Source organism: Brevibacterium aurantiacum, from assembly GCF_007558825.1.
GTDB classification, from domain to species: domain Bacteria; phylum Actinomycetota; class Actinomycetes; order Actinomycetales; family Brevibacteriaceae; genus Brevibacterium; species Brevibacterium aurantiacum_A.
The window spans coordinates 61225-176567 of the sequence record NZ_VLTK01000009.1 but is presented as its reverse complement, the minus strand read 5'-3'; the positions used below and the strand labels follow the sequence as shown (position 1 = coordinate 176567).

Below are 115343 nucleotides of genomic sequence, written 5' to 3'. Positions count from 1 at the left end.
TCACCGTCGGCCAGTTCAACGGCGGCACCGCCCCGAACGTCATCCCCGACTTCGCGCAGCTCGTCGTCAGCATCCGCACCTTCTCCGACGAGGTCACCACACGAGCCGAGGCCGAATTGCCGCAGCTGGTCACCGAACTGGTCGCCGCCCACGGATTGGAAGTCGAGGTCGACTACGAGCGGGTGCTGCCGCCGACGATCAACAATGACGACGAAGCCGACTTCTTCCTCGAAACCTTCGCCGACCTCTTCGGACCCGACCGCGCCGTCGTCCGACCGAACCCGATTCCCGGCTCCGAGGACTTCTCCCGCGTGCTCGAACAGGTTCCCGGCGCGTACGGCCACTTCGGTGTGGCACTGCCGAACCTGCCCGTCGAGGAACGCGAAGCCAATCACTCGCCCCGAGCCCGTCACAGCGACGAGGGACTGGCCGATCAGGCTCTGTTCCTGGCTCACCTGGCCGGACGCAGACTCACCCGCCTGGCCCAGGAATGAGGAGGCACTGATGTCAGTCTTCGCCTACCCCAGCACCGTCATCGTCGAGGCCGAACGACCCCTCCTCGACGCGGGCGTCGACCTTATGGCCCGCGCTTCTCGCGCCTTGGCCCACTTCTGCGCCGATGTGCTGCGAGAGTCTCGGGGCCAGATCTTCGGCTCCCGTGTGTGCGTGTTCGCAGGTCCTGGCAACAACGCGGGAGACGCGCTCTTCGCCGCCGCGGCACTGGCCCGGCGCGGGGCCCACATCACCGTCGTCACACTCTTCGACCGCACCCACGATCAGGGACTGGCCGCGGCTCGTCGGGCGGGAGCCAGTGTCATCAGCTCCCCGAGTGCGGAAGAGACCACTGACCCGAGCGTCGAGGCAGCTGGCCACTGCAGTGCCGAGGTCAGGGCACAGCTGCGCGCCGACGTGATGCGGGAACTCTCCCGGTCCGATCTCGTCCTCGATGGCATCTTCGGCACCGGCGGCCGACGCGGCCTGCCCGAGCACATCGCCTCGCTCATCCGCGACTGGCGACACTCCGCCGGCGCCAACAGCAACACCAACACTGCCGGTACCCGCACATCCAGGTTCGGCACCGGCACTTACACCACACAGACGCTCATCGCTGTCGACATCCCGTCTGATCTGTCCCCGGCCGACACCGGTTCCGAAGACAGGATCCACGCCGACCACACCGTGACCTTCGGCGGACTCAAAGCCGAGCTGATCGACCCCCGCGTCGCCGCATTCACCGGCACCGTCCACCTTGTCGACATCGGCCTCGAACTTCACGAGAGCCAGGCCACCGCCGAGGTTGTCGACACCGATGATCTCAACGCGGGCTTCCCCCGCCCCGAACCGGATGGCCACAAATACTCTCGCGGAGTCGTCGGCATCCTCGCCGGGTCTGAGGAGTACCCGGGTGCAGGAGTGCTGACCACCACCTCGGCGGTCAACTGCGGGGTCGGCATGGTCCGGTCCCTGGGATCGCAGATGGTCGCCGAATACGTCATCGGCCTCCACGCCGAGGTGGTCACCGCCTCGGGCCGCATGAACGCCGTGGTCATGGGCCCAGGCAACCCGGAGGATGAATACGTCCACGCGTGCGTCGACGCGTTGGCGAACACGAACGTTCCCGTCGTCCTCGACGCTGGGGCGCTGGATATGGTCGGACGCGCAGAATCGGTCAAGGGCACATGGCTGGCCGAGAGGCCCGTGGTCCTGACTCCGCATGCCGGTGAGCTGGCGCGGCTGCTCAGCCGCCTCCTCGGTGAGATCATCACCTCGAGCCGGATCAACGCCGACCCCATCGGCTGGGCGCAGAGAGCCGCACAGTCCAGCGGCTGCATCGTCCTGCTCAAGGGACACCAGACCGTCATCGCCGCCCCGGACGGGTTCTGTGTGCTCCCCGAGGCCGGACCGGCCAGCCTGGCCACCGCGGGGTCCGGGGACGTGCTGGCCGGGATCATCGGTGCTCTGGTCGCGACCTTCCACGCGAAGAATCAGCACGAGCCACCGCTCCCTGAACGCGAACTGGCCCACATCGTCGGTCTCGGGGTGCTGGTGCACAATGCTGCGGGTCGACGGGCCGTGAACGCCGGAGCACTCGGCGATGCCGTCGCCGAGGTGGCTGGGGAGCTCATCCACAGGGGATCTCTGATCGAGTGAGAGGGGCCCTGATCGAGCGAAGTGAGCACATCCCTGATCGGGTCAACAGTTCCCTGTCGGAATGAAAGATGACGGTCCACGGTATTCTTATCCAGTGACATCAACCGATACCTCAGGGGCACTGGTCAGGGCCGAGATAGACGTGGCCGCGCTGCGGGCCAACGCCGCGGCCCTCGCCGAACGGCTCGCCCCCGCCCGACTCAAATGCGTCGTCAAGGCCAACGCCTACGGCCACGGCATCGACATCGTCGCTCCGGCGCTGTTCGCCGCCGGGTGGCGGGACTTCTGCGTGGCCACTGTCAGTGAGGCGCTGCACCTGCGCGAGCTGCTGGGAGACGACGTCGCCATCACAGCATGGCTGTACGGACCGACCACTGACCTCGACGCTGCCGTTACCGCCGGCATTGAGCTGGGCGTGTCCACAGTGGACAGCCTCGATCGACTGCGAGACGCGGCCCGCCGCACGAACTCCACCGCCCGCCTCCACCTCAAGGTCGACACCGGGCTCGGACGCAACGGCCTGGCGCCTGCGGACTGGAAGCGTGCACTCGACAAGCTGCGGGGCCTGGATGCCGGGCCCGAGTCGGATGAGGCCGATGCGAGTGCGGTTGCCCCGGATCTTGAAATCGTGGGCATCATGAGCCACTACGCCGTCGCGGATGAACCCGAACGTGTTGAGACCGCGCAGCAGACGCACGTCTTCGACTCAGCCTACCGGGAGCTCACAGCGGTGCTCGACGAGACCCAGGGCCGCCTCGGCGAATCGGGCGGACTCGAGGTCCACATTGCGAACTCGCCGGCCGCGCTCACACTCTCACCATTGCCGGGCACCTCGGCTCGGGTGGGCCTGTCACTGTACGGTCTGTCCCCGCTCGACGATCAGAATTCGCAGGATCTGGGACTGGTGCCGGTGATGCGACTGGTCTCCCAGGTCGTCAATCTCAAGGACGTCCCCAGCGGTCACGGCGCATCCTATGGGTTCACGTTCACGGCGGCGGCCGACACCCGGTTCGCGCTGGTTCCCGGCGGCTACGGCGACGGGCTCGCTCGCTCGGCATCGAATAGGGCGGAGGTCTCCATCCGCGGCACCCGCTATCCCGTCATCGGTCGGATCGCGATGGATCAGATGATCGTCGAGGTCGGTGCCGGAGAAGTCTCCATCGGCGATGAGGTCGTCATCTTCGGCCCCGACGGTCCCAGCGCGGCCGAATGGGGGACCTGGGCCGATACGATCAACTACGAGATCGTCACCCGCATCAGCGAACGCGTCGACCGCGTGGAAGTGGAGCCGCATCCTGTCGACGGCGGGGGTCTGCGATGAAGCTTCAGCTGACGTCCCTTGACCAGATGAGGACCTTCGCCGAAGCACTGGCCGGGCACCTGCGGGCAGGTGATCTCCTCATCCTCAGCGGCAACCTCGGCGCGGGGAAGACGACATTCACGCAGTCCCTGGGCCGTGCCTTGGGAGTCGCCGGGAGAATCACCTCACCCACCTTCGTCATCGCCCGCGAACACCCTTCGCTGAACGAGGGCCCCGCACTCGTCCACGTCGATGCCTATCGGATCTCTGACGCCGAGGAACTCGGGGACCTCGACCTCGACTCGGAGCTCGACGAGTCGATCACCGTCGTCGAATGGGGTGCGGGGCTCGCCGAACAGCTGAGCAGCGACTACCTCGGACTGACGATCACGCCCATGTTCGACCTCGCAGCGGACGACGGCGGGGTCGAAGGCGACGATGCTGCTGGCGATGACGTCGACGATGCTGATGACCTTGACGAGGACGAACGCCGCCTCGTCGAACTGCACGGCCACGGCAGTTCCTGGGATGCACGGCTCCAGCAGGTGAGAGACTCGCTCCGGTCGCTGGCAGGAGCGATCGAGGTCAGCGAATTCGACGGGTCAGACGGGTCCGCCGACGAGGAGGACAGCCAGTGATCATACTCAGCATCGACACCTCCCAGGCCGCCTCCGTGGCTCTGGTCGACACCGAATCCGGGGCGGTCCTGGCGGCACTGCAAGCCGATGACCAGCGCAGGCACGTCGAGTTCATCGGACCCGCTCTGGCCAAGGTGCTTGCGCATTCGGCCCGGCCGGACCTCGTCGTGACCGGAATCGGTCCGGGACCATTCACCGGGCTGCGCGTGGGCATCGCCGCGGCCATCGCGGTCGGTCAGGCTCGTGGGATCCCGGTCAGGGGCCTTCTGTCCCAGGCCGCGCTCGCCGAGGAGCTGCGCCGAACGAATACTCAGACCAAGGGGCCGGTGCTCATCGCCGCGGACGCACGACGCAAGGAGGTCTATTTCAGCGTCTACGAGAGCTGCGATGCGTCGCTGCGGGCCGGACCCTTCGTCGCGAAGCCGACCGAGGTCGACGGTGTCCTCGCAGCTGAGGGCCAGACGGACATCAGCGGCCGCCTCGGCCGCGGATTTCTCCTCTATCCCGAGGTCCTCGGGCAGTCCAGCTTCCCTGCGATCGTCGACCCACGCGCTGAATACCTCGCCTTCGCCGCAGCCAGCGAGATCACGGCCGGGCGAGAGCTGGCCGAACCGGTTCCCGAATACCTGCGCGAGCCCGACGCCAAGTCGACCCCGGTGCGTGAGAGCACTCTGAAATGAGCCCACTGACATGAATGCCCTGAAATGAGTGTCGGTAGATGAGCACGGGCGCGCCGCACGAACAGGCAGGCATCGACGAACTGCGCTGGTGGGATCTCGACGAGGTCGCGGACCATGATGCCGCGATCTTCGGCCCCACAGCATGGACGCTGACGTACTACTGGGCGGTGAAGGCTCAGGCTGGAACGGCGATGTTCGCGGCACGGACTCCCACCTCGGCGCTGGCCGGGTGGATCGTCATGTCAGCCGCTGGCGGTGAAGCGGACGTGATGACCATTGCCACCACCGAGGTTGGACGCGGTCAGGGCATCGCGCGAGAGCTGCTCCGAGCCGGGATCGGCTGGGCCCTGAGCCGAGGAGCCGAAGCCGTGCATCTCGAAGTTGATGAGCACAACGAACCGGCACTGGGCCTCTACCGATCCTTCGGATTCTCCGAATGGGGCAGGCGCCCCGACTACTACCCGGGTGCCGACGCGATCCTCATGCGCTTCCACCCTTAAGTCGGAGTCGCTGAGCGCTCACGGACTCAAGCTGCGTGCAGTCGGCAGGCCGCTCACAGTGGTCGGTCTACGCCCGAGCTTCGGTCGCCAGGCGCACGCCGAGAGCGATCATCACCGCGGCGCTCGTGCGATCGAGCCAGATCTTGACCCGTTCACGGGTGAGGATGCCGCGGGCACGGGTGGCAAGTAGAACGATGGCGGCGTGCCACACCGTGCCGATCGTGAGTGCGATGGCCACGAGCAGCACACCCCAACCGGCGGCCGTCGGGACTGTCGGCAGGAACTGGGGCAGGATGCTGATGTAGAAGACCCCGACCTTCGGATTGAGGAGATTGCTGGTCATGCCGCTGCGGACCGCACTGACAGCGCTCTGTGAGGGAAGATCTTCAGCCTCGGTGGCCGTTGCCCGGTTGCGGGGCAGCGATTTCCAGATCGCGGTGCATCCGAGCCAGACCAGATAGCAGGCTCCGGCGATCCGCACCACGTCGTAGGCGAGGGTGGACGCCGCCAGCAGGGCTGTGAGGCCGATGAGGCTGGCAATCGCCCAGACGGCGTGACCCATTTCGACTCCGATGACGGCTGCGAAACCGGAGCGCCTGCCGTGAAGCAGCGTTGACCGGAGGACGATCATGAGATCGATCCCGGGTGTGGCAGCTCCGATCACGGCCACAAGGGCCCATGCCAACAACTGGTGTGAATCCATGTCTGTCTCTCGAACTGTTCGTCGTTGCAGCGGGGATGCGGATTCAGCTTACATCCTCCGGTTTTGCCGTCAGGAGCGGCCGAGCACAGCTCAGAAGACAGATGAAGCAGCGGGACGGCCGGCAGCAGTGGGACCGGCAGCAGTCGGACCGGCAGCGGCAGGACGGTCGGCAGTGGGACGCTCGGACAGAGACGTCAGCTCCGAAAGAAGTTCGCCATTGAGTTCGAACGCGGTCATCGTCTCATCGATGACGATCTGCTCGTTCCCACCGGTGCCTGCGATGTCGTTGAGGCGCAGACGGTAGGAGTCCTTGTACGGTTTCGTCTTGCCGAGTTCGGTGAAGTCCCAGATCGTCAGCGCGTCGGCAGGAATGTCGTAATGCCTGCCCATGAGCGCTCCGATGGCCTGCCCGCCGGAGAGATCGCCGAGGTAGCGCGTGTAGTGGTGCGCGATGACCTGCTCAGGCTTGTCAATGTGGCCGAGATGGCGTGCATATGCTTCGGCGCCCCCGGTGATGGGCAGGTCTGAGTCGTTGAGCGTGAACTCCGCCGAGCCGATGAGTTCCTGCAGGTCCCGAACGATGCGCTCACCTCGGAACAGATTCACATCGTGAAAGGGTGCGAAGATCGGGTCCTCGGCGAACTCCCTGGACTTCGCCTCGAGGGCTGCGTAGATGACCGTGTACTGCTTGAGCAGGAGAGCGTAAGCGCGTGCGTCGAGCCTGCCCTCCATGAGATCGACCATGAAATTCGTGTGCTCGACCTCGTCGTGGATCGTGGCTGTACTGGCCTTGAGGCGAGCTGAGAATAGTTCAGTCATGATGTTTCCTCATTGAGAGATCGATGATCCGGAAGTGTCTCGATGGTCAGGGCGTCTGCAGTGCTTGTTTTCATCGTAGTCGAGCCTGCCCTAAGCTGCGCCCAATACCGCCGCCGACCAGTGCCGAGGGTAGGCTGGAGCCATGGAAAGAGTGCAACTTGCTGACACGAATCTGATGGTCCACCCCCTGCATCTGGGAGGCAATCCCTTCGGCTGGGGTGCTGATAGGGATCAGAGCTTCGCAGTCCTCGACGCCTACGCCGAGGCGGGCGGAAACTTCATCGATACAGCGGATGCCTACTCCGTGTGGGTCGACGGCAACTCCGGCGGTGAGTCGGAGACCATCATCGGCGAATGGATGGCCTCGCGTGGCAACCGCGATGACATGGTCATCGCCACCAAGGTCGGAATGCATCCGAAGCACAAGGGGCTCGACCCAGCCAATATCCGCAAATGCATCGACTCCTCCCTGCGTCGTCTCGGCACGGACCACGTCGACGTCTACTACGCCCACGTCGACGATGAGAGCGTCGATCAGGTGGCGGTGGCGGAGACCTTCGACGCACTGGTGCGCTCCGGGAAGGTCAGCTACCTCGGCGCCTCGAATTTCACCTTGGATCGCCTGCAGTCGGCCATGAAGATCAGCGCGAAGTACTCACTGGCGTGCTATCGCGTCGTCCAGGACCGGTACAACCTCGTGGCTCGCAGTGCGGTGGATGCACAGAAGCAGGCCTACCTGCGGTCCAACGGCATCGCCGAACTGCCCTTCCACTCCTTGGCCTCGGGTTTCCTCACGGGAAAGCACACCGGCGGAGACGCCACCGGAAGCGTGCGCGGTGAACGCGTCGCCGACTTCCTCGAGAACCAAGAGGCACTTCGCGCCCTCGAAATCCTCGACGACGTGGCCTCGGCGCACAACGCAACCATGACCGCAACCACACTGGCCTGGCAGCTGTCACACGATTTCATTCCCTCCACCATCGCCTCGGCGCGGGTGCCCGAGCAGCTGAGCGAACTGCTCGCGGGAACCGAGCTGCAGCTGGCCGAGGACGAGATCACGGCCCTCAACGAAGCATGGGTGGAAGCATGACGAGCACGAGTCCACGCCTTGTGCAATGGGAAAACGGCACCGATCTTGTCATCGAGCTGCCGCTGGCAGTCGACATTGCGACCGTCTGGTCCAAGCTCGTCGACAGCGAAACCGCCAGGTCCTGGTTCGCGTCCTTCACTGTCGATGAAGCCGCAGCCAGCACGGACAGAGATGACTCTGAGAACAGTGACGCAGAAGATCCCAATCCTGCGATCACCTTCGACCTCGGTGAGACCACACTGAACGGTGAGATCCTCAGCTGCGAGGTTGAGGACCATGTCCTCGTCGAGCTCGATGACTTCGGCGTGCTGGGGGTGGCGCTGCTCGCACTCGAACTCACGGACGGGGCTGCGACTCTCCTGATCTTCACCCAATCCGCGCCCGACGTCGAAAGCGCTCGCCTCAAGGCCGCGGACTTCGGACCGATGTGGGACACCCACCTGCGCCTGTTCGCTCGGGTCCTTGGCCTCGACGTCGCCGAGGCCGGTGAGGAAGAGCTGCTTGCGCTCTACGCGGACCTCGAACTCGAGGACAGCGAAACGGACGACAGCGAGGACGGGGCGAACGACATATGAGCGAACCGCTGGTGCTGGGCATCGAATCATCCTGTGACGAAACCGGAGTCGGAATCGTTCGGGGCCGGACGCTGCTGACCAACACGGTCTCCTCCTCGATGGATGAACACGTTCGCTTCGGCGGTGTGGTCCCCGAGGTTGCCTCACGCGCACACGTCCAGGCCATCGGGCCGGCCATCGCCTCGGCCTGCGATCAGGCAGACGTCGCGCTGAGCGACCTCGACGCCATCTCCGTGACCGCTGGCCCCGGCCTCAGCGGTGCGCTGATGGTCGGAGTCGGTGCCGCCAAGGGTCTCGCCGCGGCACTCAACCTGCCGCTCTACGGGGTCAACCACCTCGCCGCACATGTGGCGGTGGACCTCATCGCCACCGACGTCGACGGCCTGACCACGCCGACCATCGCACTCCTCGTCTCCGGTGGGCACACCGAGATCCTGCGCATCGGAGACGTCGTCGATGACATCGAACTCATCGGCGCCACGATCGACGATGCCGCCGGCGAAGCCTTCGACAAGACCGCACGGCTGCTGGGCCTCAACTACCCGGGTGGGCCGAACATCTCCAAGGCCGCTCTCGGAGCGCTCGACGGCAGCGGAATCCCCGGTGACCGCACCGCTGTGAAGTTCCCCCGCGGACTGGCGAAGAAGCAGGATCTGCGCGATCCCGAACGTCGCTTCAACTTCTCGTTCTCCGGACTCAAGACCGCCGCACTGCGCGAGGTCACGAAGGCCGAAACACTGGGCACGGACCTGCGGGTCGCCGACATCGCAGCAGGATTCGAGGACGCCGTCGTCGACGTCCTCGTGACCAAGACCCTGCTGGCGGCGGCCGACACCGGAATCAGCCACGTCGTCCTCGGCGGGGGAGTCGCCGCGAACTCCCACCTGCGCGCGGTCCTCGGAGCCAGATGCGCCGAGGCTGGGGTGGAGCTGAGGGTGCCGCCGTTGAGTCTGTGCACGGACAACGGAGCCATGGTCGCAGCTCTCGGTGCCGAACTCGTCCGCCGTGGAATCGGACCCAGCGACCTGTCATTTGCCGCAGTCTCTTCATTGGATGTCGATCATGTCCTTGTCTGACCCCAACGCCGGCGACCAGAACGCCTACACTCACGAACGCAGCGGTGCCTCACGCGATGAGACCGCATACGGTCCGAACTCGAAGGATCTGCCGGACTACCTGCCGCCTCGGCGATCAGGCGATGGGTGGACTCTCGGCTCGGACGGGCAGAAGCACTGGGGACTCAACGGGGCAGCAGGACTGATGCTGCTTGACCCCGCGCAGGGGATCCTCATGCAGCACCGCGCCCTGTGGTCGGTCGAGGGAGGAACCTGGGGCTTTCCCGGTGGCGCCCGTGACTTGGGCGAATCCGCTCTCGACGCGGCCATCCGGGAGTCCTGGGAAGAAGCAGGTGTCCCCGACAGCGACGCCTCGGGCATCGAAGTCCTCGAGACCCATGTCCTCGATCTCGGAGACTGGTCGTACACCACTGTCATCGCCCGGGCCGTGCGTCATTTCGAACCGGTCATCAGCGATCCTGAGAGCATCGAGCTCGCCTGGGTGCCTATCGACCGGCTCACGGATCTCAAGCTGCACTCAGGTGTCGCTGCGTCCCTGCCGGAATTGCTGGAACTCCTCCGCCCCTACTTGTGAGCACTGCGGCCCACCTGTGGGCATTGCAGCCAGTTGTCCAGCTCCGTTCGGAGCGGAAGCTGGAGTGAATCCTCAGGTATACGAGGTGCGCAGGTCGCTGATCAGACAACGAGTCACCTCTGCGAGTGATTCGCTGTCCTTGAACACGTTCTGCAGCCGCTGATAGGGCACACCGCGGTCGATGATCGAAGTGATGGAGTTCAGTTCGTCGACGCAGCCCAGTCGCTGTGCCACCGGGGCCAGGCGCGTGACCTCATCGGCCAGGCATTCGGTGACCAGGCGTTCATCGGCTTCGGCGTTCTCGATGATGATGGCGTCCATTCCGTAACGGGCGGCACGCCACTTGTTCTCGTCGTGGAACCAGTCCGGCATCGTCGGCAGGGTCTCACCGGCATCGAGGCGAGCGGAGAAGTCGTCGACGAGGCACTGGATGAGGGCCGTGATCGCGGTGATCTCCTCGAGAGTGGGCAGACCGTCGCAGACCCTGACCTCAACAGTTCCCCAGTTCGGGGCGGGACGAATATCCCAGCGGATCTCATTGATGTTGTCGATGATGCCGGTGGTGAGCATGTCGGCCACGTACTTCTCGTAGTCCGACCACGCCTCGAACTGGAACGGCAGTCCCGCGGTCGGCAGCTGCTGGAACATCATCGCCCGATTCGAAGCGTAGCCGGTATCGGTCCCTCCCCAGAAGGGTGATGATGCGCTCAGCGCCTGAAGATGGGGGACGTAGGCGAGGAGGGCGTTGACGATCGGCAGCACCTTGTCGCGGGAGTCGATTCCGACGTGGACGTGTACGCCGAAGATGAGCATGTTCCGACCCCACCACTGGGTGCGGTCGACGAGCTCGAGGTAGCGATCCTTGGCGCGAACCTCCTGGGACTGCCACTGGGCGAACGGGTGCGTGCCAGCGGACATGAGTTCGATCCCACGGTCCTCAGTGAGCGTGCGCAGAGCACCCATGGACGCGGCCAGATCCTCGGCGATTCCGGACACCTGTTTGTGGACGCCGGTGACGAGTTCGATCGTGTTCGTGAGCATCTCGCCCACGATCCGCTTCTCGAACTCGGGTGCACGCTGCGCGACATCGGCAAGGAGAACCTCCGCGGCGGAAGTCAGATCAAGGCTGTCCTTGTCCAACAGAGCCAGTTCCCATTCGACTCCAATGGTGGAGCGGGGTGAGCGTGCGAAATCGACCATGGACCGATCATAGTATTCCGCGCCGGGTTTTCTGGCTTCTGACCGCTTATCGGCCGTCACATTCAGGCTGCATGCTCACTCTCATCAGACAGTCGTGCACCGGATTGCGAATCGAAGAGGTGGAGGCGCGAGCGCTCCGGGACGACTCTGACCCTGTCACCTCTGGCCACGCGCGTGCGCCCGCTGACCCTGGCGACGATCGGATTGTCATCGCTGCCGGTCGTCGCCCGACCATGCACGTAGGCATCGGCGCCGAGCTCTTCGATCAGATCCACACTGACTTCCAGGCCGCCGGTCGGCTCGAGGCGGAAGTCCTCCGGTCGAATTCCGGCCGTCACCCGATCAGCCGTGAGCTCCGTCAGCTGCATGCGGCTCAACCGGATCTCGGACTCGCCGAGGTGCAGTGCCCCGTCCTGGAGCGGAAGGTCGATGAGGTTCATCGCCGGAGAGCCCATGAAGCCCGCGACGAAGAGGTTGGCGGGGCGGTCGTAGAGGGCTCTCGGAGTGTCCACCTGCTGCAGCCGTCCGTCAGCGAGCACCGCGACGCGATCGCCCATGGTCATCGCCTCGACCTGGTCGTGGGTGACGTAGACCGTGGTGACGCCGAGGCGGCGGGTGAGCGAGGCGATCTGTGCACGTGTCTGGACCCGCAGTTTGGCATCGAGGTTGGACAGAGGTTCGTCCATGAGGAACACCTGCGGAGAGCGCACGATGGCGCGTCCCATGGCCACGCGCTGCCGCTGCCCGCCGGAGAGAGCCTTCGGCTTCCGATCGAGGTAGGGCTCGAGGTCGAGCAGCTGGGCGGCCTCACGGACGCGCTCATTGCGTTCAGCCTTGCCCACACCGGCGATCTTGAGAGCGAAGGCCATGTTCTCTCCGACGCTCATATGTGGGTAGAGCGCATAGTTCTGGAACACCATCGCGATGTCGCGTTCGCGGGGAGAGACCCCGGTGACATCGTCCTCACCGATTCTGATGTGCCCGCCGTCGACAGGTTCGAGGCCTGCGAGCATGCGCAGAGTCGTGGATTTTCCGCAGCCTGAGGGACCGACGAGGACGAGGAACTCGCCATCGGCGATATCGAGGCTGATCTCGTTGACCGATGGAGTCAGCGCCTCTGGGTACTGGCGCATTGCCTTATCGAACGTGACTGTTGCCATGGTGAATCTCAACCTTCCACGGGTGCGTGGGCACCCGACGATCCGCGGTGATCATTGTCTGAGTTCTCGGCGGCGGGCGTGGTGCCGCCGGTGATTGTGGTGCCAGCAGTGTCGCCGTTGACGCCGGCATCGGCAGCTTCGCCGGCATCGGCAGTGACGCTGGTGTGGGCGTAAGAGCGGTACTGCTCGCGTACACGTGATGGTCTCGGGTGCAGAGTCGCGACGAGCTCGACCTGCCACCTCGGCGAGGTTCCGGTCAGTGTCCAGGCCGCTTGACGGGCGGCCCCGATGGCCACGTACTCGGCCTGTTCGGGGACGTCGATGGGGACGGTGAAGATGTCTCTGGCCACCTCTCGCACTGCTGGGTTGCGGGCTGCCCCGCCGATGAGGAGCAGCCGTTCGACGCTCAGACCCTGTCGCAGCACCGCCTCGAGTCCGTCGGCCAGTCCGCACAGCATGCCCTCGACGAATGCCCGAGCGACGTTCTCCGGGGACGAATTCGCCAAGGTCATCCCCTCCAGACGGGCTGTCGCATCCGGAAGATTGGGGGTACGCTCACCCTCGAAATAGGGGACGAGGGTGAGACCGTTAGCCCCAGGTGTCGAGGCCAGTGCCAGCGCAGCCACGTCGGTATGACTGGCGCGCAGCAGCACTGCCGCGGAATCGAGGACGCGGGCGGCGTTGAGCGTGGCGACGAGCGGAAGGCGCCCACCGTCGGCCGAGGCGAATCCGGCGACCATCCCCGAAGGATCGTTGATCTTCAGACGAGTCGGACTGAAGACCGTCCCCGAGGTGCCGATCGAGATGACGACGTCGCCCGGGCCGGCTCCGAGTCCGAGCGCAGCCGCCGCATTGTCCCCGGCACCGGGGCCGACGAGGATGCCTTCGGGTGTGTGACCGGCGCTCTCGTGGGGCCCGAGGACACGAGGCAGGACGACGGGAGCGGTGTGGGGTGCGCTGTCGGGGTCCCAGGGAGCATCGGGGCCGGCAGCCTCCCGTGCTGAGGCACCGAATGCTGTGTTGAAGAGTTCAAGGTCATATTGGCCGGTGACCGCGGAGAAGTACGCGGTTCCGCTGGCATCGGAGGCATCGGTGACGAGCGCCTCGAGGTCAGAGCCCCGTGGGGCGGACGAGCCGTTTGACCCGTAGCCCAACAGCCGCCAGGTCAGCCAGTCATGAGGCAGAGCCACGGCTGCCACGCGGGAGGCATTGTCGGGTTCATGATCGCGCAGCCACCGCAGCTTGGCCCCGGTGAAGGACGCGACAGGAACGATGCCGGCCCGGTCGACGAACTCGTCTGCCCCGATCTCGGCGATGAGTGCCCGCGCTGCCGCGTCGCTGCGCAGATCGTTCCACAGCAGAGCGTCGCGGATGACCTCCCCGTGACTGTCGAGAGTGATGAGGCCGTGCTGCTGTCCGCTGATGCTGACGGCGGCGACATCAGCGAACCCACCTGCGTCAGAGATCGCCTCCTGCAGGGCCGACCACCAGGCTTCGGGATCGACCTCCGTCCCGACCGGGTGCGGGGCCGATCCGCTGCGCAGGATCTCACCTGTGGCGGGATCGACGATGACGACCTTGCAGCTCTGCGTCGAGGAATCAACGCCGGCGACCAGTTCGCGCGGTTCGAGGTCGGCAGCCATCACGGCTCCTCGGTCCGCGCTGCAGCCTGCATCTGTGCCTTCGAGGCGGTCTGCACGGTGTTCTTCGAAACGGCCTGCGGGGCGGCCTGTGCCCCGGGCGTCGGACCGTCGAGGATCTCTCGGGCCAGCGCCTCGTCGACGATGGCGACATCGAGGATTCCGGCGGCGCAGGCGGCACGGACAGCCTCGGCGCGCTGTGCTCCGCGAGCCACACCGACGGTTGTCGCTGCGTTGCGCAGCTGGTCGAGGGTGACGGCGATGACTCGATCGTCGATCGTGTCGACCTCGGCCCCGGCAGCGTCGAAGAGGCGCCCGGAGGCTTCGGCCACCGCACCGTCGGCCAGCCCTGCCGCTCGCTGCTCTGGGCTGCATTTCTCCCAGACCGAGGACTGTTCCTGCGCCCATGCGGCGACCGAGATGACCGCGAGATCGAGATCGTCAGCGGCAGCGAGGGCACTGGAGATCTCAGGCAGGGCACTGAGATCGGCAGCGGTGTCGGCCTCGGTGACCAGGAGTGGAGCCGGCAGTCGAACCATGGTCACGGCGGCATCCTGTCCCAACCGGGCGAAGATCCCGGCGCTGGGCCGATGCGAACCGAGTTGAAGCGCACCGGCGAGCTGGACGATTGTGCAGCGGGGGAGTGCGGGGGCGAATTCTGCGGCTGCGTCGAGTGTGCGTGACCAGGCGAGTCCGATGCGCATCCCCGGGCGGGCATGACGATCGACGTAGGAAAGCGCGGCACGCCCCATTCGCTGTGCGGCGTGGGTCTCGTGTTCGAACTCGACGATGATGGCTGACCTCAGCCCAAGCGTCGTCGCGAGCCGTTCGGCCCTGCCGTCTTCGTGGGCGGCATCGGCTTCGATTGAGATCGTGACGACTCCGCAGTCAACGGCCTCTTGCAGCAGTCGGGCTATCTGGAACCGGCTGAGTCCGTGCGCCTTAGCCAGCTCCACCTTCGAGCTGCCCTGGAGATAGTGCTCTTTGGCCAGCTGAGCCAGGAACCGACGGTGTCTGGCGGTGGGTGTTGTGCTCACGGCTCTCCCTTCCCAACTCACGGAGATCACACTCACAGCGACCAATATGCCGCTCATATGTGATCTATTGCACATCTGTTCAGATTATGACACAGTATTGCACATGTGAGCACGGATGCTCATATGTATTTCGTCAAGCACACCCGATGGCGGGCAGCAATCCCGCAATGACGAGGGAAGGCAATTACGATGAAGCAGAAGGTCACGGGCCGGGCTGTCACAGCGGCGGCCATCGGAGTGGTCGGAGCACTCACACTCGCAGGATGTGGTGGCGCCGGGGGAAGTTCGAGCGGCGGGGGCAACGAAGAAGTCAACGTTCTCATGGTCAACAATCCGCAGATGCAGGACCTGCAGAAGCTCACCGCGGAGCATTTCACCAGTGACACCGGTATCAAGGTCAACTACACGGTGCTGCCGGAGAACGAAGTCCGCGCCAAGATCGGGCAGGAGTTCTCTGCGCAGGCCGGCAACTACGACGTGGCCTCGATGTCGAACTACGAAGTGCCGACCTACGCCAAGAACGGGTGGCTGACCTCGATGGATGAAGGCGTCGTCGATGCCGAGGGATTCAATCAGGACGACATCCTCGCCCCGATGGCCGAATCGATGACCTATGAGGACAAGATCTACGGAGAGCCGTTCTACGGAGAGGGATCCTTCCTGATGTACCGGAAGGACATCTTCGAGAAGGCGGGGGCGACGATGCCGGAGAATCCCACCTGGGAGGAGGTCGCCGATCTGGCAGCCAAGGTCGACGGTGCCGAGAAGGGCACCAAGGGCATCTGCCTGCGCGGCCTTCCCGGATGGGGAGAGATGTTCGCGCCCCTGACCTCCGTGGTCAATACCTTCGGCGGAACCTGGTTCGATGAGAATTGGGAGGCACAGGTCGATTCCAAGGAGTTCAAGGAGGCGACGAACTTCTACGTCGATCTCATCAAGGACCACGGCGAATCGGGAGCACCGCAGGCCGGTTACACCGAGTGCCTGACCAACCTCCAGCAGGGCAATGTCGCGATGTGGTACGACTCGACGGCGGCAACGGGAACCCTCGAAGCCGATGACTCACCAGTCAAGGGAAAGATCGGCTATGTCGCAGCCCCAGTGAAGGAGACGAAGTCGAGTTCGTGGCTCTACACGTGGGCCTGGGGAATCCAGAAGGAAGGCAAGAACCAGGATGCCGCCAAGCAGTTCGTGGCGTGGGCCTCGTCACAGGACTATGAAGAGACCGTCGCCGAAGAACTGGGCTGGCAGCATGTGCCCGCGGGCAAACGCACCTCGACCTATGAGAACCCGGACTACCAGAAGGCCGCGGAGCCGTTCTACAAGCAGACCGAGGACGCCATCAACTCGGCAGATCCGAAGAACCCCGGTGTGCAGCCGCGCCCGACTCTCGGAGTGCAGTTCGTGACCATTCCCGAATTCGCCGACCTGGCCACGGGCATCTCCGAGGACGTCAGTTCGGCGATAGCCGGACGCACCACGGTGGACAAGGCGCTTGAGAAGGGGCAGAAGCAAGCAGAGAAGGTCGGAGACAAGTACAAGAAGTAGAAGACGCACTGGGCGGAGACGTTCGCGTCTCCGCCCAGGCACCCGGTCCCACTGCCACTCATCACCGGAGGTTGTCCATGTCAGCTCCTGCGCAAGATCGCCGCATTCAGGCGGCGCCCGCGCCCACATCGCCCAGACCCGCATCCTCGAGCACTCGAGAGCGGTGGTCGCGGCGAGTCCCCATGCTGCCGGCGCTGATCTTCGTCATCCTCGTCACGCAGATTCCCTTCGCGATCACGATCGTCATCTCGTTCATGAAGTGGAACGCCGCCTATCCCGATGACATCAGCTTCGGCACCCTGCAGAACTACATCACCGTCTTCACGAATGCGGATCTGCTGCGCGCGATGTTCGTCACCATCGGGCTCACCGTCTCGGTCGTGCTGGTCTCGGCGGTGCTGGGTCTGGCCATCGCGCTTCTCCTTGACCGGAAGTTCATCGGCCGCGGATTCGTGCGCACGCTGATGATCACCCCGTTCCTGATCGTGCCCGTGGCAGCGGCGCTGCTGTTCAAGCATGCGATCTTCAACCCGTCCTACGGATTGGTCAACGGACTGCTGACCAGTGTCTTCGGTGAGAACGCCCCGCAGCCGGATCTGATGAGCACCTATCCGCTGTTGGGAATCGGCATCGTCCTCGTCTGGCAGTGGACCCCGTTCATGATGCTCATCATGCTGGCGGGTCTGCAGTCGCGCCCCATGGATGTCTACGAGGCGGCACTGGTCGACGGCGCCGGACCGGGTCAGACCTTCCGATTCATCACATTGCCGCACCTGCGACGCTATATCGAACTCGCGGCGCTGCTCGGCACCATCTACATCGTGCAGAACTTCGACACCGTCTTCACGATGACCTCGGGCGGACTCGGAACCGCGAATCTGCCCTATGTCATCTACCAGGAATTCTTCGTGGCCCAAGACTATGGAGTCGCCTCCGCCGTCGGCGTCATCGTCGTCATCGCCTCACTTGTCATCGCGACCTTCGCGCTGCGAACCGCGTCCACTCTGCTCAAGGAGGAGAACTCATGAGCACCCCAGACATCACGGCCTCGCCAGGAGCCAATCGTTCCCGGAAGAAGGCGAGTGCGCAGCGACGCCCGGGTCAGCGCCGAATCGGCAAGGTCCTGCTCGGTCTCTTGGCCTGGTTGGTCGGCCTCCTCTTCGTGTCCCCGCTGCTGTGGATGCTGCTGACCAGCCTGCATGCCGAGACCGATGCCTCGACGAACCCGCCCAGCTTCTTCGCGCCGCTGACGCTGGAGTCCTATTCCAACTTCTTCGGCGGCGGCAGCGGCGTCAGCCCCTGGCCTGCTCTCATCAATTCGGCGGTCGCGGCAATCGTGTCCACCCTCATCGTCTTGGTTCTGTCGACTATGGCCGCGTACTCGCTGGCCATTCGTCGGATCCAACGCTGGTCGGACGTGCTCTTCTTCCTGCTCTCGACCAAGATGCTGCCGATGGTCGCGGGACTGCTGCCCGTCTATCTGGTCGCGCAGGCATTCGGCATCCTCGACACCTGGCTCCTGCTCATCATCATCTACTCGGCAATGAACATGCCCATCGCAGTGTGGATGATGCGGTCATTCCTCGCCGAGGTGCCGATTGAGGTGCTCGAGGCCGCTGAGCTCGACGGTGCCCGGCTCCCCCGTGTCTTCATGCAGATTCTGCTGCCCCTGACCGCTCCGGGCCTGGCAGCCACGGCCCTCATCTGCTTCATCTTCTCGTGGAACGAACTGCTCTTCGCCAATGTCCTGACCTCGACGGCGGCATCGACGGCGCCCGTGTTCCTCACCAGCTTCGTCACCTCGCAGGGACTGTTCCTGTCCCAGGTGTGCGCGGCCTCGCTGATCATTTCGGTGCCCGTGCTCGTCGCCGGCATCGCCGCCCAGGACAAACTCGTCCAGGGCCTGTCGATGGGTGCAGTGAAGTGATGTCGAAGTCCCCGGATTCTGCACACGCTGACCGTGCCCGCTTAGCCGCGGACGTGCTGCCTCTGCACGGATCGAACCTTGACCGGATTGCGGCCCGCGGAGTCACGGTCCCCGACTACGACCGGAGCGCAGTGACTCCGGGCATCGTGCACTTCGGCGTCGGCGGCTTCCATCGGGCCCATATGGCCATGGTCGTCGATGACCTCATGAGCGCGGGGCGAGCCGCGGACTGGGGAATCGTGGGTGCCGGCGTCCTGCCTCACGATGTGCGCATGCGAGACGCACTGGCCGGACAGGATCACCTCTACTCGCTGACACTCAAACACCCAGACGGCACCCGCGAACGACGTGTGATCGGATCGATCATCGACTACCGCTACGGGCCCGACGATCCGCAGGGACTCATCGACCTCCTCGGCGACCCGAGGATCCGCATCGTCTCGCTCACCGTCACCGAGGGCGGGTACAACGTCAACCCGGTGACCGGGGAGTTCATCTCCGAGGAGCCGATGATCGTCGCCGATGTGGCCGCATTGGCCGCGGGGGCGCTGCCGGGCACGGTCTTCGGATATGTGATCGAGGCTCTGCGCCGCCGCCGGGATGCTGGTGTGCCCCCATTCACCGTGCAGTCGTGTGACAACATCTCGGAGAACGGCCATGTGGCGAAGAAGATGTTCGGTGCCTTCGCCCGGCTCGTCGACCCCGAGCTCGCCGACTGGATCGACGTCCATGTGGCCTTCCCGAACGCGATGGTCGATCGCATCACCCCGGCCACCACCGATGACGACCGGGCCGATCTGCGTGATGAAGTCGGGATCGAGGACGCCTGGCCTGTGGTCGCCGAACCCTTCTTCCAGTGGGTGCTCGAGGAGAGGTTCACCTCCGGCAGGCCCCCGTACGAAATGGCCGGTGTCCAGGTCGTCGACGATGTCAGACCCTACGAGCATATGAAGCTGCGTCTGCTCAACTCCGGGCATCAGGGGCTGGCCTACTTCGGTCTCCTCGCCGGCTACACCTATGCCCACGAGGCGATGGAGAACCCGGATATCGCGGTCTACCTGCGCAGATACATGGATGAGGAGGGCACTCCGAGCCTTGAACCGCTGCCGGGCATCGACCTCGACGGGTACAAGGACTCTCTCATCGAACGCTTCAGCAATCCCGAGATACGCGACACCTTGGCTCGCCTCGGTGCCGAGTCCTCCGACCGCATTCCCAAATGGCTGGTACCCGTCATCGGTGACAATCTTGCCTCAGGTGCACCGGTCGAAGTCTCGGCCGCGATCTGCGCATCGTGGGCTCGCTACGCCGAAGGCAGCGATGAGCAGGGGGCGGCGTTCACCATCGTCGATCGCTTTGCCGATGAGCTGCAGCAGGTCGCGTCGTCACAGGCCGAGGACATCCTCGCCTTCGTCCGGCAGGAGCAGTTCTTCGGTGCTTTGGCTGACGAGTCCCGCTTCACCGAGCACTACCTGGCGGCTCTGCATTCCCTGCACGAACGAGGTGCTAAGGAGACCGTCCGACGACTCGCCGCCGGAGAGAGGCTCTGAGGCAGCGCCGGCGTCCGAAGCAGCGGTGGCACGCCTGGCCCGCGTTCGACCGTTGGTTCATCTTCGACGATTAGCATGGTGCTATGCGCCCCAGACTTGGCATCATCGCCGCAACCGCCGTGCTCGCCCTGATCGGTTGCTCCGGCGGAACGCCCGGCCCGCAATCGGAGAAGACCGGGGAAGCCGGAGCCCCGCAATCGGCACAGAAGGCCGAACCTGAAAAGGCCGCCGAACCCGCAGACATCGACTCCGATGACTTCGCCGACGAGGCGAAGGAGATCGTCGAATCGTTCTCCGACGATGAGCTGGCAGGGTCCCTCATCATCGGCACCTGGTCGGGCACTGACACCCAGACCGGGGTCAATCTGCTGAAGAACAACAACCTCGGCGGGGTCATCGTCATGGCCGACAATCTGCCCGAGAATCCGACTCCTGACCAGGTCAAGAGTGTCACCGAAGCAGTCAACGCGTCGCGTTCGAAGGGACAGCCCGTGTCGATCGGCGTCGATCAGGAGGGCGGTCCGGTCTCGCGGCTGGGAACCGGCGCGCTGCCGTTCCCGCCGCTGATGGCGCTCTCAGCCACCCAGGATCCCGAACTGACTCAGACCGCGACCAAGGTGCAGGGCCAGAACCTCACCGACCTGGGCTTCACCATCGATTTCGCCCCCGACGCCGATGTCACAACCGGTGAGAAGGACGTAGCCATCAACGTGCGTTCGGCCGGTGACGATCACAAGGCAGCCGCCGAGGTGGTCGCGCAAGCCGCGACTGGATACCACCTCGGCGGTGTCGCCAGTTCCGCGAAGCACTTCCCCGGCCACGGTCGACTTCACGTCGACTCGCACGAGAGCCTGCCGGTGTCGAAGAAGAGCATCAAGGAACTCGAGGACACGGACCTGCTGCCGTTCAAGTCCGCCGTGAAGGCCGGTATCCCGATGGTGATGATGGGACACATCGGCCTGCCGGATGCGAAGACGACGCCGGCGACGCTGAATGAGAAGGCCTATCAGTCACTGCGAGACATGCTTGACTTCGACGGAGTCATCATCACCGACGCCCTCAATATGAAGGCCGTGGACCAGAGCCAGAGCGGCAAAGAGACCGTCAAGGCGCTGTCCGCCGGCGCGGATCTCGCACTGATGCCACCGGATTCTGCCGCCGCACAGAAGGCGGTGGCCAAGGCCATGAAGGACGGGGAGCTGAAGAAGTCCGATCTGCAGAAGAAGGCACAGCGCGTGGTGGCGATGCAGCTGGCGACTGCCGAGACTCAGAAGGCGATGACCGACGATTCCGGTGGGGGCGACTCCGGATCGGGGAGCGACTCCGGGCCAGCCGGTTCCGAGGATCCGCAGAAGGTCCTCACCGATGTGGCTGAGAAATCACTGACGGTCCTCAAGGGGGAGTGCGCATTCGAGGGCACCGACTCGATCTCCATCGTCGGCGGCAGCGAGAAGGAGAAGAGCGAATTGACCAAGGCGGCCAAGGACGCGGGCCTCACAGTCGACTCCGGTGGGACGAGCGTGAGCCTGAGCCCGGACGCCTCCGCCGAGGTGGCGGTCGGCACCGCTGCACCGTGGACGATGCGCAATACCTCGGCACAGTCGGCTGTGACGGCCTATGACAGCAATCCCAATGCGCTGAAGGCCGTGGCGAAATGGCTCAAGGGCGATCTCAGAGCCTCGGGCAAGCTGCCCGTCGACTACGACGGAAGCGACAAGGCTCCAGACTGCAGCTGAGGCAGCGCCCGAGACCACAGCATCGCGGCAGGGCACGAAAAACCCCTCGTCCGGCTGGGACCATCAAGGCGGACGAGGGGTTTCTTCGTGTAACTGAATCAGAGAACGCGAATGAAGGTGACGTCACCCATCCAGCTGTAGCTGCGCTTCGAGGTGCCAGACCCTGGTGAGCCGGCATCATACATCTGTCCGTCACCGGCGTAGATGCCGATGTGACCTGGGTGCCAGATGAGGTCACCAGGCTTGGCCTCCGACTGGGAGACGACCTGGCCAGCGGCCTTCTGTGCCCCCGAGTTGCGAGGCAGATCGACACCGACCTTACCGTAGACCCACTTGGTGTAACCGGAGCAGTCCCAACCGCTCTGGGAGGTTCCGCCGTAGACGTAAGGCGTGCCGGTTCCCTTCTCTGCCCAGCTCATGACCTGCTCCGCCTTCGAGCCGTCCATTGAGCCTGCATCGGAACCGGAGTCCTTGCTCTCGCCCTTGTCCTCATCGCCGGAGTCCGAAGAACCGGTGTTGGCGGAGTCGTCCGAGTTGTCCTCTGCGGGTTCCGGAGCCGGAGCGGCTTCGTCGGCTGGTTCGGCTTCGGTGGTCTCGACGGGTTCTGGCTTCGGCTTCGGCTTCGGCTTGGGAGCGGCCTCAGCAGTGATGTTCTCGACATCGACACCGATGGAGGCGCTGTGCTTCTTGTCCTTGCTCTGAGAAGACGAGCCTTCGTCCGCAGCGACGGTCGCCGACTGGTTCTTGAACTCGACCTGCGTCTGAGCTTCTGACTCCGCAGAGACTGCGGCCTTGTCGTCGGCCCCCTGTCCTGCTGCCGGAAGGACTGCTGCGGTGAGCAGGCCACCGCTGGCAGCGACAACGGCTGCACGGCGTCCGAAGACGGCGGAGTTGGCGTTCAGGATATCGGTCAGTTCGGTCAAGGGAGTCTTGACCTTGGCTTCTGCGGCTCGGCGGCCATGCTGCTTATTTGCCACGTTTTCCTCTCGTCACCTATTGGAAAGAATCCCAACCGCCACTTTCGGTCCTTAGTGATTTCACATCGAGCGTGGCGTGCGGTTCTCGCTGTGAAGTCGGCACTCTCGAGACCGACCTTCACAACTGTAACCAATCAGTGACCTAATGTCACGTTTTCGTTACATTGGGCGAGAAGTCTTCGCGGACGTGTGTAACAGTGCAGGTCAAAAGCTTATTCCGCGCTGAAGTTTCTGTAACAGTTGCCCGTTTGCCTGGTGCTGTCGGGTGGTGATATGACCTATCTCTCGTCATCTTCCCTGCCTGTATGTAACAAATCGGCCTATGTAACAGCCCGAAAATGACATTTCTGCGACGAAGAATGCCGACTCGAACTCGACGATATCGGCGGAGTCCGCTCGTTACGGCCATGCTGGCGGCTGACTGTGGTGACTGTGTCTGGTTGGTGCGCTGCGGTGACTAGGCCGTGCTGTGTCGCGCTGACCGTGTCGCGCTTCGAATGTCGAACGGTTGGTAAGTTCACTTCGAAATTGTTGCGGAGATCGAAATGAACTTACCAACCGTTGGTGTTGGAGCCGGCCCGTTGGTGTTGGAGCCGGCGTTCGCTGGTGGAGTCGGCACGTGCTAAACGCTAGGCGCTCGGCGTGTGAAGCACGTGAGGTAGGTGAGGCACGTGAAGCGGGTGGGCCCGGTGGGTCCTCAGGCTCCAGTTGCGACCGGGCGGGCAGGGTCGGATGACCATCCCGACCAGCTGGCTGGGTAGAGGCTCGTCTCAACACCGAGGGTCGCCAGCGCCAAGGCGTTGTGGCAGGCGCTGACGCCTGAACCGCAGTAGACGCCGACGGGCTGGTCGAGAGCGTCGAGGGCCGAGAAGCGCGACCGCAGAGACTCCTCGTCGAGGAACCGTCCATCTGCGGTGTTGTCGCTGGCGGGCGCGCTCGTGGCACCGGGAATGTGGCCGGCCTGTGAGTCGAGCGGCTCGGTCTCTCCGCGGAAACGTTCGCCGGCGCGAGCATCGAGGAGGACCCCTGTCCATGCTGCTGCCGCGTCGGCGTCGATGACGGGCATCGAATCGGGGGAGATCGTCACGGTGCTCGGCTGTACGGGGTCACCGGCTCCGGTGGCCAATTCGCCTCCGGCGGCAACGAAAGCCCTCAGGCCGCCGTCGAGGACACGTGCCTTCATTCCCGCCCACTTCAGCAGCCACCAGGCGCGCGCGGCACCCTGGCCCGAATTGTCGTCATAGACGACGACGTCGGTGAGCTGGTCGATGCCCCAGGCCCGGACCTGGACCTGGAATGCCTCGGCAGACGGCAGCGGGTGTCGTCCGGCTGTGGGGTCAGTCTCGGAGTGCGCGGCGAGTTCGGTGTCCAAGTCGACGTAGATGGCTCCGGGAATGTGCCCGGCGGTGAAGTCTTCGCGGCCATCAGGCTTCTGCAGTGTCCAGCGGACGTCGAGCAGCCTCGGCGTGGATCCGTCGTCGGAGAGGCGAGCGAGGAGCTCGTCGGCGGTGATGAGAACGTCGGAGCGGTTCATGGGGGATTCTCCTAGTGAGGTGGGGCGAAGGGATTTCAACAGGGTTGGGACGGTTCAACAGGGTTGGGACGGTTCAGCAGGGTTGAGTCAGGAGGACGACATGACGATCGCCCAGGCGGGTGAAGACCAGTGTGGCCTTGTCTCCGGCCGGCAACTTGAGTTGACGCCTGACCTGGTCAGGAACAATATCAGCTCCGCGCTTCTTGATCACGACCGAGCCGATGCCGCGGCTGATGAGGGCCTTGCGCAGGCTCGGGATCTTCGCCGGCAGCACATCGGTGACCTCATAGATGGTGACCCCGGCCGAGGCAGGTCCGGTCGGTTCGACGTCCGTGGTCAGATAGGCGATCTTCGGGTGGACGCGGCGAGCCTGCAAGGGTCCGCACAGGGCGGTGACGAGTCCGGCGCGCACGATCGCGCCGTCGGGTTCGAGGAGGTACTGACCGAGCTCGCCGACGCCGTCCTCATCGTCGGCGGGAAGATCATCTTCGTGGACGAGGAGTGTGCGCTCGCCCATGACGAGGGCGCTGCGCCCGGGACGCTGCCTGGCCTCACCGAAATAGAGGCAGACCTCGACGACTTCGCTGAGGTGGGAGACCCATTGTGCCTCGGCCTCATCGGGAACGAGGCTGTGGTCGAGTGCCGGCCCGAGTTTGACACCTGCGGCCTTCGCCGCGAGCGCCTTGTCGATGACCCAGGACAGGGAAGGGGAGAAGTCTTCGGGATCGAAGATGCGTGCGGTGGAGCCGCTCTTGGTCCCCTTCCCGACTGTGCGGCGGGCCGGGTCGAACCACAGGGCGTCGAAGGCGGAGGTGTCGATGTCTTCGGCGCGGGCGTGCTCGACGCTGGCATTTGCCAGGTGGCGGAGGTTGAAGCTGGCGATGGCGGCCGTGACCTCGTCTGCGTCGACGGCGGTGACCTGGGCGCCCATCCCAGCGAAGGCGAAGGAGTCGGCGCCGATCCCACAGCCCAGATCTGCGATCGTGGGTGTGGAATCTGCCGCGTCAGCACTGCCCTCGGTACCCTCGTCGCCACCGGTGTCCTTGCCCTCGCCGAGGAGGCGGCGGGCGTGATGGGCGGCCACCGGCAGTCGTGTGGCTTGGGCCAGACCGTCACGAGTGAACAGCATGTCCTCGGCGAACGGGCCGAGCTTCTTCACGGCGTCCCTGCGCAGCTGGGCCTGTGTGAGCAGGCCTGCGGTTACCTCGGCGGAATAGCCTTCCTTGCGCAGCGCCGATGATCGGGCGAGCTCATCGGCAGGCAGGTCCTCGATCCGGTCGAGCCGGTCGAGGACGGAGACGTCGAGGAGTTCGGTGAGTGTCTGCGGATCCATACCGTTCACCCTATCGTCCTGGCGTCGGCCGTCTGACTGCGATGTTGCAGGAGCATAAGGAAATGGCGTCAGGAGTGCTCGGTGATTGTGCCTGGGAATGAGTGCTGTAAGTTGTTGGCTGTGACGTTATTGACCGCACGCGACATTCGCGAAATCGCCGCCGACATCGGTCTGCGCCCGACTAAGCAGAAGGGGCAGAACTTCGTCATCGATCCCAATACCGTGCGCTCGATCGTGACGTCCGCGAAGCTTCAGGACCACAGCAGCGTCGTCGAGATCGGTCCCGGCCTGGGATCGCTGACGCTGGGTCTGCTGGAAGCCGGGCACCATGTCACCGCCGTTGAGATCGACGAGGTCCTGGCCGCCCGCCTGCCTGCGACAGTTGAGAAGTACGGAAAGAGAGCAGAGGAGCACGGGCAGAGCACAGCCGCTGCCGACGAAGCCGCGAACTTCGAACTCGTCAATGCTGATGCGCTCAGAGTCACCGAATTGCCCACGGCCCCCGACGCGCTGGTCGCGAACCTGCCCTATAACGTTGCGGTCCCGGTGCTGCTGCACTTCCTCGAGATCTTTCCGAGCCTGGAGTCCGTGCTCGTCATGGTCCAGCTCGAAGTCGCAGAACGACTCGCTGCCGGCCCCGGATCACGCACCTACGGTGTGCCCAGTGTCAAGGCCCAGTGGTACGGCGACGTCACTCTGGCCGGACGCATCGGCAAGAACGTGTTCTGGCCGGCCCCGAACATCGACTCCGGACTCGTCCACATCGATGTCACCCGCACCCACCGTGATCCGGAGCAGCGGCGTCGCCTGTTCGGCGTCGTCGACGCGGCTTTCGCCCAACGTCGTAAGACCCTGCGCGCTGCCCTGGCGACGTGGGCCGGCAGCGCACAGCGAGCAGAAGAGCTGCTGCGTGCTGCAGACATCGACCCCAAGACGCGCGGCGAAGCCCTCGGCGTCGCAGACTTCGAGCGACTCGCCGCCGCACAGGGTGACACTTCCACGACGGGAAGCGCACGATCATGAGCGCACAGCTGCACTCGTGCCCGAAGACCCTGACGCCGGTGAAGGTGCAGGCGCCGGGCAAGATCAACGTCCACCTCGGCGTCGGTGGGGCCGGCGATGACGGATACCACGAACTCGCGACGGTGTTCCAGGCCCTCAACCTCAACGAGACCGTGACCCTCGTCCCCGGCGGGAGCTCCTCGATCGTCGTCGGCGGTCGCTACGGAGACGCCGAGGTACCCCAGGACGAGTCGAACTTCGCCCGCAAGGCCATCAACCTCCTCATCGCAGCCCTCGAAGACGAACGCGACGTCGACGTCCTGCGTGAGCTCGACATCGTCATCGACAAACAGGTCCCCGTCGCCGGCGGCATGGGCGGGGGATCGGCCGATGCGGCCGCAGCACTGTGCGGTGCCGCCCACCTCGTCGGGGGAGTCGATGAGTCGATCCTCCACGACTGCGCGGTCGGAGTCGGGGCCGACGTCGCCTTCCTCCTCCACGGAGGAACGGCCATCGGCCACGGACGCGGGGAGAAACTCACCCCCGTCCTCACCCGCGGATCATTCCACTGGGTCATGGCCACCTCGGCGAGGCAGCTGTCGACACCGGCGATGTACTCACGATTCGACGAACTCACCCCGAACCCCGAACCAGCTGTCGTGCCCGCCGAGGTGCTCACGGCGCTCGCCGCCGGCGACCCGGACACCCTTGCCAGCGCGGCCGCCAACGACCTCACCGATGCCGCGATATCGGCCATGCCCGAACTCGCCGAGGTGATGGAGGCCGGACGTGCAGCCGGTGCCCTCCTCCCCCTGCTCAGCGGCTCGGGCCCCACGATCGGCTTCCTCGCCCGCGACGCCCATCACGCTCTTGACCTCGCTGTCCTGCTCCAGGCCACGCGCGGAGTCAAGGAAGCGCTGCGGACCACGGGACCTGCCCCCGGCGCCCACATCATCGAGCACTGATGGCCGAAGCGAAGGATCCTGGTCCGGACTCTGCAGCTGACGAACGAACGAGCAGTCGGACATCGGGCGGCAACCTCCACGAAAGTCTTCTCAATTCGATCGGCACTGACATCGTCACCGGTGACCTGGAAGCGGGAACGGTCGTCCGGGCCGAGGAGCTGCGTGTGAGGTACGAAGTCTCGCTCTCGGTGGTGCGCGAAGTGGTGCGTGTTCTGGAGTCCCTGGGGATGGTCAAGCCGATCCGTCGCTTGGGGCTGGTGATTCTGTCCATGCGGGAATGGACCATACTCGACCCTCTGGTGGTGCGGTGGAGAATGGCCGCAACCCCGGCACTCCAACTGCGTTCCCTGACCGAGCTGAGAGTCGCCATCGAACCTCAGGCAGCACACTTGGCCGCCGTCCATGCCTCAGCCGATGCGGCCGAGGAGATCATGGGATTGGCCGCCAGAATGCGCACCAGCGGACGCAAGGGCGATGTTGAGGCGGTGCTGGAGGTCGATATCGCCTATCATCGGGCAGTCCTGAGAGCCGGCGGCAACGAACTCTTCGCTTCCTTTGACTCGGTCGTCGCCGAGATCCTGCGCGGTCGAACGCACGCCGGGCTGATGCCGAAGTTTCCCCATCCAGGGGCGCTGCAATGGCACTTCGACGTCGCCGATGCCATCGGCAACGGGGACCCCGATCGAGCTCATGCTGCGATGACGAAGATAATGGATCGAGCCTTCGCCGAGATGGAAGATGCCTGGGCGGGCCAGCCGCGCCTCAGAGCGGACTGACGACCCTCCGGGCAGGCTGGACCGACGACCCTCAGGCAGGCTGGACCGACGACCCGCCGGACAGGCTGGACCGACGACCCTCAGACAGGCTGGTCAGAACGCGCTGACGACACCGTAGAGGGCGAGGCTGAGGGCGAAGCCGACCAGACCGAGGATGGTCTGAGCCACGGTCCAGGTCTTCAGAGTGGTCTTCGTGTCCATGCCGAAGAACCGGGAGACCAGCCAGAATCCCGAATCGTTGACGTGGCTGGCGACCACGGAGCCAGCGGCCAAGGACAGCACGATGGCCACGACCTGCAGGCTCGAGAAGTCCGGATTGCCGACGACGACCGGCTGCATGAGTGCCGCCGCAGTTGTGAGCGCGACCGTGGCTGAACCTTGCGCGATGCGCACGATCGCGGCGATGACGAATCCGGCCACGATGACCGGCAGACCCAGGGTCGCCAGGGAATCGGCGATGGAATCACCGATCCCGCTGGTTCGCAGCACACCGCCGAACATGCCGCCGGCTCCGGTGATGAGGATGATCGAGCAGACTGGGCCCAGAGCCGAGTCGACGATGTTCTCGACCATGCTTCTGCCCTTCTTCTTCCGCCACCCCAGCAGCCACATGGCCGCCAATACCGTGATGAGCAGGGCGATCGGGGTCTCACCGAGCATCCGCAGCGAAGTGACCAGAGTGGACTCGGCGTCGACCCAGCCGGCCTCACCGGCGAAGTCGAGGCCGGTGTTGAGGAAGATGAGCACAAGCGGAAGGGCAAGCAGGACGAGAACCGTTGAGAGTTTGGGTGAGGACCTGAAGTCGGCGAACTCTTCGGCCGGATCGTGGGCCAGGAGCGAGGGAACCGAGACCTCGATTCGCTTGCCGATGAAGAGCCCGAACAGATACCCGCACAGATACCAGGCCGGCACGGCGATGATCAGGCCGCAGATGAGGACGAGTCCGACGTTCGCGCCCAGAAGTCCGGATGCGGCCACGGGCCCGGGATGTGGAGGGACGAAGATGTGCATGGCCGAGAACGCGATCGCCGATGGCATGGCGTAGAGAAGCAGAGATCCGCCGAGGCGTTTGGCCACCGTGAAGATGATCGGCAGCATGACGACGAGACCGGCATCGAAGAAGATCGGGAAGCCGAACAGCAGTGAGGTCAGGCCCAAGGCCAGGGGCGCGCGCTTCTCTCCGAAAGCCTTGATGAGCGCATCCGTGAGCACCTGAGCTCCACCCGAGAGTTCAAGCATCCTCCCGAGCATGGCCCCGAGTCCCACGAGGAGTGCGACGCTGGCAAGGGTGGACCCGAAGCCGTCGTACATGACGGGGACCAGATCGCCGGGAGCGATTCCCGCGGCCAGGGCGGTGACCACACTGACCACGACGAGCGCGATGAAGGCGTGCAGCCTGAAGCGGATGATGAGGATGAGCAGCACCGCGATGGCTGCTGCGGCGATGCCGAGCAGGGCCGGTGCCGACAGCGTCCAGTTGAGTTCGATCTCGGTCACAATTTCCTCTTCCTTGAGGTTCGTCGGTGGTTAGGTGGTGATGGACAGTGGTCAGGTGGTGTGGGGCAGTGGTCAGGTGGTGTGGGGCAGACGCTCGATGATGTATCGACTCACCTCGGCGGGAGACAGATCGATGGGCGCAAGGAAATGTGCTTCCTCGACAGTGAGCGGTTCCAGCGTCTCCAGCTGGGAGTCGACAAGGGTCGGTGACATGAATTCGTGTGAACGCCGCGCGAGATGCTCGACGATGATCTCGCGGTTCCCGGTGAGATGGACGAAGAAGGTTGCTGGCGCCTGTGCCCTCAGGTAGTCCCGATAGCTGCGTCGCAACGCGGAACAGGCGACGATGGGAGGTGGAGTCGAGGTCAGTTCACTGGCCACGGACTTCAGCCACGGCCACCGGTCCTCATCGTCGAGGGGGACTCCAGCACGCATCTTGGACTTGTTGTCTTGGCTGTGGAGATCGTCGGCGTCGACGAACGCGGCTCCGAGCTCCGCAGCCAAGCGGCGGCCGATCAGTGTCTTCCCCGTGCCGGACACCCCCATGATGACAAGCGGGGGAAGATCCATCTCAGTTGGCCTCTCGTAAAAATATGATGACATTGCTAAACTGCACTCATTAAATCAGATTTATAGAAATCTAAATGAGACGGGTGCAACTGTCAACCGCTGCGAGAACCCGTCAGCTGCGACAATTCGCCGTAACTGTCAGCCATGACTATCAGCCACGAGGAAGAGGATTGGGTATGACCGCGGAAGTGGGCGTGATCGGTACTGGAGTGATGGGCTCGAACCTCGCACGAAACCTCGCACGGAATCTGACCGGCCGGACCGGAGCGCGAGTCGCCATCTACGACCGCGACGTCGACCGAGCTCGAGCACTGGCGGCCGAGCATCACGAAGCGGACTTCCTCGTCGCCTCATCGCCGGCGGATCTGGCCAGCAAGCTGTCGGGTCCGCGCGTGGCGATTCTCATGGTCAACGCCGGCCCGGCCACGGACTCGGCGATCAGCGACCTGCTGCAGGTGTTCGAACCCGGAGACGTCATCGTCGACGGCGGAAACTCGCTGTTTACGGACACGATCGCCCGCGGTGAGACCGCGGCCAAGACCGGCATCGAGTTCGTCGGGGTCGGCATCTCGGGGGGAGAGGTCGGTGCGCTTGAGGGGCCATCGATGATGGTCGGCGGCACCGAATTTGCGTGGTCGAGACTGCGGCCCATTCTCGAACCCATCGCGGCTCGTGCCGAATCCACCTCGGCTCGTGCCGAACCCGGCGACGGGCGAAGCGCACAGGCGGACCCGGAATCGTGCATCGCTCATGTGGGCACCGATGGGGCCGGCCACTTCGTCAAGATGATCCACAATGGGATCGAGTACGCGGACATGCAGCTCATTGCCGAGGCCTTCGCCCTGTTGAGGGGCAGGCTCGGCCTCACCCCTCCTGAGATCGCGGAGGTCTTCAGAGAATGGAACCGAGGAGATCTCGAGTCCTATCTCATCGAAATCACCGCTGAGGTACTCGACCACACAGATGCAGCCACAGGCGAGCCGTTCGTCGACATCATCGCCGATTCTGCCGGAGCCAAGGGAACCGGCGGCTGGACGGTGAAGACCGGACTCGACCTTGGTGTGCCTGTCGCCACCATCGCCGAGGCGGTCTCGGCCAGGTCCCTGTCCGCGGCCTCCGTACTGCGTTCCTCCGGGACGGCGTTGGATGGTCCTTCGACGGTCACCTCGGAGTTCGAAGAAGCCCGCGATTCGGCGCTCGACGATGCCCCCACCTCGGCGGTGGTCGACCGTGACACGGTCATCGAGACCGTGCGGCAAGCACTGTTCACGGGAAAGATCCTCGCCTACGTTCAGGGCTTCCACGAGATCGCCGCGGGAGCGCAGGAACACGGCTGGAACACGGAACTCGGTGAGGTTGCCAGGATCTGGAGGGCTGGTTGCATCATCCGGGCCAGATTCCTCGACCGGATCACGGAAGCCTTCGACGCCGAACCGAATCTGAGCTCACTGCTTGCCGCTCCGTATTTCCGGGATTCGCTCAACTCCGGGCAGCAGGCTCTGCGGGATACGGTCGCCGATGCCGCCTCCTCTGGCGTGCCGATTCCGGCCCTGGCCTCGGCGCTGTCCTATTTCGACGGCATCCGCACCTCCAGGGCCTCGGCGGCGCTGGTGCAGGGCCAGCGGGACTTCTTCGGATCCCACACCTACGGGCGCACAGATCGACCGGGAACCTTCCACACCCTGTGGTCGGGTGATCGCAGCGAAGTGCAGCTGTGATCACCGAGGTCTCTGCCGCTGGAACGTCTCTTCCGCGGCGCCGTCTCTGCAACTGAGCGGCAGTGGCCCAAAATCGTCGAACGTGGCAATGTTGGTGACATGACTCTGCCACATGAAGATATCGATCCAGACGGCCTGCTCGAATACTCGGTGGTCTTCACCGACCGATCACTCAACCACATGTCGGGTCGGTTCGTGTCCGTCATGCAGGACATCAACCGCATCCTGCGCGAAGCCTACGACGCGCACAGCGTCGCCATCGTCCCCGGTGGTGGCAGCTATGCCATGGAGTCAGTGGCCAGGCAGATCGCGACGGGCAAGAAGTGCCTTGTGGTCCGCAACGGCCTGTTCTCCTTCCGCTGGTCGCAGATCCTCGACGCCGGATCCATCGCCAGCGAGACGACCGTGCTCAAAGCGTCCCCTCTCAGCGACGAGCACCAGTCGGCCTGGGCTCCTGCCCCCATCGCCGAGGTGGTCGCCGCCATCGAGCGCGAGCGCCCGGCAGTCGTGTTCGCTCCTCACATCGAAACCGCCTCCGGCACGCTTCTGCCGGACGACTACGTGCGCCAGGTCAGTGACGCGGTCCACAGCGTGGGTGGTGTCTTCGTCCTCGACTGCATCGCCTCGGGTGCAGTCTGGGCCTCACAGGAGAAGCTGGGCGTCGACGTTCTCATCAGTGCGCCGCAGAAGGGCTGGAGCGGTTCGCCCTGCGCCGGCTACGTCATGCTCAGCGAAGCCGGCCGCGCCGCCGTCGTTGAGTCCACCTCGACGAGCTTCGCCATGGACCTGAAGAAGTGGCTGTTCATCGCCGACGAATACGAAGCAGGCCGGGCGCCGTACCACGCGACAATGCCCACTGACTCGCTCGCGCACAATGCCGCCATCATGCTCGAGACGAAGGAACGCGGCTTCGACAAGCTCGCCGCCGCACAGTTCGAGCTCGGCGACCGGGTCCGCAAGGTCTTCGCCGATCGCGGACTGCCTTCGGTTGCGGCACCGGAATTCGCTTCGCCCAGCGTGGTCGTCGTCCACACGGACAACCCGCAGCTGGCCACCGGCGCTCAGTTCAAGGAAGCTGGCGTTCAGATCGCTGCCGGCGTGCCCCTGCATTGCGACGAGCCCGAAGACTTCTCGACGTTCCGGATCGGCCTGTTCGGCCTCGACAAGCTCGGCGACATCGACGGCTCGATCTCCCGCCTCGAAGCCGCACTCGACTCGATCGGCGTGACGTCGCAGGGCTGACGCCTAACGCTGAAGCTTCAGGGCCGGTGCCGCATCGCAGGTGCCCCACACCAGGAGCGCTGAACCACCTCGTTGCACCGGGGCGTTTTGGCGCTCCTGGTGCGTATTGAGGGGGCGAATCGCTTCAGGCGTGCAGCGGGACTGAATCGATCGCGGATCAGTCGGTGTCTCTAAGTTGGTATCTCTGGCAACTGCAAGTCCCGTAGATACACGGCTCCCGCAATTGCACCGGGCCCACAAACACACAGGTCTCACAAATACACTGAGGCAATGACTCAGAGAGAGCAGCGTCAGCGACTAGGGGCGAATGACTTCGACCTCGAAGACGAATTGGTCGATGAGGCAACAGCGACCGTGATCACAGGGGCAAAGCGCCTGAACCGGAAGTGGCCTGAGCTCGTTGTCACCGGGTTCTTCGGCGGTGTCGACGTGGGACTGGGAATCCTGGCGATGATTCTGGTCAAACAGGCGACGGGGTCCGACGTGCTGTCCGGTCTTGCCTTCGGCATTGGTCTGCTGGCGTTGAAGCTTGCCCACTCAGAGCTGTTCACCGAAGAGTTTCTGCTGCCTATCAATGCCGTGATCGCGGGTCAGGCCAATGTTCTTCAGATAGTCCGCCTGTGGGCGGTGACTCTGGTGACCAACCTCGTCGGGGGTCTCGCCTTTGCCGGGCTGATGGTTCTGGCGCTTCCTGACTACCACTCGACGATGATCGACACGGCTATGAAGTATCTCGACCAACCCTCCTTGGTGGTGATGATCGCGCTGTCGCTCTTGGCCGGTGCTACTGTCACATTGTCCACTCGGATGTCACAGGGCACCTCGAACGACGTCGTTCTTGCCATCGTCAGCCTGGCATCGGGTCTGCTGCTCATCGGCCTCGGCATGCTCCGCGGTGCCCTCAACGCGATCGTCATCTTCGCGGCCATGTTGGCCGGGGCGGATATCACGATGCTGGATCTGCTGAAATGGTTTGGAATCGTCATCCCGTTCAACATGCTCGGCGGGTTGCTGCTCATCACTCTGCCCAGAGTGGTTCGGACATATCGTGTGCTTCGCGCCGTGCGCAAGGGCACGGTTTCCCTCGAAGATCTCGAGACACAGTCCAGTTAGACGATGGCCGGACGTTGCTGACGCCGCCCGCCGGCCGTTGCTGACACCGCCCGCTGGTCGCTGCCGGCACCGGTAGCTGCGCTGGATACACTCAGTGCCATAACCTCCCGTTGCGGCGAGTGGTTATGGCACTTGTGGTGCGTTGAGACGCAGACGCCTTCGTGCAGGCGGTACTGCTGATTGCTTGCCTCAGGCGGTGGAGCCGAGCGCGACGACGTTCTCGGCGAGGCGTTCGTTGTCGCCGTACATGAAGTGGTTCTTCATGTTCTCTGAGAACCGGCTGGCATCGGTGGTCAGTCCGACCGCCTCGGCGACCTCACGGATGTGCATCGGAGTCGCACCGCAGCACACGCCGATGTAGTTGACGCCCAGGTCGTAGGCTTCCCTCGCGAAGGCGCCGATCTCGTAGCGATTCGTCTGCAGCGGGTCGAGAGCTGTGGGGAAGGTGCGACCGTGCGGGGAAGCCACCTCGGCGCGGGGGTCGGAGAGGTTGAAGAAGGTGGGCTCATCCTGGGTCGTGCGATAGGGGATGGGCAGGGCACCGACGTGACAGGACACTGCCGCGCGGATCTCCTTCAGCCACGGCAGCATCGTCGCGGGTCCGCGGAAGCAGTTGAGGCCGACGACGTCGACGCCCAGCTGTTCGAGCTTCTGCGCGGTCTCGACGATGCCGACACCATCGGCCATCTCCTGGAAGGCCATGGGAGCGAGGGTGAGGACGACGGGCAGGCCGCTGGCCTTGGCGATTTCGGCTGCAGCAATGGCTTCGCCGGCGAAGTAGAAGGTCTCGCCGATGATGAGATCGGCGCCTTCGTCCACGGCCCAGCCCACCATCTCGGTGAACATGGATCGGACTTCGGCTTGGCGATCGGCATTCTCGGGATCCCAGATGTTCGAGTTCGAGATGTTTCCGGCCATGAAGTTGCCGGGTTTGGCATCGGCAACGCTGCGAGCGATCTGCAGTGCCGAGCGGTTGAGAGGTTCCAGCAGATCCTCTTTGCCGATGACCCGCATCTTCTCGCGGTGGCCGTTGTAGGTGAAGGCTTCCACTATGTCCGAGCCTGCGCGCTGGAAATCCACGTGCAGGGCGCGCAGGGCGTCAGGGAATTCGAGCGCGACCTCGGGCACGAATTCTCCGGCGGACAGGTAGCCGCGCTTCTCGAGTTCGAACAGGAATCCCTCAGCGCAGATCACTGGTCCGGCATCGAGGCGTTGGGTCAACGGGTTGGACTGAGTCATGAGTGCTCTCCGTACGGAAGGTAGAGGACAGGCGATTGAGCTCGCTCAGGCTGAAGGCCCGAACTCTGCGCATATAACCATCTTTGGACGAGTTGCCGACGTCACATCGACACAATTCGGTCATATGACGGTCGGAGTCATTTTCAGCGACTCCGAGGTTCTCGTCAGACTAGAGGATTCGTTCCGTCAGGGGAAGAGCGTGGGAGGCTGCCTTCTCCTAGCCTCTGCCGGAGGATCTATCCGAGTGTCTGCCGGGCTTCGGACGCAAGGGTGCAAACGGTTTGAGCAGCAGACCGGTCACGGTGGAGGAATACCAGCGCAGGGCTCTCTCGAATGGTTCCCACGAAAGCACGTAGGTGGCGAGGAGAGCGACGAGGAAACAGACGACGAGGATCAGTGGAGAGCTGAGTATGCCCTCGATATCGTCGAGCAGAGGTTGAAGTCCGCGGACGACGAACCCGTGGAGGACATAGACAGCCAGACTGTTCCGACCGATCTTCGCGAGGATGGTGTCTTTGTCGCCGACCCACATGAGCAATGCCAATGTCATGAGCAGCGCGCCGATGTCGACGATGAGGCGGATGCCGACGCCTTCGGGGATGCTGACATCGAAGTGGGCGAAGTTGAGGCTGCCGTAGAACCACTTGTAGTAGATCTCATCGAGGTAGAAGTAGCCGATCGCGCCCAAAGCAGTCGCGGTGAAGAACAGCTTCTGCCAGATGCGCAGGCTCCCGGCCCAGTTGAGAATCTGCTTGCCGTAGAGCTTGCCGATGACGAAGAAGGGCCAGAAGATCATGGACCGTGACGCCGAGAGCTCCGTGTCGAGGATCGGCAGAATTCCACCGAAGAGCCCCACCACCACCGAGGTGACGAGGATCGTTCGTGGGAATCGTTCGATGAACGGCACGGTGATGATCCAGCACGCCATCGACAGCAGGAACCATGTGTACCAGAACGGGGTGAGGAAACTGTAGTCGGGATTGAGGTCGAAGACCCACATCCACCCCCACATCAGTGGCAGCACAGTGAACAGCAGGACTAGGAAGGTCAGGACACGTTCGGGCAGCCTCGTCGACTTCGCTGTGATCCCGGCGAGGAAGACGAAGGCCGGCATGTGGAACGAATAGATGAGGTACATCGGCGCACGAAGGACATCGTCTTCCCACGGTGATGTCCTGGCCAGCAGGTGGCCGAGGACGACAGTGAAGATGAGGATGCCTTTGGCGCGGTCCAGTCGGTGATCTCGTATGGGCACCACGCCACGATAGCGCGTCAGCGCCTCGAAGCAGAAAGAACTCATCGCGCCCTAAGGCGGAATCCAGGGGGTGTTCAGCTTGAAAGTTCTCGACTCTTCAACTCAGAAGCACATGCATCTTCAGCTTGCGCAGGCGACGCAGGTCGGCGCGTAGGGCCGTATCTCCAACCGCACCTCGGGGATGGGATTTCCACAGAGCGTGCAGATTCCGAAGGTGCCGCGCTCAAGTCTCTGCTCCGCCTCGGCGATGGCGATCAGGCGCTCCTCGGACTGACGCAGCAAGGTGTCAGCCTGTGATCGTTCGAAGGCGAGAGTCGAGCCCTCGGGGTCGTGCTCGTCGTCGCTGTTGTCGCCCTCGCGTGCGGCCGAGAGATCCTTGATGTCCGAGGACAGTGTGGCGATGAGTCTCCTGGTCGCGGCATCTTCTGCATGCAGGAGCTCCCGCACTCGATCCGAATCGGCCATCAGCCATCCTCGCTGTTCATCTTCAGGCGTCCAGAGCCTCGTTGGCTTCGAGCCAGCGCTCCTCCAACTCGGTCATTTCGTCCTTGAGCTCCTGCAGGGATGAGGTGAGTCTCTGGAGTCCCTCGAAGTCGGTCTGGTCGTGGTCGGCCATCTCATCGTGGGCACGGGCGATGCGCTTGCTCAGCTTGTCCATGCGACGCTCGATCGAGGAGACCTCCTTCTTGGCCGCTCGGGCCTCGGCTCCGGAGAGTGCGTCTGCGCCCGAATCAGCAGACGAACTCGCATTGCCCGAGCCGGAGTTCCCTGCACCGTGACCGGTGACAGTTCCCTTCGAACCTCCGGATTTTGCGTCCTCGGCACGCAGCTTCAGATATTCGTCGACGCCGCCGGGCACGTGCCGCAGACCGTGATCGAGGATCGCGTACTGCTGATCGGTGACGCGTTCGAGCAGGTACCTGTCGTGGGAGACGACGATCAGGGTAGCCGGCCAGGAGTCGAGGAGGTCCTCCATCGCCGCCAACATATCTGAGTCGACGTCGTTGGTCGGCTCATCGAGAATGATGACATTGGGCTCGGACATGAGCAGCAGCAACAGCTGCAGGCGGCGCTTCTGCCCTCCGGAGAGTTCCTTGACTCGGGCCGAGAGGTGCTCTTTGGCAAAGCCGAGGCGCTCCAGCAGCTGTGCCGGAGTGTAGTCCTTGCCTTCGATGTTGAAGCTCGTCTTCGACTCCGACAGCACCTCGCGGACCTTCTGTCCGGCGATGGCGTCGAGTTCCTTGAATTGCTGGTCGAGGACTCCGACCTTCACGGTCTTCCCGCGCTTGACTCTGCCTTCATCCGGTTCGAGCTCACCGGAGATGAGGCTGAGCAGGGTCGACTTGCCGGCACCGTTGGGGCCGAGGATTCCGGTGCGCTCGCCGGGGCCGATGCGCCAGGTGACGTTGTCGAGGATCTGCTGGTCACCGAAGCTCAGTGACACATCGAGGAGGTCGACGACGTCCTTGCCGAGTCGGGCCGTCGCCATCTTCTTCAGTTCGATCGGATTGCGCACCTCCGGAACATCGGCGATGAGCTGGTTCGCCGCTTCGATCCGGAACTTCGGCTTCGACGTTCGGGCGGGCGCACCTCGGCGCAGCCATGCCAGTTCCTTGCGCATGAGGTTCTGGCGTTTCTGCTCGGTTGCGGCAGCGATCCGGTCGCGTTCGACGCGCTGGAGGACATAGGCGGCGTATCCGCCTTCGAAGGGTTCGACGATCTGGTCGTGGACCTCCCACGTCTTGTTGCAGACCTCGTCGAGGAACCACCGGTCGTGAGTCACCAGCAGCAGCGCCCCGGAGTTCTTCGACCAGCGGTTCCTGATGTGCTTGGCCAGCCACGAGATGCCGTCGACATCGAGGTGGTTGGTGGGCTCATCGAGGATGAGCAGGTCCCAGTCTTCGATGAGCAGAGCCGCCAGAGCCACACGGCGGCGCTGGCCTCCGGAGAGGCTGCCGACTGTGGCGTTCCAGTCCAGGTCGGCGATGAGACCGGCGATGATGTCGCGGGCTTTGGCGTCGCGGGCCCATTCGTGGTCGTCCATGTCGCCGACGACGGAATAGCCGACGGTCGCGTCGGAGTCCATGGTGTCGCGTTGGCTGAGCATGCCCAGGCGCATTCCGCCGCGATAGGTCACGCGGCCGGAATCGGGTTCGATGGTGCCGGCGAGCATGCCCAGCAGGCTGGACTTGCCGTCGCCGTTGCGGCCGACGATGCCGATCATGTCTCCGGCGTCGACGCCGAGCGTGACGGAGTCGAAGACGATGCGGGTGGGGTATTCGAGGTGCAGGGCTTCAGCCCCGAGAAGATGTGCCATATCGCCTTCCAGTTTAGTGCACAAGGGGTCTGGGACCAGCATGCGCGGGCAGCGGGCAGGCAGTCGGGGGGCCGGGGCCGGAGCCGGTGCCCCGAGGCGGTCGAGCGTCGAGGTGGGTCGAAGCCAACATGAAGTTATGTTGCGTTTTCATATCGGTGTCGACGATTCAGATGCTAGACGCCCCTGTTACGGGCCTGCGGTGAATTAGACTGACGGAAAATTCATTGAAATATGAGTGATCATCCAGTGGTTTCACAACCTCGGCGGAGGACTCTGTGCCCCGATCGACGCCAGTGCTGGACGTGAGCAACTTGAGAAAAGAGTAAACGTGAAGAAGCTCGTATCTGCGGTGTCGATTGTCGCCGCATCTGCCCTCGTTCTCTCCGCCTGCGGATCCGGAGACAGCGGGGACTCCAACGCTGAAGACTTCCTCGGCTGCATGGTGTCGGACTCCGGTGGCTGGGATGACCAGTCATTCAACCAGTCGGGCCGTGAGGGCCTGACGAACGCGAAGAAGAACCTCGGTATAGAGGAGTCGCTGGCCGAGTCGCAGGGTGACGCGGACTTCAAGCCCAACGTCGACAACATGATTCAGCAGGGATGCAACCTCACCTTCGGCGTCGGCTTCCTGCTCGAGGACGCGATCCAGGAGGCTGCTGAGGCCAACACGGACCTCAACTTCGCTCTCATCGACTCCACCTTCTCCGATGCTGACGGCAAACCGGTGACGCTGGACAACGCCAAACCTCTCGTCTTCAACACGGCCGAGGCCGCCTATCTCGCCGGTTATGTGGCTGCGGCTACCTCCGAGTCCGGCAAGGTCGGTACCTTCGGCGGCATCCAGATCCCCTCGGTGACCATCTTCATGGACGGGTTCGCTGACGGCGTGAAGAAGTTCAACGAAGAGAACAAGAAGGACGTCAAGCTCCTCGGCTGGAACAAGGAGAAGCAGGACGGATCGTTCTCCGGTGACTTCGAGAACCAGGGTCAGGGCCAGGCGCTGACCAAGCAGCTCATCTCTCAGGGTGCCGACGTCGTCATGCCCGTCGCCGGTCCTGTCGGACTGGGTGCAGCCGCGGCCGCGAAGGAAGCCAAGGACGTCAAGCTCGTCTGGGTCGACTCCGACGGGTACGAGTCCACAGAATACGGTGACATCATCCTCACCTCGGTGGTCAAGCAGATCGCCAACGCGGTCGAGGACACCGTCGCCGAAGCCCAGAAGGACAATTTCAGCTCCGAGCCCTACGTCGGCACTCTCGAGAACGAAGGCGTCGGACTTGCCCCGTACCACGACTTCGATGACAAGGTTCCTGAGGACGTGAAGAAGAAGGTCGAAGAGCTCAAGAAGCAGATCATCGACGGATCGCTGACCGTGGAATCCGAGAGCACGCCCAAATAAGCGAATAGGTTGAACTGCAGGGCCGAGTGGTTTCGGCCCTGCAGTTTTCGAATTTGTGAGGAGTACCGGAAGCAGTGAAACTCGAGCTTCGCGGGATGACTAAGGTGTTCGGATCGTTCGTGGCCAACGACCACATCGATCTCACCATCGAACCGGGCGAGATCCACGCTCTGTTGGGTGAGAACGGCGCCGGAAAATCCACCATGATGAACGTCCTCTATGGACTCTACGACGCCGACGGGGGAGAGATCCTCCTCGACGACAAGCCTGTGACCTTCGCCGGTCCGGGTGATGCTGTGGCTGCCGGGATCGGCATGGTCCATCAGCACTTCATGCTTGTGCCCGTGTTCACCGTCGCCGAGTCGGTGGCGTTGGGATATGAGCCGACGAGGTCCATGGGACTCATCGACCTCGCCGAGGCGCGGAAGAAGGTCAGGGAGATCTCTGCCCGCTTCAACTTCAACATCGACCCCGACGCCCTCATCGAGGACCTCCCGGTCGGAGCCCAGCAGCGCGTGGAGATCATCAAAGCCCTGTCGCGCAACGCGAAGATCCTCATCCTCGATGAGCCGACCGCGGTGCTCACCCCGCAGGAGACCGACGAGCTCATCTCGATCATGCGCCAGCTCAAAGAACAGGGCACCTCGATCGTGTTCATCACCCACAAACTGCGTGAGGTCAGAGCGATCGCGGACTCCATCACCGTCATCCGCCGCGGCAAGATCACAGGCGTTGCCTCTCCTGATTCCACCGAGGCGGAGCTGGCCAGCCAGATGGTCGGTCGTCATGTATCCCTGACGACAGAGAAGGATGACGCCGATCCCGGTGATGCCACCTTCCAGGTCCGCAGTCTGACCGTCGTCGACAAGGCCGAGAACGTCGTCGTCGACGATGTCAGCTTCGACGTCCGCCGTGGTGAGATCCTCGCCGTCGCCGGCGTCCAGGGCAATGGTCAGACGGAATTGGCCGAAGCGATCATCGGGTTGACCGACCCCAGGTTGGGTTCGATGACCCTCGATGGGAAGAACCTCGTCGGCAAGTCCGTCAAGGACCGTCTGGGCTCTGGCATCGGTTTCGTTCCTGAGGATCGGTCCACCGACGGCATCATCGCCGAGTTCACGATCCGCGAGAACATGATCCTCGACGTCTACGACCGTCCTCCCTATGCCAAGGGCCTCAACCTCAAGTCCGCGGTCATCAACGATGAGGCGAAGAAGAAGGTCGAGGAGTTCGATATCCGCCTCGGCAGCGTCGTCGACCCGATCGCGACGCTCTCCGGAGGCAACCAGCAGAAGGTCGTCCTCTCCCGTGAGCTCGGACGCGACCTGCGCCTCTTCATCGCCAGCCAGCCCACCCGCGGCCTCGACGTCGGCTCGATCGAATTCGTCCACAAACGTGTCATCGCCGAACGCGATGCCGGCACACCTTGCCTGATCGTCTCGACGGAACTCGACGAGGTCTACGGACTCGCCGACCGGATCGCGGTCATGTACTCGGGCCGCATCGTCGGCATCGTCGGTGCCGACACCTCACGTGAAGCCCTGGGCCTGATGATGGCCGGAGTCCCTGCCGATGAAGCCCTCGCCGCCACCGCGGCACCCGAGAAGAGCGACGCCGCCACCGCGGCACCCGATGACAACTGCGCCACCACCTCGGCGGAGGAGACGAAATGACAACCGATATCTCCCCGGCGGCACCGTCGGCGACGCCGCCTCCGAGCGCCGAAGCGGAGTCGGACAGAGAACCGAATCTGCTGCAGGACATCCTGTCCGGTTCCTGGTTGGTTTCGGTGCTGGCCATCGTCGTCGCCCTCCTCCTCGGCGGTGTCCTCATCGCCGTGTCCAACGCCGAAGTCGTCGAAGCGGCGATGAACATCTTCGCGGCACCCGGGGTATTCTTCTCGACTCTGTTCTCCACCGTCGGGGAAGCATATTCGGCGCTGTTTCGCGGTGCGATCTTCGACTGGGACGCCCGCACCACCGAGCGCGCCATCCGGCCCCTGACCGAATCCCTGGTCAGCGGCACCCCGCTCATCCTCACCGGCCTGGGCATCGCCCTTGCCTTCCGTTCGGGTCTGTTCAACATCGGCGGTCAGGGCCAGGTCATCCTCGGCGCCACGATCGCGGGCTTCCTCGGGTACGCCCTCCACCTTCCGCCCGTCGTGCACATGCTCATCGCAGCCGTCGGCGGCATCATCGGCGGCGCGATCTGGGCCGGTATCGCCGGTGTGCTCAAGGCTCGCACCGGCGCCAACGAGGTGATCGTGACGATCATGCTCAATTCCATCGCCGGCTACCTGTTGGGCTACCTGCTCAAGCAGAGCTGGTTCACGCATACCGACTCGGCGAACCCGCAGTCACGGACACTCGATGACTCTGCACAGATGTTCCTGCTGCTGCCCTCACCTTTCCGTCTGCACTTCGGCTTCATCATCGCCATCCTGGCCACGATCTTCGTGTGGTGGCTGCTCGAACGGTCAACCATCGGCTTCGAGTTCAAGGCCGTCGGCGCCAACCCGCACGCGGCCCGCACGGCAGGGATCTCCGTGTCGAAGGTGACGATCCTCGTGATGATCGTCGCCGGTGCCCTCGCCGGACTCGGCGGCGCGGCTCAGGTGCTCGGCACCGAATACAAACTCACCGGCGGAATCAGCGGTTCGATCGGCTTCGATGCCATCACCGTGGCCCTGCTGGGGCGGTCCAAACCCTTGGGGACGTTCTTCGCGGGTCTCCTGTTCGGCGCATTCAAAGCCGGCGGCTACCTCATGCAGTCCCAGACCGGGACGCCCATCGACATCGTCCTCGTCGTCCAGTCCGTCATCGTCCTGCTCATCGCGGCCCCACCACTCGTGAGGTCGATCTTCCGGTTGCCCACACCGGTGCTCAAGCGGAAGGAGGCCTGACATGAGCGCTCAGAACACCGCCGCTGCGACACCGGCTGCGAAGTCCTCGGCACAGTCCAAGGCACTGACCCCGATCGCGTGGAAGTTCCCGATCACCTACTCGATCCTGGCCCTCGTCTCGCTCATCTGCTTCGGGCTCATCGGCCGTGACGGTGAGACGACGTTCCGGATCGCAACCGGCGGAGATCTCTTCGCCATTCCCGATGTCGTCGTGTCCTCGACGGTGGCCGGGCTGGTCCTCTCGCTCATCCTCGTGATCATGGCCGCGGCCTCGATCTACCTCGCCCTGAAGCGGATCACCCTGGCCGGATGGTTCCCGATGGTCTTCGGCATCCTCTTCGTCGTGTCCTTCCTGGCCTGGGCTGGCGGCGGCAGCGGCGGCGTGATCCCGCTGACCACACTGCTGGCCGGTGCCCTGGCACTGTCCGTGCCGCTGATCTTCGGCGCCATGTGCGGGCTCGTCGGCGAACGCTCGGGCATCATCAACATCGCCATCGAAGGCCAGCTGCTGGCCGGTGCCTTCCTTGCCGCAGTCGTCGCCTCGGTGGCCAAGAACCCGTACGCGGGTCTGCTGGCGGCCCCGATCGCCGGCGCGCTGGTGGCTGTGGTCCTCACATTCTTCGCGGTGAAGTACTGGGTCAACCAGATCATCATCGGTGTTGTGCTCAACGTTCTCGTCGTCGGTGTCACCAGCTTCCTCTACTCGACTGTCCTCACACAGAACCCTGGCCTGTGGAACTCCCGGCAGCAGCTGCCCAACCTGCCGGTCCCGCTGCTGTCTGACATCCCCATCCTGGGACGGGTGCTCTTCGACCAGAACATCCTCGTCTACATCATGTACATCGTCGTCATCGCCCTCCAGATCTTCGTGTTCCGTTCGAAGTGGGGGCTGCGGATGCGGGCCGTGGGCGAACACCCGAAGGCAGCCGACACCGTGGGCATCAAGGTCAACTTCACCCGCGTGCGCAACACCCTCATGGCCGGTGCCATCGCAGGTCTCGGCGGTGCCTTCTTCACCGTCGGATCGGGTCTGGCATTCGGCAAAGAGATGTCGGCCGGACAGGGATACATCGCCCTTGCGGCGATGATCCTGGGCAAATGGAACCCGAAGGGTGCCCTGCTTGCTGCCCTGCTGTTCGGCTTCTCCAAGAGCTTGGGCAACACTCTGCAGTCCATCGGAACTCCGGTGGCCAACGAGCTGCTGCTCATGCTTCCCTATATCGTCACGGTCCTCGCCGTCGCCGGTTTCGTCGGCCGGGTTCGCCCACCGGCGGCCGAAGGCGTGCCGTACGTGAAATAACCCAACCCTGAAGAGAGAGGTATCCCCTATGACTTCTGCAGATGTCGAAGCCTCTGAACATGTGTGGAGCGTGGAACCCACCCTCGTTTCGGTCGACGACCTGAGCGAGGACACTTGGTCGCTGCTGCGAGATGAGGCGATGAGAGCGATGCGCTACGCATACGTCCCGTATTCGTCCTATCCCGTGGGCGCGGCCGCGCTCGTCGATGATGGTCGAATCGTCAGCGGCGCCAATATTGAGAATGCCTCGTTCGGGGTGACACTGTGTGCAGAATGCTCACTCGTCTCCGATCTGTTCATGTCCGGCGGAGGCCGGATCGTTGCATTCGACTGCGTCGATGGTGCGGGAGCGACCCTGGCCCCGTGCGGACGCTGCCGGCAGCTCCTGTTCGAACACGGCGGCACCGAGATGATGCTCAACCTGCCCAGCGGCAGGGCTCCCATGTCAGTGGTGCTGCCCGATGCCTTCGGACCAGATCATCTGAGTGCCGCTGCACCGGGCGCAGGCTCAGCCAAGCACTGACCCCGATATCGCCGAGGTGGCCCCGCGATCCCAGCGCCACCTCGGCGATCAATGGTGACCACCGGTGACCGCCACAGCGGTCACTTCCCGAGCACGACTGCATGCTGCGAACCGGACCACCCCGAGAGTGAAGGACTGACACTGTGAGCGTAGAGGCATTCGATGCCGTCGACGTCATCGCCGCCAAACGCGATGGCCGCACCCTGAGCAGAGAACAGATCGAATGGGTGATCGATGCCTACACTCGCGGTGTCGTCGCCGATGAGCAGATGGCCGCACTGGCCATGGCGATCTTCATCAACGACATGGAACCTCGCGAGATCGCGGACTGGACGCAGGCGATGATCGCCTCGGGCGAGCGGATGGACTTCTCAGCCCTGTCGCGACCGACCTCGGACAAGCATTCGACAGGCGGAGTCGGGGACAAGATCACCCTGCCTCTGGCCCCACTCGTCGCCGTCTTCGACGTCGCCGTCCCACAGCTCTCGGGTCGCGGCCTCGGCCATACCGGGGGAACACTGGACAAGCTCGAGTCCATTCCCGGCTGGCAGGCGGGTCTGAGCAATGAGGCCATCCTCGACCAGCTCGAGGACCTCGGTGCGGTCATCTGCGCCGCAGGCTCCGGCTTAGCTCCTGCGGACAAGAAGCTCTACGCACTGCGCGACACCACCTCGACTGTCGACTGCATTCCGCTCATCGCCTCATCGATCATGTCGAAGAAGATCGCGGAGGGCACCCAGGGTCTCGTCCTCGACGTCAAGGTGGGATCCGGGGCCTTCATGAAGGACCTGCCCAAGGCGCAGAAGCTGGCGCGGACCATGGTCGACCTGGGCCAGTCGGCCGGGGTCAAGACCTCGGCGCTGCTGACCGACATGTCCACCCCGCTGGGGCTCACAGTCGGCAATGCCCTCGAGGTCCGCGAGTCCGTCGAGGTCCTCGCCGGCGGCGGTCCCTCCGACGTCGTTGACCTGACCGTGGCGCTGGCCGAGGAGATGCTGCGTCTGGCAGGCAAGACCGACATCGATGTGCGTTCGGCCTTGGCTGACGGTCGGGCCATGGATGTGTGGAAGAAGATGATCCGGGCCCAGAACGGTGACCCCGAAGCCGCGCTGCCCGTCGCCGAGAACACCGAAGTCATCACTGCTCCCGCCTCCGGCGTCCTCAGTCGGCTCGATGCTCTGTCCGTGGGCGTCGCCTCCTGGCGCCTCGGTGCCGGGCGGGCGCGTAAGGAGGACCCGGTCCAGGACGTGGCCGGCATCGAACTCCATGCCAAACCCGGCGATACCGTTGCCGAAGGCCAGCCGCTGATGACCCTGCACACGGCCACACCCGAACGCTTCGCCCGCGCGATCGAATCCCTCGAGGGCGCTGTCGAGATCGGAGGCGACCTCAGCGCGGTCTCCGAGACGATCGTGCTCGAGAAGATCACCTGAGTCGCCGTCACGCGCATTGCATCACCGCAGTACCAAATCACGCAGCCCAAACTCACACAGCACCATCGACCTTGGAGGACAACCATGACCAGCAGAGCCGAAGTCGCAGCGATCATCGACCACACACTGCTCAAGCCCGAAGCCACCCCTGCCGATGTGGAGGCACTCGTAACCGAGGCGAAGGAACTGGGTGTGCTCGCGATCTGCGTGTCCCCGTCGATGCTTCCCGTCACCGATCCCGGCGAGCTGGTAGTCGCCACGGTCGTCGGTTTCCCCAGCGGTCAGGTCAAGCCCGAGATCAAGGCCGCCGAGGCTGCCCAGGCCGTCTCCGATGGTGCCGACGAAGTCGATATGGTCATCAACATCGGTCAGGCCATTGCTGGTGACTTCGACGCGCTGGAGGCCGATATCCGCGGAGTCGTCGACGCCAGCGGCAGCGCCCTGGTCAAGGTCATCATCGAATCCGCAGCGCTCAGCGACGACCAGATCGTCGAAGCCAGTCGCCGCGCCGAGGCTGCAGGGGCAGGCTTCGTCAAGACCTCCACAGGCTTCCATCCCGCAGGCGGAGCCAGTGCGCACGCGGTCTCACTGATGCGCGAAACCGTGGGCGATCGCCTCGGCGTCAAAGCCTCAGGCGGAATCCGCACCGTCGACGCTGCAGAAGAGATGATCGCTGCAGGAGCCTCGCGTCTCGGACTGTCGGGATCGAAGGTCATTCTCGACGGGCTCACCGACTGAGACTTGCAGGGGAACGCCCCAGCAGCACTGGCTCCACGATTCCAACAGCACATCAGACCGAAGTGGTGAGTTGATGCCGACAAGCAGCGTCGTCAAACGCAGAATTGGATATGGGGCGGCTGCTGTCGCCGGGGTGTTCGCGGTCGCCGGAGCCACCGTCGGCATGTGGGCGATCAGAAACCTGAAAGCCCATGTCCTGGCTCAACGGCGAACTCGGGCGGCAGGATTCCGCGAGTACTCTGTTGAGGTCAACGGGACGCGACTGAACTACGCCTCGGGGCCGAAGAGTTCCGGGCCGCCGCTGTTGTTGATCCACGGTCAGGGAGTCGACTGGCGCAGCTACGCCCCCGTTCTGCCGGCTCTCGTCCACGATTTCAGTGTCTTCGCTGTTGATGTCCATGGGCATGGAGATTCCGCGCGAGCCCCGGAGAAGTATTCTGCAGCGGCCATCGGACATGACCTCGCCACCTTCATTGAGTCGGTGATCGGCCAACCCGTCGTGGTCTCTGGACATTCCTCGGGAGGCCAGCTTGCGGCGTGGCTGGCGGGTCATCGCCCCGACCTCATCAGCGCCGTGGTGTTGGAGGATCCGCCTCTCTTCACCACTCTGCTGCCACGAGCGAAGCAGACGTGGAACTGGGTCGACCTGGCGATGACCTGCCATGACTTCCTTGAGTCCGAAGAGACAGACTGGGCTGCCTACAGTTTTGCCCACCAACGGCTCTGGACCTTCTTCGGCGAGGGCAGAAAGCGAATCATCCGCTCGGGACTGAGGCAGCACGCGAAGCATCCGAACCGTCCGATCACCATGTTCTTCATGCCCTCCGGCTGGAACGACATGCAGCGATCATTGCTGACATACGACCCGCGTTTCGGTGACGCCTTCTTCACCGGAAGTTGGGATGAAGGCTTTGATCATGAGGACACGCTGCGCAGTATCACGGCACCAACCACTCTGATCCATGCGGACTGGGAGTACGGTTCGGACGGGATTCTGCAGGGTGCCATCGACGATGTCGACGCTCAGCAGATCACCTCACTGAATGAGAACATCGAACTGATCCGGGTCGAGTCGGGCCACAATGTGCACGGTGAGATACCCGATCGGTTCATCGAGATCCTCAGAGCTCAAAGAAGGTTTTGAGTTCGGTGCTGATCGACGTCAGCGCTGATCTCGTTGCAACCCGAGCGACGAGCGTACCTTGGCCACGGCCTTCTGCGCTGTTCGCTGTTTGATCAGACCTTCTTTGGCGTGAGCGGCGATGCCGATCGTCGAAGTCAGGACGTCGACGATGATGATCACATAGGCCGGGTTCAATGATCCGACTCCTGAGCCGACGACGCCGCGAAGCGTCACCACCGCATCGTCGCGCGAATCGAGTCGGTCGAAGGACCACGCTGCGCTGGAGGTGCCGGCTGCCAATTCAGCGAGAATACGACGCTGTTCAGCCGGCGCAACCTCGATCACCTCCTGGGCAGTCTCCGTCTTCAGCCGCTTGGCGGACCACTTGGCACCGTAGCCTCCCGCACCGAAGACCGTTGACTTTGCACCCAGGCCGCCGAGGCGCTCTGCCAGGATACTGTCGATCTCCGGATCGGCCGGAATATCGTGGCCAGTCATCGATCAGAGCCCGAAGAAGGTCTTGAGTTCGGTGCTGATGCTTGTCAGCCGCTCCTTGAGCGCAGGCTGGAGTGCCGCACTCGCCGACGCGGTCGTGACCCTCAGCCCTGCAGCAGCGACCGCGCGCTGATCGGCGGCGGCAGCGGCTGCAAGTCCTTCAGGATCCGCGACGACCTCGAGATAGCATTTGAGCTTCGGTTCGGTACCCGAAGGACGGACGATCACGCGTGAGTTCGCCGCGGAGAGCAGCAGAATGCCATCGGTGGGAGGCAGACCGTCATAACCCTGCGACAGATCATGAACCTCGGTGACTGGGGAGCCGGCCAACGTCGCCGGCGGGTTCTCCCGCAGCTTCGACATGGCTGCTGCGATGAGGGTGACGTCGTCGAGGCGGAAGCTCAGCGGAGCCGTTGCGAAGTATCCGTCGCGGCTGCGGATCCGATCGAGTTCGGCATCGATGCTCGAACCCGCCTCTTTGAGGCGTGAGACCAGGGCCGCAAAGGTCACGGCAGCAGAGATTCCATCCTTATCCCTGACTGCGGTTGGGTCGACGCAGTAGCCCAGGGCCTCCTCGTAGCCGAAGACCAGGCCGGGGACACGAGAGATCCACTTGAATCCCGTGAGGGTGTTCGTTGCGGTGAAACCGTGGCTGCGGGCAGCTGCGGCGAGTCCTCGAGACGAGACGATCGAGTTGGCGAACACCGGTGACGCGGTGCCGGCAGAGTCTGCAGCGACCTCTTCGTCCTCGGTCGTGACAGAGTGCAAGGACGCCGCCTGCATCGAATGATGAGTGCCCAGGGCCAGGCGGGTCGCGATGTCCTCGCCGAGGAGGAGGCCCACCTCGTCGCCGGAGAGTTGCCGGAAACCGGTTGCCAACGAGGTATCCGGGATGGCCGCAGAGAACCTGTCGGCATCGGGGTCGTTGGCGATGATGAGCTCTGCGCCGACCTCTCTGGCCAAGGCATACGATTCATCGAGGGCTCCAGCCTCTTCGGGGTTCGGGAACGTGACCGTCGGGAAGTCTGGGTCGGGTGCCTGTTGAGAGGGCACCGGATGCACGTTCGTGAAACCAGTGCAGGCCAGGGCCGCCTCGGCAACTGTTGCTCCGACACCGTGCAGTGAGGTGTGCACGATGGTCAGATCAGCACTCGAGCGCACATCCAGGGAACCGATGCGAGCCAGGTAGGTCTCGACGATCGTCTCATCGAGATGTTCCCACCCGGATTCGGCACGAGGCACCGAGGCCACAGATTCGACCGCCGAGATCTGCTCGGCGATGAGAGCATCGGCGGGGCTGACGATCTGCGCGCCGGCACCTGCCTCGGCAGCACCGGCGTCGGACTCGATGGCCTGCAGCGGACGCTGACCGAGGTAGACCTTGTAGCCGTTGTCCGCGGGCGGGTTGTGACTGGCAGTGACCATGACTCCGGCGTCGGCCTGCAGGTGAGACAGCGCGAATGCCAGCAGCGGTGTCGGCAGCTGATCGGGCAGCTGGATGGCGGTACCGCCGGCGGCCGTGACGACGGCGGCTGTGTCGGTCGCGAAGTCTGAGGACTTGTAGCGGGCATCGCAGCCGATGACGACAGTGAAACCCTCGCCCACCGTATTCAGGAGGAAACGGGAGAGACCTGCTGCGGCTCGGATGACGACAGCACGATTCATTCGGTTGGGTCCGGCCGCGATCTCTCCACGCAGGCCTGCGGTGCCGAAGGCCAGGGGTCCTGCGAAGCGATCCTCGAGGTCGGCTATCGCTGCCGCATCACCGGCCTTCGCCGCACCAAGGATGCTTTTCAACGTGTTCGCTGTCTTCTCATCGGGGTCATCGGCGATCCACGCCTCGACGATGTCGGCGTCGAAGCCGTTGGTGAAGCGATCGGCTACTTCAGTCATGTCTGTCCTAGTCCAGTGCGGTCGGTGAGGGGAATGCGGGTGGAGACAGGTGTGCTGTCAGGTCGGGGGGTGCCCCTATATTTATTGGTAGGCCCCGAACAGGGCCTGGTCGGTTCGCTCAGCGCGGCAGACGTCGCTCAGAGCTTCGAGACGATGTCGGCGAGCAGCCGCGAGATCCGCGGGGCGGCGGCGACGCCGGCCTCGATGACCTCGGCATGGGAGAGCGGGGTCTCCTGGATGCCGGCTGCCAGGTTCGTCACCAGAGAGATGCCCATGAGTTCAAGACCGGCTTGACGTGCGGCGATGGCCTCCAACGAGGTGGACATTCCAACGAGGTCCGCGCCGAGGACTCCGGCCATGCGCACCTCGGCGGGAGTTTCGTAGTGGGGCCCGCGGAACTGTGCGTAGACGCCTTCGTCGAGGCTGGGGTCGATCTCCTTGGCGATGGCACGCATGTGTGGGGAGTACAGGTCGGTGAGGTCGACGAAGTTCGCACCTTCGATGGGGGAGGTGCCGGTGAGGTTGAGGTGGTCGGAGATGAGGACCGGTGTGCCGGGCGCCCAATTGCGGTTGAGCCCTCCGCAGCCGTTGGTGAGCACCAAGTTCTCGCAGCCGGCGGCAGCGGCGGTGCGGACTCCGTGGGCGACGGCGCGCACGCCCTTGCCTTCGTAGTAGTGGGTGCGGGAACCGAGGACGAGAGCGTGCTTGCCGCTGGCTTCGATCCGGATTGTGCGCACGGTGGCGCCGTGGCCCTCAACGGCGGGCGCGTGGAAGCCGGGAACGTCCGCGGCCGAGATCTCGCTGATCGTCTCGCCGAGGAGCTCCGCTGCGCCGCCCCATCCCGAACCGAGAACGAGAGCAATGTCATGGGCCTCGATGCCGGCTTCGGCGTTGATGGTCGTGGCCGCGGCGCGGGCGGCGGCGGTAGGATCGCTTAAGTCAGTCATGACGCCAAGATTATCAAGTTCTCGACCCGTTCAAGGAGCGCACACAATGCCGATCAGAGACCTGACCGATGGTGACGACCTGCGGTTGAACGAGGTGTTCGCCGACGCCGATACGCCGGCCGCTCATATGGCCAGGTCCCTGTTCCGTCCCTCCTCGGATTCACCCCTGCTGCGATCTGTCATCGCCGAGGTGGTGCCCGAGGTGCCCGTCGGTGCTGCCGCGATCGCGCAGTCGCCACTCCACCCCTACCGGGCGTGGGTCCACGTCGAGGTCGCGAGCGAGGAACAAGGCCACGGTCAGGGACGAGAACTCTTCGAAGCAGTGTGTGCTGAGACCGCCGGGACTGCCCTGGAGGCACTTGATCTGCGCACGCGTGTACAGGCGGGCAGCCCGGGCGCCGGCTTCGCGCAGGCCCTCGGCTTCGCACCGCTGACGACGACACGGGTGATCAAGGTCGCCGCCGGTGCACTGCCGCCCAGCGGTGGTGGACGTGCCGAAGACCTCGAGATCGTGGCCACCGGATCAGTCAAGCTCACGAAGGCCTTCCTCGCTTGGTACACCGCCGTGAATAAGGACGACGCTGTCGGTCCGCTGACGATCGGTCAGGTCAACAACGCGTTCCTCTCCGAAGCCGCTGGTGCCCATGGTGCCGCTCTGCTGGGCGGTGAAGCCGGCTCGTCCGAAGACTCTGGACTCAGCGCCTTCGCCGTCTCCTACGCTCGCGAAGCCGACCAGACTGGTGTCGAGATCACGGACGCTTTGCCAGCACCAGACGATGACGAGGAGCCTCCCACCGAACTCATCATCGGGTCGATGTTCGAAGCCCGCGAAAACGCCGCCGACACCACGAGCGACCTGTTCACAGCAGCGGTCGCCGACGCCGAACTTCTCCTTGCCCGGCTCTCCGTCGATGCCGACGTCGTCCTCGAAGTCACGAGCGGTATGCCGGTGGTCTCCGCATTGGCCGACCGACTCGTCGAAGCGGGACAGGCCACGGAACTTTACCGCTACGAAACTCTCTCGGGACCGCCCGCCGACGCTCGCTGAGCCGACGTTGCAGGCGGGGCACACCCATCCTTAGGGGGAATTCGGGGTGCCTGACGGGAGAATCTGAGAGAAAGTAGGACACCTGTGTCTTCTGCTGACAGTGGGAGCAGAGAGTCGACCACCCATGACGATCACACAGAGAACGCGGGCCTGCGCAGGGGACTGACCGCTCGGCACATCCGCTTCATGGCTTTGGGTTCGGCCATCGGCACGGGGCTGTTCATGGGGTCCTCGGAGTCGATCCAGGCTGCAGGTCCGTCCGTGCTGGTGGCCTACATCATCGGCGGTGCCGCCGTCTTCATGGTGATGCGTGCGCTGGGCGAAATGCTGGTCCGCCACCCCGTCTCGGGATCCTTCGGCCAGTTCGCGTCGCACTATCTCCACCCATTCGCCGGTTTTCTCGTGGGCTGGACCTTCGTCTTCGAGATGATCCTTGTCGCCGTCTTCGACGCTACCGCCATCGGCGTGTACATGGGCTTCTGGTTCCCTGGAGTTCCGCGCTGGACCTGGGTGCTGGCCGTCGTGGCCTTCATCGCCGCCATCAACATGATCGGCGTCAAGGTCTTCGGTGAGCTGGAGTTCTGGTTTGCGCTCATCAAAATCGTCGCGATCATCGCCCTCATCGCGGCCGGCGTGGCCATCATCATCTTCGGCTTCGGCATCGCCGACCACAATCAGATGGGTCCGCGTGCACTGTTCGACAACGGGGGTGTGTTCCCGCACGGACTCTGGGGTCTCCTCTCATCATTCACGATCGTGATGTTCGCCTTCGGCGGCATCGAGATCATCGGAGTCACCGCCGGCGAGGCGCAGAACCCGAAGAAGGTGCTGCCGGCCGCCATCAACTCGGTGCCGGTGCGCATCCTGCTCTTCTACGTGCTCACCCTCGGTGTGATCATGTGCATCCTGCCCTGGAACCAGATCACCTCGGAGATCAGCCCCTTCGTCGCGATCTTCGACTCCGTCGGCTTCAACGCGGCAGCCGCCATCCTCCAGGTTGTGCTCATCACAGCGGCTCTCTCGGCTATCAATGCCGATATCTTCGGTGCCGGTCGGATGCTCCACGGTCTGGCACAACAGGGGCAGGCACTACGATCCTTCGCCCACACCACTCGCAACGGAGTGCCGGTGATGACAGTGTTCACGATGATCGTGGCCCTGCTGGTCGGCGTGCTCCTCAATTACCTCTACCCCGACCAGGCCCTGTTCCTGCTCGGCGCATTGGCGACGTTTGCGACAGTATTGGTGTGGCTGATCATCCTCGCGGCTCATCTTCGGATGAAACAGGTGCTGGCGCAGGAGAACCGACTGCGCAGTGAGTTCCCGATGCCGCTGTGGCCCGTGGGGTCGTGGGCCACGGTGGCATTCATCCTCTTCGTCATCGTCATGGTCGGAATCGTGCCCGATTCCCGTCCGGCACTGTGGGTAGGTCTTCTCTGGGTCGGGGCACTGTGGCTGTGTTACTCCGCCTTCGTCCGGGGTGGGGGTCGTCGGCCCTACCAGCTCATCGACCACACCGAGCCGCTGCCCGCAGGCAGGCACAACGAGAGTGCTGCCCGCAGGCACGCACAACGAGAGTGCTGACTGATCGTCAGCTCGAATCGCGATGGGTCAGGCGAACTCCACCGTGACCCGGTTCGCGCTTGTAGGACCTTCCCGAATAATCGAGGTTAGAACGATTGATTCGAGGTCGCGAGAGAGTCCAGAAGGTTTGCCTGGCTAGGACTGCGACCAGCGGTTCTCTCTGCTGAGAAGAGCCTCACTGCCTGGGTTCGCTGCTCGGTGACGAACCATGCTGTCCCCGGATCCCCGTCGAGTGGCGGCAACCTGAGCAGACCCAGATTGCTGAGGTCCTGCCTACTATGGGCACCGAGGATCAGCATCGGCCCCAGGCCTTGTGCCTTGGCTGAAGCGGAACCGTAGCCGGGAGTGAAGCGCACCGGCATCGTCACGACATGCAGGCCACCGTCGAGGAGATCGAAAGCGTCCGGTTTCGTCTCCAGATGCGCATCGTCATGGACCGTGAGCGCCCGACTGCTGGCTGTTGCTGCAGCGGAGTACGTCTGCTGCAGCATGGCTGCGGTCGCACTCTTGCCAGACTGTGGTGATCCGCGGACGCTGAGAACCTCTCCGTCACGGACCGGATTCCACACTACGAGCGTCCCGAAGGGGTCGACTCCCAGCGGGATCCCCGTGCTCGCCGGATCCATTCGCGCGGCCACGTGCCCCGGGGTCGCCGTGAGTCCGCGCCATCGTGGTCCGAAGCTTCCGTGCCTGTCATCGCAGTCGACCCCGTGGGTGATATTCTGCCGGTGCGGCACCAACTGCACATCGGCGCCGTCACCGCCGGCCTCCTGCGCACTGGGGCCGACGAGCACTGCCCTGTATTCGGGCCATGTTCCGACGAACCGCTGCCGAGACAGTCCGACGCTGAGTCCATCACCTCCCGCACCGGGCGGGAAGATCACCTGAGATGTGAAGACCGCGCTTGTGCTCGCAGACGTGCGGCACCCGGCCAACAGGAACGTCAACCCCAACCCAGATCCGTGTTTGAGCAGCCGTTCCGTCTCGACGGCCATCTGGTGGTCCATCGAGTCGATGAACTCATTCCAGTTGCTGCACACAACGATCGTGGCCGGCCGTTCTATGCCGGTGGGCAGGTCTTCTACCGCAGGAGTACGGTGCAGATGGTCGAGGATCGTGTGGAACCGCCACCCGGTGTCCATTCCGCAGGTGACCTCGGCCCAGCCCATAGAGGCTGCGATGCGTCCCAGCGCCACGATGCGGTGAGTCGCAGCGGCATTGGGAGCCATTCGTCGCATGACTGAGGTGATGGCATCAGGATCGGTGCCGACGATGATGATCGAGCCATCGACAGCAGGCGAATATGACCAAGGGCTCTGCTTCTGGCGGCTGGGGATGTCCACGATCCCGGTCACCGTCGTGCCCATCACCCGCGGAACGTTGTCTTCCGAGCCACCCTCACCAGACCATGTTGAGAGCAGCTCAGGGACATTCTCGGGATCGGGCAGTGGTGGGAGAACCACAGCACGAAGTGGATGAGACGAGAGCTGTGATCGGTCGCCGGTCTCACGATGGGCCTGTTGGAGATTGCCGACACGGATTCCGTTGACGCTGTGTTGGATGGGAAGACCTCGGCCGGGCTCCCATGGTCGGAGACGAGGCCGATGACGCACCTCGGCGTTGGCAGACGTGGAGGTGGGGATCGCAACCCGGAACTCAACGACCGACGAACCCGAGTCGAGGCACGCCGCTCCCGGTCTGTCCGGCGGCAGATGTGCGGCATCGTTGACTCCGATGACGTCGAAGGAATCGGCGTCATCGCGCACGCGCAGGCACACCCTGATGTTGATATTGGCTTTCATCTGTCCGGTGACGACGCCGAGCGGGCGCTGCGTGGCGAGTATCAGATGCACTCCCAAGGACCGGCCCAGCGCTGTCAGGTGCTCCAACAGATCAGCTGCCTTCGGATGAGTCGACATGAGTGCGTGGAATTCGTCGATGACGACGACCAGCCTCGGCGGGGGATCGTCGAGTTCGAGGACATCGGAGCATCCCTGGCCGGCCAGGAGCCGCTCGCGTCGGGTGATCTCGGCACGGACGGAGACCAATGCGCGGAAGGCCGCTGCCGAATCGAAATCGTCGAGGACGCTGTCCGTGTGCGGAAGGTGCTCCAACGGGGCAAATGTCGCCCCACCCTTGAAATCGATGAGAACGAACGTCAGCCGCCGAGGCGGATGTTCCAGAGCCAGTGCGAGCAGCCAGGTCTGGAGCAGAATGGATTTTCCGCTGCCGGTCGTCCCCGCGACGAGGGCGTGGGGGCCGTCGTTGAAGAGGTCGAGAGTGACGTCCCCGTCGTGTCCGCGTCCGATCGTCACCGGTCCGGGAGGAGTACGTGCCCAGCGGTGGCGAATGGCTTGTCGCTCGTCATCGTAGAGGTCGCCGAGGCCGTGGTTCGGCAACCTCTCGGCTCCGGTCCTGCTCGCCTGTCGGTGGTCGAGGGTGAGGAATCGGCCGGGTGGCATGAGTGCGGCGATGAGCGTTCTGCCCGGCACTGGGCAGTCTGCTGCCGATGAGTCGTCGGTGCGTGCCTGGGCCAGACTGCCCAGTGACAGCGAGATCGATGCGGTGGGCGCGGGTGCGTGCAGCTGCAGCGTCGTCGGATTCTGATCGGCCATGTGCACGCCGATCGTCGACTCGCTCTGGTCCTCGTGGTCGAAGCAGGTTCCCTGCAGCTCGGGCAGTCGGAGCAGTTCTGAGGAAGGGAGCCAGTCGTAGGTGGAGTCGGCCAGCCAGGACAGGGCCATGCGACGCAGCTGTTCGTGATCGCCTGTGACAGTCACCGAGGTTGTGCGCGGGTCGATGCGCAGCGGCACATCGTCGATGATGACCGCTCCATCGAAATGATTGGTGCACTCGCGAAGTTCATCGGCAATCGTGATGGGGCTGCGAGCAGATCCGAAGCCGAGGCACAGACCCGAACCGGTCTGCAGCCAGAGTCTGTGTTCGGCGACCGCAGAGTCCAACCTCTGCCGTGCTGCATCGACCGCTGCGCGTCGGTCGATGACACATTGAGCGCAATCGCGGACGTACCGACGTTTCTCCAAGACGTAGGCGACGTATCCGGAGATCGGTGCGGAGACGCTGAAGAGGAGGAACCACCACATTCCGGTGACGAGCGCGAGCACTCCACCGATGGCGATGGGGATGAGGAAGGCCCACCATTGGGGAGGTTTCGCGGGGCGAGGCTCGTCGATGGGAGCGGGCGCCACATGGGTGGGCTCTCGCCCGGGGCTGGTGGAGTCTCGAGGAGGTGGTAGGCGTGAGGGGGCTTCACTGGGCCGGGTTCTGGCAGGGGAGGTCGGTGAGAAGACCGTGGTGCCCAACGATGAGAACGTCTGTTCTCTGGCAGGCCCGAGCTCCAGTCGCGCCGGCTGGCGGGACATGCAGGGGTCGACGATGGTCAGACAGTCGGGATGGCTGATGCGGCTGAGCAGAGGGGAGCGGGGGTCGATGCCGATCGTGAATCCCGAATCGGGTCCCGCGAGCACCGAGACGGAAGCAGATCCGGATCCGCGACAGAGAGCAGAGACTCCGAGGACTGTGACAGGGTTCAGCGACTGCCACCGCCCCCAAGCCATGGATTTCACCATGGTCTCAGGGTTCTCTCGTGCGCCGGAGTCCTCCGGCAGTCGGTTGCCTGCGACGAGATCGGCCGAGGTCAGGATAGGACCGAAGACGGTGCGAAATACCTCAAGGACGGGCAGCTCAGAATCTGCCTCGATCACATCGGTGCGAATGTGCGCGTTTGCGTCGATGCGATGAATGAGGCCGAACGTGTTCATGCTCTCAGGATCACGAGCCGTGTCACACCGGGCAAGGGCGTCTCTCACGACTGTGGACAAGGAGGCTGTGTCCACAGGCTATTCGAGCAGAAGTGGGGGAGAGATCAACAGGAGAACACGTCGGAGTCGTTGGATGGGATCATCACGAAATGCGCAGCGAACCACGAGCGTATGCGGTGGCCTGCAGCTCGATGAGGTCGGGGACGAAACGTGACAGCAGTGCGGGTGTGTAGTCGGCTCGCAGGCGGATCACGACCGAATGCTGCCCGTCCGCATCGGCGCTGAGCTCCACATTGTGCAGCCCCTGCGGGGTCGGCACCGCGGCGATATAGCGACTGGCGGCCCGTTTCGCCGCAGGGGGTGAGAACACGAGCCCGGGCTCACTGCCGGGAGCCGGTTCGAACGAGTCGGAGGCGGCCAGTCCCGCAGAATCCGCCACGCTCTGCAGTTCCCGTCTGGTCATGTGCAGATCCGTCAGCGCTGCGATGAGGAAGGTCAGAAGCAGGGCGATGACGACGAAGCCGATCGCCAGTGGAGTGATCGACCCTTCATCGGCGTGGACCCGGTGCTGCTTTTGCGCCATCTCAGGCCTCACCCGCGGTGGCGACGACATCGGTGTGGGTGGCACGAAGAGTGATGTGCGGGGCATGCTTGGTGCCGAAGAGGAGCGGGAACCCAGGCAGAGACACCTTCGTCTCGACTCGTGCGGTGATGAGGGAACCTGCCTGTCCACAGGGTCCAGAGCATGAGTAGTCGATGGTGATGGGAACACCGGTGAGTCCGAAATCGGTGAAATGCATGTCGGCAACCTGGTGGGCCCTGCGTTCAGAGGGGTCGGCATCGCGGGCGGCGATCCGGGAGGCCGAGATCGCTGTCGACGTGGTGGCATAGCTGGCGGCCTGGAGCTGGGAGATCGCGAGCATGAGATAGACGACGGGGATGAGCAGCACGATCGAGGCGAAGATGAATTCGATGACGGCCGTGCCCGCATCGGAGGGCTCCTCCGGCATCTGCGCGTGAGTCTCAGTCACTGTCGACGTCCTCAGCGATGGACCGTCCGCTCAGATCCCACACCTCGGCGGGGCCCCACAGGCCGAGGACGGGCAACGGCGTTCGCACCCTGACCTTGACGACGTCGACCTGCCCGCGCTTCACCGTTGTGACGATGATCGACTGAGCGTAGCGCTCGCCGACAGACACGGTGATGAGCTCGGAAGTCAGGCGTTTGCCGTCGGCCATTGACTGATCGGCGAGGCTGGCTTGGCGGGCACCAGCGATGGCCGAATCGATGACGGTGTTGCGGACGTGGATGACCAGACCGATCTGCAGGGTTCCGGCCAGTACAAGGGCCAGGAGCGAACCGATGAGGGCGAACTCGGCGATCGCGGAACCGGAATCAGCCCGGGCCTCGCGCGCCTGGTGACTCACCCGGCGCCCCTGACCTTGTTCATGGCGTCCTGGAACATCGAGGTGAAGGCTTCGCCGGCCAACGCCCACAAGGCGACGACCAAACCTGCTGTCATCAACGTGATGAGGACCCAGCCGGGAACGTCACCGCGGTCCGGTCGGTCACCTCGGCGCTCGCCTTGGTGGTCCGGGTCTTCAGTTGAGAGGCCGATGACGAACACAGCGAATCGGTTCATCAGGTGGTGGAACACGGTGTCTCCTTCTGCGGTGCAATCGGTTTGCGGGGTGATCAGATGGTGAGGCGATCAGACGGTGGCAGGACCGGGCTGAGAGCGCGTCGGCTCAGGTCATGGACTCAGGTCGAGGACGGTGAGTGAGGGAAAGACGGCGAAGATGACGGTCACCGGCAGCACGAAGACGACCACAGGCACTAACATTCCGATCTCCTTCTTCCCCGACAGCTCGAGCAGACGACGGCGCGACTGTTCCCGCACATCGGCAGCTTGGGCACGGAGGACCTCCGCCAGCGGGGTTCCGCGGGTCATCGACACGGCCAGTCCGTCGACGAACTGAACGATCTCGGGGATGGCGATCCTGGTGGCCATCGAGTCGAGTGCATCGACGAGCGGTGTCCCGGTTCTCGTCGTCGCCAGGGCTGTGCGCAGCTCATCGACCAGGTCTCCCGAACAAGTGCGGCACACCCGTTCGAGTGCTTCGACGATTCCCTCACCAGCGGTGATGGACAGTGCAAGGAGTTCGGCGACGGTGGGGAACTCTGCGAGGACACGCGACTCGTGACGGGCGATGGCTTGGCTCAGGCGCCAGTCGTTGGCGATGTGTCCGGCGATGCCACCGCTGATGATGAGAACGAGGGTGACAACGGGGGAGAAGCCGCGGTGTGCCGAGAGCAGTCCGGCCACGCATCCGGCGGCGATCATTCCGGCCAGAATGCTCAGAACCTGATTGATTCGGAAGCGTTCCAGAGACGCACCCCCGCCGAGGCGGTTGATCCGCAGGCTCAATGTTGCGTCGGTGGTGATCCGGGATGTCACCCACATGGTGGCGCCGAACGTGGCGGACTTGAGCAGTCCCAGCAGCCCCTCCTTGCGGGGAGTCGGCGGAGCGTAGATATCGACCAATGATTCCTGATCACGCAGATACGGTGCGATGCGAGATGACAGCGTTGGTCGGCGCAGAGGCGGCAGGGAGAGGACGAAGACGCAGAGCGCGAGCCCGTTGAAAGCCCCGAGGGCAAGGATTGTGAGCGGATCGGTCAGCGCGCTCACAGCACCTCACTGCCCTCGGCCGAGCGGCGGAACGACGATGAGGACAGGGACGATCCTTCAATGACACGCGGCTCTTGCGGGAGCCTGCCGATCCGCTTCATCGCCTGATATGCCAGCAGCGAAACGACGAATCCGGAGGCGAGGAGAAGCAGACCGGTCTGGGAGTTGTAGGCAGCCGCTGTCTCTGGCCGGGTCGACAGGAACGCGAGCACCACCCAGGGAGCGGCCACCGCCAGACGGGCACCGTTGACCGTCCACTGCTGCCGGGCGGAGAGTTCATTGCGGGTGCGTGCGTCGTCGCGGACGAATTGGGCGAGTGCTCGCAGCATCGTGCCGAGGTCACTTCCGCCGACCTGCCTGGTCACGCTGAGTGCGACGACGATCCGGTCGGCCACAGGGTCGGCGCTGACCTGGCGGAAGCGTTCGAGTGCGATGGCGAATGAACCGCTGGCTCGATATTCCTCGGCGAAGACCTCGAACAGCGGTCGCAGCGGTTCGGGCCCGCGGTGGGCCAGCGAACTCAGGGCCTCGGGCAGCGACAGGCCGGCGCGCACACCGGAATTGAGATGGTCGAGGGTCTCGGGCCACAGTTCGCGGCGCATCACGTGTTTGCTCCGAGCACGATGTTGGAGCAGTCTGTGCGGCAACCATGAGGCGAAGAGACCGAAGCACAGAGCGATCGCCCAGGAACCGGTGAGGACGGTGGCGACGACGCTGATGATGATAAAGACGGCGATCGAGATCAAGATCAGGTGGCCCGGGTGCAGCCGTGGGAAGCCGGCCCCGGTGAGCATGTCGTCGAGTTCGCGTACCCATCGTCGCTGCACCCGTCTTTTCGACTGTCTCTGCCACAGCGATATCCACAGCAGAAAGAGACCGGCGCCGAAACACGCGCCGATGAGAAGGCTGAATTGGGAATAGCTCATGCGGCTTCCAGAATGGAATGGAGATCCTTGCCGATGGCGGAGAATCGTTCGCCGAGGTGGCCGAACCCCTGTCCGCGGACCAGTTGTCCCTGCGGCGAATGGAAGATCGTGTCGAGTTCGACGACGTCGCCTTCGACGCCACCGGGGACGGCGCAGATCTCACTGACGAGACGGGTCCCATTCGCATCACGTCGCAGGTGGACGACCACGTCGATGCTCACTGCCACGGTGGGGACGACGAAAGACGAGGAGATGTTCGCCCCGGCGAGAAGCGGCAGAGTGCAGATCTTCGTGATCGCGGCGCGAGCAGAATTCGCGTGGATCGTTCCCATGCCGGGCAGGCCGGAGTTCAAGGCCACGAGCAGGTCGAGGCTCTCGGCCTCACGGACCTCCCCGACGATTATGCGGGTCGGTCGCATGCGCAGAGCTTCCTTGACCAGTGAGCGCAGGGTGACCTCGCCGGTACCCTCAAGAGACGGTTGGCGGCACTGCATCGGAACCCAGTCGCGGCTGGGCAGGTTGAGTTCGAAGACCTCTTCACAGGAGATGATGCGCTCTCGGGCGGGAATGGAACCGGCCAGAGCATTGAGCATGGTGGTCTTGCCGGCCTGAGTTGCTCCGGAGACTAAGATATTCGCACCGCTGGCCACTGCCGCATCAAGGAATCTGGCGGACGCCGGTGTCAGGGATCCCTGGGCGACGAGGCCGGCGAGGTTCCGCGGGCGCTGAATGAATTTCCGAATGTTGACCGCAGGAAAGGAACGGGTGATGTCGGGCAGGACGACATGCAGTCGGGAGCCGTCGGGAAGCATTGCATCGACGAAAGGCTGTGACAAGTCGACCCTACGACCCGAGGTGCGCAGCATTCTCTCGATGAGATCATCGAGTTCACCTGCGGTCAGTTTCGTCGTCGTCAGCTGATGGAGTCCGTCGATGGCGATGAAGACTTCACTGGGGGAGTTGACCCAGATCTCTTCCACCCGGGGGTCATCGAAATAGTCCTGCAGCGCACCGAAGCCCGAAAGCTGGTTGTCGATCGAACGAAACGTGGCTTCCTTGTCTTCCAAGGGCGGAAGATCCGCGACCAGGCTGCGTTCGTCGTACTCAGAGATGACAGTGCGAATGACCTCTCGCGAGCGTTGCATATCGGCGCGAGGGTCCACATCGAGGTCTCTGATCCTCTTATGAACTTCGCTCTTGATGACCTCGGTGGCTTCCACATTGAACCCCTGGCGTCCAGAATACGAATCATGTTTCTAACAGCTGGATTTGTTTTTAACCTATATGTAGTCGAATCAAGAATCCAGTGATTCTCCGAATCTGTGGATAACTGTCTTCGTGACATGGAAATGTCATACCTGTAGTTTCAGCACGAAGATTTCGAATCGACTCGTCACTGCATTCGCATTGCACATTCCCGTAAACCGGTATAGATTCTCATCACTGTTGCAGTGGCTTTCCGCTCAGGCCTCGCGCACTACGGACCGCGTCACCGGCGGGATGACTTGATCTCCTGCTGGTGACGCTCATTGATCTCCTGCCGGTGGTGCTGAATTGCGTCGGTGCCCACCGGATCCCGCGCCGAGGTGGTGCGACATGACGTACCTCCTCGGCGCCGGTCGTCGGTGGCGGTCAGGGGTGAAGGGCAGGGACGAGGATTCAAGCCTGAGGGCCGCGATGCACTAGGCTGGACTCATTATGGCCATTGATTATTCTGCTGAAATCGCCAACCTCCGTCAGACCTACAAGGCGATCCTGGATGTGTCTGATCTGGACAACCTTCGCTCCGAGGTCGCCGAGATGACGGAGCAGGCATCGGCGCCGTCCTTCTGGGACGATCCGGACTCGGCTCAGAAGATCTCGGCCACGCTGTCGCACAAGCAGGGAACCCTGGAGAAGCTCGAGAAGTTCGGTGAACGCATCGACGATGCCGAGCTCCTCATCGAGATGTCCGAGGACGAGGGCGATGAGGACTCGAAGGTCGAAGCCGAGCGTGACCTCAAGAAGCTTCACGACCAGTTGGCCGAGCTCGAGATCTCGACGCTGCTCAACCACGAATACGACGAGCGTTCGGCCGTTGTGACTGTGCGCTCCGGCGCCGGCGGCGACGACGCCACCGACTGGGCGCAGATGCTCATCCGCATGTACATCCGCTGGGGCGAGAACCGCGGGTACAACGTGCAGCAGCTCGACACCTCCTACGCTGAGGGCGCGGGCATCAAGTCCGCCACGATCCAGGTCAATGCTCCCTACGCTTATGGAACCTTGTCTGTTGAGGCAGGCACCCACCGTCTTGTGCGCATCAGTCCCTTCGACAACCAGGGACGTCGCCAGACTTCCTTCGCCGCTGTCGAGGTTGTGCCGCTCATCGAATCCACCGACCACGTCGAAATCGATGAGAACGACCTGCGCATCGATGTCTACCGGTCATCGGGTCCCGGCGGTCAGTCCGTGAACACGACCGACTCGGCCGTGCGCATCACGCACGAGCCCACCGGTGTTGTCGTGAGCATGCAGAATGAGAAGTCCCAGATCCAGAACCGCGAAGCCGCGATGCGCGTGCTGCAGTCACGCCTCCTTGACCTCAAGCGTAAGGAAGAAGCAGCGCAGAAGAAGGAACTGGCCGGTGACATCAAGGCCAGCTGGGGTGACCAGATGCGCTCCTACGTCACCCACCCGTACCAGATGGTCAAGGACCTGCGCACAGGTTACGAGGTCAACAACCCCTCGAACGTCTTCGACGGTGACCTCGACGGCCTCATCGAAGCCGGAATCCGCTGGCGCAAGGAGCAGGAGATGGCCGAAGAGGCTTCCTGACCTTCGCAGGCGAGAGCCTGCCCCGAACGAGATGTGGGCGTGCGGTCGGTTCCTTTCGGGAATCGACCGCACGCCCACACTCATCTGCCCGGGATGGGCAGCTTCACCAGCGGCGGTGAACTTCTTCAGCCCAGCCGAAGACCTTCTCAACCGGGTACGCACGACCGCTGAGTGACCATACCGTGCCAGAGAAGTAGCCGAAGGCCTGATCCTCTCGGCTGCTGACGACCTTCTTGTCGAATTCGGAATGGCGATGATATTCGGGAGTGAACTGCAGGTCGACTCGTTCGCCCTTGATCGTCCAGGGAGCCATCCAATTCTCGGTGTCATACGTCCACTCGAGCTCTTCGCTGATCTTCTCGATCTGACCGCCCAGGCGCAGCGCATTCTCTGTCGATGGGGTTCCTGCAGTCCACTTGGCACCGAACTGCAGGCCGATTTCCTCACCGTTCGTCATACCGCTGCCTGAGGCCCAGTTCCACAGGGTTTCGTATGGCCATTTCCCGCGCCCGTGGTCCATGGTCGCCGTCGTCGTCTTCTCATCCAGCAGGTAGGTGACACCATTGGCTCGAACACGTCCGCTCGCGGTCAGGCAATTGTCCTTGCGGGTGTACTGGAAACGCCGTTTGCTCCACGGAACCAGGACGCCCATCGACTGATGATCATCTGGAATGCTCACTTCCACCTCGGCGTTCACATGTGCTGTCGCGACGTTGAGCATCATCGCCTGATCACCGGGCGTGACCGAGATGTCGATGTCCTTCTTGCCCGAGTGGATCGGCTGAGTGCCCCATGGTGCGCGTGAGGTCGGATTGGACCTGAACCAGTCCATGCTGCCTGCTGTCGTCTCCGTCTGTGTTGTTCTGTCGAGGAAGAACAGGGACGTAGCGGACTTGTAGTCTGTATCCGAAATGGAGAAGGCGAGGATCATCTCCGGCGATACGATGCACCAGTAGTCGAATCTCTTCCGACGGCCCCAGCCCTTGAGGTTAGCCCTGTGCAGCGGGAACCGACTCCATCCGACGGCCGCTTCGTTGAGCGTGCCGTCACTGAGGCACATGTCGACGGGCTCGTGCAGTTCTTTCTCCATGTGTATCCCTTGCTCTGGTTCAATCGTGGTGCGGTGCGTGTGGTTCGACTGGGGGTCGTGGCTCGACTCGGGGCTGGTGCAGACAGGGCTCTGGTGCAGGCAGCGCTCTGCTGCAGACAGGGAGGTCTCGAAGCGTCGAGTATCAGGCCTTCGCGCTCTTCATCTCCTGGAGCTCCTTGAGGATCTGCGGATACTGTTTGTCGAGCTTGAAGAAGTAGAGGAGCACTGCCATGAGAATGCTGACGAGCGACGGCACCCAGATGAAGAGATTCGAGATCATCGTCACCGATTCCGCAGACTGTGTTGCCTGGTCTCCTGCATACCCACTTGCCGCGAGTCCCCAGCCGATGAGGGCGCTTCCCAGGCCGGTGCCGACCTTGATCCCCATGCTCGCCCCGCTGTAGATAAGCCCTTCGATGCGGACGCCTGTCTTCCATTCGCCGTATTCCATGGTGTCGGCGAGCATGGCGAAGATGACGCCCATGATCGCGGCTTTGCCGATTCCCCGGACGACCTGTCCGATGACGACGACGGCAGTGCTGTCGGGTACTAAGAAGATGATCAGAGACCCGACGACGGCGATCAGGCAGCCGACGATCGCGGTATTGCGCTTGCCGAATCGACGAGTGATGGGCACGACGATGAGCATGCCGCCCAAAGTGGCAAGGGTGAGCGCAGTGGCGACAAGCCCGACCAGCGCAGGCGATCCGAGTACATACTCGGAGTAGTAGATCGCGACTCCGGCGGTGATCGCATTGTAGATGTACATCAGCAGCAGGACGAGGGTCGCGATGAACCAGTATTTGTTGCGCACCAGCGAGATCAGACTGGCTTTGACGGTTGGGCGGTCCTTGTCCTGTTTGGTGCCGACAGGATCCGTGCGTTCCTTCGTGGACCAGAACGTGAAGAAATACGTGGCCGCGGCGATGAGCCCGAAGAGGATGAATGCGTAGATCCAGCCGGACTGGCCTCCGCCGAAGAAGTCGACGATCGGCAGCGTGATGTTCGTGATTGCGATGATGGCGACATAGGCGCCGACCATCTTCGCTACGTTGAGCACCGAGCGCTGGTGCTGGTCGTAGGTCATCAGCGCGCCAAGCGTGCCGTGGGGGATCTCCACAGCTGTGTAGACGAGGAGTGCAATGTTGTAGGTGATGATGATGTAGATGATCTGGGTGGTTGTGCTGGCATCGGGGACCGCGAAGAGTGCCGTGGCGACGACTGCAAATGGCAGTGCCATCCATAGGAGCCACGGTCGAGCCTTGCCGAAGCGAGTGCGCGTTTTGTCGAGGACGACGCCCATCACCACATCACTCGCCCCGTCGACGAGTCGAGAGAAGAGGAAGATGGTGCCGATCAGCCCCGCGGCGACGCCGACGACGTCGGTGTAGAAATACACGAGGAAGGTTGAAATCCCGGTCCAGACGACGTTATTGGCTCCACCGGCCATTCCATAGCCGAGTTTCTCGACGAAACCAGGCTTCTCGAGATCGCGCTGCTTGATCGGGTTGGCGGTGCTGTTCACAGGCATGAGCTTCCTTGGTCATTCCGGGCATCAGAAGGCTCTGACTTCTGACGCGCTGTTCGGCGGGGTGCCGTTCACTTTCCACACGAGGCGATTCACTGTTGCGAAGCCAGGCGTGCAGATTTGAGCACAGGCGGAGAGGCGATGGGCCCCAACAAAGGTGCTCTGTATGAAGATCTAAGCAGACCTACGCGCGTATTGCAACGTGGAAATAAATGGGCAGAAGTAGCGAAGATGGGGAGAGCTGCTGCTGACGAACGGTGTCAGTGAGGTCGCGAAATCAGTCAGTATCAGACGGGCAGAGCCGATCCGTGTGAGAAGCACAGGGTCCCGATCTGGGACGTGAGTGCTTAGCTCGCAGCGCCCGCTGTCGATTCGCGGATCATCAGGCGGTGAGGTGCTACGCGGCCGACCGGAGCCTCCGAGGAGCCCTGGATGCGCTTATGCACTGCTTCAACGGCGAACCGCGCGATTGCATTCATGTCGGGCGCAACTGTCGTGAGCGTTGGGGCGGAATATCCGCCTTCCGGGGTGTTGTCCCAGCCGGTGACAGCGATGTCGCTCGGTACCTTCACATCGGCTTCCCTGAGCGCACGAAGCAGGCCGATGGCCAGAAGATCGTTCGCGCATACAACTGCATCGATCTGAGTTGTTTGGTGCAGGAGCAGAATCTGCTGAGCACGGGAGTAGCCCTCCTCGCGGGAATAGTCGCTTTCTGCGCCGACTGCTTCGGCAATATCGGCCTGTGGAGCGGCGCCGATGATCAGCTCTGGGTTCTCGTCTATCTCAGCGGTGGCGAGGGCACGGCGGTAGCCTTCGAATCGCAGATCTCCGGTGCCGAGGGTACCTTCGGTGAGGTAGCCGAGGAAGGCGATTCGGCGGTGCCCGAGTGAAATGAGGTGTTCGGTCGCTTCGCGGGTCGATTCGACATTGTCGGCGGTGACATGGTCGATTCTGGGATCGAGCGTGTGCTCCCCGAGCAGGACGAGCGGTGTGTCGTCGCGCGCAGCCAGAATTGAGTCGACAGGCAGCGTCAGGGGGCTGAAGATGATGCCATCCGTCTGGATGCTCTGGTAACCGCGAGCAACCTGTTCTTCCTTGTCAGGCAGGCCGCGTGTCTCGTCGATCAATACTGTGTATTCATATGCCTTGGCCGCCTCAACGACGGCGTGTGCCAGGCTGGCGAAATAGGGGTGGTCGATGTACGGGATTGCGAGTGTGATGACATCGCTGCGCCCACTGCGCAAATGCCGAGCCGCCATCTGGGGTTTGTATCCCAGTTCGGCAATCGCATCCTCAACCTTTGCCTTAGTTTCCGGCCGCAGGTAGCGATGTCCGTGGATGACGTTGGAGACGGTGCGCCATGAGACTCCGGCCAGGGCGGCGACGTCCTTGATGCTGGGGCGGGGCTTGCCTCGTCTAGTCCCGGCCTCGTCTGTCATATAACCACTTCTCCGTGTCTGTTCCTCAAGCCATCATATTTCCACAGAACTCAGGCAAGCGGAAAACTTGGGGCCTCCGAAGGGGTGGGCGGCAGGTCTGGATGACACAGTGTCCAGCAGATGCACCGCCTCGGCGGCTGTGAACTTCCTCCAATGCGCAACACACGCCCTTAAGCCTCCCGGAACATGATGGAGCTGTTACGTACAGTGGAAGCGGCCGAGCCATCCGCGACATGATTGAAGACCCTCTTGATCAAATTCGACTCAGTTTCGAAGTCCTACGACGCACGCTCCCGCAGAGCACTCGACGACATCTCGTTCGAGGCCGAGCGTGGAGAATTCGTGTTCCTCGTCGGTGCTTCGGGCTCGGGTAAGTCCACGGTCATCCGCCTCATCCTGCGCGAAGAGGTCCCCAGCACCGGGCGCATCCACATCGCCGGAAAGTCGGTCGTGAAGATGCCCAGCTGGAAGGTGCCCTACCTGCGGCGGGGGATCGGCACAGTCTTCCAGGACTTCCGCCTGCTGCCGAACAAGACCGTCTTCGCCAACGTCGCCTTCGCCCTCCAGGTCATCGGCAAGTCTCGGGCGTCAATGTCGACCCTTGTCCCCGATGTGCTCGAGACCGTCGGACTGGCTGGCAAAGAGAAGCGCTACCCCAACGAACTCTCCGGCGGTGAGCAGCAGCGCGTGGCCATTGCCCGTGCCGTCGTCAACAAGCCGGGTATCCTGCTCGCCGATGAGCCCACAGGCAACCTCGACCCGACCACCAGCGCCGACATCATGTCGGTGCTTGAGAAGATCAACCGCAACGGCACCACAGTGCTCATGGCCACTCACGACGGAGAGATCGTCAACCGGATGCGAAAACGAGTCATCGAACTCTCCGAGGGGACAATCGTCCGCGACGTCGAAGAGGGCACGTACGGAGTCGCCTCATGAGGGCCGGATTCATCCTCTCCGAGGTCTGGTCAGGGCTGCGCAAGAACGTGTCCATGGTCCTGTCCGTGGTGCTCGTGACCTTTGTGTCCCTGCTCTTTGTCGGCGCCGCGATCTTGCTGCAGATGCAGGTGGGGCAGATGAAGGACTACTGGTACGACCGCGTCCAGGTCTCCGTCTTCCTGTGCCCACCCGACTCCGAAGCCACCAACTGCGTCGAAGGTGAAGCCACCGATACGCAGAAGAAGAATATCGAAGATCAGCTCAACAGCTCAGAGCTTGCCCCCTACGTCGACGAGGTCTACTTCGAAGACAAAGGTGAGGCCTTCGAACACTTCCAGGACCAGTTCAAGGGCACCAGCCTCGAAGGCACCGTTCCCGAAGACGAGATGAACGAGTCGTTCAGGGTCAAACTCCAGGACGCCGAGAAGTACGACATCATCAAAGAATCGTTCTCCTCGACCCAGGGCGTCGAGGAGGTCGTTGACCAGAACCAGCTCCTCGATCGCCTGTTCAGCGTCCTCAATATCGCCACCGTCGTGGCTGTCGCGATTGCCGGAATCATGCTGCTGTGCGCCATGCTGCTCATCGCCACGACCATCCGACTCTCCGCCTTTTCAAGGAGGCGCGAGACCGGAATCATGCGCCTGGTGGGTGCGTCGAACACCTTCATCCAGCTCCCGTTCCTGCTCGAAGGCGTCATCGCCTCGGCGATCGGTGCGACCCTGTCCGCCGGTGCACTGGGACTCCTCGTCCACTTCGGCGTCAGCGGCTGGCTGGAAGGGCAGGCGACGGGCTTCAGCCTGATCTCCGGAGTCAACGTCCTCATCGTTGCCCCGATTCTCATCGCCATCGGTGTGATCATGGCCGGTGCATCATCCCTGATCACTTTGAATAAGTACACGAAGGTCTGACATGAAACGCAGACTCGGCTTAGCGGTGACGGCAGCGGTGCTGGCTGTCATCCTGCCCGTGAGCGCGGCGGGGGCCGATCCCCGCGATGACAAGAGCAAGGTCGATGACCGGGTCAAGGAGCTCCAGCAGGAGTTCGAGGGACTTGACGAGGACCTGGCCCGAGTCATCGCCGAACGCGACGCGGCGGAAGAGAAGCTGCCCGAGGCTGAGGCCGCGTCGAAGAAGGCCGACGATGCGCTGAGTGAGGCCATTGAGACGGATGACGCCATGGCCGCTCGACTCACCTCGGCGGAGAATGCACAGTCGGATCTCAAGACCTCGATCAAGGACGGCGCGGAGGAGATCGACAAGCACAGGACTTCGGCCGCGCGCATCGGGCGTCAGGCATATCAGAACTCGGGCATCACCTCTGACCTGGCGATGCTGCTGCAGATGGCCGAGGGGACAAGCGCCGACGGTGGAATCGGGCGCGTGGACTCCGCCGTCCGATCACAGCAGCGCACGATCGACAACCTCTCCGAGCAGCGAGCGGTCAACAAGAACAACGAAGAGCGCCTCTCGGGTGTCACCGATGAGATTTCGGACCTCAAAGACGAAGCCGCCGAGGCGGTGCTGGCCAAAGAGGCCGCACAGATCGACGCGAAGAAGAAGTCCGACAGTCTCAACGACATCATCTCCGCGAAGGACGATGCGGAGAAGACGATCTCTGACAACAAAGCCACGACCGAGGAACAGCTGCAGAAGGAACAGGACGAGCAGGACCGGCTGGCGAAGAAGGTTCGCGAGTGGGAGAAGGAGCAGGAGAAGAAGGGCAAGTTCGTCTATGGTGACGGAGAGCTGGCCAATCCAGCTGAGGGCTATCCCATCACCTCGCCTTTCGGATACCGCATCCACCCGATCACCGGTGCGAAGAAGCTGCACTCGGGCACCGACTTCGGCGTCCCCTGCGGCACCCCGATCAAGGCCGCCGGCGACGGCATCGTCGTAACCTCGGGGTGGACAGGCGGCTACGGCAACCGCGTCGTCATCTCCCACGGAAAGATCAAGGGCGACTCGATCGCCTCGACGTACAACCACAACACGGACCTCAAGGTCCACGATGGGCAGAAGGTGAAGAAGGGCCAGGTCATCTCGGATTCGGGTACGACCGGCGCATCCACGGGCTGCCACCTGCACTTCGAGGTCATGAAGAACGGCGGCTACGTCGATCCGATGCCCTACATCTCCTGACCGCAGCCGATTGAGCGCGGCTTCGCCGAGGTGACCCTTCGGCAGTCGGCACCATGGCCTTTCGCACGCGATATCATTGAGATAGAATTGTCGGTCTGCGTGTCTACGCGGTTGAGCAGTCTTCTGAGACTGAAAGCTGCGGCCGGACACACTGATCCGAGACAGAGGGAGGAGGCCGGTCATGCCGAAGGAAACTGGCAAGAAAGTCATCGCGAGGAACCGCAAGGCGCGCCACGACTATCTCATCGAAGATACGTGGGAGGCCGGTCTCGTGCTGAGCGGAACCGAAGTGAAGTCACTGCGAGAGGGCAGGGCGTCGCTGACCGACGGGTTTGCGCTGATCTTCCAGAACGAAGCGTGGCTTGAGGGCGTCTACATTCCCGAGTACGCACAGGGGACATGGACGAACCACACTGCTCGCCGACGCCGGAAGCTGCTGTTGCACCGCGAGGAGATCCTGCGGATATCGCAGAAGGTCAAGGAGTCCGGGCGCACCCTCATTCCGCTGGAGCTGTACTTCGACGGATCTCGCGTCAAGGTCGAGATCGCGTTGGCCAAGGGCAAGCGCGAATGGGACAAGCGTCAGGCCCTGCGTGAAGCGCAGGATAAGCGTGAGGCTGAGCGGGCGATCAAGTCCAAGCAGTTCCTCTGAATCGGTTCCTCTGACACCGAAGATCTGACTGAATTCCCGTCCGCGGGAATGCAATTGGGTCGTGTGGTGTTGTGGGAGTATGCTGGTTATTCTGGTCGGCGCGTGAACCTGTTTGCGCAGGTGGATGAGCTGGGCAGATTTGGTAAAAGAATATGGGGATGATCGGTTTCGACGTCGGACACTGCGACGGGAGAAGCGGGCCGAGAATGTAGAGTCATCTCGTTAATGTCCTCTGCAAAACAATAGGTGCTAAGTCTAATAACCGCACCGATTTCGCCCTCGCTGCCTGATTAGGCCGAGCTGCGAATCCGTCAGTCTAGAGTTGCTTCCACTCTAGGTCCTGGCGTCGCTTAGGGAGCCACTGCTTCAGATATTCGTTGAGGGTATCTGAGGGACTTTTACTCAACTCCGTTCGTTGGTCCACATGTTCGTGTGAGGGCCAGAACCTAAGAAACTACTTCACGAACTGCGCCCGGAGAAGTCCTGACAATCTGCCGACGGACGCGGGTTCGATTCCCGCCATCTCCACTTCAATGCCCTGGGTTCCTTGTGAACCCAGGGCATTTTCTGTTGGTTCCCGGCACTCTTGATCCAGGCAATCGTCTCTCCCCGACCCCCAGAACACAAATGATCAGGACTGTACGACCAAATGATCAGGACTGTACGACTCTGGCAATTTGATTGTCTGAGTGGCGAGGACCTGGATACGTCAGCACCGATCTCTACGAGTTCACACGGATGACTTCCTCCTGATACGGCGCAATGACCGCACCCGAGATCCGCAGGTCGAGCACCAGGAACCTCCGTTCGTCGACCGGAATCTCTTTCCATTCGTTGACGACTTCGAGGTCGGCCAGCGAGTGGACGGCAACACCGTGCCCTCCGGCGGCGCTGCCCAGCGCTGCGAAGTCGATCTCATCGATGAGCATCGGTGCCTTATTCAGGCCCTTGAGTCCGTAAAGATTCACCTCGGCACCATAGGCGGCGTCATTGAAGACGACGGCCATGCCGCGGCCCCCGGCTGAACGGATTGCGGTATCAAGGTCGGACAGCGCCATGGCGCCGCCCCCGTCGCCGGTGGTGAGAACGATCGTCGAATCCTGATTGGCGCGTGCCGCCCCTGCAACGCTGTGCCAGCCGAGCCCGATCGACTGGAACGCCGTGCCGACCATCGCCAGACGGTCGGGTGCGCTGGGCTCCCAGAACATGTTCGCCCACGCGATGAAGTGACCGCCGTCGGAGACCACGACTCGGGCCTCTGGCATCAGCTCTCCGAGTCGTGCAGCGGCAGCACGAGGGTCCAGGCGACCATCCTCGGCGAACTCCGTACCCATTTCGTGGGCCCGGTCAGCGGCCGTATCCACGGTCTCGCGCCACCCGCTCGCTACCGCACCCGAGGCCTCCAGCCGTGTGACCAACTCGCCCGCAGCAAGCTTGACATCGCTGCGGATGAAACCGCCGACCCGGGCATTCGTGGCCCGATCATCGGTGTCGATCTGCCAGACCGCTGTCGACGGGTGGAACAGCTCGCCGAATCGCATCGTGAACTGGTTGAGTGAAGCCCCGAGGACGACGGCGATGTCCGCCTCGCGGATTCGCTCCATGGCCTCAGGGGCACCGAATCCTCCGGCCACGCCGAGGTCATAATCGGCATCTGGGAATACATTGCGGCCAAGGGCAGTAGTCGTAGTCAACGCCCCTGTGGCTTCTGCCAGGGCACCGAGCTCGGCCTCTGCACCTGCCAACCACGCACCTCGGCCGGCCAGAAGGATCGGTCGTTCCGCCTCGGCGAGGGCAGCCGTCAGACGATCGAGCGAGGTCTGTGAGAACTCGGACGCCGGCGCCAGGGGAGCGGGTCGTCCGGGTCCCGGAACCGAGGGAATCTCACCGATGTCGAGGGTTGCGACATCGTAGGGGATCGCGAGGACAACGGGCACTCGGTACGTCAGCGCGTGCTCGATTGCGGTGACAGTCGCGGCCGCCGCATCGACGCGCCCGACGGTATAGGTGCGCACGCCCACCGCCGAGGCCATCGCGATCTGGTCGACGTCCCAGGGACGCGGACCGGACGTTGGCTCGTCACCGACGACAAGGACGAGTGGAACCTTGGCCTGCGCGGCTTCCGCCAGCGCAGTGAGGGTGTTTGTGAACCCGGCGCCGTAGGTGGTGGTGGCCGCGGCGATTCTGCCGGAGGTGCGGAAATGCGCATCGGCGGCAACGACGGTGCCGGCTTCGTGCCGAACGGCAGTGTAGGTCGCCGAGGTGGAGGTCAGAAGAGCATCGAGGAAGTAGGCGTTGCCGTTGCCCATGAGTCCGAAGACTTCATCGATGTGGTGGGCCAGAGTGTGAGCGACGTGTGCCGAGGTGTGAGCCATCAGGGGCCTTTCGCGGATGAGAGATATGGAAGAGAACGATCCATATATGTCTCACACGCGGGTCCCGCGGCTTCGCGCTCCTTTTTCGAGCACCGGCTTTTCGGCAGCAACCGGATTCGACGTTGGCACCGGCCTGACCATTCGAATATAGATGAAAGCGGGCCGGTCGTCCAAGTTCTGCTGGTCCACATGGAGCCAGCTGCACCGAGAAACGGGACGAGCGTCGAAAAACGCACGCGCGCATGAGAGATTCGACGCAGCGTGCGTTTTTCGATGGCGGCTCCGCAGCACAGCCAGCTGTGGGTCTGCTGGTGGCTGGGTGCCTGCTACCTGTTCAGTCGTTCCTTCCATGCGGCCATGACCTCCGGTGGTGTCGGTTTCGATACCAGGGAGCCGATGACGTATCCGAGCAGTGATGCGATGAGGCCCAGGTAGATGGCTTCGTTCGAGTAGATGCCCATCGTGATCATGATGACGATCGTGGTGAGCGAACCCAGGATCATGCCCGCCATGACGCCGATGATGTTTCCGCGTTTGAAGATCAGCCCACCGAGGATGGGGATGAAGAGTCCGGCCACCAGCAGGTTGTAGGCGACCGTCAGCGCCTCGACGACGCTGGGCATGATCATCGCAAGGATGAGGGTGACGATGCCGAGTCCGATGAGGTAGATGCGAGAATCACGGATCTCGTCTCCGGTTTCGCGGACCAGCGATTTCACGAGCGTCGACTTCGTCGCCCCGCCGGAGCTGAGAGGAGAAACGTCGCCGTGCACCGAATTGGCTGCCTCAGCTGTCCCGGCTCCGCTGGTGTCCCCGGCCGCCTCGGCTGCCCTGGTTCCGCCGGCTTCCCCGGCCTCACCGGCCGAATCAGCCGGCACCGGAACGATGTCCTTGCGAGCAAGCAGGGGTTCGACGATGTCCTGGCGGCACACTGTCGCAGCCGCCATGAGCGAGCCGGAGGCTGTCGACATCATTGCTGCCAATGCCGCGGCGAGGACTAATCCGCCCAGCAGGGGCGACATCGCAGCATCGACGACGGCGACGAACACATCGTCTTGGACTTCGATGCCGGGCACGATCTTCGTGGCGGCCATGCCGATGAGCGCACCGGCCACGGCGTAGAGGAGGCAGTAGACGCCAGCCGACAGACCGCCCCACCTGGCCACGCCGGGGCTGCGTGCAGTGAACACCCGCTGCCAGATGTCCTGTCCGATGAGCAGTCCCAGAGTGTAGATGAGGATATAGCCGAGAATTGCCTGCCAGCCGATGCCCACCGGGCTGGTCTGCTCGGCCGGGAGCGATGAGAACAGCTCTCCGATGCCACCGGACTTGCTCAGCACGATCGGCAGCATGATGAGGAAGATGCCGATGGTCTGGATGAAGAACTGCACGAAGTCGGTCAGCGTGATCGACCACATTCCGCCGAGCATCGAGTAGAGGATGACGATTCCACCACCGATGAGCACGGACCAGAACTTATTGATGTCGAAGAGCGCGTGGAAGATCGTCGCATAGGCGACCGTCGACGTCGTGGAGATCATCAGCCCGTAGGCGGTCATGATCGCGCCCGAGACCAGGCGGGAGCCCTTTCCGTAGCGCAGCTCCAGCATCTGTGAGACCGTGTAGATCTCCAGCTTCTGGATCCTCGGGGCGAAGAACAGCGAGAGCGCGATGATGCCCAGGCCGATGCTGAAGACCAGCCACATCCCGGACAGCCCCGAGGTGTACCCGAGGCCGACGCCGCCGATAGTCGAGGCCCCGCCGAGGACGACCGCGGACATCGTGCCCGTGTACAGCCACCCGCCCAGGCGGCGGCCCGCGACGAGGAAATCGTCCTGATTCTTCGCCTTGTACCGGCCCCAGATTCCGAACCCCACCATGGCGGCGAGATAGATGATGACGACTAGAGAGTCCACGTCGACCCTTTCTTAGTTGGCTGCATGAGCAATCGGCTCAACGGGTGCTTCAGCACCCGAGTGTGATGTGAATGGTGGTGGGAACGGTCCGGTCGAGCGCCTCAGCCACGGCGGTCGGGAGCAGCTCGTCGATGTCGGACTCAGCGATCGTCGCCCCTGACCCACCCATGGACCGGCCCAGGGCCGCGAAGTCGGGACGGGTGAGTCTGACCGCGAACGGCTCGATCGTCCGGTCGACCATCTGAGCCTCGATTTCGGCGTACCCGCCGTTGTCGACGATGACGAAGGGAATCCCCAACCCCAGCTCGCCCGCCGTCATCAGCTCCTGGATGGAGAACATGGCAGCTCCATCTCCCAGGATGCAGGCGACCGGACGCGCACTGTCGGCCAGCTTTGCCCCGATGGCAGCAGGAATACCGTAGCCCAAGGTCGCAAAACCGGGCATGTAGAGCAGCTGATCGGGTGTGCTGGCCGTCAGCGCGTGCACCGACCCGTCGTAGGTGACCTGGGATGAGTCCCCGGCGACGACAACAGAGGGTCCCGCACCCTGTTCGACGAGGCGAGTGACACGAGCGCCGATGGACTCGAAGTCGAAGTCCGAACCCCAGGAGGCTCGGATCTCCTGAACGCGTTCGGCTCCGCCTCCTGTGGGGGTGACTTCTCTCGCCGAGGTGGTCGTGGGCGCGTTCTGGTCCAGCTCGGTCATCAGCGCGGTGAGGAATTCTCCCGCATCGGCGCAGGCGAGGATGTCCCCGCCGAGGTTCTTGCCCAGCTGGTCGGGGTCGATATCGCAGCGAATGACGACCTGTGTGGAGGCTTCGTCGCGGATGCCGGCCGATGTCTGGGCGCCGATGAGTCCGCCCCAGAGGTCGGAGTCGGCGAGTTCGGAGCCGAGGACGATGAGCACATCGGCTGCCGCGGACTCGGCTTGAACGCTGGGGAAGCGAACGTTGGAGCCCAAAGACAGCGGGTGGTCCTCGGAGATGATGCCCTTGCCATTGGCGGTTGTGGCCACCGGGGCATCGAGTTCCTCCGCGAAGGCCCTGACCTCGGCGCTCGCCTTGCGGGCCCCGCCACCGGCGACGATGAGCGGACGAGTGGCACCGCCCACCGCCTCGGCGGCACGAGAGATGACTCGCGGGTCCAGACCCGGACGGCGGCCCGGGATCTGCGTCGGAACACTGCCGTTCCAGACGCCCTCGAGCACGTCGAGGGGCACCTCGATGTGAACGGGACCCGGGCGTGAGGAGGAGAACATGGCGAACGCTTCGGCGACGGCCTGCGCAGCACCCTCGGCCGTGCGGGTGCGCTGAGAGGAGACCAGCAGGCGGTTCAGCGCCCCGGAGGAATCCTTTGTCTCATGGAGCATTCCGACATCGGCGCGCTCAAGCCCGGTGGGAACACCGGGGGAGAGGATGAGCATCGGGCGTGACTCCGCATAGGCAGTCGCCGCGGCCGTGATGACATTCGTCAACCCCGGACCCGAGGTGGTGATGACGACTCCGGGTTTGCCGGAGACGAGGAAATATCCGTCGGCACCGTAGCCGGCACCCTGCTCGTGGCGGGGTGTAATGGCACGGATTCCGAATTCGCTCAGGTGTCGGTAGAACTCGAGGTTGTGTGTGCCGGGAATTCCGAAGATCGTGTCGACGCCGTGCGCGGCCAGGGTCGCGATGACGGCCCGGCCGCCGTTGCGGAACTCCTCGCCAGGCGCGATGTTCTTGTCATCTGCCATCTTCAGACCCCGAGGGCTTCGCCGCTGGGGCCCGAAGGACCGGTGAGACCATTGGCCTCGGCAGCCCACAGGGAGAGCATTTCGTAGCCGACATGGGCCGCGGCGAGTCCGGTGATCTCGGCATGGTCATAGGCGGGCGCCACTTCGACGATCTCGGCTCCGACGACATTGAGCCCCTGGAGTCCGCGAATCGAGTTGAGCAGTTCGCGGCTCGTCATGCCGCCTGCCTCGGGGGTGCCTGTGCCGGGGGCGGCAGCAGGGTCGAGGACGTCGATGTCGACGGACAGGTAGACGGGTGCATCGCCGAGTCGTCTGCGCATCCGAGCCACGACTTCCTGGACGGACGTGAACTGGTAGTCGTCGCTGCGGATGATCTGGAATCCGAGCACAGCGTCGTCTTCCAGGTCTTTTTCGCCGTAGAGCGGTCCGCGGATGCCGACATGCATACAGGACTCGAGGTCGAGCAGACCTTCTTCGCTGGCGCGGCGGAACGGGGTGCCGTGCGTGTACGGGGCACCGAAGTAGGTGTCCCAGGTGTCGAGGTGGGCGTCGAAGTGCAGGACCGCGATCTTGCCGTGCGTCTTGTGCAGGGAACGCAGGTTCGGCAGGGCCAGTGTGTGGTCGCCGCCGAGTGTGAGCAGCTTGGCCCCATCAGCACGCATCTCATCGGCGGTCCGTTCGACTTCGGTGATGGCCTCTTCGATGTCGAAGGGGTTGACGCCAAGGTCACCACAGTCGGCGACCTGCTGCCAGGTGAACGCGTGGACGTTCGTTGCCTGGTTGTAAGGGCGCAGCAGTTTGGAGGACTGGCGGATGTGGGCGGGGCCGAATCGTGCGCCCGGACGGTAGCTGACGCCGGCGTCGAAGGGGACGCCGAGGATCTTGACGTCGATCTTCTCACCTGGTCGCTGTGCTTCGACCTCGTCGATGCGCGGGAGCAGACCGAAGGTCGGTGGCCCCGCGAAACGTGGTGTCTGGCTGTAATCGGCGGGTCCAATGGGCTGAGTCGACATCGGCTCTCCTTTGAATTCGTGAATGTTCTCTGTGGTGCGTGATTGCCATCAGCCTAGGACGTGGCTCACACAACGCGAATATCCAGAATGGAGGATTTGGAAATGTAGATATCCATTGCGGATAGTATGGATCTCATGGTCACCTTGGGTCAGCTCTGGGCACGTCAGGAACTCGCGCTCGACGTCGTCGTCGATTCTCCGAGCGCCGGATCGGCCGATGTCACGATCGTGCACTCCTCGGAGCTGCCCGCGGTTGACGAATGGTTGGCCGGAGGAGAGGTTCTGCTCACGATCGGCGTCGGTCAGGACCTTGGCGGCGAGGGCGTGGGCGACTATGTCGGGCGCCTCAAGCGTGTGGGGGTCCTTGCGCTCGGCATCGGCCTTGGCTCCGCTTTGCCGTGGCAGGCGCTTCCACCGGCGCTGATCGAGCACGCAGAAGCTCAGGAGCTTCCACTGTTCGGGGTCCCCGAACCTGTTCCTTTCGTCGCGGTCGTCGATGCCTTCACCAGAATGCGTGAGGAGGAGACGAACCGAGAGCTCACCCGGGCCAGCAGTGCGGGACGGCGGTTCGCCACCGACCTCGCGCATCAGGGTCCCGCCGCGCTTGTCGCAGATCTGGCCAGCACTCTGGGGACGGACGTTCGGTTCGTCTCACCCACAGGCAGGGGGCTGACCGGCACCGATGCCGAGAACCTTGTGCGGCATGACCTGATTGCCGAAGCTCTCAAACCCTCGATGGCGCCGCGTCTTCTGCGTACTGAGGTGGAAATCGTCGAAGCCGTTCCGGTCGGAGACGAGCAGGTTCGAGGATGGATCCTCGCCCCCGCCGAGGTGGCCGGCAATCCGCGCACCCGTGGACTGCTGCTTTCCACTGCAGCGGCACTGTTGAGTCTGAACATCACAGAGGTCCCGCCTCGGCGATCGGATTCACAGCTCTTCACGACTCCCTTGACGGCAGGACAGGCTCGGGCCGAGTGGGTGCGCGAGACCGGCCTGGCTCCGGTCTCACGAGTGAAGTTCACGGTCTTCGGCAATGTGCGAGGTGGGGTCCCGGAGACGCTGCTGGGTGATCTGGGTGATGGAACTCTCCTGGTCCGTGCCGGTTCGATGCTCGGGGTCATCGAACCCGGTACCCAGAGGGCGTACCAGAGCCGTCTCGATGCGGCCGAACTGGCAGCGGGTCATGCGAGTACGGTCGATCGGGTTGCGGAGGTCACCGGACTCGACAAGCTGTTTGCGAAGATGATCCCACTGACTCAGGTCCACCACACGTGGACCGTGTGGCGAACGCAGCACGAAAGTGCGACCTCGGATGTGCGGGCACTGCTGTCGTCGATCGATGAGTCAGCGGCGCAGAGATTCGTCGACCGAGTGCTGGGCACGCTCCTTGCTTCACGCGACGAACAGGACCTGCTGCTGACGCTGCGAGCCTTCATCGCAGCAGGAGGAGTGCGGGATGCGGTCGCAGCTGAACTCGGCATCCACCGCCACACAGTGCGTGCACGAATGGCGAAGATCGAGACGCTGTTGGGCCGCGACCTCACCCGGGCGGAATCGGTTCAAGCCGTGGCCTTGGCCCTTGAGCTCGCAGAACTCTGAGAGGCGTCCCGGGCCGGTCCAGCCAGCTCGATGTGCTTAGTCGAAGTGCTCGGAGTAGAAGGCTGCGGCGACCGCGAGGACACGGTCGAGCCCTTCTTGTTCACCGATGCTGATACGCACCCCGTCGCCGAGGTTGCGTACCGCAACGGCCTGCTCGACGCAGGCATCTTCAAAGGCTGAGGACAACTGGCCAAGGGGCAGCCACACGAAGTTCCCCTGCGCCTCAGGCACGTCCCAACCCTGGTCGCGCAGCGCGTGGGCGAATTCATCGCGAACGGCAGCGATCTCCTTGGCCCGGACGTCGACCTCCTCGCTGTGACGCAGTGATTCAAGTGCGGCCGCCTGGCTGATATCGGTGACACCGAAGGGGATGACGGCTTTCAGCAGACCTTGGATCACGGCTGTGTGAGCGAGGGCGTATCCGACCCGCAGGCCCGCCAGGGCGTGAGCCTTGGAGAAGGTCCTGACCAGAACGACATTGGGATGATCGGCCACTAGGTCGACGCCATTGACGAGGCCCTCGGCGGTGGCGAACTCCCAATAGGCCTCGTCGAGGGCGACGAGCACATGGTCTGGCACCTGCGTGAGGAACTGCCGGACCTCATCGTCGCGAAGTGCTGGTCCCGTCGGATTGTTCGGGGAGCAGAGAATGATGAGACTGGTTCGATCGGTGATCGCCGCCGCCATGGCGTCCAGATCGTGTCGACCGTCGTCGCGTACCGGCACCTCGATCCGTTTCGACCCGGCCAGCCCTGTCGTCTGGGGATACATTTCGAATGACGGCCAGGGATAGATCGCTTCCGTGGTGGCGTCCGAAGTGATCTGGGTCAGTGCCACGAGCAGTTCGCTGGCGCCGGTGGTCACGACGAGTTCATCGATGCTCACGCCCAGGCGCTCGGCCAGTTCGGTGCGCAGCGCCAGTGCTCCGTCATCGGGGTACACAGCGGGGTTCTTCGCGTGAGCGACCATGGCGTCGGTGACCGCCGGCAGCGGCTCGAGGTAGTTTTCGTTCGAGGACAGCTTGAACGAGGCGAGCCCGTCGATTCGCTTGGGCGCCTTCCCCGGAACATACGGCGGGAATGTCTTCAGTGAGGCCCGCAGCCGAGGGGTCGAAGTGCTGCCAGCAGAGGTGTCCGGAGAGTTCATGGACTCATGATTTCATAGGTGCCTCACCACGGTTTGTCCGGGGCGGAACGGCCCCCGTCTCCGCCGGGCCCCTGCTGGCGCTGCTGACGTTCCGAGTCCTCGCCGCGTTCCTTCAGCTTGTCGCGCTTCTTCTGCTCTTCGGACTTCCCCTCCGAGTCGTCGGATTTCTCCTCGCCTTCGCCGGAGTCCTGACCTTCGTCCTTCTTCTTCGAGTCATCTCCGGAGTCGCCGTTCTTCGGATCCTCGCCCTCGGACCCATCGGAGTCGTCGCTCTCGGAGCCTTCCTGCTTCGACTTCTCTCCGGCCTTCTTGTCTTCCACGCGCTTCTTCGCTTCTTCGCTCTTCTGCTTCTCTTCGCTCTTCTTGGGCTGGCATTCCTCTGGAGCATCTTCCAAGGTCTGCAGCGACTGGTCGTAGAGTTCGTCCGACTGTCCTGGATCTTGGTCCGCGACCTCGTCGGCGAGCTTCTCATACACGTAGGACAGGTTGATCCTCACGGCACATTCGTCACGGACAGGGGTGATCTCAAGAGCGGATTCGAGGTCTGACTGCGCCGGTTCGAAATCGCCGACGGCCGCCTCTGCGGTGCCGCGGTTGTAATAGCCGATATGGCGTTGGATCGGGCTGAGTGTGAGGAACGCGGTCGAGGCCTTCTTCGCTCCAGGGAAATCATTCGACGCGTAGCGAACCTGAGATGCTGCGCCGAAGTAGAGGGTCACAGCCACATAGCCGAACACGAGGAGGAGGACGGATCCGATGATGAGGTTGACGCGCGAGAGCCTGCGCATCGTCGACCAACTGCGAGTGATCCGGTTCATGACCGTCCTCCTCGTGGTTTGGGCGCAATCGTGCGCAACCGCAGCAGCTCGCGGACGCCGAAGACCATTTCGACCGCGATCCATGCGAACACGAGAAGCAGGGGGACCCAGAAGTATTCGTCGACGGTGACCCGCCCATCCTTCTTGACCAGCGCCTGATCGTACTTCGGTGCCGTGTACACGCTCGACATTGAGGCCCCGCCGTCACGGTGGTGGTACTTCACACCGAGGTCATTCGCGATCTGTCTGAGGTTCGTCTCGTCGATCGTTGAGATCCCAGGATTGCCCTGTCCGTCGAGGATGTACTCGCCGTCCGTTCCTGCGGACCCGTCACCGTCTCCGGTCCCGCCGGTGTCACCAGGATCACCGAGGCCGGGGCCCCCGCCTGAACCCGCACCGTAGCCGAATGGCTGGGATTCCTTCATCTTTCCGCCCTGAGACGTTCCGTAGCCGAACACCGCGCCGCTGTCGATGCGGGAGGCGAAGGATGACCACGAGTCGACGGGGGACTCGGAGGTCTGCTCGCCGTCGCCGAAGTAGAAGACGAGGCTCTTGTTGTCCGGACGATCTTCCTGATTGGACTTCATCCGCTTGTCCAGCTCAGCGCCCGCCTCGGTGATGGAGGATCCGTTCGAGTTCAGCGACATCTCCGGACTGAGGACATCGACGGCGGAGGCGAACGCCGTATGGTCGGTCGTCAGAGGCATGACCGTCGATGCGGTCGAGGCGAAGGAGATGATGCTCATCCTGGTGCCGGGGAGCTGCTCTGCCAGCTCCAACATGTCCTTCTTGACCCCTTCCAGTCGGGTCTTGTCACCGTCATAGTCCTCGGCGGCCATCGAAGTCGTCGTATCGACGAGGAAGTAGACGTCGGCGGCTGCCTCGTATTCCTCGGTCGAGGATTTGATGGGAATGCCCGGTCGGGCCAGGGCGAGTGCGAGCACGGCGACGATGCCCATGCGTGCGAACCATTTCCAGCGAGGTCCATCCCCGCGCACTGCCGGGATGATGCACACGGTCAGCAGGGCGAGGACGAGGAAGCCCCATCCGAACCAGGTGAAGACGGGATCGAAGATCATGATTTCGTCCTCCAAGCCAGAACGAAGACACCGGCGAGGCCGAAGACTGCGATTCCGAGGGGAACTGCGGGCATGTCATGGACGACGGTGTAGGAACGGCCCGGAGTGTTCTCGGCCTCCTGACTTTGGATCTCTGCGACGATCCGATCGATCGTCGATGCCGAACCCATGTCGAACTGTTTGCCTCCGGTGCGATCGGAGACCGACTTCAGTTCCTTTGTCTGCGGGTTCGTGAGCACCGACGGGGGAGAGAGGCTGTAGACCCTGACCTCGGAGTCCACAGCAATGTCGGTGGCTTCGTCGAGGTCGAACAGAGGGTCACCGGCAAGCATATTGTCGGTGGCGAAGATGATCGAACGAGACCGATCTTCGTCCTGACGGTCGAAATTGTCCACGCAGGAGACGAGTCCGTCTCCGATGAGAGAAGAACCGCCGATGTTGGGAGGCGAGGTCGACCAGGAGTAATCGGTGCCTTCAGAGCCCCAGGTGCGGAAGCCCTCCTCGGCTTCCTCGAGATAGTTCTGGACCATGTCGTAGTCATCGGTGAGCGGGAAGGCGGAGACAGCGGTCGAGTTGAACACGGTCATTCCGATGCGTTCACCGTCGAATCGGTCGACGAGCTCCTGGTAGGCCTCGAGGAGGTCGGCGTCATAGCCGAGCATCGAACCGGACACGTCGAGGCAGAGCATGACATCTCGCAGCTTCTTCTCCGGGTTGACGGTCTCGACCCAGGCGGGGCGAGAGATCCCTGCGAGGGTGGAGAGACCGGTGAGGGCGATGACGGCGAGGAAGGCGACGGTCGTCATCAGGCGGGTCCGCATGGCTTTGCGGAAGCTGGGCAGGCTTGTCATTCGACCGCTGTGCGCCACGGCCAGTGACGACGCGGTGGCCTTGGGTCTGCGGAAGAAGAAGACTGCTGCCGCGGCAAGCACGAGGAGGATGAGGGCCAGCCACCAGAACATCAGGACCATCGGGTCACCAGCTTTCTGGCGCCGGCGATCTGGGGCCCCAGATCATCGGCATCGTCCTCGGCGAACTCTGCTTCGTAGAGGCCAGACAAGGACTCCGCGAGGTCGTCGAGGCCGGCCACAGCTGCATCTCGGTAGGTGAGGTGTTCGGCCTTGACGCCCCATGCGTGATGGGCGAACTCGCGCACGATCTTCGCCAGTTCCCGAGCCGAATCGCGGACATCGGCTTCACCCGCATCCAGTTTCGACTCGACCGCGCCGATCCGAGACATGTAGGTGCTGCGAACAGGGATGGGAATCCGCGGTCGGGACTTCATCCCTGATCCGGCCGCCGCGCGCAGCAGCGGAGCGAACAGATTGAGGGCGGCGGCCAGCAGAACCACGGCGGCGGCGACATACCACCAGACCGAGATCTGCAGGGGGCCGACGAGCTCAGCGGGGCCCACGGCGGTGCCTCAGCAGAAGAGTGTGGAGATTGCCCAGGGCTTGGTCCGGATGGGCGATTTCGGTGTGTGAGATTCCGAGCTTCGAGAGCAGGTCGATTCGGTGCTGCCTGCGGCTTGCTTCCGCAGCGAGGAATTCATTGCGTACGTTCGGGTTGGCCATCACTGAGGTGGGCAGACCGACATCAGGGCGGGAGACATCGAACGGCGCCGAGGTGGCCGGCAGCTGTGCCAGGTCCGCGTCGGTGATCGTGATCCACAGGATCTCGTGCTGTGCACGCAGACGTTTGATTGTGGCTTCCTCCTTCTCGCCGAGCGGAGCCTGGTCGGAGATGACGACCACAAGCATCCGGTGATTGATGTGCGAGGCGATCCACTGCAGCTGCTCATCGATCGAACCGTCGCCGTCGGTGCCCGCCTCGGCGAGGATCTGCTGCAGAAGGTTCTCCAAGTGGGCTTCGCTGCCCTTGCGGGGGGACGCGGTGGTGCGTTGTGCGCTGCCGTGGATGAGCATCACGTCATCTCCGTGGCGTACGGCGAGGTATCCGGTCATGCCGGCCATGAGGATCGCGAGCTGTCGCTTGTCGACCCCGGCCGAGGTCACGGCGTCGAAGTTCCGGGACGAGTCGACGACGAGCGCGAGAATGTGCCTGCGGTGGGCGACATAGCGTTTGACCAGCGGGTTCGAGTGTCGGGCCGTGGCCTTCCAGTCGATGTCGCGGATCTCGTCGCCGGGAATGTAGTCGCGCAGGTCGTCGAAGTCGAGGCTGTGCCCGTGGAAGACAGAGGAATAGTCCCCGTCGAGGAGCCTGCGGGTTCGACGGTGCGCGTGGATGGTCATCCGCGCTTTGATCCGATTGAGCAGAGCAGTCATCGATGCACCCGATCAGGGAGTGGGGACGGCCATGAGGAGGGCATCGACGACCTGTGCGCTCGTGATGTTCTCCGCTGCGGCTTCGAAGTTGAGTTGGATGCGGTGAGCGAGGATTCGGTGGGCCAGATCCTTGATGTCTTCGGGGATGACGTAGTTGCGGCCTCGGATCATCGCCAGAGCTCGTCCCGCGTTGGTGAAGGCGATCGAGGCGCGGGGGCTGGCCCCATATTCGATGAAGGGAGCCAGGCGTCCCAGATATTTCGTGGTGTTCCTCGTCGCATGGACGAGTTCGACAAGGTATCGGGTGATCGACGGGTCGACGTAGATGGTGCGTGCATATTGCTGCAGCGTCTCCACATCTCCGAGGCTGCAGGAGGGCTTCGGGACTGAGTCGCGATCGAAGACACCCGAATCGAGTCGCGACAGGATTTCCATCTCCTCATTGGGGTTCGGATGGGTCAGGAGGTCTTTGATCATGAACCGATCGAGCTGAGCTTCGGGCAACTGGTAGGTGCCCTCCTGCTCGATCGGGTTCTGTGTGGCCATGACGAGGAAAGGACGGGGAAGTTCGAACCGCTGGCCGCCGATCGTCGTCTGCTTCTCCTGCATCGCCTCGAGCATGGCGCTCTGAGTCTTCGCCGACGAGCGGTTGATCTCGTCGAGGAGGACGATGTTGGCGTGTACCGGGCCCAGGACTGTATTGAAAGAGCCTTCTTGGGCGTTGTAGATCTGCGAGCCGATGATGTCAGCGGGCAGCAGATCGGGCGTGCACTGGATGCGGGAGAATTTTCCATCCACAGCATTGGCCAGCGCCGCCGCCGCAGTTGTCTTGGCAAGCCCGGGAACACTCTCCAGGAGAAGGTGGCCGCTGGAGAGGAGACCGATGAGCAGACTCTCGCGCAGGCGCTGCTGTCCGACGACGAAATGGTCAAGATAGGATTCCAGACCGCTCAGGATCGATTGGGCGTGTGCGATCTCTTGAGTGTTGGCGGGTGCCGTTGCCGTCATGGTGGTGCCTCTCGAATCTCAACTGGCTGACAGAACCAGCATATGGGTTGACCCTGACACCCGACTGGACTCTTTCGTGTCAGTACCGACACATACCATTTGAAGACCGACACACAAGTATGAAGAACAGTGCGAAACACTCAGGGGTGATGGTGGAAAGGAGGTGGGAGCGACCGTGGAGATGGGGTGGGAACGGCTGTGAAATGGGACGCCAGCGGATCGGAGAGGGAATCGAATGTGACACGCCGACGAAGTACCCACAGGGGAAAATTTTATCTGTGGACAGGTGTGGAAAACGGTCCCGAGCGTGGTGCCTGGATACGGCTCTTCGGCCTCATAGGCCAGTGTCCTCGCAGGTGATCGAACTACAACGGTGTCATTCGTGACTTGTGGATGACTGTGGACTGTTTGAGCACAGGTTGTGGATGGTCGAAAGAACACTGGTGTAACACTGGATATAGGGGTAGAGTCGACCTCGAACACAACATCTAGTGGTCACACTCGGGCATGATCTACGTGATATTCGTCATCGTCTAGGTCATGAAACCAGTGGAAATACCGTGAAATCTAAGCCGAAGTGCAGAAATGAGGAGTCGCGATGATCACCGTGTACACCAAGCCAGCTTGCGTCCAGTGCAACGCCACGTACCGTGCGCTCGATGCCAAAGGGCTGAAGTACAAATCGGTCGATCTCAGTGTCGATGAGAACGCCTTGGACGTCGTCAAGGCCATGGGCTACATGCAGGCTCCCGTCGTTGTCACTGATAACGACCACTGGTCAGGTTTCCGTCCGGACAAGATCGCCACCCTGGCCGGAGAGCAGACCTCGGTTTCCGTTGTAGCCTGACATGCTCCTGGTCTACTACTCGAGCAGCTCTGAGTACACCGACCGATTCGTCAGCAAGCTGCGGCACCCCTCACGCCGACTTCCCCTGCTGACAAAAGATGAGACGCTGGCGATCGACGAACCGTTCGTCCTTGTGACTCCCACCTACGGAGCCGGCCCCAACAGAGGCGCCGTCCCCAAACAAGTGATCAAGTTCCTCAACATCGAATCGAATCGCCGCCATCTCGTCGGCGTCATCGGCGCCGGAAATACGAACTTCGGCGAAGAATACTGTCGCGCGGCACGCAAAGTGGCCGCGAAATGCAATGTACCCGTGCTGTACCGTGTCGAACTCCTCGGAACCCCAGAGGACGTCGAAGCAGTGAATTTAGGATTGGACAAACTGTGCGTGAGCTCGCTGAAGACCGCAATGTAGAAGACATCATCCGCGAAGAGACGGATCTTGACTACCATGCGCTCAACGCCATGCTGAATCTGTATGACCAGGACGGTCGGATCCAGTTCGAGCGTGACAAACAGGCTGCCAGGCAGTACTTCCTGCAGCATGTCAACAACAACACCGTCTTCTTCCACGACCTCAAGGAGAAGCTCGACTACCTCGTCGAGAAGGAATACTACGAACCCGAAGTCCTCGATCAGTACTCCTTCGACTTCATCGAGGAGCTTTCGAAGCACGCCTATTCGGCTAAGTTCCGGTTCCAGACCTTCCTCGGTGCTTTCAAGTTCTACACCTCCTACACGCTGAAGACCTTCGACGGAAAACGCTACCTCGAACGCTTCGAAGATCGTGTCGTCATGGTCGCACTGTTCCTCGCTCGCGGCGACGAGACGCTGGCTAAGCAGCTCGTCGACGAGATCATCCACGGTCGCTTCCAGCCGGCCACCCCGACCTTTCTCAACGCGGGCAAGAAGCAGCGCGGCGAGCTCGTCTCCTGCTTCCTGCTGCGCATCGAAGACAATATGGAGTCCATCGGCCGCTCCATCAACTCCGCGCTGCAGCTGTCGAAGCGCGGCGGCGGTGTGGCCTTTGCCCTGACCAATATCCGCGAATCCGGTGCACCGATCAAGAAGATCGAGAACCAGTCCTCGGGTGTCATCCCCGTCATGAAGCTGCTCGAAGACTCCTTCTCCTACGCCAACCAGCTGGGTGCACGACAGGGTGCCGGAGCTGTGTACCTGCACGCTCACCACCCCGACATCTACAAGTTCCTCGACACCAAGCGCGAGAACGCGGATGAGAAGATCCGGATCAAGACTCTGTCATTGGGCGTCGTCATTCCGGATATCACCTTTGAATTGGCCAAGCGCAACGAGGACATGTACCTCTTCAGTCCCTACGACGTCGAGCGCGTCTACGGCATGCCCTTCTCTGACGTCAACGTGACAGAGAAGTACGAGGAGATGGTCGACAACGCTGCCATCAAGAAGAACAAGATCAATGCCCGCGAGTTCTTCCAGACCTTGGCAGAGATCCAGTTCGAGTCCGGTTACCCCTATGTCATGTTCGAAGACACGGTGAACAAGGCGAACCCGATCGACGGCAAGATCATCATGTCGAACCTGTGTTCAGAGATCCTTCAGGTGTCCGAGCCCAGTAAGTACGACTCCGATCTCGGATACGACGTCGTCGGCAAGGACATCTCCTGCAACCTCGGTTCTCTCAACATCGCACTGACGATGGATTCCGAGAACTTCGGGCAGACCATCGAGACCGCGATCCGCGGGCTGACCGCTGTCGCTGAGACCTCTGACATCCAGTCGGTTCCTTCGATCGCCCGCGGCAATGACATGTCGCATGCCATCGGACTTGGCCAGATGAACCTTCACGGCTACCTTGCCCGGGAGCACATCTACTACGGTTCGGATGAGGGTCTCGACTTCACGAACATGTACTTCTACACCGTCGCCTACCACTGTGTGCGTGCGTCGATGGAGATCGCGAAGGAACGTAAAGCTGCCTTCGCCGGATTCGAGAGGTCGAAGTACGCGACCGGTGAATACTTCGATAAGTACACCGAGGAAGCGTGGGAACCACGCACCCAGCGTGTGGCCGCGATGTTCACCGAAGCCGGCGTGCATATCCCTACTCAGGATGATTGGCGTGAGCTCAAGGCTGCAGTTGCCGAGCACGGCATCTACAATCAGAACCTGCAGGCTGTTCCACCTACCGGATCGATCTCCTACATCAACAATTCGACCTCGTCGATCCACCCAGTGGCCTCGAAGGTCGAGATTCGCAAGGAGGGCAAGATCGGGCGTGTGTACTACCCGGCGCCCTTCATGGACAACGACAACCTCAAGTACTACCAGGATGCCTACGAGATCGGCTATGAGAAGATCATCGACACCTACGCCGAGGCCACGAAGCACGTGGACCAGGGGCTGTCGCTGACCTTGTTCTTCATGGACACCGCCACGACTCGTGACATCAACAAGGCGCAGATCTACGCGTGGCGCAAGGGCATCAAGACCATCTACTACATCCGGTTGCGCCAGCTCGCGCTGGAGGGCACCGAGGTCGATGGCTGCGTATCCTGCATGCTGTGACCGATGAGTTCAGCGGGTCGGTGTGAACCGGCCCGCTGAATCCATGACCCGGATTCCGCGAGTTGAGCGGACCTGAAGTACGCAGAACTCGCGGGACCGGGCAGAAAGCATTCTCAGTCTGCTGGGCAGACCACACGTACGCACGGCGTACCTGCAACTTGGAAGAGAGATGGAAACGTTGGAGAACCTGACTTTGGCGTCGCATGTCGACGCCATCAACTGGAACCGTGTCATCGATCCCGTCGATGATGACGTCTGGGATCGCCTCACCGGAAACTTCTGGCTGCCTGAGAAGGTGCCGCTGAGCAACGACATTCCCTCGTGGGCGACACTCACGGAGGAGGAGAAGACGCTGACGATGCGCGTCTTCACCGGTCTGACACTGCTCGATACCATTCAGGGCACCGTGGGTGCGATCTCCTTGATTCCCGATGCGGTGACGCCGCATGAGGAAGCTGTGATGACGAACATCGCGTTCATGGAGAGCGTGCATGCGAAGTCATATTCGTCGATCTTCTCGACCCTGTGCTCGACGAAGGAGATCGACGAGGCGTTCCGTTGGTCGCGGGAGAACACCTACCTGCAGTCCAAGGCTGACATCATCCTCAGCTACTACCGCGGCGATGACCCCCTCAAGCGCAAGGTTGCCTCCACACTGCTGGAATCATTCCTCTTCTACTCGGGCTTCTACCTGCCCATGTACTGGTCTGCACATGCGAAGCTGACAAACACGGCGGACCTCATCCGCCTCATCATCCGCGACGAGGCTGTTCACGGCTACTACATCGGCTACAAGTACCAGAAGGGCCTGGAGTCACAGTCTGAAGAACGCAAGCAGGAGCTCAAGGACTACACGATGAACCTCATGTTCGAGCTCTACGAGAACGAGGTTGCCTACACCCATGACCTCTACGACTCGGTGGGTCTGGCCGAGGACTGCAAGATGTTCCTCCACTACAACGCCAACAAGGCCCTGATGAACCTCGGGTACGAAGCGATGTTCCCGAAGGAGGTCACCGAGGTCAACCCGGCGATCCTCGCGGCTCTCTCGCCCAACAGCGACGAGAACCACGACTTCTTCTCCGGATCCGGTTCCTCCTACGTCATCGGCAAGGCCGAACAGACGGAAGACGACGACTGGGACTTCTAAGACCCCAGAGCTTGCTCGAGGCCCGAAAGGGCTGATGGGAGGCCCGGATCTGCAGGTTTCTGCAGGTCCGGGCCTCTTTTCGTGCCTCCATCCGAAGGACAGAGGAGAGCACAGATGAACATCAGTATCCGTTCGGTATGGCACGGGGGTGGCACGAGCGCACCTTCCAGCCAAGCGCGGGGTGGCTCGAGGCTCGAAATTTGGGGGCTGCGTGCCACCAGCTGCGTGCCACAGCGTGCCATTGGGCTCGCGTCGAGGTCCGTAAAAGGCCAGGTGAGAGGCCGGTTTGAAGGGACTGCGCGACCTAGTGGCACGGAGTGGCACGACGGTCCGCGTGAGTCCATTCGCGGCACCTGGAGGGCACGATGAGCACCACTACGAAGAAGGACAAGAAGGCGTCTCCACGAGAGACCTGGGGGAGCCTTCGGAAGCTCCCGTCAGGACGGTGGCAGGCGCGCTACCCGGCCCCAGACGGGCAGATGCACTCGGCCCGCACCGAGGACGACAAGCCGTTGACGTTCCTCACCAAGACCGACGCTCGCACGTGGCTCGCCAGCGTGCACACGAAGATCGCGCAGGGAGAATGGGAGCCACCCTCGGTCGTCGCGGCTCGGCGTCGAGCGGAAGCGGAAGCCGAGGAAGCGAGGTCGATCGGTTTCACCGAGTACGCCGAGCGCTGGATCGAATTCATTCGCCTCGAACCGACACGCGGGGGAAAGAAGCGGGCGATCGCCACGGTGCGTTCCTACAAGAGCAAGGTCACCGGATACCTGATTCCCGAGTTCGGCGACACGGAGATCCGACACATTGACATGGCTCGCATTCGGGTCATGACCCATCGTCTGGATCAGATTCCGGCGCCGCTGAATCCGAAGTCGAAGTTCAATGGCATCACCCGTCCCGTGCTGATCGTGCTCATGATGATCCTGCGACAGGCAGCTCGAGACGGGATTATTCCGGCGGCACCTCCCATTTCGATCCCCAAGCAGGAATCGGTACGGCATGATCACGATCATGATCCAGAAGATGACGTTGCAAGTCCGGAACAGGTCGAAGCCCTCTACGAGGCGACGCCGAATCTGTACTCGATCATGGTCCTGCTTGCCGCTTGGTGCCAGCTGCGCCGTGGCGAGTGCCTCGGACTGCAGCGCCGGGACATCCAGTGGCATGACGACGGAACCGCCACTCTGCAAGTGCGCCGGCAGTTCAACGCGAACACGGGCGCTATGTCGGATCCGAAGAGCGAGGCTGGCAAGCGAGCCTTGAGCGTTCCGCGGATCATGGTGGAGCGTCTCAAGGAACATCTGCGAGACAACGTCGCGCCCGAAGCGAAGGCTCCAGTCGTTCCTACCAACGTCCGCGGCAGCGTGCCGCTATCACACACCAAGTGGGGGCATCTCTGGGGTGACGCCCGCGATACGGCCAAGAGCGTGCCGCAGGGATTCCGGTTCCATGACCTTCGGCACACCGGCCTGACCCTCTTTGCACAAGAGGGTGCGACGCTGGCTGAGTTGATGCGCCGAGGCGGCCATGCTGACATGCGGGTCGTGCTCCGCTACCAGCATTCCACGATGACTCGTGACCGGGAGCTGGCCAATCGGATGAGTGACCGCGTCGAGGCTCAGCTTGCCGCCTAGAAGAGCGAGTCAGCAGAGTCCTCCCCGGACACCGATGGACACCTGTGAAGGGAGGGGAACTCGCTAACTGAAAGGACAAGTGATGGACGTTCGCAGTCAATCAGAATCGTCGAGACCCGACTTGGTGTCGTTGACGGAAGCGGCAGACCAGTTCGGCGTCTCGGTCAAGACGCTGCGGCGCAGAATCGCGGACGGAACCATCCATGGTTATCGGGTCGGACGCCTGATCCGTGTTGACCTGGACGAGCTGCATGACCGCCTACTCGTTGAGATCCCGTCGGTGAGATGAGAAAGGCAGGTGAGGGGGCGGTGCATCTGGGCCCGCCCCCTCACTCGGGCGGCGGGTCGCAAAGTCTCGGATTCGGAACCGCACGATTCCGTCCCATCCAGCTCAGACCAGAGAGCCAGTCTCAACGAGGAGGCGCCGCGATGGCCGGGATCGCCGGGAGCATAGACTCCTCCCATGAGCAGGAAGACCATCGAACTACTCGTGGACGATCTCGACGGCACGGTGCTCGAACCCGGCGAGGGCACGACAGTCACATTCGGGCTCGACAAGCGGATCTATGAGATTGACCTCTCCAGCAGTCACGCTCAGGAGCTACACGACGCACTGGCCCCTTACTTGCGCGTGGCGCGATCTGTGAAGGGTCAAGCGTCCTCGCGTGCACGTAGCGCGGACACGCGACAGCGCAGCGGTTACAAGCTCAGCGAAATTCGCCGGTGGGCTCAAGAGAACGGGCACGACGTTCCTGCCCGCGGAAGGGTCCCCAACGCCGCCATCAACGCCTACAACGCCGCACACTGAGCCGGACGACCTCGCCGAGAGGGTACGAGCACGATCCAGCGTCGGCACGCCTATCGCGATGCCGACCCAACCAGATGGCGCAGCTCAATTGGCCGACCAGGTCACGACGCCGCGGGATCCTTCTGTGGACTCGTCGCGGCGGGGTTTGACTCGTCTCCGTCTGGGACCTCAGTAGTGGCTTGTGCTGCACGGTGACGTTGCACGCGTTCGACGCCGCGTGCATTGGCCAGCAGGACGAGGCTCACCGGACCCATAATCAGGAACTTGAACGCCGACCAGACGCACACGAGGAAGACCAGGTGCAACCACCCGGGCCCGCCGTTGTGGATCGCGACGGTGCACCAGTAGGCGATCACGAAGTAGACGCCGGACATGAGCATGGCGGGCACGCCCCACTTCAGGCCGGCGCGCGTGCGGATGAAGTCGAGCAGGATGTTGCTGGGGAGCCAGGCCCGCAGGATCCCGCGGGTACGGATGCTGGCGACAAGTATGGTGCGGAGCATGGCACAGTCCTCCAAAGAGGCGACGCATCTTCGGGAGGGACGTGCCAGGGGCGGTGTCCCCTGACCTGTCAACCACCGCACCCAGAGGATGCGACAGCGTAGCTAACTTGTATCGCCTACGTCACAGTCTACCGACTCGATCACGACGGTGGAAGAGCGACAAGTCCGTGCGGCCCTCGCCGAGTGTGCTCCGTTGCGCGACGCATGGTGTACCTGCCCCGCGAGGGAGGTCATCATCATGCCAGAACACAGCGACGGGCAACTCGCCTTCGACTTCGACGCGATGGCCCGTGAGGATGCCCGCGCACGCCTGGACGAATGGGAAGGCGCGCCGCTGGGCCTCACCCGCGACTACTTCACCCCAGCCCGGTTCGATGAGGCCTTCGAGCATTGGAAGTTCCTCAACGGGTCCCTCGGCTCGTGGAAGCGCAGCCACATGTGGCATCGCGAGGGATGGAACGGTGCAGGAACCGAGTTCGGTGAGCACCGCGGCGAGATCTTCGGCGCCGAACTCTCCCCAGAGGACGGGCACGAAGGCCCCGGCGGCATGCTCACCCAGATGATCTGCGAGCCCTGCGACTGGCACGTCATTGCCGAGGACGACAACACGGCCGTGGAAGCGTGGCACGATCACGCAGTGCCCGGCTGGCGTGAGTTGCCGGTCCTCCCGGCAGCGATCCGCGTCCGCGACGGTGGAGCGACGTTGTCGAAACTGGCGATGAAGTGGATCACCGAGCGCTATCCGCAGCACATGCAGGTTCCCGGCGCACCGATCATCACCGAGCGAAGTTCCCCCGGTACCCGGCACGTGCACCACTACTCGCCGTGGGGTGGCTACGACCTCTCCCACACCGCACTCGAGCGCCCCGCCGCCCCGGAGGTGTCCTCGCGGGCACCTCGGCGTGAGCTGCCACCGTTCGTACCGGCCTCGCCGTCCGGGCAGTCCAGGCAGGCCGGTCCTGACCTGTCCCGGTGAGGCGAGCATGCCAGGAGGGCCGGAACCACTATCGGTTCCGGCCCTCAGACTGTGCGGCGGGTGGGTCAGGTCAGTTCGCCGGTCTCGGGGTCCAGCCGGGCGTAGTATTCCTCCTCGGCTTGTTCTCGGCGAGCGACGTCGGAGACGACGAAGTTCACGAAGTCGGCATCACGGTCAGTGATCGCGGCGTCCTCGATCGGTTCTGCCTGCTCCTCACCGGGCCAGACGGTCTGCCGGGTCGGGCGGTCCCGATCCAGCCTGGTCCCCGACGCTGCGACCCAGTCGCGCAGTCGCTGCCGGGACTCGGCGAAGTCCCGGAGCCACCCGATGGGTGCGGACCCGTTCTGCTGCGGGTCATAGGCGCACAGCCAGTGGATGTGCAGGGCGCTGAGTTCCCAGACCAGCTCCGGGTGCCGGTGCCAGTACGGAGGAATCACCGCCGCCGGCAGTCCGAACTCGTGGCGCAACCAGTCCACCCACCGGTTGAGCTCCAGCCAGGCTTCTTCGGCCTCCTCCGCACCGAGGAGGTTCCAGTTGACCGGGCCCGGCGGCTCGTCCAGAGTCGCGGGCCCACTGGTGGGTGGGGTTGGCGCGTCGGGTTCGGGCTCGTCTGGCTCGGGTACAGCTTCTGGGCCGGGAGTGATGTCGTCTTCATCCATGGGGTCCTCCTACTGGCCCATCGCGACGGTCTCGGGCTGCTGTGCCGGCCGCTCGGGTGCCTCGAACGCCTGGGCACGCTGGGCGGTGACCTGCTCCTGCGTCAGGCCCTCGCTCTGCGGGGTCCGGTCGACGGTGTACGTCGAGCGGGCGGCGTCGTGGCCGATCTTGCGGGCGACGAATTCCTCACCGCCGTGCTGGTGTCCGTCACGGTCGTAGGTGTACTCACGCACGTACCCGTCGGCGACGAAGCGATCCCCTTTCTCGAAGGCTTCGGCGGCGTGTTCGGCGGTCTTGCGGTAGACGACGAGGTTGTGAAAGCTCGGCTCGAGCTGGGTGAACGTGCCGTCGTCTTCGCGCCTGTAGTGTTCGATGCCCATCCGGGCGTAGAACCGGGCGACTCCTTGCTGCACATAGGTCAACTGTGGGTCGGTGGCGATGAACCCCGAGACCGATGAGCCGGTCTTCATGGCCATGACGCGACCTCCTTCCGGTGTGCGTGGCGACCAGGACTTCTGCTCGCTGCTGGCAGACAGGTGCACACCCAGCACCCGAGAAGTCACAGGCGGCGGTCGAACCCGGCAGGAGTGCTCGCACGTCGAGGTTCTGGCGCAGAGGGCGGGGTCCGTGACGCATCAGCACGCACTCCCAGGGCTGGGCGGTGAGCTCGCACGGTTTCGACCGTCAGCTCCCGCTGCCCTCCGGCAGGTTGGTCGGTCGGTGGTGTGCGGTCCGGGTTGTCCTTGTTACGGGAGGCGGCCAGTTTCTTCTCGACCTGGTGGAGCTTCTGCTCGGCCTCGGTCAGGGCCTCGGCGTGGCGGAAAGGGCGACCGATGCGCTCCTGGGCGTCGGCGAGGGCCTGTTCGGCCTCATCCAGGTCGTTGCGGGCCCGTTCGAGCAGCGTCGGGATGCCCGAGACGCGGTTCTCGATCCGCTGGATCACCCCGGCCCCACCGGCCAGGAATGTCTCCCGTCCGAGGATCGTGCCGCTGCGCGGGACACCGGCCAGGGCGAGTTCAACCGAGGCATCCGTACCCAGGGAGGGCACGGTAGAGACGGTGATGTCGAAGCCACTGATCTGCCCGAGCGTGCCGTAGTCGCGGCTGACGTGTTTCGGTGCCCATGTCAGGCCCTCCCGGTGGGCCCATTGGGCCACTGCCTGCCCCGCATCGGTGCGAGAATCCAGGTTCTGTCCGGCTACGGTCATGCGGAAGTTTTCACCAGAGGTGTCCCTGACCTGCCCGGTGGCGTTCTCCAGCCCGGTGATCTCGTCTTGGTGGGCGGTGATGTCCTCGCGGGCGCGGGCACGAGTGTGTTCGAGCATGGACTCGTTGCGGGAGTGGGCGCGTTCGAGGCGGTGGAGTTTGGCGACCTCGGCTTGGATGGTGGAGTGTTCCAGCAGCAGTGGGTTGCCGGAACTGATCGCCTTGGCCTCGGCTGCGGAGAGCTCGGCGGAGTCGATCTCTTCGATCTCACGGGCGTCGAGGGAGCCATGCATGATCTGGGAGATGAACCGCGCTTTACGTTCCACGGCCTGCCACATGTACGCGTCGAAGGACTTCTCGGTGACCAGGCGGACGATGCCGACTTCCTCGTTCTGGTTGCCCTGACGCAGAATCCTCCCTTCCCGCTGGGCGATATCCGAAGGCCGCCAGGGGCAGTCCATGTGATAGAGCGCCACAGCGCGTGCCTGAATGTTGGTGCCCACGCCCATTTTCTGGGTCGATCCGATGAGCACGGCGACATGCCCGGCGCGGGCGGCGGAGAAGAGCCGAGCTTTGTCGACGTCCGTTTTCGCCTCGTGGATGAACCGGATCGACTCTCCGGGCATCCCACGCAGCACCAGCTGTGCGACCAGCTCGTCGTAGGCGTTCCACTGATCCGGATTCGGGGTGCCGATGTCAGCGAAGACCAGCTGCAGCGCCCCACGCGCCGCAGCGGGTTCCCCGGTGACGGGATCGAGGTATTCGTTCTCGCGGGTCTGCTCCCAGACGTGAGCGATCGTATCGGCGGCGACGTCGACTTTCGTCGGCCCCGACGGTACATCGTCGAGGACCAGGCGGATATCCAGGGCTGCCTTCCGGCCGTCGGTGGAGATCGTAAGCATGTTGTCCTCACGAGGGGAGACCAGGCGCGCGGCGACCTTCTCGGCCCGATCCCCGAGGCTGGTCACGAAGTCCTCCAGCTCCACGGTCGGCTGCACGACTTCGGTGCTCGGGGCGCGGGAGCCGTCATCGCGCTCGATGATCTCCGGGACCGGCAGTTGCAGGTCGTCGGCGGTTTTCACATCGGCGAACGTGGACCACATCCGCAGCATCTCCGGGACGTTGGTGAACCGGGAGAAGCGGGTCTTGAGTCGGAAGCTGCCCGTTGGGGACATCTCCATGTCTGTGCTCGTTTCCCCGAAGGTCGCCGCCCACGCATCGAAGGCATCCACACCGGCGCGGTCGAGCAGGTCCGGGCGCAGGTACTTCTGCATGACGAAGGCTTCGCTGATGCTGTTTGAGATCGGGGTTGCCGTCATTCCGGTCACCACCCGCTCGTTGCCCTGTGATCGCAGGTAGTTCAGCTTCATGTCCAGGTCGCTGGCGCGCACGGAGCCCTCGATCGCGGCATCGGAGATATTCGATTCTGTGGCCAGGTTCTTGTACATGTGCAGTTCGTCGATGACGAGGTAGTCGATGCCGGTGTCTTCGAAGCACACGCCGACATCGCGGCTGGTGTCCAGGCGTTCCTTGCGCTTGTTCTCCAGGTTGACCAGTTTGCGCTGGAGGCGTTTGACGCTCATCGCATCGTCGGCCTCCGCATTCTCCAAGACGCGCCGCAGGGCGAACACCTGGCCTCGGATGTAGTCCTGTTGGGTGCTCTGGCGCAGGGCGATCTTCGAAAACGCCGACTGGGTCAGCAAGATCCCGTCCCAGTCATTGGCCGCAGCGCGGGCGACGAACGCGCGGCGCTTATCGGCGGTGACGTCCTTGCTTGAGGCCGCCAGGATCCTCGCTTGGGGGTAGATCTGGAGCCATTCGGAGCTGAACTGGGCGAGCATGTGGTTCGGGATGACGATCAGGGGCTTGTTGATTAGGCCCATCCGGCGCATCTCCATCGCGCCCATGATCGCCTCGGCCGTTTTCCCGGCGCCGACTTCGTGGAAGAGCCCGGTGGAGGGTTCGGCGATCATCCGGGCGACCGCTGCCCGCTGGTGCGGGCGCGGGGTGAAGGTCTCGGCCACTCCCTGCAGGCTCAGGTACTCCCCGGCGGCGGAGTAGTCGCGTAGGACGATGTTGTTGAACCGGCTGTTGTACTCATCGACCAGGGTCTTGGCGCGTTCGGGGTCTTCCCATACCCATTCGGAGAACCGGGCTTGCAGCTGCTCGGCCTTCTCCTGGGCGGCGGTGGTTTCGGTGGCGTTGATGACCTGTTGGGGTTTGCCGTCGGGGCCCTCGATCTCGTCTTTGACGATGATCGCTTTCTGCTCCATCAGCGATTTGGCCAGGTCCGGGGCCGGCCGGCGTTCAGTGCCCCATTCGCTGGTGGACTGTAGGCCGCCGCGTCCGCCGCGGACTTCCCACATTCCCGGCAAGGGGTTCTCCACCTTCACCTGCTCGGTGCGCAGGACCTCGTTGAGAAACTGCTGGTGGATGGCCGGGCTGATCCACACTGCCCCGAACCGGGCCGTGATGTCCTCCACCCCCAGGTCCTCCGGTTGCACAGCCGTGAGCGCGTCGACGTTGGTCTGGAACTCAGGAGCCTCGCTGACGCGGTCCTTGGCCTGGGCCAGCTTCTGGCGCACGTCACCGCTGAGGTATTCCGGGGCGTGGACGAGGGTGTCGGTGGCCGGATCGGTGAAGACCAGACCGTCCAATGCGGTGCGGGTCTCGTCCTCGGCCATGCCGAGCATGTCCGCGATCAGGGTCAGGTCGATGCCACCGGTGCGGTCCAGGCTCAGCGCGACCGCGTCGGCCGGGGTGTCGGCACCCTGGACTTCGGCACGCGGGGCGACGACGCGGCGGGTGAGGATCGTCGCCGGAGTCGCGGTCTGAGTGGAATCGTCGAACTCTTCCAAGGCGGTGACCAGCGCCCCGAATGGGTCGGTGCGTAGCAGGCGCAGCGGGGTGGGCATGACCCGGGCGTAGGTCTCCTCCCCGCTGTCATTGGTGCGCCCGGTTCTGCGCACGGTGTAGCGGTTCAGCGGCCCATACGTGCCGAGGTATTTCCGGTAGTCCCGGTGCAGGTTCTCCCGAGTGGAGGTGATCTCCTCGGTGTCATCAGCACTCGCGGCTTCCAGCTCCAGTAGTCGGGTCGCGCTCTCGCGCAGCCCGAGCAGGGCACGCATCTCACCGGTGGCGTTCTTGGGAACTTTCAGCGGCTCGATGGCGGCTCCGTTGACAGTGCCGAAGCCGCCGTCGTCGGTGGCGACGATGGTCCCATCCCACCGTTCCGGTGCCGTGCCGGTTGTAGCGACCGGCGGGGCGTCGCCGACCGGGGTGGTGCGCTCGGTCATCGTCAGGCCAGCTCGGCGGGCGGTGAAGGTGATCCGCTCGAGGGCGGTGTGCAGGTCCGCGGCGACGTGGTCGAGGTCCCCGGTCACGCTCAGCGTCTCGGCGCCGTACATGCCATGGCTGGTGCCCAGGGTGCCCAGCACGTGCTCAGGGTGTTCATCGAAGTACCGGTTGATCTTCAACTGATGGCCGTCGAGGGTGATCGGGGTGACGGTCTCCCACAGGTCATCAGCCGCTGGCTGGTCCTCTTCTCGGCGGCGGAGGATCAGCAGGTCGGTGATGGCGTCGGTGCCGGCTGTGCGCCGGTGGGTGCCCGTCGGCAGGCGCACTGCGCCCACGAGGTCGGCTAGCTGGTTCATCTCTCGCCGAGCTCCGGGGTTCTGAGCATCGAGGGTGTAGTGGGAGGAGAGCACCGCGACCAGGCCACCGGGACGGGTCAGGCGCAGGGATTTGAGGATGAAGTGGTTGTGGATCGACTGCCGGGTGGGGTTGTCGACCGGATCGTGGAGGGTGACTTTGCCGAAGGGGACGTTGCCGACGGTGGCGTCGAAGCCACCGCGGGCCAGGCGGGTGTCGGCGAAGGACTCCGCCCGGATCTCAGCGTGCGGGTAGAGGCGGCTGCTGATGGCCGCGGTGACCGGGTCTAGTTCGACCCCGGTCATCTGCGCGGCCGGTGGGGCCAGACCGATGAATGTGCCAGACCCGGAGCCGGGTTCCAGAACCCGACCGCCGGTGAAACCCAGTGAGCCCAGCGCGGTCCAGATTTCCTCGGCGACGTGCGGGTCGGTGTAGTGGGCGTTGATCGTCGTCCGGGCCGCGTCATGCCATTCCTGGGGTGAGAGGAGGGCGCGCAGTTCCTCGCGTTGCTCCGCCCACTGCTCGTTGCGGGGATCGAAGGTCTCAGGCAGGGCACCCCAGCTGGACCACCCGGCCAGCACCGCCTGTTCCTCAGCGGTGGCTATGCGCTGCTGCTCGTCGAGCGCGCGAGCCAGGGTCAGAGCATCAACGTTCGCGCGAAATCGTGCCCGTGCGCCGCTGGGCACCCCAGTATGGGTCCGCGGATCGAACCGGAGGGTCTCGGGGGCGGGAGTTAGTGGACTTCGCGCAGGAACCGCACGCTCGCGGCTTCCTTCAGCACGCTCTGGTGCTCCTTCGCGTACTGACCCGGGATCTCCGCCGTCATCAGGCCCTCGAGGAACCAGACCGGTAGAGCCCAGTCCTTGGCCTTCTGCTCCAGCTCCACCGTCGTCGGTGCCAGGTCCGGGGCGTCCTGGATCCTCTCGGCCCAGCTGATCAGATTCGAATCCGCCGGCCGGGTCTGCTCCCACTCCTCGCGGGCCTCGTCGATCGACAGGCTCGGGTCGTGCATCCAGACCAGTTCGTCCATCACGACCTCCTCGGCGATCCTGCGCGCCGTCATCCGACGCGACACCTCCTGCAAGTACCTCCCATTCTCTCGCGAAGAGCCCGCCATCGCCAGGGGCCCGAAGCGACTGCTCTCCAGCTGACTGGCCAGCAGGCTGACCTGAGTCGCGATCTGCTCGCCCAAGTCCGTGAAGAACGTCTGCTGGTCCTCGATCTGAGCCAGCCTCTGCGGGGCGTGCTGGGCCCAGCGATCCTGGGCTTTCCGACCGTAGTGGTTCATCTGCGTCTTCTCCCTCCGGCATCGCCGGCTCGACCGCGGCCTCATCGGCTTCGGCGTCGAGTGGCGTGCGGTCGTTGTCGATCTGGGTCTGTGCCTCAGTCTCGGCGGTACCCCACAGGTCGAATTCCAGCTGTCCGGGATCGGGCTTGCGGCTACGCCGTGCCATAGGGGCCTCCTCTCAGCACACCCCACCCCAGCCACCACCTGGTGCGGTGGTGGAACTGGGGTGGGGTGGATAGGTCAGGTGTCATCGGTGGTCTGCAACAGGGACTCGATCTCGCCCCGATCACTTGCCAGCTGCTTCCCGTCCGTCCGGTCGGGCCAGCGGCGCAGGTCCGTGATGATCGGCGGGGCCGAGCGCAGTAGCGTCACCGCAGTCCCGAACGGCAACAGACGAATGCGCTCTGGCGGTAGCACCGAGACCCTGCGGATCGAGCGCTGGTTCGATCGCGACCCGTGGTCACCGAGGGTGACGCTGTCGGTGAACTCGTCACGCTCGCCGATGAGACTGCTGAGGTTTTGGAGGTCCTTGCTGTTGGAGGCTCCGCCGAGGATGATCTTGACGATCGCGGCATCCCAGATGGCGTTGGCCTGGTGCTCGTTCCAACGGTCGCGGGCCTGAGCCAGGGACTGCAGGACCGGCATCGTCGTGATACCGGTACCACCACCTTCAGCCATGAGCGTGGGCAGAGAGGGCAAGGGCGCAAGGTTCGCGATCTCGTCCAGGGCCAGCAGCATCGGTGGGTCCAGGCGTGCTCCCGGTGCGCGGGCCGCCATACGCCGGGCGGTCTCGATCAAGTCCTCCACCAGTGCGGCCACCAGCGCAGCACTGGCACCGGCCCCGGAGCCGGTGGCCAGCAGGTACAAAGTGCCCGCCTCGCGCAGGAACGACTCCGGGTCGAAATCCTCCCCAGGCCGTGGTGAGACGGCATCGAGCACGCGCGGGTCGGCCAGGGCACTCAGCGACAGGCTCACGCCCTGCCAGATGGAGTCGCGGGTGCGCGGGTCAGCATCGATCATCGACTGCAGGGAGTCCGCCCACCCACCGGCTGCCTGGGGAGAGTTGGTGAGGATCGCTACTGCATCGCTGGCAGCACTCGGGTCCAGCGTCCAGCGGAAGAGCTCCTCCGGCGGGCGGGAGTCGATGGCAGCCGCGTGCAGGAGGGCCTGCAGGGCCGAGCGGGTCTTGCCCTCCCAGAAGCCACCCCCTTCGACGCCGCCGGAGCTCAGCCCGGTCGCCGCGGCCAGACCGTTGGCGCGGATCATCGCTGTCAGCGGGTCGGCGCAGCCGCGAATCGGTGACCAGCGCAGCCCGGCCGGCAAACCCTTCGCCAGGTGCTGAGGGTCGAACACCGCGACCGGGCCGATGCGCTTGCGAGCCCGCAGGGTCGCGGTGAGGTTGTCCGGGCGGGTGCTGGTGGTCACGACCGCGCCGGGGGCGTCGAGGATGGCGTTGATGACTACATGCAGGCCCTTACCGGAGCGGGGTGGGCCGATGAGTAGGAGGGAGTCTTCGACCGAGGCCCAGACCTGCTTGCCGTGCGAGGTGCCCAGCAGGTAGCCGACATCCTCTGGTTTCGGATCTTCGACCGAGGGGCGCAGGTTCCCAGCACGGCCCAGCAGGGCTTTGGGCGAGGTGGCGTGGGCGAGATCCTGGCGGGTGGCGACCCCGGCCAGACGCCGGGGGTCCTTCTCCACCCGGAGGCTGCGCCGCCGGATCAGCGTCCACACCCAGGTGATGCCCGCGGCGACAAGGGACAGCAGCAACGCCGCGATCAGCCAATACACGACCGCGTTCAATCCCTCGGCCTCCAGCGGTGCGCCAGGGGCCAGGGGGTGGACGAGGACAAGCGCGCCGGAGGCCGGACCTGCCTGCGGCTGGGCGGTGCCGGTCACCACGGCGGTGATGGTGCCTGCCAGGCGGAGGATCAGAGCCACGGCGAAGAGGCCGATGAGCCCGATGATCGCGAATGTTGTCAGCTCATCACCCAGGGACCCGGTCTGGCGTCCGGCCGGGGAACTCACGAGAGTGCCCGCACCGCGAGGGTGCCCGAGGCTCGCCCGAGCAGGATCACCTCGCTGATGTCCAACCCGTCAATGAGATCGCGGTCGAGCTCGGCGCGGACCTCTCCGTGTTCACTGGACTCGGTTTGCCCGGTGATCACCGCCACCGCGACGCTCTCACCGGCCTTGAACCCGGCCCTGGCCGCCGTGATCTCCACCCGGTCTGCCACCCCGGCATGCGTGGCCGCCACCGGTGACTTTTCCTTCTCGTCGGTAGTGGTGTCCGGTGCGAGGTCCGCGTCAGGGTCCAGGGGGTCCGGAGCCGGAGTGCGGCGGATGATCGCCGGGACGATATCGGTGAAGGTGGACCCGTCGTTCTCGTGGACCTCGACCCGCACCGGGAACGCCCGGTCCTGGGAGGCCGCGTCGATGATCTGGGCGAACGCACCACGCCGCCATACCCCGAAGTCAGGTGGGGGCGGCAGGATCGTCTCGTCGACGTTGACGGTGATCGTCCCGTCGTCATGGACATCGAGGACGACGGAGGGCATGGATACCGGCGGGCTGGTCGGGCTGGAGTTTTTGCTCATGCCGGCAGGTGCACCCGCGACCTCACACCCCACCACGTGCAGACCGACGTGAGGCCCGCCAGGGACAGTCCTGGCGGGCCTCAACGGTCACAGGCGATGACCTGGCGGGTGCGGATCGGGGCCAGCTCGGCCGGTCGCTGCAAACGACTGAGCGCGCAGCGTCTGGGCGCGCACCGAGCTCGCCCAGGCCCGTGCCTTGCTGATGAGTGTGTCGACCTCGGCGGCCTGGACGCGGCCCTGGTCGCGGACCTCCCACACCCCGCTCCCATCGGGACGGCTGCCGAGTTCCTCGGCCCTCCATGACCATGAGGTCGGGAGCCGGTCAGGATCCGACCAGTCTGTATCGGTGTACTGCTCTTCGATGGCGAAGCGGGCCTCGTTGTCGGGCCGGTAGAACACGAAATGCCCGCCACCGAACGTCTCAGGATCTTCATCGACCAGATGAACGAACCGGCCATAGCCCCCATGGATGCTTTCGAGCCCGGCACTGAGTCGGTCCATGAAGCCGCTCAGGCGCTCGCGCTCCGGGTCAGTTTCGGAGCTCACTGTTGGTCCTCATCGAGAGAGTCCGGGCCGGGATTGATCCCGGCCGCGCGGGCACTGGTGTCCCACAATTCCATCTCGGCGGGGTGGAGCTGGTGTTGCGTGACGAAGGATCTCGAGGCGATCTTCCATAACCCCTGCCCCACCCCGAGGGTCGGCAGCAGGGCCTGTTCGGTGCCGGACAGGCCCAGGGCCTTCGCGGTGGAGCCGAGCTGGTCGGCCTCCTGTCGGTAGATCACCCGGGTCTCGGCGTTGGCCAGCAGGGAGTTCGCGATCGAGCGCATCGCCGAGCCCTGATCGCCGACGGCTTCCAGGTCGGAGATCCGGTGGAAGAGCATGAGGTTGGCGATCCCGTAGTGGCGGGCCAGCCGCCAGTGCGAGTCCATCCGCCGCAACAGGGGTGGATGGCTCATCATCCGCCACGCTTCGTCGTAGACGCACCAGCGTTGCCCGCCCCGGGGATCGAGCAGGGCGGCTTCCATCCACGCTGAGGAACATGTCATGAGCACGCTCATCAGCGTGTTGTTCTCCGTCACCCGCGACAGGTCCAGGCTGATCATCGGCAGCGTCGGGTCGAAGACCTCCGTCGAGGGCCCGTCGAAGAGCCCTGCGAGGTCTCCGACGACCAACCGGCGCAGTGCGTGGCCTGCGATGCGGCCGTCTTCGGCCAGACGTCCGTCGGTGTCATCGGCGGGGTTGAGGATGTGGTCGACGACCATGGGCAGGATCGGCGTCGTGTTCTCCCGCACGGTCGCTGCCAGGGCGGTGTCGATCGCGGTGTGCTCCAGCGGGGTCAGCGGCCGGGTGAGCACCGTCTCGGTCAGCGCCCCGATCAGGTCTCGGCGTCGGGAGGCGACGGTGGAGGACCACTCGGCATCGGTCATGCCGCTGGGCCGGTAGCCCTCATCCAGGGGATTCAGCCGACTCGGCAGGCCATGGCCCAGAGCGATGGCGCGTCCACCGACCGCCTGCGCGACCCGGGTATGTTCTCCCTTGGGGTCACCGGGGACGTACACCCGCCGCCCGAACGGCAGACTTCTGGTGTAGAGGCTTTTTGCCAGGGCTGACTTGCCCGAGCCGACGATGCCGGCAACGACGACGTTGGGGGCGGTGATCACGCCGCGGGCGTAGAGCACCCACGGGTCATAGACGAACGAGGCACCGGAGTAGAGGTCCTGACCGATGAACACCCCTTGACTGCCCAGACCTCCTTCGGCCAAGAAGGGATAAGCCGCGGCCAGGCTGGCGGTGGTGTCCTGGTGTCTCGGTAGCCGGAACCGGCCCGGGGTACGCAGTGCTGCCGGTCCCGGTGCCCCGGAGGCTGGCAGGTACGCCCGCGCCCGGCGTTCGGCGCGTTCGGCCTCGGCGCGGGCTTTCGCTTCGGCCATCTGCTGGCGGTTCTGCTTGGCCTGGATCGCGGTGGCTGCGGCCCGACGGGCCTTGCGGGAGCGGCGCCGTTCGGCGGCAGGGGCGACGAGCACGGAGGTGTGCAGCCGTTCGTCGTCGTCGCGGCTCATCGGCCCAGCCCTCGGCTGTCCTTGACCGCGGCGACGCCGGGGTGTTCGAACCAGGAGCTGTCCCGCCGCGACGGCTGCGTCGTCCCGGACGGTGTAGCAGGGCTCTGCCCGCCAGGTGTCTGGCGCGGGGCCGGCCTGATGACCGGGCGCGGAAAGCCCGGCGCATGCTCTGCAACTGCGGGAGTGGAAGGAGCGTCGAGGGCGTCCTCGGGCTCGGGGGTGAAGGTCCGGTAGAGGCCGACGTGGACGAGGTCGCGGTTGTAGACCATCGTGTAGCCCTCACCGGTCGCCGTGTGGTCCAAGGCCCGTGTCGGCGGGGTGGTGTAGACGTAGCCGTTGGTCAGAGCGGCGTCGGTGGTCTCGGCACCGGCGTCGAAGCCCTGCAGGTGGCCGATCGCGGCGTCCTCACTGTCGGCGTCGATGAGTTCGATAACCTCATCGGCGTCCTGGCCTTGGAGAAAGACGACGTTAAGCCGCTGCGGGTCCGGTTCCGGGGCCGGCTGCCAGGCGATGAGATGGGCGTGGGTACTGGCCCGATCCATGCATGCTTCGACGTCATCGAGGAGGGTGACGGCCTCATCGATCGCATCGGCGGTGGCGAAGGCATGGGCCTCACCGGTCTTGAAGTCCCCGGCGTCGGTGCTGGCCCGGTCGATGTAGTACACGTGCGTCTGGGCCAGAGCCTCGAGAGTTTCGCGCAGGCGTCGGGTGGTGGCCAGCAGGTCACCGACGATGCCGGGCATGGTCTCGGGACGGTGGATGTCGTGGATGGCGTGGGCCAGGCCGCGGGTGGCCTCGGCAGTCTCAGCGGCATCACGGGTGGGATCAGAATAGGTCGGCATGATCAGCTCTCCTGAGTCGAGGGTGGACGCCCCGGCCGCGGGGCTGGGGCGGGGATGGCAAGGAAGTGCGCGGGCGCGGGCTCAGACCCGACGGCACAGCGGCAGGGCCGCAGCGGTAAAAGCGCGAGCCTGTTGCCCGACCAGGCGTCGGGTCTCACACGAGGCCTGGATCGCTGCTTGTTCGAGGGCGGCCAGGTCTCGGTCGAGGTCATCGAGGGTTTCGGCCGAGACAGAGATCAGACCCGTGTAGCGCACGACCCCGTGACCGGCGGTCAGATCGGCTTCTTGCTGGAGCACGTCCTGGAATTCGGCGCTGTGCCCGGCGTCTTCGATCTGCCCGATCCGGGCCCGCTGGGCCCGGTCGGAGATGTACTCGACCTTCTTCTTGCGGATGTCGCGGGCGGCCTGATCGGTGCGCAACGGGGTGCAGATCAACGAGAACGCCCGCTGGATGCCGGTCGAGAGCAGCACCGGTGAGAGAAAACCGGGGTGGACCATCGCCCGGGGCCATTCGCTGATCCACAGCACCGCGTGGAAGGCGGAGTCGGTGCGCAGGTGCCCCCAGCGTTCCGTCACCGCGACCGGGCCAGCGGTGGCCAGGTCCTGGCCGATCTCACCATGGCGTTCCAAGGTCGCAGCGATCGCCGGGTCGTAGGCCGAGCGCAGGATCACCGCGATCTGGCCGGTGCTCAACCAGTCGGCGAAGGACAGGTCGGCCGCTCGTAGCGCGGAGGCGAGGGTAGACATGTCCTGGCGGAGGATGTTCGCCGCCCCGCGCAGCCCACCGCCGGCGGTGCGGATCTGGCGGGCGGCGTGCTTCATGTCCAGGCTCAGACTCAGCGTGGTCGCATGACGCTCCCCGGCAGGGCCTGCCCGGTCGATGAGCTCGGCGTAGGTCGTCGCCGCCCACGACCCGTCATCGCTGCCGTGCGTGGCCCACCATTCGGCCAGACCCTGCCCGGAGTCGGGCAGGGTGCGCTCCAAGACTTGGAGCTGACTGATCCGGCCTGAGCGGCAGATCGTGGCCAGCACGCGACCCCAGGATTCGACGCGGCGGTTCTGCTCGACCGGATCCAACAACACGAACGCCGGATGGGACAGCTCGATCATCACCGTCAGCGTCGCCGCCGTCGGATCGTGGATCATGCCCGCCCCGGTCTCAGGATCGGAGTACTCGCGCAGCCGGGCGGCATCACCGGGCAGGGCCAGGGTGCCTGTCGGGCGGGGCATGACGATCCGTCGGCGGTAGATCAGCTGGCCCATGCTGACCCGCCACACCCACCAGCCGGCGATCGGCACCCATTCCACAGCCGGGCGGCCGGCAACGGGAATCCATGTCAGCGCCGCACCCAGGACCCAGATCGGAGCGGTGAGCAGGAACAGGACCCCGCCGCCGCCATAGAAGGAAGCGACCAGACTTGCCCCGGCGATGCCGAGGGTCACCAGCTGGGAGGCCGAGAGTCCGAGCAAGACACCCCGGCGGGTCAGCCGGCTGAACTTCGCTGGCACCAGCTCGGTCCCAGTGGTTTCGGTGGAGGTTTCCGTGGACATGAGGGCTTACTCCTTCCCACCAGTCGGGCCAGAGGGCTTCGGACCCTGCCGATGTGAGCCCTGCCGAGGTGCGGATGGTTTCGGTGAGGACGTATCCGGCGGTGACTTTGGCAGCGGAGACGACGCCGGGGCGGCGTTCGGAGCCGGGGTATCGGCCGGGGCTGACGTTGAGGACTTGGTGTCCTGGGAGGGCTTCTCGGCTCCCTCCGTCGCTGTCTCTGCCTGACCGGCCAGGACCTGTCCGGCTTCGGGTCCGGCGGTGGCGGCCTTCTTCGCGACCGCGGCACCAGCCACGACCGCAGCGGCCGGCCCGGCCGCAGCCGCACCGGCGCCAGCACCCGCGCCCGCTCCTGCGCCGCCAGCTCCGGCGCTTCCAGCCGAACCAGCACCTGCCGACCCGGCACTTGCGCTGGAGGCACCGGAGCCCCCGGGGTTGCCGCCGGGGCCGGGTGCGGCAGCCTGGCTCGAGCTGTTGCCGGGCTTCCTGCCTCCGCCTCCGCCGTCGCCGCCTTTGTCGGACTTTCCGTCGAGGACCTTGTTTGGACTGTTGCCCTGCTGCTTGCCCGGTGTCGGCACTGGTCGGTTCAGTGCCGATTTCGCTTCCTGTTCGGAGCCCATCGAGTTGTAGAGGTCAAAGCCGATGAACGAGAGGAACCGATACGTGAGATATGGCGCAAACCCGGCCAAAGCCATGAGCACGATCCCGGCCAGAGGATCAGCGACTGAGGCCAGATCAGCCTCGATCGGTGCCGAGACCTGGGTGACGGCCACGAGCAGGATGATGACCAGGACGAGCTTGCTGAAGATCAAGGCGAGGACGAACATCGCCCACTTGCCGATCCAGCCGCGACTGGCATCCCAGGAGGCCCCGGCGAACGCGAACGGGGCCAGGACCACGGCGACCAGCAGCAACGCTTTGCGGATGAGCAGGCTCAGCCACACGATCGCGGCCGCGGAGATCGCCAGGCCCCCGAGAAAAATCGAGATGATCGCGCCGACTCCCGGCGCGGTGATGTTCAGCGTGGCCAGCGCGGCGACCAGCCCGGTGATCTTCGCGCCCATGGACTCGGTGGTCTCGCCAGCGGCTTGGATGATGCCGACGCACAGTTGATCGACGATCTCGAGCAACAAGGCGGTCAAGGTGAGGACGACGAAGGACCCGAGCACGCTCTTGGCCAGCCCGAAAGCTGCGCGGGAGAGCGCCCCGGGTTCTCGGCGGATCATCCCGGTGATCAGTTGCAGGCAGAAGAAGATCAGCATCACGAAGATCGCGATACCGAAGATCAAGTTGAAGACCTCAACGTATTCGCCGCTGGTGACATCGACCAGGGTGGTGGTGTCGAAGATCTTCCAGACGGACTCGAACATCCATTCCGCGGCCGCGCCCATGCCCGCGGCCAGCCACTCGAATGGTGCCGAGACGAGGCTGGCCGCGGCTTCCCCTGCGGTATCGCAGACCGAGGAGAGGACGGGAACATCGCAGAAGCCCATCTCAGATGCCCTGTCCGACGTCCCAGAAGAAGTTCACCAGGGTCACCGCGGCCCCGGACAACACAGCCGCCGCGCAGCTGATGAGGACGCCGATTTTTCCTCTCCCGGCGAGGTTCGGGTTGCTCGAGTTGGAGCCGTAAGCCCAGACAATCGCGGAGATAATCAAGGCGAGCACGGACAGGATCAGAGCCACGGTCATCACGGCGCCGACGATCTCGCGCAGCTGCTCGATGCCCGGGAGACCGGAGTCATTGGGGTCGATGTCGATCACGACACACGCTCCTTCATGCAGAGTCGTTGGGTGCTTGTCTGCGGGAAGGTGCACGGGCGTGGTCATGGCATGAAGAAGCGCCCATCCGGTATCCGGATGGGCGCTCTGGCCGTTCGTGGGGTGGTGCTGGGTTCAGAGTTGCTCGCCGAGGTTGACCAGCCAGTTCAGCCATCCTGTCGCCGCTCCGGCAAGGACCGCGCCGCCGAGGGAGACGAGCACGCCGACACGGCCCTTGGCGGCGAGGCTGTAGTTGCCGGTGCTCGCCGCGATCGCCCAGATGATCGCGGAGACGAGGACCATGAGTACGGCGATGATCAGCGCGGCCGTGAGCAAGGCACCGGCGACCTCCATGAGATCGCCGATGCCGCTCATGCCCTCGAAATCAGGAAAAACGTCCATGCCCCCAGGTGCACGGGCACCGGACCGGGTGCCTGCAGCTGGCTCGGGTCAGCCTCGGACATGGGGCATCACGCCGTTGGGATCCAAGCGTGAGAGACTGGCCTTCGAACGAGACGAACCTGGTGGGTCGAGTGCTCGACGATTCGATCGAGAAGCGAATGCATCTGACGTAATAATTGCTAGTTTTCCTTCACGGTGATGTGGAGGTGGTCGTAGTGTCCGCCTGTGATGTCCTCAGGGCTGTGCATGCCTCCGCCGTCGTAGTCGCGCCATCCGTCCTTGTCGCTGCCGACTGACCAGATCTTGCCCTGCCAGATCAGGTACTCCACGCCGAGGTCTTCGGCGTGGTCTTGCATCCAATGGGTGAGGTCCCACCCGGCCTCGAGCTGGTCCGGGGTCGGCATCTGCCCGATCGCATTGCCGAACGTGACATCGCAGGCACGGCCTAAGGGGTGCTCGGACTTCTGTCCCGGTCTGGGGGAATAACACGCCCAGGAGGTGTCGGGGTAGGCCTTCAGCGCCTGGTCGTGGACGTGGAGCATGCGCGCGGTGATCTGTCCGTCGCTGGTGGGGTCATTGACCATCTGCCCGGGGTCGTCTCCGTCGAAGTCGCCCGGGTCTTCACCCGTTCCGCCACTGTCGTCGGTCTCGCATCCGTCCTCGCCGGGTTCGGGTTTGCCGTCTTCGGCTTCGGGGAGGTCTGCCGCGTCGTGGTCGTTGAGCCAGGCCGCGGGGTCGGTGTAGTCGCCGTCTGGTCCGCCTTCGCGGACCTCAAAGTGCAGATGGGCTCCGGTGGATTGGCCGGAATTTCCGACGTCGGCGATGTGCTGACCCGCCGTGACCTCGTCGCCGGTCTGGACGTAGATGCCGTCTTCCCACATGTGGATATAGGCCGTGGCCAGCCGCTGCCCGTCGACCTGGTGGTCGATGACGACGATTCCGCCTCCGGAATCGGTGTACTGGGCCTCGGCGACGGTACCATCGGCGGCAGCGAGGATCTCGGTGCCGTCGGGGGCTGCAAAATCACTGCCAGTATGTAAGGTCTCTTCGCCGGTGATCGGGTGGGTGCGCGGCCCGAACGGGGAGGTCGCGACCCAGGTGCCCTCCGGTAGGGGGAAGACCACGCGGGAGGTCTCCGCAGCCGGCTGATCATCTTCCTCCCCGTCGCCGCTGCTCTCGGAAGTCGAGAGCTCGGTGAGGATGGTCTCGGCGACTGGCTCGTAGTTGGCGTACCGGTCGGGATAGGCGCTGACTTCGACGGCTTGGGCGGCTTCGCCCTTGCTCATCTCCTCCCACCCGTCGATATCCAGCAGGCCCCGCGGGGAGCCACCGTTGGGACCGTCCGGTCCGCCGTAGAACGCCGCTGCTTGGTAGTCGGGGTCCATGAGCTCTTCGACCGAGCCCCATCCGGATTGCGGACGCATCTGAAACAAGCCGAGACTGTCGTTGTCGCCACCGTCGCCGTCGTTGGGCATATCGCCGGATTCGGGGTAGGCGCTGGTATTCGACAGCTGCTTGAGCACGGACTCCGTCAATGCTGCCATCAGCGCGATCTGGATCCCGTCACGGGTGATGCCCTCGGTCTCGGAGCCGGTCTGGATGATCGTGGCCGCGTGCTCGAGCTGCTTCTTCTCCAGAGTGATCGTCTCGCCGTCGGCGGTCTCAGCGGTGAGCTCATCAGGGACGTCACCGACATCAACGTTCTCGCCCGGGGCCACGCATTGGGCGGAAGCGGCGGGGTTCATGACCAGGCCGACGCCGACCAGGGCGAACATCGGTCCCAGCAGCACCAGTACGGCCAGAGCGGCCACGGCCTTCTTCATCGCACGGCCTTTCGTCTCAGCGCAGGGGCGTATCCAGCGCCGAGAGCCGCATGAGGAAACACGACTCCTCCCGCCCCTCCTCGGAGGGCGTCGCGCTGGCCGTGCTTTCCGGGGTGCTGGTGGCCTGTGGGCAGGTGAGGAAGAGGGTAAAGGCCACCGGATGCTCGGAGGTCACCGGGGCGTCGTTCCAGGTGCCCTCGCGGTGCCGGGTGCCTTCGATGGTGATCGCGGTCGCGCCCTCGGGCAGTTGCCCCGGGCGGGCCTGGGCCAGGGCCTCATCCCACTGTTCGGGTACGAACGCCCGGTCGATGCTCAGATGCTGCCGGGTCGAGTACTTGCGCAGCTCCACCCACGCCTCGCGCGTCGGGAGGTAGCCGGCGATATCCGAGGCCAGTCCGGCTTGCTCGACGCCGCTGGGGTCGGCGACCTCCAGCAAGGTGGCGGTGTAGTCCAGGGGCATCAGCTCGCTGGTGGTGTCCCAGGTGAACAGTGCTTCGGCAGCACTGCGGGCGAAGGTTTCCGGGTCGGTCGAGGCGGCGATGCCAGGGATCGCAACCTCAGCCGGAGCCTCAGAAGGGGTGGGTGTCCCGGTGCCCGGAGGGGCGGGCTGTGGTGCGGTGTGCTCCGGGTTGGCGGGGCCGATGATGATGCCGTAGACCCCGACCCCGGTGAGGATGAGCAGGATGATCGTGGCGATGGCCAGGGCGATGTGGCGGCGGCGCAGCCGCGAGGTGCCTTCAGTTCTCGTCATACCACCCAGGTGCACACTGAGCGTCAACGGTCGGGGTGCACCTGGGGTGAGTCAGAGGGCGCGCAGATGCCCTCGCCGGGAATCCCCGTCGCGGGCGGCCCGCAGTTCCCGGGCAAACTGGCTCGTCCCGTCCGCGGTCGCCAGGAAGGCCTCGATCTGTTCCTCGGTCAACTCAGCGGCGAGCGCTTCGGCGCTGTAGTGGACCCACCAGTTCTCCAGCTCGGTCCAGGTGGCGATGAACGCACGCAGGGGCCAGCGAATGATCTTCGCCACCGGCTCCGCATCGCTGGCCTCGGGCTTGTCTCCGGTGGGCTGATCCGGGGCGTCCTTGCTCCGGTGAGCGCGCGCGATCGCTTCTTCGGCCATGCTCTGCAGATCCGTGCCGCGATCCGGCATCGCCTCGCTCTGCTGCAGGGCGCGGATGCGCTCATAGGCCGGATGCACGGGGGCACCATCGTTGATCGCCTCCAGCTCCGCGGCGAT

The 115343-nt window shown here is 63.9% G+C and carries 102 protein-coding genes and 1 other RNA gene (2 of these 103 only partly in view); 46 read left to right on the top strand and 57 right to left on the bottom strand.

The genetic code is table 11. The features are described from left to right. From FO013_RS15800 to FO013_RS15775, 6 genes are all read left to right on the top strand, one after another. On the top strand, positions 1-494 hold the end of the coding sequence (locus FO013_RS15800; RefSeq protein ID WP_143923510.1) for a M20 metallopeptidase family protein. The gene continues 799 nt to the left of window position 1, outside the view; only the last 494 of its 1293 coding nucleotides appear in the window; the start codon falls outside the window, past its left edge; its stop codon occupies positions 492-494. Between the two features lie 10 nt (positions 495-504). Next, positions 505-2151, top strand: coding sequence for an NAD(P)H-hydrate dehydratase (locus tag FO013_RS15795; RefSeq protein WP_143923509.1), 1647 nt, complete (start codon positions 505-507; stop codon positions 2149-2151). Positions 2152-2245: 94 nt separating this feature from the next. Beyond that, on the top strand, positions 2246-3472 hold the full coding sequence (gene alr, locus FO013_RS15790; protein WP_143923508.1) for an alanine racemase: 1227 nt from the start codon (positions 2246-2248) through the stop codon (positions 3470-3472). After that, positions 3469-4089 carry a tRNA (adenosine(37)-N6)-threonylcarbamoyltransferase complex ATPase subunit type 1 TsaE gene (gene tsaE / locus FO013_RS15785; RefSeq protein WP_143923507.1) on the top strand — a complete coding sequence of 207 codons (621 nt, stop codon included), beginning with the start codon at positions 3469-3471 and terminating at the stop codon, positions 4087-4089. The genes alr and tsaE overlap by 4 nt, the downstream gene beginning before the upstream one ends. After that, complete coding sequence (gene tsaB / locus FO013_RS15780) at positions 4086-4769, top strand: tRNA (adenosine(37)-N6)-threonylcarbamoyltransferase complex dimerization subunit type 1 TsaB (protein WP_143923506.1); 684 nt, start codon at positions 4086-4088, stop codon at positions 4767-4769. The genes tsaE and tsaB overlap by 4 nt, the downstream gene beginning before the upstream one ends. 38 nt (positions 4770-4807) lie before the next feature. Beyond that, complete coding sequence (locus tag FO013_RS15775) at positions 4808-5269, top strand: GNAT family N-acetyltransferase (protein WP_143923505.1); 462 nt, start codon at positions 4808-4810, stop codon at positions 5267-5269. Between the two features lie 67 nt (positions 5270-5336). Here the strand turns inward: FO013_RS15775 and FO013_RS15770 are convergent, their stop codons facing one another. After that, a complete protein-coding gene (locus FO013_RS15770) occupies positions 5337-5972 on the bottom strand; it encodes a LysE family translocator (protein ID WP_143923504.1) in 636 nt (211 codons plus the stop codon). 90 nt (positions 5973-6062) lie between these two features. Next, positions 6063-6791: a biliverdin-producing heme oxygenase gene (locus FO013_RS15765; RefSeq protein ID WP_143923503.1), complete on the bottom strand. Its 729-nt coding sequence runs from the start codon at positions 6789-6791 to the stop codon at positions 6063-6065. 142 nt (positions 6792-6933) lie between these two features. Here FO013_RS15765 and FO013_RS15760 point away from each other — a divergent pair, with 142 nt between their 5' ends. The 4 genes from FO013_RS15760 to FO013_RS15745 are packed head-to-tail and all read left to right on the top strand — an operon-like array spanning position 6934 to position 10106. After that, complete coding sequence (locus FO013_RS15760; protein WP_260848189.1) at positions 6934-7881, top strand: aldo/keto reductase; 948 nt, start codon at positions 6934-6936, stop codon at positions 7879-7881. After that, the gene (locus FO013_RS15755; RefSeq protein WP_143923502.1) at positions 7878-8456 is read left to right on the top strand and encodes an SRPBCC family protein; all 579 of its coding nucleotides are present in this window, start codon (positions 7878-7880) and stop codon (positions 8454-8456) included. Before FO013_RS15760 ends, FO013_RS15755 begins: the two co-directional genes overlap by 4 nt. Next, positions 8453-9532: a tRNA (adenosine(37)-N6)-threonylcarbamoyltransferase complex transferase subunit TsaD gene (gene tsaD, locus FO013_RS15750; protein ID WP_143923501.1), complete on the top strand. Its 1080-nt coding sequence runs from the start codon at positions 8453-8455 to the stop codon at positions 9530-9532. The genes FO013_RS15755 and tsaD overlap by 4 nt, the downstream gene beginning before the upstream one ends. Next, positions 9519-10106, top strand: coding sequence for an NUDIX domain-containing protein (locus FO013_RS15745; protein ID WP_143923500.1), 588 nt, complete (start codon positions 9519-9521; stop codon positions 10104-10106). The genes tsaD and FO013_RS15745 overlap by 14 nt, the downstream gene beginning before the upstream one ends. Before the next feature lie 72 nt (positions 10107-10178). Here the strand turns inward: FO013_RS15745 and FO013_RS15740 are convergent, their stop codons facing one another. The 4 genes from FO013_RS15740 to FO013_RS15725 form a co-directional block, all read right to left on the bottom strand. Continuing rightward, positions 10179-11306, bottom strand: a complete 1128-nt coding sequence (locus tag FO013_RS15740; protein WP_143923499.1) for a glutamate--cysteine ligase — start codon at positions 11304-11306, stop codon at positions 10179-10181. Between the two features lie 62 nt (positions 11307-11368). Next, the gene (locus FO013_RS15735; protein WP_143923498.1) at positions 11369-12466 is read right to left on the bottom strand and encodes an ABC transporter ATP-binding protein; all 1098 of its coding nucleotides are present in this window, start codon (positions 12464-12466) and stop codon (positions 11369-11371) included. A gap of 8 nt (positions 12467-12474) precedes the next feature. Next, positions 12475-14109, bottom strand: coding sequence for a xylulokinase (locus tag FO013_RS15730; RefSeq protein ID WP_143923497.1), 1635 nt, complete (start codon positions 14107-14109; stop codon positions 12475-12477). Further along, complete coding sequence (locus FO013_RS15725; RefSeq protein ID WP_186293157.1) at positions 14109-15143, bottom strand: sugar-binding transcriptional regulator; 1035 nt, start codon at positions 15141-15143, stop codon at positions 14109-14111. The genes FO013_RS15730 and FO013_RS15725 overlap by 1 nt, the downstream gene beginning before the upstream one ends. 189 nt (positions 15144-15332) lie before the next feature. On the opposite strand from FO013_RS15725, the gene FO013_RS15720 reads away from it, so the two are divergent. The 5 genes from FO013_RS15720 (at position 15333) to FO013_RS15700 (ending at position 21904) form a co-directional block, all read left to right on the top strand. Then, complete coding sequence (locus FO013_RS15720; RefSeq protein WP_143923495.1) at positions 15333-16691, top strand: ABC transporter substrate-binding protein; 1359 nt, start codon at positions 15333-15335, stop codon at positions 16689-16691. Between the two features lie 182 nt (positions 16692-16873). Beyond that, positions 16874-17719: a carbohydrate ABC transporter permease gene (locus FO013_RS15715; RefSeq protein WP_395949848.1), complete on the top strand. Its 846-nt coding sequence runs from the start codon at positions 16874-16876 to the stop codon at positions 17717-17719. Then, entirely contained in the window at positions 17716-18618 is a 903-nt protein-coding gene (locus FO013_RS15710) for a carbohydrate ABC transporter permease (RefSeq protein ID WP_186293156.1), read from the top strand. Before FO013_RS15715 ends, FO013_RS15710 begins: the two co-directional genes overlap by 4 nt. Next, on the top strand, positions 18618-20168 hold the full coding sequence (locus FO013_RS15705) for a mannitol dehydrogenase family protein (protein ID WP_143923494.1): 1551 nt from the start codon (positions 18618-18620) through the stop codon (positions 20166-20168). Before FO013_RS15710 ends, FO013_RS15705 begins: the two co-directional genes overlap by 1 nt. A gap of 83 nt (positions 20169-20251) precedes the next feature. After that, positions 20252-21904 carry a glycoside hydrolase family 3 N-terminal domain-containing protein gene (locus tag FO013_RS15700; protein ID WP_143923493.1) on the top strand — a complete coding sequence of 551 codons (1653 nt, stop codon included), beginning with the start codon at positions 20252-20254 and terminating at the stop codon, positions 21902-21904. A gap of 98 nt (positions 21905-22002) precedes the next feature. Here FO013_RS15700 and FO013_RS15695 read toward each other — a convergent pair whose 3' ends face one another. The 3 genes from FO013_RS15695 to FO013_RS15685 form a co-directional block, all read right to left on the bottom strand. Then, positions 22003-22881: a C40 family peptidase gene (locus tag FO013_RS15695; RefSeq protein WP_143923492.1), complete on the bottom strand. Its 879-nt coding sequence runs from the start codon at positions 22879-22881 to the stop codon at positions 22003-22005. A gap of 697 nt (positions 22882-23578) precedes the next feature. Next, positions 23579-24415 (bottom strand): sulfurtransferase, encoded by an 837-nt coding sequence (locus tag FO013_RS15690; RefSeq protein ID WP_143923491.1) that lies wholly within the window; start codon positions 24413-24415, stop codon positions 23579-23581. 73 nt (positions 24416-24488) lie between these two features. Further along, complete coding sequence (locus tag FO013_RS15685; RefSeq protein WP_143923490.1) at positions 24489-25748, bottom strand: class I SAM-dependent methyltransferase; 1260 nt, start codon at positions 25746-25748, stop codon at positions 24489-24491. Between the two features lie 120 nt (positions 25749-25868). Here FO013_RS15685 and rsmA point away from each other — a divergent pair, with 120 nt between their 5' ends. The 3 genes from rsmA to FO013_RS15670 are packed head-to-tail and all read left to right on the top strand — an operon-like array spanning position 25869 to position 28491. Continuing rightward, on the top strand, positions 25869-26771 hold the full coding sequence (gene rsmA, locus FO013_RS15680; RefSeq protein WP_143923489.1) for a 16S rRNA (adenine(1518)-N(6)/adenine(1519)-N(6))-dimethyltransferase RsmA: 903 nt from the start codon (positions 25869-25871) through the stop codon (positions 26769-26771). Then, complete coding sequence (locus tag FO013_RS15675) at positions 26768-27715, top strand: 4-(cytidine 5'-diphospho)-2-C-methyl-D-erythritol kinase (protein WP_143923488.1); 948 nt, start codon at positions 26768-26770, stop codon at positions 27713-27715. Before rsmA ends, FO013_RS15675 begins: the two co-directional genes overlap by 4 nt. Next, positions 27715-28491, top strand: a complete 777-nt coding sequence (locus tag FO013_RS15670) for a FadR/GntR family transcriptional regulator (RefSeq protein ID WP_260848187.1) — start codon at positions 27715-27717, stop codon at positions 28489-28491. The genes FO013_RS15675 and FO013_RS15670 overlap by 1 nt, the downstream gene beginning before the upstream one ends. A gap of 93 nt (positions 28492-28584) precedes the next feature. Here the strand turns inward: FO013_RS15670 and FO013_RS15665 are convergent, their stop codons facing one another. Together FO013_RS15665 and FO013_RS15660 are read right to left on the bottom strand one after the other, a co-directional pair. After that, positions 28585-29988: a GntP family permease gene (locus FO013_RS15665; protein ID WP_186293155.1), complete on the bottom strand. Its 1404-nt coding sequence runs from the start codon at positions 29986-29988 to the stop codon at positions 28585-28587. Between the two features lie 72 nt (positions 29989-30060). After that, positions 30061-30591 (bottom strand): gluconokinase, encoded by a 531-nt coding sequence (locus FO013_RS15660; protein WP_260848186.1) that lies wholly within the window; start codon positions 30589-30591, stop codon positions 30061-30063. Between the two features lie 143 nt (positions 30592-30734). On the opposite strand from FO013_RS15660, the gene gndA reads away from it, so the two are divergent. From gndA to FO013_RS15645, 3 genes are all read left to right on the top strand, one after another. Then, positions 30735-32276 (top strand): NADP-dependent phosphogluconate dehydrogenase, encoded by a 1542-nt coding sequence (gndA, locus tag FO013_RS15655; protein ID WP_143923486.1) that lies wholly within the window; start codon positions 30735-30737, stop codon positions 32274-32276. A 99-nt stretch (positions 32277-32375) separates the two neighbouring features. Further along, positions 32376-33518: a pyridoxal-phosphate-dependent aminotransferase family protein gene (locus FO013_RS15650; RefSeq protein ID WP_143923485.1), complete on the top strand. Its 1143-nt coding sequence runs from the start codon at positions 32376-32378 to the stop codon at positions 33516-33518. Between the two features lie 270 nt (positions 33519-33788). Further along, positions 33789-34631, top strand: a complete 843-nt coding sequence (locus FO013_RS15645; RefSeq protein WP_143923484.1) for a formate/nitrite transporter family protein — start codon at positions 33789-33791, stop codon at positions 34629-34631. Positions 34632-34820: 189 nt separating this feature from the next. Here FO013_RS15645 and FO013_RS15640 read toward each other — a convergent pair whose 3' ends face one another. The 4 genes from FO013_RS15640 to FO013_RS15625 all read right to left on the bottom strand — a co-directional run bounded on the left by FO013_RS15640 (position 34821) and on the right by FO013_RS15625 (position 39442). Continuing rightward, a complete protein-coding gene (locus FO013_RS15640; protein ID WP_143923483.1) occupies positions 34821-35870 on the bottom strand; it encodes a homocysteine S-methyltransferase family protein in 1050 nt (349 codons plus the stop codon). Between the two features lie 217 nt (positions 35871-36087). Beyond that, positions 36088-37125 (bottom strand): acyltransferase family protein, encoded by a 1038-nt coding sequence (locus tag FO013_RS15635; RefSeq protein ID WP_143923482.1) that lies wholly within the window; start codon positions 37123-37125, stop codon positions 36088-36090. Between the two features lie 120 nt (positions 37126-37245). Then, positions 37246-37590, bottom strand: coding sequence for a TraR/DksA family transcriptional regulator (locus FO013_RS15630; protein WP_143923481.1), 345 nt, complete (start codon positions 37588-37590; stop codon positions 37246-37248). A gap of 22 nt (positions 37591-37612) precedes the next feature. Continuing rightward, a complete protein-coding gene (locus FO013_RS15625) occupies positions 37613-39442 on the bottom strand; it encodes an ABC-F family ATP-binding cassette domain-containing protein (RefSeq protein WP_143923480.1) in 1830 nt (609 codons plus the stop codon). A gap of 328 nt (positions 39443-39770) precedes the next feature. Between FO013_RS15625 and FO013_RS15620 the strand changes: the two genes are divergently transcribed. From FO013_RS15620 to FO013_RS15585, 8 genes are all read left to right on the top strand, one after another. Further along, positions 39771-40841, top strand: coding sequence for a BMP family lipoprotein (locus tag FO013_RS15620; RefSeq protein WP_186293154.1), 1071 nt, complete (start codon positions 39771-39773; stop codon positions 40839-40841). A 74-nt stretch (positions 40842-40915) separates the two neighbouring features. Then, on the top strand, positions 40916-42514 hold the full coding sequence (locus FO013_RS15615; RefSeq protein WP_143923479.1) for an ABC transporter ATP-binding protein: 1599 nt from the start codon (positions 40916-40918) through the stop codon (positions 42512-42514). Beyond that, a complete protein-coding gene (locus FO013_RS15610; protein WP_143923478.1) occupies positions 42511-43743 on the top strand; it encodes an ABC transporter permease in 1233 nt (410 codons plus the stop codon). The genes FO013_RS15615 and FO013_RS15610 overlap by 4 nt, the downstream gene beginning before the upstream one ends. A 1-nt stretch (position 43744) precedes the next feature. Then, entirely contained in the window at positions 43745-45043 is a 1299-nt protein-coding gene (locus FO013_RS15605; RefSeq protein ID WP_143923477.1) for an ABC transporter permease, read from the top strand. 28 nt (positions 45044-45071) lie between these two features. After that, entirely contained in the window at positions 45072-45566 is a 495-nt protein-coding gene (locus FO013_RS15600; protein WP_143923476.1) for a cytidine deaminase, read from the top strand. Positions 45567-45709: 143 nt separating this feature from the next. Then, positions 45710-46999 carry a thymidine phosphorylase gene (locus tag FO013_RS15595; protein WP_143923475.1) on the top strand — a complete coding sequence of 430 codons (1290 nt, stop codon included), beginning with the start codon at positions 45710-45712 and terminating at the stop codon, positions 46997-46999. Positions 47000-47083: 84 nt separating this feature from the next. Further along, positions 47084-47737: a deoxyribose-phosphate aldolase gene (gene deoC / locus FO013_RS15590; RefSeq protein ID WP_143923474.1), complete on the top strand. Its 654-nt coding sequence runs from the start codon at positions 47084-47086 to the stop codon at positions 47735-47737. Positions 47738-47810: 73 nt separating this feature from the next. Continuing rightward, positions 47811-48881: an alpha/beta fold hydrolase gene (locus FO013_RS15585; protein ID WP_143923473.1), complete on the top strand. Its 1071-nt coding sequence runs from the start codon at positions 47811-47813 to the stop codon at positions 48879-48881. 18 nt (positions 48882-48899) lie between these two features. Here the strand turns inward: FO013_RS15585 and FO013_RS15580 are convergent, their stop codons facing one another. From FO013_RS15580 to FO013_RS15570, 3 genes are all read right to left on the bottom strand, one after another. After that, positions 48900-49358 carry a hypothetical protein gene (locus FO013_RS15580; protein WP_143923472.1) on the bottom strand — a complete coding sequence of 153 codons (459 nt, stop codon included), beginning with the start codon at positions 49356-49358 and terminating at the stop codon, positions 48900-48902. A 3-nt stretch (positions 49359-49361) separates the two neighbouring features. Further along, positions 49362-51248, bottom strand: a complete 1887-nt coding sequence (locus FO013_RS15575) for a phospho-sugar mutase (RefSeq protein WP_143923471.1) — start codon at positions 51246-51248, stop codon at positions 49362-49364. Positions 51249-51385: 137 nt separating this feature from the next. Beyond that, on the bottom strand, positions 51386-52195 hold the full coding sequence (locus tag FO013_RS15570; protein ID WP_143923470.1) for a purine-nucleoside phosphorylase: 810 nt from the start codon (positions 52193-52195) through the stop codon (positions 51386-51388). A 46-nt stretch (positions 52196-52241) separates the two neighbouring features. Between FO013_RS15570 and FO013_RS15565 the strand changes: the two genes are divergently transcribed. Both FO013_RS15565 and FO013_RS15560 read left to right on the top strand, forming a co-directional pair. Then, on the top strand, positions 52242-53243 hold the full coding sequence (locus FO013_RS15565; protein ID WP_143923469.1) for a GNAT family N-acetyltransferase: 1002 nt from the start codon (positions 52242-52244) through the stop codon (positions 53241-53243). Positions 53244-53327: 84 nt separating this feature from the next. Continuing rightward, positions 53328-54827: an amino acid permease gene (locus FO013_RS15560; protein ID WP_395949824.1), complete on the top strand. Its 1500-nt coding sequence runs from the start codon at positions 53328-53330 to the stop codon at positions 54825-54827. A gap of 86 nt (positions 54828-54913) precedes the next feature. Here the strand turns inward: FO013_RS15560 and FO013_RS15555 are convergent, their stop codons facing one another. From FO013_RS15555 to FO013_RS15520, 8 genes are all read right to left on the bottom strand, one after another. Beyond that, entirely contained in the window at positions 54914-58609 is a 3696-nt protein-coding gene (locus FO013_RS15555; RefSeq protein ID WP_143923468.1) for an FtsK/SpoIIIE domain-containing protein, read from the bottom strand. A gap of 142 nt (positions 58610-58751) precedes the next feature. Next, positions 58752-59192 (bottom strand): pilus assembly protein TadG-related protein, encoded by a 441-nt coding sequence (locus FO013_RS15550; protein ID WP_186293153.1) that lies wholly within the window; start codon positions 59190-59192, stop codon positions 58752-58754. Between the two features lies 1 nt (position 59193). Beyond that, a complete protein-coding gene (locus tag FO013_RS15545; RefSeq protein ID WP_260848185.1) occupies positions 59194-59640 on the bottom strand; it encodes a hypothetical protein in 447 nt (148 codons plus the stop codon). Continuing rightward, positions 59633-60037: a TadE/TadG family type IV pilus assembly protein gene (locus FO013_RS15540; protein ID WP_143923466.1), complete on the bottom strand. Its 405-nt coding sequence runs from the start codon at positions 60035-60037 to the stop codon at positions 59633-59635. Before FO013_RS15540 ends, FO013_RS15545 begins: the two co-directional genes overlap by 8 nt. Beyond that, the gene (locus FO013_RS15535; protein ID WP_260848184.1) at positions 60034-60267 is read right to left on the bottom strand and encodes a hypothetical protein; all 234 of its coding nucleotides are present in this window, start codon (positions 60265-60267) and stop codon (positions 60034-60036) included. Before FO013_RS15535 ends, FO013_RS15540 begins: the two co-directional genes overlap by 4 nt. Before the next feature lie 96 nt (positions 60268-60363). Beyond that, positions 60364-61302 carry a type II secretion system F family protein gene (locus FO013_RS15530; RefSeq protein ID WP_143923465.1) on the bottom strand — a complete coding sequence of 313 codons (939 nt, stop codon included), beginning with the start codon at positions 61300-61302 and terminating at the stop codon, positions 60364-60366. Then, positions 61299-62228 carry a type II secretion system F family protein gene (locus FO013_RS15525; protein WP_143923464.1) on the bottom strand — a complete coding sequence of 310 codons (930 nt, stop codon included), beginning with the start codon at positions 62226-62228 and terminating at the stop codon, positions 61299-61301. Before FO013_RS15525 ends, FO013_RS15530 begins: the two co-directional genes overlap by 4 nt. Then, positions 62225-63448: a TadA family conjugal transfer-associated ATPase gene (locus FO013_RS15520; protein ID WP_143923463.1), complete on the bottom strand. Its 1224-nt coding sequence runs from the start codon at positions 63446-63448 to the stop codon at positions 62225-62227. The genes FO013_RS15525 and FO013_RS15520 overlap by 4 nt, the downstream gene beginning before the upstream one ends. Before the next feature lie 478 nt (positions 63449-63926). On the opposite strand from FO013_RS15520, the gene prfB reads away from it, so the two are divergent. Beyond that, positions 63927-65045, top strand: coding sequence for a peptide chain release factor 2 (gene prfB, locus FO013_RS15515; protein ID WP_143923462.1), 1119 nt, complete (start codon positions 63927-63929; stop codon positions 65043-65045). Positions 65046-65148: 103 nt separating this feature from the next. On the opposite strand, the gene FO013_RS15510 is transcribed toward prfB, so the two are convergent. The 3 genes from FO013_RS15510 to FO013_RS15500 all read right to left on the bottom strand — a co-directional run bounded on the left by FO013_RS15510 (position 65149) and on the right by FO013_RS15500 (position 69102). After that, on the bottom strand, positions 65149-66135 hold the full coding sequence (locus FO013_RS15510) for a DUF2804 domain-containing protein (RefSeq protein ID WP_143923461.1): 987 nt from the start codon (positions 66133-66135) through the stop codon (positions 65149-65151). A gap of 142 nt (positions 66136-66277) precedes the next feature. Next, positions 66278-67666: an MFS transporter gene (locus FO013_RS15505; RefSeq protein ID WP_143923460.1), complete on the bottom strand. Its 1389-nt coding sequence runs from the start codon at positions 67664-67666 to the stop codon at positions 66278-66280. A 344-nt stretch (positions 67667-68010) separates the two neighbouring features. Then, a complete protein-coding gene (locus FO013_RS15500) occupies positions 68011-69102 on the bottom strand; it encodes a LacI family DNA-binding transcriptional regulator (protein WP_143923459.1) in 1092 nt (363 codons plus the stop codon). Between the two features lie 249 nt (positions 69103-69351). Between FO013_RS15500 and ftsE the strand changes: the two genes are divergently transcribed. The 5 genes from ftsE (at position 69352) to ssrA (ending at position 73366) form a co-directional block, all read left to right on the top strand. Continuing rightward, a complete protein-coding gene (gene ftsE / locus FO013_RS15495) occupies positions 69352-70041 on the top strand; it encodes a cell division ATP-binding protein FtsE (RefSeq protein ID WP_143923458.1) in 690 nt (229 codons plus the stop codon). Further along, positions 70038-70952: a permease-like cell division protein FtsX gene (ftsX, locus tag FO013_RS15490; RefSeq protein WP_143923457.1), complete on the top strand. Its 915-nt coding sequence runs from the start codon at positions 70038-70040 to the stop codon at positions 70950-70952. Before ftsE ends, ftsX begins: the two co-directional genes overlap by 4 nt. Position 70953: 1 nt before the next feature. After that, positions 70954-72183, top strand: a complete 1230-nt coding sequence (locus FO013_RS15485; RefSeq protein ID WP_143923456.1) for a M23 family metallopeptidase — start codon at positions 70954-70956, stop codon at positions 72181-72183. A 181-nt stretch (positions 72184-72364) separates the two neighbouring features. Continuing rightward, a complete protein-coding gene (smpB, locus tag FO013_RS15480; RefSeq protein WP_143923455.1) occupies positions 72365-72835 on the top strand; it encodes an SsrA-binding protein SmpB in 471 nt (156 codons plus the stop codon). Between the two features lie 154 nt (positions 72836-72989). Continuing rightward, positions 72990-73366, top strand: a transfer-messenger RNA (tmRNA) gene (gene ssrA, locus FO013_RS15475). Between the two features lie 191 nt (positions 73367-73557). Here ssrA and FO013_RS15470 read toward each other — a convergent pair. From FO013_RS15470 to speB, 4 genes are all read right to left on the bottom strand, one after another. Further along, positions 73558-75210 (bottom strand): thiamine pyrophosphate-binding protein, encoded by a 1653-nt coding sequence (locus FO013_RS15470; RefSeq protein ID WP_143923454.1) that lies wholly within the window; start codon positions 75208-75210, stop codon positions 73558-73560. 326 nt (positions 75211-75536) lie between these two features. Beyond that, positions 75537-77126, bottom strand: a complete 1590-nt coding sequence (locus FO013_RS15465; protein ID WP_260848183.1) for a sodium:solute symporter family protein — start codon at positions 77124-77126, stop codon at positions 75537-75539. 49 nt (positions 77127-77175) lie between these two features. Then, positions 77176-78861 carry a thiamine pyrophosphate-binding protein gene (locus FO013_RS15460; protein WP_143923453.1) on the bottom strand — a complete coding sequence of 562 codons (1686 nt, stop codon included), beginning with the start codon at positions 78859-78861 and terminating at the stop codon, positions 77176-77178. A gap of 2 nt (positions 78862-78863) precedes the next feature. Continuing rightward, complete coding sequence (gene speB, locus FO013_RS15455) at positions 78864-79874, bottom strand: agmatinase (protein ID WP_143923452.1); 1011 nt, start codon at positions 79872-79874, stop codon at positions 78864-78866. A gap of 135 nt (positions 79875-80009) precedes the next feature. Between speB and FO013_RS15450 the strand changes: the two genes are divergently transcribed. Beyond that, positions 80010-81473 carry a PucR family transcriptional regulator gene (locus FO013_RS15450; RefSeq protein ID WP_143923451.1) on the top strand — a complete coding sequence of 488 codons (1464 nt, stop codon included), beginning with the start codon at positions 80010-80012 and terminating at the stop codon, positions 81471-81473. A gap of 36 nt (positions 81474-81509) precedes the next feature. Here FO013_RS15450 and FO013_RS15445 read toward each other — a convergent pair whose 3' ends face one another. From FO013_RS15445 to FO013_RS15415, 7 genes are read right to left on the bottom strand one after another with little or no spacing between them, the layout of a single operon-like run. Then, the gene (locus tag FO013_RS15445; protein ID WP_143923450.1) at positions 81510-82619 is read right to left on the bottom strand and encodes a histidinol-phosphate transaminase; all 1110 of its coding nucleotides are present in this window, start codon (positions 82617-82619) and stop codon (positions 81510-81512) included. A 23-nt stretch (positions 82620-82642) separates the two neighbouring features. Beyond that, a complete protein-coding gene (locus FO013_RS15440) occupies positions 82643-83437 on the bottom strand; it encodes a tetratricopeptide repeat protein (RefSeq protein ID WP_143923449.1) in 795 nt (264 codons plus the stop codon). Next, positions 83434-84516, bottom strand: coding sequence for a vWA domain-containing protein (locus FO013_RS15435; protein ID WP_143923448.1), 1083 nt, complete (start codon positions 84514-84516; stop codon positions 83434-83436). The genes FO013_RS15440 and FO013_RS15435 overlap by 4 nt, the downstream gene beginning before the upstream one ends. Further along, positions 84513-85487 (bottom strand): vWA domain-containing protein, encoded by a 975-nt coding sequence (locus FO013_RS15430; protein WP_143923447.1) that lies wholly within the window; start codon positions 85485-85487, stop codon positions 84513-84515. Before FO013_RS15430 ends, FO013_RS15435 begins: the two co-directional genes overlap by 4 nt. Further along, positions 85478-85930, bottom strand: coding sequence for a hypothetical protein (locus tag FO013_RS15425; protein ID WP_143923446.1), 453 nt, complete (start codon positions 85928-85930; stop codon positions 85478-85480). Before FO013_RS15425 ends, FO013_RS15430 begins: the two co-directional genes overlap by 10 nt. Further along, the gene (locus FO013_RS15420; RefSeq protein WP_143923445.1) at positions 85917-86801 is read right to left on the bottom strand and encodes a DUF58 domain-containing protein; all 885 of its coding nucleotides are present in this window, start codon (positions 86799-86801) and stop codon (positions 85917-85919) included. The genes FO013_RS15425 and FO013_RS15420 overlap by 14 nt, the downstream gene beginning before the upstream one ends. Before the next feature lie 12 nt (positions 86802-86813). Continuing rightward, positions 86814-87809, bottom strand: a complete 996-nt coding sequence (locus FO013_RS15415) for an AAA family ATPase (protein WP_143923444.1) — start codon at positions 87807-87809, stop codon at positions 86814-86816. A 598-nt stretch (positions 87810-88407) separates the two neighbouring features. Here FO013_RS15415 and nrdH point away from each other — a divergent pair. From nrdH to FO013_RS15380, 7 genes are all read left to right on the top strand, one after another. Then, entirely contained in the window at positions 88408-88656 is a 249-nt protein-coding gene (gene nrdH / locus FO013_RS15410) for a glutaredoxin-like protein NrdH (protein WP_092106910.1), read from the top strand. Between the two features lies 1 nt (position 88657). Continuing rightward, the gene (gene nrdI, locus FO013_RS15405; protein ID WP_143923443.1) at positions 88658-89071 is read left to right on the top strand and encodes a class Ib ribonucleoside-diphosphate reductase assembly flavoprotein NrdI; all 414 of its coding nucleotides are present in this window, start codon (positions 88658-88660) and stop codon (positions 89069-89071) included. A gap of 5 nt (positions 89072-89076) precedes the next feature. Then, a complete protein-coding gene (gene nrdE / locus FO013_RS15400; RefSeq protein WP_260848195.1) occupies positions 89077-91203 on the top strand; it encodes a class 1b ribonucleoside-diphosphate reductase subunit alpha in 2127 nt (708 codons plus the stop codon). A gap of 169 nt (positions 91204-91372) precedes the next feature. Further along, the gene (gene nrdF / locus FO013_RS15395) at positions 91373-92353 is read left to right on the top strand and encodes a class 1b ribonucleoside-diphosphate reductase subunit beta (RefSeq protein WP_143923441.1); all 981 of its coding nucleotides are present in this window, start codon (positions 91373-91375) and stop codon (positions 92351-92353) included. A 365-nt stretch (positions 92354-92718) separates the two neighbouring features. Further along, entirely contained in the window at positions 92719-93990 is a 1272-nt protein-coding gene (locus FO013_RS15390) for a tyrosine-type recombinase/integrase (RefSeq protein ID WP_143923440.1), read from the top strand. Between the two features lie 82 nt (positions 93991-94072). After that, on the top strand, positions 94073-94279 hold the full coding sequence (locus tag FO013_RS15385) for a helix-turn-helix domain-containing protein (protein ID WP_186293151.1): 207 nt from the start codon (positions 94073-94075) through the stop codon (positions 94277-94279). A 174-nt stretch (positions 94280-94453) separates the two neighbouring features. Next, a complete protein-coding gene (locus tag FO013_RS15380; protein ID WP_143923439.1) occupies positions 94454-94798 on the top strand; it encodes a histone-like nucleoid-structuring protein Lsr2 in 345 nt (114 codons plus the stop codon). Positions 94799-94899: 101 nt separating this feature from the next. Here the strand turns inward: FO013_RS15380 and FO013_RS15375 are convergent, their stop codons facing one another. Then, complete coding sequence (locus FO013_RS15375; RefSeq protein ID WP_143923438.1) at positions 94900-95301, bottom strand: sulfate permease; 402 nt, start codon at positions 95299-95301, stop codon at positions 94900-94902. Between the two features lie 238 nt (positions 95302-95539). On the opposite strand from FO013_RS15375, the gene FO013_RS15370 reads away from it, so the two are divergent. Beyond that, positions 95540-96277, top strand: coding sequence for a DUF6349 family protein (locus FO013_RS15370; protein WP_143923437.1), 738 nt, complete (start codon positions 95540-95542; stop codon positions 96275-96277). 65 nt (positions 96278-96342) lie between these two features. Here FO013_RS15370 and FO013_RS15365 read toward each other — a convergent pair whose 3' ends face one another. The 16 genes from FO013_RS15365 to FO013_RS15290 all read right to left on the bottom strand — a co-directional run. Beyond that, positions 96343-96936: a hypothetical protein gene (locus FO013_RS15365; protein ID WP_186293150.1), complete on the bottom strand. Its 594-nt coding sequence runs from the start codon at positions 96934-96936 to the stop codon at positions 96343-96345. A 9-nt stretch (positions 96937-96945) separates the two neighbouring features. Further along, positions 96946-97410 carry a single-stranded DNA-binding protein gene (locus FO013_RS15360; protein ID WP_143923436.1) on the bottom strand — a complete coding sequence of 155 codons (465 nt, stop codon included), beginning with the start codon at positions 97408-97410 and terminating at the stop codon, positions 96946-96948. An 83-nt stretch (positions 97411-97493) separates the two neighbouring features. Next, entirely contained in the window at positions 97494-102476 is a 4983-nt protein-coding gene (locus FO013_RS15355) for a helicase-related protein (protein ID WP_143923435.1), read from the bottom strand. 47 nt (positions 102477-102523) lie between these two features. Further along, positions 102524-103078 (bottom strand): hypothetical protein, encoded by a 555-nt coding sequence (locus FO013_RS15350; protein WP_143923434.1) that lies wholly within the window; start codon positions 103076-103078, stop codon positions 102524-102526. Between the two features lie 240 nt (positions 103079-103318). Continuing rightward, complete coding sequence (locus tag FO013_RS15345) at positions 103319-105103, bottom strand: type IV secretory system conjugative DNA transfer family protein (RefSeq protein WP_143923433.1); 1785 nt, start codon at positions 105101-105103, stop codon at positions 103319-103321. Continuing rightward, positions 105100-105672, bottom strand: a complete 573-nt coding sequence (locus tag FO013_RS15340) for a hypothetical protein (protein WP_222103652.1) — start codon at positions 105670-105672, stop codon at positions 105100-105102. The genes FO013_RS15345 and FO013_RS15340 overlap by 4 nt, the downstream gene beginning before the upstream one ends. An 87-nt stretch (positions 105673-105759) precedes the next feature. Further along, complete coding sequence (locus tag FO013_RS15335; RefSeq protein ID WP_143923432.1) at positions 105760-106218, bottom strand: hypothetical protein; 459 nt, start codon at positions 106216-106218, stop codon at positions 105760-105762. Then, positions 106215-107732, bottom strand: coding sequence for an ATP-binding protein (locus FO013_RS15330; RefSeq protein WP_143923431.1), 1518 nt, complete (start codon positions 107730-107732; stop codon positions 106215-106217). The genes FO013_RS15335 and FO013_RS15330 overlap by 4 nt, the downstream gene beginning before the upstream one ends. Beyond that, on the bottom strand, positions 107729-108574 hold the full coding sequence (locus FO013_RS15325) for a hypothetical protein (protein ID WP_143923430.1): 846 nt from the start codon (positions 108572-108574) through the stop codon (positions 107729-107731). Before FO013_RS15325 ends, FO013_RS15330 begins: the two co-directional genes overlap by 4 nt. A gap of 81 nt (positions 108575-108655) precedes the next feature. After that, positions 108656-110125 (bottom strand): SCO6880 family protein, encoded by a 1470-nt coding sequence (locus tag FO013_RS15320; RefSeq protein WP_143923429.1) that lies wholly within the window; start codon positions 110123-110125, stop codon positions 108656-108658. 6 nt (positions 110126-110131) lie between these two features. Then, on the bottom strand, positions 110132-111616 hold the full coding sequence (locus tag FO013_RS15315; protein ID WP_143923428.1) for a conjugal transfer protein TrbL: 1485 nt from the start codon (positions 111614-111616) through the stop codon (positions 110132-110134). 1 nt (position 111617) lies between these two features. After that, positions 111618-111887: a DUF6112 family protein gene (locus FO013_RS15310; protein ID WP_137802585.1), complete on the bottom strand. Its 270-nt coding sequence runs from the start codon at positions 111885-111887 to the stop codon at positions 111618-111620. 132 nt (positions 111888-112019) lie between these two features. Then, a complete protein-coding gene (locus FO013_RS15305) occupies positions 112020-112286 on the bottom strand; it encodes a DUF6112 family protein (RefSeq protein ID WP_143923427.1) in 267 nt (88 codons plus the stop codon). A gap of 179 nt (positions 112287-112465) precedes the next feature. Continuing rightward, positions 112466-114109 (bottom strand): M23 family metallopeptidase, encoded by a 1644-nt coding sequence (locus FO013_RS15300; RefSeq protein ID WP_143923426.1) that lies wholly within the window; start codon positions 114107-114109, stop codon positions 112466-112468. A 16-nt stretch (positions 114110-114125) separates the two neighbouring features. Beyond that, positions 114126-114860 carry a hypothetical protein gene (locus FO013_RS15295; protein ID WP_143923425.1) on the bottom strand — a complete coding sequence of 245 codons (735 nt, stop codon included), beginning with the start codon at positions 114858-114860 and terminating at the stop codon, positions 114126-114128. A gap of 51 nt (positions 114861-114911) precedes the next feature. Continuing rightward, positions 114912-115343: the 3' end of a ParB N-terminal domain-containing protein gene (locus tag FO013_RS15290; protein ID WP_143923424.1), read on the bottom strand. Its footprint extends 576 nt past the window's final position; only the last 432 of its 1008 coding nucleotides appear in the window; its start codon lies beyond the right edge, outside the window — the gene reads right to left on this strand; the stop codon is at positions 114912-114914.

What these genes read in the sequence shown, in the direction of transcription:
- FO013_RS15795 (WP_143923509.1), top strand. Translation starts at nt 505, where the DNA reads ATGTCAGTCTTCGCCTACCCCAGCACCGTCATCGTCGAGGCCGAACGA.
- tsaE (WP_143923507.1), top strand. Translation starts at nt 3,469, where the DNA reads ATGAAGCTTCAGCTGACGTCCCTTGACCAGATGAGGACCTTCGCCGAA.
- FO013_RS15775 (WP_143923505.1), top strand. Translation starts at nt 4,808, where the DNA reads ATGAGCACGGGCGCGCCGCACGAACAGGCAGGCATCGACGAACTGCGC.
- FO013_RS15770 (WP_143923504.1), bottom strand. Translation starts at nt 5,972, where the DNA reads ATGGATTCACACCAGTTGTTGGCATGGGCCCTTGTGGCCGTGATCGGA.
- FO013_RS15765 (WP_143923503.1), bottom strand. Translation starts at nt 6,791, where the DNA reads ATGACTGAACTATTCTCAGCTCGCCTCAAGGCCAGTACAGCCACGATC.
- FO013_RS15760 (WP_260848189.1), top strand. Translation starts at nt 6,934, where the DNA reads ATGGAAAGAGTGCAACTTGCTGACACGAATCTGATGGTCCACCCCCTG.
- FO013_RS15755 (WP_143923502.1), top strand. Translation starts at nt 7,878, where the DNA reads ATGACGAGCACGAGTCCACGCCTTGTGCAATGGGAAAACGGCACCGAT.
- tsaD (WP_143923501.1), top strand. Translation starts at nt 8,453, where the DNA reads ATGAGCGAACCGCTGGTGCTGGGCATCGAATCATCCTGTGACGAAACC.
- FO013_RS15745 (WP_143923500.1), top strand. Translation starts at nt 9,519, where the DNA reads ATGTCCTTGTCTGACCCCAACGCCGGCGACCAGAACGCCTACACTCAC.
- FO013_RS15740 (WP_143923499.1), bottom strand. Translation starts at nt 11,306, where the DNA reads ATGGTCGATTTCGCACGCTCACCCCGCTCCACCATTGGAGTCGAATGG.
- FO013_RS15735 (WP_143923498.1), bottom strand. Translation starts at nt 12,466, where the DNA reads ATGGCAACAGTCACGTTCGATAAGGCAATGCGCCAGTACCCAGAGGCG.
- FO013_RS15730 (WP_143923497.1), bottom strand. Translation starts at nt 14,109, where the DNA reads ATGGCTGCCGACCTCGAACCGCGCGAACTGGTCGCCGGCGTTGATTCC.
- FO013_RS15720 (WP_143923495.1), top strand. Translation starts at nt 15,333, where the DNA reads ATGAAGCAGAAGGTCACGGGCCGGGCTGTCACAGCGGCGGCCATCGGA.
- FO013_RS15715 (WP_395949848.1), top strand. Translation starts at nt 16,874, where the DNA reads ATGCTGCCGGCGCTGATCTTCGTCATCCTCGTCACGCAGATTCCCTTC.
- FO013_RS15710 (WP_186293156.1), top strand. Translation starts at nt 17,716, where the DNA reads ATGAGCACCCCAGACATCACGGCCTCGCCAGGAGCCAATCGTTCCCGG.
- FO013_RS15705 (WP_143923494.1), top strand. Translation starts at nt 18,618, where the DNA reads ATGTCGAAGTCCCCGGATTCTGCACACGCTGACCGTGCCCGCTTAGCC.
- FO013_RS15700 (WP_143923493.1), top strand. Translation starts at nt 20,252, where the DNA reads ATGCGCCCCAGACTTGGCATCATCGCCGCAACCGCCGTGCTCGCCCTG.
- FO013_RS15690 (WP_143923491.1), bottom strand. Translation starts at nt 24,415, where the DNA reads ATGAACCGCTCCGACGTTCTCATCACCGCCGACGAGCTCCTCGCTCGC.
- FO013_RS15685 (WP_143923490.1), bottom strand. Translation starts at nt 25,748, where the DNA reads ATGGATCCGCAGACACTCACCGAACTCCTCGACGTCTCCGTCCTCGAC.
- FO013_RS15675 (WP_143923488.1), top strand. Translation starts at nt 26,768, where the DNA reads ATGAGCGCACAGCTGCACTCGTGCCCGAAGACCCTGACGCCGGTGAAG.
- FO013_RS15670 (WP_260848187.1), top strand. Translation starts at nt 27,715, where the DNA reads ATGGCCGAAGCGAAGGATCCTGGTCCGGACTCTGCAGCTGACGAACGA.
- FO013_RS15660 (WP_260848186.1), bottom strand. Translation starts at nt 30,591, where the DNA reads ATGTCATCATATTTTTACGAGAGGCCAACTGAGATGGATCTTCCCCCG.
- gndA (WP_143923486.1), top strand. Translation starts at nt 30,735, where the DNA reads ATGACCGCGGAAGTGGGCGTGATCGGTACTGGAGTGATGGGCTCGAAC.
- FO013_RS15650 (WP_143923485.1), top strand. Translation starts at nt 32,376, where the DNA reads ATGACTCTGCCACATGAAGATATCGATCCAGACGGCCTGCTCGAATAC.
- FO013_RS15645 (WP_143923484.1), top strand. Translation starts at nt 33,789, where the DNA reads ATGACTCAGAGAGAGCAGCGTCAGCGACTAGGGGCGAATGACTTCGAC.
- FO013_RS15640 (WP_143923483.1), bottom strand. Translation starts at nt 35,870, where the DNA reads ATGACTCAGTCCAACCCGTTGACCCAACGCCTCGATGCCGGACCAGTG.
- FO013_RS15630 (WP_143923481.1), bottom strand. Translation starts at nt 37,590, where the DNA reads ATGGCCGATTCGGATCGAGTGCGGGAGCTCCTGCATGCAGAAGATGCC.
- FO013_RS15625 (WP_143923480.1), bottom strand. Translation starts at nt 39,442, where the DNA reads ATGGCACATCTTCTCGGGGCTGAAGCCCTGCACCTCGAATACCCCACC.
- FO013_RS15610 (WP_143923478.1), top strand. Translation starts at nt 42,511, where the DNA reads ATGACAACCGATATCTCCCCGGCGGCACCGTCGGCGACGCCGCCTCCG.
- FO013_RS15605 (WP_143923477.1), top strand. Translation starts at nt 43,745, where the DNA reads ATGAGCGCTCAGAACACCGCCGCTGCGACACCGGCTGCGAAGTCCTCG.
- FO013_RS15600 (WP_143923476.1), top strand. Translation starts at nt 45,072, where the DNA reads ATGACTTCTGCAGATGTCGAAGCCTCTGAACATGTGTGGAGCGTGGAA.
- deoC (WP_143923474.1), top strand. Translation starts at nt 47,084, where the DNA reads ATGACCAGCAGAGCCGAAGTCGCAGCGATCATCGACCACACACTGCTC.
- FO013_RS15585 (WP_143923473.1), top strand. Translation starts at nt 47,811, where the DNA reads ATGCCGACAAGCAGCGTCGTCAAACGCAGAATTGGATATGGGGCGGCT.
- FO013_RS15580 (WP_143923472.1), bottom strand. Translation starts at nt 49,358, where the DNA reads ATGACTGGCCACGATATTCCGGCCGATCCGGAGATCGACAGTATCCTG.
- FO013_RS15575 (WP_143923471.1), bottom strand. Translation starts at nt 51,248, where the DNA reads ATGACTGAAGTAGCCGATCGCTTCACCAACGGCTTCGACGCCGACATC.
- FO013_RS15570 (WP_143923470.1), bottom strand. Translation starts at nt 52,195, where the DNA reads ATGACTGACTTAAGCGATCCTACCGCCGCCGCCCGCGCCGCGGCCACG.
- FO013_RS15565 (WP_143923469.1), top strand. Translation starts at nt 52,242, where the DNA reads ATGCCGATCAGAGACCTGACCGATGGTGACGACCTGCGGTTGAACGAG.
- FO013_RS15555 (WP_143923468.1), bottom strand. Translation starts at nt 58,609, where the DNA reads ATGAACACGTTCGGCCTCATTCATCGCATCGACGCAAACGCGCACATT.
- FO013_RS15550 (WP_186293153.1), bottom strand. Translation starts at nt 59,192, where the DNA reads ATGGCGCAAAAGCAGCACCGGGTCCACGCCGATGAAGGGTCGATCACT.
- FO013_RS15525 (WP_143923464.1), bottom strand. Translation starts at nt 62,228, where the DNA reads ATGAGCTATTCCCAATTCAGCCTTCTCATCGGCGCGTGTTTCGGCGCC.
- prfB (WP_143923462.1), top strand. Translation starts at nt 63,927, where the DNA reads ATGGCCATTGATTATTCTGCTGAAATCGCCAACCTCCGTCAGACCTAC.
- FO013_RS15510 (WP_143923461.1), bottom strand. Translation starts at nt 66,135, where the DNA reads ATGGAGAAAGAACTGCACGAGCCCGTCGACATGTGCCTCAGTGACGGC.
- FO013_RS15505 (WP_143923460.1), bottom strand. Translation starts at nt 67,666, where the DNA reads ATGCCTGTGAACAGCACCGCCAACCCGATCAAGCAGCGCGATCTCGAG.
- FO013_RS15500 (WP_143923459.1), bottom strand. Translation starts at nt 69,102, where the DNA reads ATGACAGACGAGGCCGGGACTAGACGAGGCAAGCCCCGCCCCAGCATC.
- ftsX (WP_143923457.1), top strand. Translation starts at nt 70,038, where the DNA reads ATGAGGGCCGGATTCATCCTCTCCGAGGTCTGGTCAGGGCTGCGCAAG.
- FO013_RS15485 (WP_143923456.1), top strand. Translation starts at nt 70,954, where the DNA reads ATGAAACGCAGACTCGGCTTAGCGGTGACGGCAGCGGTGCTGGCTGTC.
- smpB (WP_143923455.1), top strand. Translation starts at nt 72,365, where the DNA reads ATGCCGAAGGAAACTGGCAAGAAAGTCATCGCGAGGAACCGCAAGGCG.
- FO013_RS15470 (WP_143923454.1), bottom strand. Translation starts at nt 75,210, where the DNA reads ATGGCTCACACCTCGGCACACGTCGCTCACACTCTGGCCCACCACATC.
- FO013_RS15460 (WP_143923453.1), bottom strand. Translation starts at nt 78,861, where the DNA reads ATGGCAGATGACAAGAACATCGCGCCTGGCGAGGAGTTCCGCAACGGC.
- speB (WP_143923452.1), bottom strand. Translation starts at nt 79,874, where the DNA reads ATGTCGACTCAGCCCATTGGACCCGCCGATTACAGCCAGACACCACGT.
- FO013_RS15450 (WP_143923451.1), top strand. Translation starts at nt 80,010, where the DNA reads ATGGTCACCTTGGGTCAGCTCTGGGCACGTCAGGAACTCGCGCTCGAC.
- FO013_RS15445 (WP_143923450.1), bottom strand. Translation starts at nt 82,619, where the DNA reads ATGAACTCTCCGGACACCTCTGCTGGCAGCACTTCGACCCCTCGGCTG.
- FO013_RS15440 (WP_143923449.1), bottom strand. Translation starts at nt 83,437, where the DNA reads ATGAACCGGATCACTCGCAGTTGGTCGACGATGCGCAGGCTCTCGCGC.
- FO013_RS15435 (WP_143923448.1), bottom strand. Translation starts at nt 84,516, where the DNA reads ATGATCTTCGATCCCGTCTTCACCTGGTTCGGATGGGGCTTCCTCGTC.
- FO013_RS15430 (WP_143923447.1), bottom strand. Translation starts at nt 85,487, where the DNA reads ATGGTCCTGATGTTCTGGTGGCTGGCCCTCATCCTCCTCGTGCTTGCC.
- FO013_RS15420 (WP_143923445.1), bottom strand. Translation starts at nt 86,801, where the DNA reads ATGACTGCTCTGCTCAATCGGATCAAAGCGCGGATGACCATCCACGCG.
- FO013_RS15415 (WP_143923444.1), bottom strand. Translation starts at nt 87,809, where the DNA reads ATGACGGCAACGGCACCCGCCAACACTCAAGAGATCGCACACGCCCAA.
- nrdH (WP_092106910.1), top strand. Translation starts at nt 88,408, where the DNA reads ATGATCACCGTGTACACCAAGCCAGCTTGCGTCCAGTGCAACGCCACG.
- nrdI (WP_143923443.1), top strand. Translation starts at nt 88,658, where the DNA reads ATGCTCCTGGTCTACTACTCGAGCAGCTCTGAGTACACCGACCGATTC.
- nrdF (WP_143923441.1), top strand. Translation starts at nt 91,373, where the DNA reads ATGGAAACGTTGGAGAACCTGACTTTGGCGTCGCATGTCGACGCCATC.
- FO013_RS15390 (WP_143923440.1), top strand. Translation starts at nt 92,719, where the DNA reads ATGAGCACCACTACGAAGAAGGACAAGAAGGCGTCTCCACGAGAGACC.
- FO013_RS15385 (WP_186293151.1), top strand. Translation starts at nt 94,073, where the DNA reads ATGGACGTTCGCAGTCAATCAGAATCGTCGAGACCCGACTTGGTGTCG.
- FO013_RS15380 (WP_143923439.1), top strand. Translation starts at nt 94,454, where the DNA reads ATGAGCAGGAAGACCATCGAACTACTCGTGGACGATCTCGACGGCACG.
- FO013_RS15375 (WP_143923438.1), bottom strand. Translation starts at nt 95,301, where the DNA reads ATGCTCCGCACCATACTTGTCGCCAGCATCCGTACCCGCGGGATCCTG.
- FO013_RS15370 (WP_143923437.1), top strand. Translation starts at nt 95,540, where the DNA reads ATGCCAGAACACAGCGACGGGCAACTCGCCTTCGACTTCGACGCGATG.
- FO013_RS15365 (WP_186293150.1), bottom strand. Translation starts at nt 96,936, where the DNA reads ATGGATGAAGACGACATCACTCCCGGCCCAGAAGCTGTACCCGAGCCA.
- FO013_RS15360 (WP_143923436.1), bottom strand. Translation starts at nt 97,410, where the DNA reads ATGGCCATGAAGACCGGCTCATCGGTCTCGGGGTTCATCGCCACCGAC.
- FO013_RS15350 (WP_143923434.1), bottom strand. Translation starts at nt 103,078, where the DNA reads ATGAACCACTACGGTCGGAAAGCCCAGGATCGCTGGGCCCAGCACGCC.
- FO013_RS15340 (WP_222103652.1), bottom strand. Translation starts at nt 105,672, where the DNA reads ATGAGCAAAAACTCCAGCCCGACCAGCCCGCCGGTATCCATGCCCTCC.
- FO013_RS15330 (WP_143923431.1), bottom strand. Translation starts at nt 107,732, where the DNA reads ATGAGCCGCGACGACGACGAACGGCTGCACACCTCCGTGCTCGTCGCC.
- FO013_RS15325 (WP_143923430.1), bottom strand. Translation starts at nt 108,574, where the DNA reads ATGCCGACCTATTCTGATCCCACCCGTGATGCCGCTGAGACTGCCGAG.
- FO013_RS15320 (WP_143923429.1), bottom strand. Translation starts at nt 110,125, where the DNA reads ATGTCCACGGAAACCTCCACCGAAACCACTGGGACCGAGCTGGTGCCA.
- FO013_RS15315 (WP_143923428.1), bottom strand. Translation starts at nt 111,616, where the DNA reads ATGGGCTTCTGCGATGTTCCCGTCCTCTCCTCGGTCTGCGATACCGCA.
- FO013_RS15305 (WP_143923427.1), bottom strand. Translation starts at nt 112,286, where the DNA reads ATGGACGTTTTTCCTGATTTCGAGGGCATGAGCGGCATCGGCGATCTC.
- FO013_RS15300 (WP_143923426.1), bottom strand. Translation starts at nt 114,109, where the DNA reads ATGAAGAAGGCCGTGGCCGCTCTGGCCGTACTGGTGCTGCTGGGACCG.
- FO013_RS15295 (WP_143923425.1), bottom strand. Translation starts at nt 114,860, where the DNA reads ATGACGAGAACTGAAGGCACCTCGCGGCTGCGCCGCCGCCACATCGCC.